The sequence below is a fragment of the Streptomyces sp. NPDC004721 genome (assembly GCF_053601495.1).
On record NZ_JBSGBZ010000008.1, the window covers coordinates 1 to 104,971 of the forward strand.

General features: G+C 69.9%; 147 protein-coding genes and 1 pseudogene (1 of these 148 cut by a window edge). 36 read left to right on the forward strand and 112 right to left on the reverse strand.

What is annotated here, in order from left to right; all coding sequences use genetic code 11:
- Positions 1–211: 211 nt before the first annotated feature.
- Positions 212–940, reverse strand: coding sequence for a lysophospholipid acyltransferase family protein (locus tag ACWEK3_RS08895; protein ID WP_450540971.1), 729 nt, complete (start codon positions 938–940; stop codon positions 212–214).
- A gap of 316 nt (positions 941–1,256) precedes the next feature.
- Here ACWEK3_RS08895 and ACWEK3_RS08900 point away from each other — a divergent pair, with 316 nt between their 5' ends.
- The 5 genes from ACWEK3_RS08900 (at position 1,257) to ACWEK3_RS08920 (ending at position 5,900) form a co-directional block, all read left to right on the forward strand.
- Complete coding sequence (locus tag ACWEK3_RS08900) at positions 1,257–1,607, forward strand: TlpA family protein disulfide reductase (RefSeq protein ID WP_453249277.1); 351 nt, start codon at positions 1,257–1,259, stop codon at positions 1,605–1,607.
- 208 nt (positions 1,608–1,815) lie between these two features.
- Positions 1,816–2,334 carry a flavin reductase family protein gene (locus ACWEK3_RS08905; protein WP_365431700.1) on the forward strand — a complete coding sequence of 173 codons (519 nt, stop codon included), beginning with the start codon at positions 1,816–1,818 and terminating at the stop codon, positions 2,332–2,334.
- Positions 2,335–2,553: 219 nt separating this feature from the next.
- Positions 2,554–3,348, forward strand: coding sequence for an electron transfer flavoprotein subunit beta/FixA family protein (locus ACWEK3_RS08910; protein WP_390876256.1), 795 nt, complete (start codon positions 2,554–2,556; stop codon positions 3,346–3,348).
- A 51-nt stretch (positions 3,349–3,399) separates the two neighbouring features.
- Positions 3,400–4,362: an electron transfer flavoprotein subunit alpha/FixB family protein gene (locus ACWEK3_RS08915; RefSeq protein ID WP_450540967.1), complete on the forward strand. Its 963-nt coding sequence runs from the start codon at positions 3,400–3,402 to the stop codon at positions 4,360–4,362.
- A 233-nt stretch (positions 4,363–4,595) separates the two neighbouring features.
- Positions 4,596–5,900, forward strand: a complete 1,305-nt coding sequence (locus ACWEK3_RS08920) for a DUF6986 family protein (protein ID WP_453249278.1) — start codon at positions 4,596–4,598, stop codon at positions 5,898–5,900.
- Positions 5,901–6,333: 433 nt separating this feature from the next.
- On the opposite strand, the gene ACWEK3_RS08925 is transcribed toward ACWEK3_RS08920, so the two are convergent.
- The gene (locus ACWEK3_RS08925) at positions 6,334–7,404 is read right to left on the reverse strand and encodes a LacI family DNA-binding transcriptional regulator (RefSeq protein ID WP_450547517.1); all 1,071 of its coding nucleotides are present in this window, start codon (positions 7,402–7,404) and stop codon (positions 6,334–6,336) included.
- Positions 7,405–7,629: 225 nt separating this feature from the next.
- On the opposite strand from ACWEK3_RS08925, the gene ACWEK3_RS08930 reads away from it, so the two are divergent.
- Both ACWEK3_RS08930 and ACWEK3_RS08935 read left to right on the forward strand, forming a co-directional pair.
- Complete coding sequence (locus ACWEK3_RS08930; protein WP_453249279.1) at positions 7,630–8,583, forward strand: ROK family protein; 954 nt, start codon at positions 7,630–7,632, stop codon at positions 8,581–8,583.
- A gap of 61 nt (positions 8,584–8,644) precedes the next feature.
- Complete coding sequence (locus tag ACWEK3_RS08935; RefSeq protein WP_453249280.1) at positions 8,645–9,232, forward strand: hypothetical protein; 588 nt, start codon at positions 8,645–8,647, stop codon at positions 9,230–9,232.
- A gap of 66 nt (positions 9,233–9,298) precedes the next feature.
- Here the strand turns inward: ACWEK3_RS08935 and ACWEK3_RS08940 are convergent, their stop codons facing one another.
- Positions 9,299–11,335, reverse strand: a complete 2,037-nt coding sequence (locus tag ACWEK3_RS08940; RefSeq protein WP_453249281.1) for an NPCBM/NEW2 domain-containing protein — start codon at positions 11,333–11,335, stop codon at positions 9,299–9,301.
- A 210-nt stretch (positions 11,336–11,545) separates the two neighbouring features.
- Between ACWEK3_RS08940 and ACWEK3_RS08945 the strand changes: the two genes are divergently transcribed.
- The 5 genes from ACWEK3_RS08945 (at position 11,546) to ACWEK3_RS08965 (ending at position 15,881) form a co-directional block, all read left to right on the forward strand.
- Positions 11,546–12,871 (forward strand): ABC transporter substrate-binding protein, encoded by a 1,326-nt coding sequence (locus tag ACWEK3_RS08945; RefSeq protein ID WP_453249282.1) that lies wholly within the window; start codon positions 11,546–11,548, stop codon positions 12,869–12,871.
- A 19-nt stretch (positions 12,872–12,890) separates the two neighbouring features.
- Positions 12,891–13,805 (forward strand): carbohydrate ABC transporter permease, encoded by a 915-nt coding sequence (locus tag ACWEK3_RS08950; protein WP_450547511.1) that lies wholly within the window; start codon positions 12,891–12,893, stop codon positions 13,803–13,805.
- Positions 13,802–14,725 (forward strand): carbohydrate ABC transporter permease, encoded by a 924-nt coding sequence (locus ACWEK3_RS08955; protein WP_450547510.1) that lies wholly within the window; start codon positions 13,802–13,804, stop codon positions 14,723–14,725. Before ACWEK3_RS08950 ends, ACWEK3_RS08955 begins: the two co-directional genes overlap by 4 nt.
- Before the next feature lie 58 nt (positions 14,726–14,783).
- On the forward strand, positions 14,784–14,981 hold the full coding sequence (locus ACWEK3_RS08960) for a hypothetical protein (RefSeq protein ID WP_453249283.1): 198 nt from the start codon (positions 14,784–14,786) through the stop codon (positions 14,979–14,981).
- A 666-nt stretch (positions 14,982–15,647) separates the two neighbouring features.
- Positions 15,648–15,881, forward strand: a complete 234-nt coding sequence (locus tag ACWEK3_RS08965; RefSeq protein ID WP_453249284.1) for a helix-turn-helix domain-containing protein — start codon at positions 15,648–15,650, stop codon at positions 15,879–15,881.
- A 58-nt stretch (positions 15,882–15,939) separates the two neighbouring features.
- Here ACWEK3_RS08965 and ACWEK3_RS08970 read toward each other — a convergent pair whose 3' ends face one another.
- Complete coding sequence (locus ACWEK3_RS08970; RefSeq protein WP_453249285.1) at positions 15,940–16,434, reverse strand: DUF6415 family natural product biosynthesis protein; 495 nt, start codon at positions 16,432–16,434, stop codon at positions 15,940–15,942.
- Positions 16,431–16,694: a hypothetical protein gene (locus ACWEK3_RS08975; protein WP_453249286.1), complete on the reverse strand. Its 264-nt coding sequence runs from the start codon at positions 16,692–16,694 to the stop codon at positions 16,431–16,433. Before ACWEK3_RS08975 ends, ACWEK3_RS08970 begins: the two co-directional genes overlap by 4 nt.
- Positions 16,695–16,751: 57 nt before the next feature.
- Between ACWEK3_RS08975 and ACWEK3_RS08980 the strand changes: the two genes are divergently transcribed.
- The 5 genes from ACWEK3_RS08980 to ACWEK3_RS09000 all read left to right on the forward strand — a co-directional run bounded on the left by ACWEK3_RS08980 (position 16,752) and on the right by ACWEK3_RS09000 (position 19,315).
- Positions 16,752–17,210, forward strand: coding sequence for a hypothetical protein (locus tag ACWEK3_RS08980; protein ID WP_453249287.1), 459 nt, complete (start codon positions 16,752–16,754; stop codon positions 17,208–17,210).
- A gap of 25 nt (positions 17,211–17,235) precedes the next feature.
- Positions 17,236–18,570 carry a hypothetical protein gene (locus ACWEK3_RS08985; protein WP_453249288.1) on the forward strand — a complete coding sequence of 445 codons (1,335 nt, stop codon included), beginning with the start codon at positions 17,236–17,238 and terminating at the stop codon, positions 18,568–18,570.
- 32 nt (positions 18,571–18,602) lie between these two features.
- Positions 18,603–18,797: a hypothetical protein gene (locus tag ACWEK3_RS08990; RefSeq protein WP_453249289.1), complete on the forward strand. Its 195-nt coding sequence runs from the start codon at positions 18,603–18,605 to the stop codon at positions 18,795–18,797.
- A gap of 35 nt (positions 18,798–18,832) precedes the next feature.
- Positions 18,833–19,033, forward strand: a complete 201-nt coding sequence (locus tag ACWEK3_RS08995; protein ID WP_453249290.1) for a hypothetical protein — start codon at positions 18,833–18,835, stop codon at positions 19,031–19,033.
- Positions 19,034–19,117: 84 nt separating this feature from the next.
- Positions 19,118–19,315: a hypothetical protein gene (locus ACWEK3_RS09000; RefSeq protein WP_453249291.1), complete on the forward strand. Its 198-nt coding sequence runs from the start codon at positions 19,118–19,120 to the stop codon at positions 19,313–19,315.
- A gap of 86 nt (positions 19,316–19,401) precedes the next feature.
- On the opposite strand, the gene ACWEK3_RS09005 is transcribed toward ACWEK3_RS09000, so the two are convergent.
- From ACWEK3_RS09005 to ACWEK3_RS09025, 5 genes are all read right to left on the reverse strand, one after another.
- Positions 19,402–20,487 carry a protein-L-isoaspartate O-methyltransferase family protein gene (locus ACWEK3_RS09005; RefSeq protein WP_453249292.1) on the reverse strand — a complete coding sequence of 362 codons (1,086 nt, stop codon included), beginning with the start codon at positions 20,485–20,487 and terminating at the stop codon, positions 19,402–19,404.
- Between the two features lie 69 nt (positions 20,488–20,556).
- A complete protein-coding gene (locus tag ACWEK3_RS09010; protein ID WP_453249458.1) occupies positions 20,557–20,970 on the reverse strand; it encodes a lasso peptide biosynthesis B2 protein in 414 nt (137 codons plus the stop codon).
- 5 nt (positions 20,971–20,975) lie between these two features.
- Positions 20,976–21,275 (reverse strand): PqqD family protein, encoded by a 300-nt coding sequence (locus ACWEK3_RS09015; RefSeq protein ID WP_453249293.1) that lies wholly within the window; start codon positions 21,273–21,275, stop codon positions 20,976–20,978.
- Positions 21,259–23,097: an albusnodin/ikarugamycin family macrolactam cyclase gene (locus ACWEK3_RS09020; protein WP_453249294.1), complete on the reverse strand. Its 1,839-nt coding sequence runs from the start codon at positions 23,095–23,097 to the stop codon at positions 21,259–21,261. The genes ACWEK3_RS09015 and ACWEK3_RS09020 overlap by 17 nt, the downstream gene beginning before the upstream one ends.
- Positions 23,098–23,250: 153 nt before the next feature.
- Positions 23,251–23,367, reverse strand: coding sequence for a lasso RiPP family leader peptide-containing protein (locus tag ACWEK3_RS09025; protein ID WP_376450593.1), 117 nt, complete (start codon positions 23,365–23,367; stop codon positions 23,251–23,253).
- A 394-nt stretch (positions 23,368–23,761) separates the two neighbouring features.
- Here ACWEK3_RS09025 and ACWEK3_RS09030 point away from each other — a divergent pair, with 394 nt between their 5' ends.
- Positions 23,762–24,793: a tetratricopeptide repeat protein gene (locus tag ACWEK3_RS09030; protein WP_453249295.1), complete on the forward strand. Its 1,032-nt coding sequence runs from the start codon at positions 23,762–23,764 to the stop codon at positions 24,791–24,793.
- 1 nt (position 24,794) lies between these two features.
- On the opposite strand, the gene ACWEK3_RS09035 is transcribed toward ACWEK3_RS09030, so the two are convergent.
- Positions 24,795–25,010, reverse strand: a complete 216-nt coding sequence (locus ACWEK3_RS09035) for a hypothetical protein (RefSeq protein WP_453249296.1) — start codon at positions 25,008–25,010, stop codon at positions 24,795–24,797.
- Between the two features lie 23 nt (positions 25,011–25,033).
- Here ACWEK3_RS09035 and ACWEK3_RS09040 point away from each other — a divergent pair, with 23 nt between their 5' ends.
- Entirely contained in the window at positions 25,034–25,369 is a 336-nt protein-coding gene (locus ACWEK3_RS09040; RefSeq protein WP_453249297.1) for a DUF6233 domain-containing protein, read from the forward strand.
- 46 nt (positions 25,370–25,415) lie between these two features.
- Entirely contained in the window at positions 25,416–25,625 is a 210-nt protein-coding gene (locus tag ACWEK3_RS09045; RefSeq protein WP_453249298.1) for a hypothetical protein, read from the forward strand.
- Between the two features lie 43 nt (positions 25,626–25,668).
- On the opposite strand, the gene ku is transcribed toward ACWEK3_RS09045, so the two are convergent.
- Positions 25,669–26,583 carry a non-homologous end joining protein Ku gene (gene ku / locus ACWEK3_RS09050; protein WP_453249299.1) on the reverse strand — a complete coding sequence of 305 codons (915 nt, stop codon included), beginning with the start codon at positions 26,581–26,583 and terminating at the stop codon, positions 25,669–25,671.
- Positions 26,584–26,759: 176 nt separating this feature from the next.
- On the opposite strand from ku, the gene ACWEK3_RS09055 reads away from it, so the two are divergent.
- The gene (locus tag ACWEK3_RS09055; protein WP_453249300.1) at positions 26,760–27,188 is read left to right on the forward strand and encodes a DUF7718 family protein; all 429 of its coding nucleotides are present in this window, start codon (positions 26,760–26,762) and stop codon (positions 27,186–27,188) included.
- Positions 27,181–27,594, forward strand: coding sequence for a hypothetical protein (locus ACWEK3_RS09060; protein ID WP_453249301.1), 414 nt, complete (start codon positions 27,181–27,183; stop codon positions 27,592–27,594). Before ACWEK3_RS09055 ends, ACWEK3_RS09060 begins: the two co-directional genes overlap by 8 nt.
- Positions 27,595–28,546: 952 nt before the next feature.
- On the opposite strand, the gene ACWEK3_RS09065 is transcribed toward ACWEK3_RS09060, so the two are convergent.
- From ACWEK3_RS09065 to ACWEK3_RS09175, 23 genes are all read right to left on the reverse strand, one after another.
- On the reverse strand, positions 28,547–28,834 hold the full coding sequence (locus tag ACWEK3_RS09065) for a hypothetical protein (protein WP_453249302.1): 288 nt from the start codon (positions 28,832–28,834) through the stop codon (positions 28,547–28,549).
- A 32-nt stretch (positions 28,835–28,866) separates the two neighbouring features.
- Positions 28,867–29,187 carry a hypothetical protein gene (locus ACWEK3_RS09070; protein WP_453249303.1) on the reverse strand — a complete coding sequence of 107 codons (321 nt, stop codon included), beginning with the start codon at positions 29,185–29,187 and terminating at the stop codon, positions 28,867–28,869.
- Positions 29,188–29,216: 29 nt separating this feature from the next.
- The gene (locus ACWEK3_RS09075; protein ID WP_453249304.1) at positions 29,217–30,125 is read right to left on the reverse strand and encodes a GH25 family lysozyme; all 909 of its coding nucleotides are present in this window, start codon (positions 30,123–30,125) and stop codon (positions 29,217–29,219) included.
- A gap of 68 nt (positions 30,126–30,193) precedes the next feature.
- On the reverse strand, positions 30,194–30,739 hold the full coding sequence (locus ACWEK3_RS09080) for a hypothetical protein (RefSeq protein ID WP_453249305.1): 546 nt from the start codon (positions 30,737–30,739) through the stop codon (positions 30,194–30,196).
- Positions 30,740–30,748: 9 nt separating this feature from the next.
- Positions 30,749–34,171: a hypothetical protein gene (locus ACWEK3_RS09085; protein WP_453249306.1), complete on the reverse strand. Its 3,423-nt coding sequence runs from the start codon at positions 34,169–34,171 to the stop codon at positions 30,749–30,751.
- A 46-nt stretch (positions 34,172–34,217) separates the two neighbouring features.
- Positions 34,218–37,931 carry a phage tail tape measure protein gene (locus tag ACWEK3_RS09090; RefSeq protein WP_453249307.1) on the reverse strand — a complete coding sequence of 1,238 codons (3,714 nt, stop codon included), beginning with the start codon at positions 37,929–37,931 and terminating at the stop codon, positions 34,218–34,220.
- 42 nt (positions 37,932–37,973) lie between these two features.
- Positions 37,974–38,420, reverse strand: a complete 447-nt coding sequence (locus tag ACWEK3_RS09095; RefSeq protein ID WP_453249308.1) for a hypothetical protein — start codon at positions 38,418–38,420, stop codon at positions 37,974–37,976.
- 248 nt (positions 38,421–38,668) lie between these two features.
- On the reverse strand, positions 38,669–39,034 hold the full coding sequence (locus ACWEK3_RS09100; protein ID WP_453249309.1) for a hypothetical protein: 366 nt from the start codon (positions 39,032–39,034) through the stop codon (positions 38,669–38,671).
- Positions 39,035–39,067: 33 nt separating this feature from the next.
- Positions 39,068–40,309, reverse strand: a complete 1,242-nt coding sequence (locus tag ACWEK3_RS09105) for a phage tail tube protein (RefSeq protein ID WP_453249310.1) — start codon at positions 40,307–40,309, stop codon at positions 39,068–39,070.
- Between the two features lie 3 nt (positions 40,310–40,312).
- On the reverse strand, positions 40,313–40,633 hold the full coding sequence (locus tag ACWEK3_RS09110; RefSeq protein ID WP_453249311.1) for a hypothetical protein: 321 nt from the start codon (positions 40,631–40,633) through the stop codon (positions 40,313–40,315).
- 46 nt (positions 40,634–40,679) lie between these two features.
- On the reverse strand, positions 40,680–41,216 hold the full coding sequence (locus ACWEK3_RS09115; RefSeq protein ID WP_453249312.1) for a hypothetical protein: 537 nt from the start codon (positions 41,214–41,216) through the stop codon (positions 40,680–40,682).
- A gap of 4 nt (positions 41,217–41,220) precedes the next feature.
- A complete protein-coding gene (locus ACWEK3_RS09120; protein WP_453249313.1) occupies positions 41,221–42,111 on the reverse strand; it encodes a hypothetical protein in 891 nt (296 codons plus the stop codon).
- A gap of 18 nt (positions 42,112–42,129) precedes the next feature.
- A complete protein-coding gene (locus tag ACWEK3_RS09125) occupies positions 42,130–42,477 on the reverse strand; it encodes a hypothetical protein (RefSeq protein WP_453249314.1) in 348 nt (115 codons plus the stop codon).
- A 1-nt stretch (position 42,478) separates the two neighbouring features.
- The gene (locus tag ACWEK3_RS09130; RefSeq protein ID WP_453249315.1) at positions 42,479–42,748 is read right to left on the reverse strand and encodes a hypothetical protein; all 270 of its coding nucleotides are present in this window, start codon (positions 42,746–42,748) and stop codon (positions 42,479–42,481) included.
- A 75-nt stretch (positions 42,749–42,823) separates the two neighbouring features.
- Positions 42,824–44,545: a hypothetical protein gene (locus ACWEK3_RS09135; RefSeq protein WP_453249316.1), complete on the reverse strand. Its 1,722-nt coding sequence runs from the start codon at positions 44,543–44,545 to the stop codon at positions 42,824–42,826.
- Between the two features lie 70 nt (positions 44,546–44,615).
- Complete coding sequence (locus ACWEK3_RS09140) at positions 44,616–46,445, reverse strand: hypothetical protein (protein ID WP_453249317.1); 1,830 nt, start codon at positions 46,443–46,445, stop codon at positions 44,616–44,618.
- Between the two features lie 37 nt (positions 46,446–46,482).
- Complete coding sequence (locus tag ACWEK3_RS09145; protein ID WP_453249318.1) at positions 46,483–49,197, reverse strand: phage minor head protein; 2,715 nt, start codon at positions 49,195–49,197, stop codon at positions 46,483–46,485.
- Between the two features lie 5 nt (positions 49,198–49,202).
- Positions 49,203–50,666 (reverse strand): phage terminase large subunit, encoded by a 1,464-nt coding sequence (terL, locus tag ACWEK3_RS09150; protein ID WP_453249319.1) that lies wholly within the window; start codon positions 50,664–50,666, stop codon positions 49,203–49,205.
- Between the two features lie 18 nt (positions 50,667–50,684).
- Positions 50,685–51,209 carry a hypothetical protein gene (locus ACWEK3_RS09155; RefSeq protein ID WP_453249320.1) on the reverse strand — a complete coding sequence of 175 codons (525 nt, stop codon included), beginning with the start codon at positions 51,207–51,209 and terminating at the stop codon, positions 50,685–50,687.
- A 155-nt stretch (positions 51,210–51,364) separates the two neighbouring features.
- The gene (locus tag ACWEK3_RS09160; RefSeq protein WP_453249321.1) at positions 51,365–51,826 is read right to left on the reverse strand and encodes a hypothetical protein; all 462 of its coding nucleotides are present in this window, start codon (positions 51,824–51,826) and stop codon (positions 51,365–51,367) included.
- Between the two features lie 17 nt (positions 51,827–51,843).
- A complete protein-coding gene (locus ACWEK3_RS09165; RefSeq protein WP_453249322.1) occupies positions 51,844–52,155 on the reverse strand; it encodes a hypothetical protein in 312 nt (103 codons plus the stop codon).
- A 15-nt stretch (positions 52,156–52,170) separates the two neighbouring features.
- Entirely contained in the window at positions 52,171–55,944 is a 3,774-nt protein-coding gene (locus ACWEK3_RS09170) for a beta strand repeat-containing protein (protein WP_453249323.1), read from the reverse strand.
- A 28-nt stretch (positions 55,945–55,972) separates the two neighbouring features.
- Positions 55,973–56,482, reverse strand: coding sequence for a hypothetical protein (locus ACWEK3_RS09175; protein ID WP_453249324.1), 510 nt, complete (start codon positions 56,480–56,482; stop codon positions 55,973–55,975).
- Between the two features lie 31 nt (positions 56,483–56,513).
- Here ACWEK3_RS09175 and ACWEK3_RS09180 point away from each other — a divergent pair, with 31 nt between their 5' ends.
- Positions 56,514–57,044 (forward strand): endonuclease domain-containing protein, encoded by a 531-nt coding sequence (locus ACWEK3_RS09180; RefSeq protein WP_453249325.1) that lies wholly within the window; start codon positions 56,514–56,516, stop codon positions 57,042–57,044.
- Between the two features lie 69 nt (positions 57,045–57,113).
- Here ACWEK3_RS09180 and ACWEK3_RS09185 read toward each other — a convergent pair whose 3' ends face one another.
- The 8 genes from ACWEK3_RS09185 to ACWEK3_RS09220 form a co-directional block, all read right to left on the reverse strand.
- Positions 57,114–57,464: a hypothetical protein gene (locus ACWEK3_RS09185; protein WP_453249326.1), complete on the reverse strand. Its 351-nt coding sequence runs from the start codon at positions 57,462–57,464 to the stop codon at positions 57,114–57,116.
- Between the two features lie 32 nt (positions 57,465–57,496).
- On the reverse strand, positions 57,497–57,739 hold the full coding sequence (locus ACWEK3_RS09190; protein WP_384079528.1) for a hypothetical protein: 243 nt from the start codon (positions 57,737–57,739) through the stop codon (positions 57,497–57,499).
- A gap of 131 nt (positions 57,740–57,870) precedes the next feature.
- Positions 57,871–58,521, reverse strand: coding sequence for a hypothetical protein (locus tag ACWEK3_RS09195; RefSeq protein ID WP_453249327.1), 651 nt, complete (start codon positions 58,519–58,521; stop codon positions 57,871–57,873).
- A gap of 73 nt (positions 58,522–58,594) precedes the next feature.
- Positions 58,595–58,927, reverse strand: a complete 333-nt coding sequence (locus ACWEK3_RS09200) for a DUF732 domain-containing protein (protein ID WP_453249328.1) — start codon at positions 58,925–58,927, stop codon at positions 58,595–58,597.
- A gap of 12 nt (positions 58,928–58,939) precedes the next feature.
- Entirely contained in the window at positions 58,940–59,455 is a 516-nt protein-coding gene (locus ACWEK3_RS09205) for a hypothetical protein (protein WP_453249329.1), read from the reverse strand.
- Positions 59,456–59,593: 138 nt separating this feature from the next.
- Positions 59,594–60,055 (reverse strand): hypothetical protein, encoded by a 462-nt coding sequence (locus ACWEK3_RS09210; RefSeq protein ID WP_453249330.1) that lies wholly within the window; start codon positions 60,053–60,055, stop codon positions 59,594–59,596.
- 38 nt (positions 60,056–60,093) lie between these two features.
- Positions 60,094–60,564, reverse strand: a complete 471-nt coding sequence (locus ACWEK3_RS09215; protein WP_453249331.1) for a hypothetical protein — start codon at positions 60,562–60,564, stop codon at positions 60,094–60,096.
- Between the two features lie 14 nt (positions 60,565–60,578).
- Positions 60,579–60,920, reverse strand: a complete 342-nt coding sequence (locus ACWEK3_RS09220; RefSeq protein ID WP_453249332.1) for a DUF6011 domain-containing protein — start codon at positions 60,918–60,920, stop codon at positions 60,579–60,581.
- 136 nt (positions 60,921–61,056) lie between these two features.
- Between ACWEK3_RS09220 and ACWEK3_RS09225 the strand changes: the two genes are divergently transcribed.
- The 3 genes from ACWEK3_RS09225 to ACWEK3_RS09235 are packed head-to-tail and all read left to right on the forward strand — an operon-like array spanning position 61,057 to position 61,692.
- Positions 61,057–61,302, forward strand: a complete 246-nt coding sequence (locus ACWEK3_RS09225) for a helix-turn-helix transcriptional regulator (RefSeq protein ID WP_453249333.1) — start codon at positions 61,057–61,059, stop codon at positions 61,300–61,302.
- Entirely contained in the window at positions 61,299–61,448 is a 150-nt protein-coding gene (locus ACWEK3_RS09230; RefSeq protein WP_453249334.1) for a hypothetical protein, read from the forward strand. The genes ACWEK3_RS09225 and ACWEK3_RS09230 overlap by 4 nt, the downstream gene beginning before the upstream one ends.
- Before the next feature lie 49 nt (positions 61,449–61,497).
- Positions 61,498–61,692, forward strand: coding sequence for a hypothetical protein (locus tag ACWEK3_RS09235; RefSeq protein WP_453249335.1), 195 nt, complete (start codon positions 61,498–61,500; stop codon positions 61,690–61,692).
- Here ACWEK3_RS09235 and ACWEK3_RS09240 read toward each other — a convergent pair.
- From ACWEK3_RS09240 to ACWEK3_RS09295, 12 genes are all read right to left on the reverse strand, one after another.
- Positions 61,682–62,236, reverse strand: coding sequence for a GIY-YIG nuclease family protein (locus tag ACWEK3_RS09240; RefSeq protein ID WP_453249336.1), 555 nt, complete (start codon positions 62,234–62,236; stop codon positions 61,682–61,684). The two genes, ACWEK3_RS09235 and ACWEK3_RS09240, sit on opposite strands and share 11 nt — an antisense overlap.
- A 116-nt stretch (positions 62,237–62,352) precedes the next feature.
- Positions 62,353–62,541 (reverse strand): hypothetical protein, encoded by a 189-nt coding sequence (locus ACWEK3_RS09245; RefSeq protein ID WP_453249337.1) that lies wholly within the window; start codon positions 62,539–62,541, stop codon positions 62,353–62,355.
- Between the two features lie 48 nt (positions 62,542–62,589).
- Positions 62,590–62,838, reverse strand: a complete 249-nt coding sequence (locus ACWEK3_RS09250; RefSeq protein WP_453249338.1) for a hypothetical protein — start codon at positions 62,836–62,838, stop codon at positions 62,590–62,592.
- A gap of 84 nt (positions 62,839–62,922) precedes the next feature.
- Positions 62,923–63,600 (reverse strand): hypothetical protein, encoded by a 678-nt coding sequence (locus tag ACWEK3_RS09255; RefSeq protein ID WP_453249339.1) that lies wholly within the window; start codon positions 63,598–63,600, stop codon positions 62,923–62,925.
- Complete coding sequence (locus ACWEK3_RS09260) at positions 63,597–64,001, reverse strand: hypothetical protein (RefSeq protein ID WP_453249340.1); 405 nt, start codon at positions 63,999–64,001, stop codon at positions 63,597–63,599. Before ACWEK3_RS09260 ends, ACWEK3_RS09255 begins: the two co-directional genes overlap by 4 nt.
- A 10-nt stretch (positions 64,002–64,011) precedes the next feature.
- On the reverse strand, positions 64,012–64,884 hold the full coding sequence (locus ACWEK3_RS09265; protein WP_453249341.1) for a hypothetical protein: 873 nt from the start codon (positions 64,882–64,884) through the stop codon (positions 64,012–64,014).
- 1 nt (position 64,885) lies between these two features.
- Positions 64,886–66,157, reverse strand: a complete 1,272-nt coding sequence (locus ACWEK3_RS09270; RefSeq protein WP_453249342.1) for a DUF2637 domain-containing protein — start codon at positions 66,155–66,157, stop codon at positions 64,886–64,888.
- 18 nt (positions 66,158–66,175) lie between these two features.
- The gene (locus ACWEK3_RS09275) at positions 66,176–66,334 is read right to left on the reverse strand and encodes a hypothetical protein (RefSeq protein WP_453249343.1); all 159 of its coding nucleotides are present in this window, start codon (positions 66,332–66,334) and stop codon (positions 66,176–66,178) included.
- A 10-nt stretch (positions 66,335–66,344) separates the two neighbouring features.
- Complete coding sequence (locus ACWEK3_RS09280) at positions 66,345–67,823, reverse strand: glycosyltransferase family 2 protein (protein ID WP_453249344.1); 1,479 nt, start codon at positions 67,821–67,823, stop codon at positions 66,345–66,347.
- Positions 67,820–67,987: a hypothetical protein gene (locus ACWEK3_RS09285; RefSeq protein WP_453249345.1), complete on the reverse strand. Its 168-nt coding sequence runs from the start codon at positions 67,985–67,987 to the stop codon at positions 67,820–67,822. The genes ACWEK3_RS09280 and ACWEK3_RS09285 overlap by 4 nt, the downstream gene beginning before the upstream one ends.
- 92 nt (positions 67,988–68,079) lie before the next feature.
- Entirely contained in the window at positions 68,080–68,274 is a 195-nt protein-coding gene (locus ACWEK3_RS09290) for a hypothetical protein (protein ID WP_453249346.1), read from the reverse strand.
- A complete protein-coding gene (locus tag ACWEK3_RS09295) occupies positions 68,274–68,726 on the reverse strand; it encodes a hypothetical protein (RefSeq protein WP_453249347.1) in 453 nt (150 codons plus the stop codon). The genes ACWEK3_RS09290 and ACWEK3_RS09295 overlap by 1 nt, the downstream gene beginning before the upstream one ends.
- A 161-nt stretch (positions 68,727–68,887) precedes the next feature.
- On the opposite strand from ACWEK3_RS09295, the gene ACWEK3_RS09300 reads away from it, so the two are divergent.
- Positions 68,888–69,187, forward strand: coding sequence for a hypothetical protein (locus tag ACWEK3_RS09300; RefSeq protein WP_453249348.1), 300 nt, complete (start codon positions 68,888–68,890; stop codon positions 69,185–69,187).
- A 2-nt stretch (positions 69,188–69,189) separates the two neighbouring features.
- A complete protein-coding gene (locus tag ACWEK3_RS09305) occupies positions 69,190–69,639 on the forward strand; it encodes a DUF6221 family protein (protein ID WP_453249349.1) in 450 nt (149 codons plus the stop codon).
- Positions 69,640–69,820: 181 nt separating this feature from the next.
- Here ACWEK3_RS09305 and ACWEK3_RS09310 read toward each other — a convergent pair whose 3' ends face one another.
- Positions 69,821–69,991, reverse strand: a complete 171-nt coding sequence (locus ACWEK3_RS09310; RefSeq protein ID WP_453249350.1) for a hypothetical protein — start codon at positions 69,989–69,991, stop codon at positions 69,821–69,823.
- A gap of 342 nt (positions 69,992–70,333) precedes the next feature.
- Between ACWEK3_RS09310 and ACWEK3_RS09315 the strand changes: the two genes are divergently transcribed.
- Positions 70,334–70,786, forward strand: coding sequence for a Panacea domain-containing protein (locus ACWEK3_RS09315; protein ID WP_453249351.1), 453 nt, complete (start codon positions 70,334–70,336; stop codon positions 70,784–70,786).
- The gene (locus ACWEK3_RS09320; protein ID WP_453249352.1) at positions 70,787–71,254 is read left to right on the forward strand and encodes a hypothetical protein; all 468 of its coding nucleotides are present in this window, start codon (positions 70,787–70,789) and stop codon (positions 71,252–71,254) included.
- Positions 71,255–71,314: 60 nt separating this feature from the next.
- On the opposite strand, the gene ACWEK3_RS09325 is transcribed toward ACWEK3_RS09320, so the two are convergent.
- From ACWEK3_RS09325 to ACWEK3_RS09445, 25 genes are all read right to left on the reverse strand, one after another.
- Complete coding sequence (locus tag ACWEK3_RS09325; RefSeq protein ID WP_453249353.1) at positions 71,315–71,893, reverse strand: hypothetical protein; 579 nt, start codon at positions 71,891–71,893, stop codon at positions 71,315–71,317.
- Positions 71,894–71,983: 90 nt separating this feature from the next.
- Positions 71,984–72,643 (reverse strand): hypothetical protein, encoded by a 660-nt coding sequence (locus ACWEK3_RS09330; RefSeq protein ID WP_453249354.1) that lies wholly within the window; start codon positions 72,641–72,643, stop codon positions 71,984–71,986.
- Positions 72,644–72,645: 2 nt separating this feature from the next.
- Entirely contained in the window at positions 72,646–73,224 is a 579-nt protein-coding gene (locus tag ACWEK3_RS09335) for a hypothetical protein (protein WP_453249355.1), read from the reverse strand.
- Positions 73,225–73,226: 2 nt separating this feature from the next.
- Entirely contained in the window at positions 73,227–73,697 is a 471-nt protein-coding gene (locus ACWEK3_RS09340) for a hypothetical protein (RefSeq protein WP_453249356.1), read from the reverse strand.
- Positions 73,694–74,035: a hypothetical protein gene (locus tag ACWEK3_RS09345; protein WP_453249357.1), complete on the reverse strand. Its 342-nt coding sequence runs from the start codon at positions 74,033–74,035 to the stop codon at positions 73,694–73,696. The genes ACWEK3_RS09340 and ACWEK3_RS09345 overlap by 4 nt, the downstream gene beginning before the upstream one ends.
- Positions 74,032–74,298 carry a hypothetical protein gene (locus tag ACWEK3_RS09350; protein ID WP_453249358.1) on the reverse strand — a complete coding sequence of 89 codons (267 nt, stop codon included), beginning with the start codon at positions 74,296–74,298 and terminating at the stop codon, positions 74,032–74,034. The genes ACWEK3_RS09345 and ACWEK3_RS09350 overlap by 4 nt, the downstream gene beginning before the upstream one ends.
- A 210-nt stretch (positions 74,299–74,508) precedes the next feature.
- Positions 74,509–74,739: a hypothetical protein gene (locus ACWEK3_RS09355; protein WP_453249359.1), complete on the reverse strand. Its 231-nt coding sequence runs from the start codon at positions 74,737–74,739 to the stop codon at positions 74,509–74,511.
- On the reverse strand, positions 74,736–74,867 hold the full coding sequence (locus tag ACWEK3_RS09360) for a hypothetical protein (protein WP_453249360.1): 132 nt from the start codon (positions 74,865–74,867) through the stop codon (positions 74,736–74,738). The genes ACWEK3_RS09355 and ACWEK3_RS09360 overlap by 4 nt, the downstream gene beginning before the upstream one ends.
- On the reverse strand, positions 74,867–75,115 hold the full coding sequence (locus ACWEK3_RS09365) for a hypothetical protein (RefSeq protein WP_453249361.1): 249 nt from the start codon (positions 75,113–75,115) through the stop codon (positions 74,867–74,869). Before ACWEK3_RS09365 ends, ACWEK3_RS09360 begins: the two co-directional genes overlap by 1 nt.
- A 2-nt stretch (positions 75,116–75,117) precedes the next feature.
- A complete protein-coding gene (locus ACWEK3_RS09370) occupies positions 75,118–75,738 on the reverse strand; it encodes a hypothetical protein (protein WP_453249362.1) in 621 nt (206 codons plus the stop codon).
- Between the two features lie 80 nt (positions 75,739–75,818).
- A complete protein-coding gene (locus tag ACWEK3_RS09375) occupies positions 75,819–76,346 on the reverse strand; it encodes a hypothetical protein (protein ID WP_453249363.1) in 528 nt (175 codons plus the stop codon).
- Positions 76,343–76,564 (reverse strand): DUF6011 domain-containing protein, encoded by a 222-nt coding sequence (locus ACWEK3_RS09380; protein WP_453249364.1) that lies wholly within the window; start codon positions 76,562–76,564, stop codon positions 76,343–76,345. The genes ACWEK3_RS09375 and ACWEK3_RS09380 overlap by 4 nt, the downstream gene beginning before the upstream one ends.
- The gene (locus ACWEK3_RS09385; RefSeq protein ID WP_453249365.1) at positions 76,561–76,917 is read right to left on the reverse strand and encodes a hypothetical protein; all 357 of its coding nucleotides are present in this window, start codon (positions 76,915–76,917) and stop codon (positions 76,561–76,563) included. Before ACWEK3_RS09385 ends, ACWEK3_RS09380 begins: the two co-directional genes overlap by 4 nt.
- A gap of 5 nt (positions 76,918–76,922) precedes the next feature.
- Entirely contained in the window at positions 76,923–78,146 is a 1,224-nt protein-coding gene (locus ACWEK3_RS09390) for a hypothetical protein (protein ID WP_453249366.1), read from the reverse strand.
- Positions 78,143–78,610 (reverse strand): hypothetical protein, encoded by a 468-nt coding sequence (locus tag ACWEK3_RS09395; protein ID WP_453249367.1) that lies wholly within the window; start codon positions 78,608–78,610, stop codon positions 78,143–78,145. Before ACWEK3_RS09395 ends, ACWEK3_RS09390 begins: the two co-directional genes overlap by 4 nt.
- Positions 78,607–79,023, reverse strand: coding sequence for a hypothetical protein (locus tag ACWEK3_RS09400; RefSeq protein WP_453249368.1), 417 nt, complete (start codon positions 79,021–79,023; stop codon positions 78,607–78,609). Before ACWEK3_RS09400 ends, ACWEK3_RS09395 begins: the two co-directional genes overlap by 4 nt.
- The gene (locus ACWEK3_RS09405; protein WP_453249369.1) at positions 79,020–79,715 is read right to left on the reverse strand and encodes a hypothetical protein; all 696 of its coding nucleotides are present in this window, start codon (positions 79,713–79,715) and stop codon (positions 79,020–79,022) included. Before ACWEK3_RS09405 ends, ACWEK3_RS09400 begins: the two co-directional genes overlap by 4 nt.
- A gap of 48 nt (positions 79,716–79,763) precedes the next feature.
- On the reverse strand, positions 79,764–80,141 hold the full coding sequence (locus ACWEK3_RS09410; RefSeq protein WP_453249370.1) for a VVA0879 family protein: 378 nt from the start codon (positions 80,139–80,141) through the stop codon (positions 79,764–79,766).
- A 47-nt stretch (positions 80,142–80,188) separates the two neighbouring features.
- Positions 80,189–80,398, reverse strand: a complete 210-nt coding sequence (locus tag ACWEK3_RS09415) for a hypothetical protein (protein ID WP_453249371.1) — start codon at positions 80,396–80,398, stop codon at positions 80,189–80,191.
- 30 nt (positions 80,399–80,428) lie between these two features.
- Positions 80,429–80,641, reverse strand: a complete 213-nt coding sequence (locus ACWEK3_RS09420; protein ID WP_453249372.1) for a hypothetical protein — start codon at positions 80,639–80,641, stop codon at positions 80,429–80,431.
- Complete coding sequence (locus ACWEK3_RS09425; RefSeq protein WP_453249373.1) at positions 80,638–81,465, reverse strand: DNA adenine methylase; 828 nt, start codon at positions 81,463–81,465, stop codon at positions 80,638–80,640. The genes ACWEK3_RS09420 and ACWEK3_RS09425 overlap by 4 nt, the downstream gene beginning before the upstream one ends.
- Positions 81,462–81,716 (reverse strand): zinc finger domain-containing protein, encoded by a 255-nt coding sequence (locus ACWEK3_RS09430; protein WP_453249374.1) that lies wholly within the window; start codon positions 81,714–81,716, stop codon positions 81,462–81,464. Before ACWEK3_RS09430 ends, ACWEK3_RS09425 begins: the two co-directional genes overlap by 4 nt.
- Positions 81,608–81,910, reverse strand: a complete 303-nt coding sequence (locus tag ACWEK3_RS09435; RefSeq protein WP_453249461.1) for a hypothetical protein — start codon at positions 81,908–81,910, stop codon at positions 81,608–81,610. Before ACWEK3_RS09435 ends, ACWEK3_RS09430 begins: the two co-directional genes overlap by 109 nt.
- Entirely contained in the window at positions 81,907–82,287 is a 381-nt protein-coding gene (locus ACWEK3_RS09440; protein ID WP_453249375.1) for a hypothetical protein, read from the reverse strand. The genes ACWEK3_RS09435 and ACWEK3_RS09440 overlap by 4 nt, the downstream gene beginning before the upstream one ends.
- The gene (locus ACWEK3_RS09445; RefSeq protein WP_453249376.1) at positions 82,284–83,099 is read right to left on the reverse strand and encodes a hypothetical protein; all 816 of its coding nucleotides are present in this window, start codon (positions 83,097–83,099) and stop codon (positions 82,284–82,286) included. Before ACWEK3_RS09445 ends, ACWEK3_RS09440 begins: the two co-directional genes overlap by 4 nt.
- Before the next feature lie 198 nt (positions 83,100–83,297).
- Here ACWEK3_RS09445 and ACWEK3_RS09450 point away from each other — a divergent pair, with 198 nt between their 5' ends.
- Complete coding sequence (locus ACWEK3_RS09450) at positions 83,298–83,498, forward strand: hypothetical protein (RefSeq protein WP_453249377.1); 201 nt, start codon at positions 83,298–83,300, stop codon at positions 83,496–83,498.
- 86 nt (positions 83,499–83,584) lie between these two features.
- Here the strand turns inward: ACWEK3_RS09450 and ACWEK3_RS09455 are convergent, their stop codons facing one another.
- The 29 genes and pseudogenes from ACWEK3_RS09455 to ACWEK3_RS09595 form a co-directional block, all read right to left on the reverse strand.
- Entirely contained in the window at positions 83,585–83,776 is a 192-nt protein-coding gene (locus ACWEK3_RS09455) for a hypothetical protein (protein WP_453249378.1), read from the reverse strand.
- The gene (locus ACWEK3_RS09460) at positions 83,776–84,417 is read right to left on the reverse strand and encodes a hypothetical protein (RefSeq protein ID WP_453249379.1); all 642 of its coding nucleotides are present in this window, start codon (positions 84,415–84,417) and stop codon (positions 83,776–83,778) included. The genes ACWEK3_RS09455 and ACWEK3_RS09460 overlap by 1 nt, the downstream gene beginning before the upstream one ends.
- Positions 84,418–84,447: 30 nt before the next feature.
- Positions 84,448–84,639, reverse strand: coding sequence for a helix-turn-helix domain-containing protein (locus ACWEK3_RS09465; RefSeq protein WP_453249380.1), 192 nt, complete (start codon positions 84,637–84,639; stop codon positions 84,448–84,450).
- A 106-nt stretch (positions 84,640–84,745) separates the two neighbouring features.
- On the reverse strand, positions 84,746–85,189 hold the full coding sequence (locus ACWEK3_RS09470) for a hypothetical protein (protein WP_453249381.1): 444 nt from the start codon (positions 85,187–85,189) through the stop codon (positions 84,746–84,748).
- Positions 85,190–85,248: 59 nt separating this feature from the next.
- Complete coding sequence (locus ACWEK3_RS09475; RefSeq protein WP_453249382.1) at positions 85,249–85,593, reverse strand: HU family DNA-binding protein; 345 nt, start codon at positions 85,591–85,593, stop codon at positions 85,249–85,251.
- A 32-nt stretch (positions 85,594–85,625) separates the two neighbouring features.
- A complete protein-coding gene (locus tag ACWEK3_RS09480) occupies positions 85,626–85,817 on the reverse strand; it encodes a helix-turn-helix domain-containing protein (protein WP_453249383.1) in 192 nt (63 codons plus the stop codon).
- Positions 85,817–86,053 carry a helix-turn-helix domain-containing protein gene (locus ACWEK3_RS09485; RefSeq protein ID WP_453249384.1) on the reverse strand — a complete coding sequence of 79 codons (237 nt, stop codon included), beginning with the start codon at positions 86,051–86,053 and terminating at the stop codon, positions 85,817–85,819. The genes ACWEK3_RS09480 and ACWEK3_RS09485 overlap by 1 nt, the downstream gene beginning before the upstream one ends.
- Positions 86,050–86,556 (reverse strand): hypothetical protein, encoded by a 507-nt coding sequence (locus ACWEK3_RS09490; RefSeq protein WP_453249385.1) that lies wholly within the window; start codon positions 86,554–86,556, stop codon positions 86,050–86,052. Before ACWEK3_RS09490 ends, ACWEK3_RS09485 begins: the two co-directional genes overlap by 4 nt.
- Before the next feature lie 461 nt (positions 86,557–87,017).
- A pseudogene (locus ACWEK3_RS09495) lies at positions 87,018–87,314 on the reverse strand (WhiB family transcriptional regulator); the annotation flags it as partial.
- Positions 87,311–88,261, reverse strand: a complete 951-nt coding sequence (locus ACWEK3_RS09500; protein WP_453249386.1) for a hypothetical protein — start codon at positions 88,259–88,261, stop codon at positions 87,311–87,313. The pseudogene ACWEK3_RS09495 and the gene ACWEK3_RS09500, both read right to left, overlap by 4 nt.
- The gene (locus ACWEK3_RS09505; protein ID WP_453249387.1) at positions 88,258–88,863 is read right to left on the reverse strand and encodes a Holliday junction endonuclease; all 606 of its coding nucleotides are present in this window, start codon (positions 88,861–88,863) and stop codon (positions 88,258–88,260) included. Before ACWEK3_RS09505 ends, ACWEK3_RS09500 begins: the two co-directional genes overlap by 4 nt.
- Positions 88,860–89,153 (reverse strand): hypothetical protein, encoded by a 294-nt coding sequence (locus ACWEK3_RS09510; RefSeq protein ID WP_453249388.1) that lies wholly within the window; start codon positions 89,151–89,153, stop codon positions 88,860–88,862. The genes ACWEK3_RS09505 and ACWEK3_RS09510 overlap by 4 nt, the downstream gene beginning before the upstream one ends.
- A complete protein-coding gene (locus tag ACWEK3_RS09515) occupies positions 89,150–89,464 on the reverse strand; it encodes a hypothetical protein (RefSeq protein WP_453249389.1) in 315 nt (104 codons plus the stop codon). Before ACWEK3_RS09515 ends, ACWEK3_RS09510 begins: the two co-directional genes overlap by 4 nt.
- Entirely contained in the window at positions 89,461–89,907 is a 447-nt protein-coding gene (locus ACWEK3_RS09520; protein ID WP_453249390.1) for a hypothetical protein, read from the reverse strand. The genes ACWEK3_RS09515 and ACWEK3_RS09520 overlap by 4 nt, the downstream gene beginning before the upstream one ends.
- Positions 89,907–90,650 (reverse strand): exonuclease domain-containing protein, encoded by a 744-nt coding sequence (locus tag ACWEK3_RS09525; RefSeq protein WP_453249391.1) that lies wholly within the window; start codon positions 90,648–90,650, stop codon positions 89,907–89,909. The genes ACWEK3_RS09520 and ACWEK3_RS09525 overlap by 1 nt, the downstream gene beginning before the upstream one ends.
- Positions 90,647–91,837 (reverse strand): recombination directionality factor, encoded by a 1,191-nt coding sequence (locus ACWEK3_RS09530; protein WP_453249392.1) that lies wholly within the window; start codon positions 91,835–91,837, stop codon positions 90,647–90,649. The genes ACWEK3_RS09525 and ACWEK3_RS09530 overlap by 4 nt, the downstream gene beginning before the upstream one ends.
- Positions 91,837–92,775, reverse strand: a complete 939-nt coding sequence (locus tag ACWEK3_RS09535; RefSeq protein WP_453249393.1) for a hypothetical protein — start codon at positions 92,773–92,775, stop codon at positions 91,837–91,839. The genes ACWEK3_RS09530 and ACWEK3_RS09535 overlap by 1 nt, the downstream gene beginning before the upstream one ends.
- Complete coding sequence (locus ACWEK3_RS09540; RefSeq protein ID WP_453249394.1) at positions 92,775–93,263, reverse strand: hypothetical protein; 489 nt, start codon at positions 93,261–93,263, stop codon at positions 92,775–92,777. Before ACWEK3_RS09540 ends, ACWEK3_RS09535 begins: the two co-directional genes overlap by 1 nt.
- A complete protein-coding gene (locus ACWEK3_RS09545) occupies positions 93,260–93,613 on the reverse strand; it encodes a response regulator transcription factor (protein ID WP_453249395.1) in 354 nt (117 codons plus the stop codon). Before ACWEK3_RS09545 ends, ACWEK3_RS09540 begins: the two co-directional genes overlap by 4 nt.
- A complete protein-coding gene (locus ACWEK3_RS09550; protein WP_453249396.1) occupies positions 93,610–93,846 on the reverse strand; it encodes a hypothetical protein in 237 nt (78 codons plus the stop codon). The genes ACWEK3_RS09545 and ACWEK3_RS09550 overlap by 4 nt, the downstream gene beginning before the upstream one ends.
- Positions 93,839–94,273 (reverse strand): hypothetical protein, encoded by a 435-nt coding sequence (locus tag ACWEK3_RS09555; RefSeq protein ID WP_453249397.1) that lies wholly within the window; start codon positions 94,271–94,273, stop codon positions 93,839–93,841. The genes ACWEK3_RS09550 and ACWEK3_RS09555 overlap by 8 nt, the downstream gene beginning before the upstream one ends.
- Positions 94,273–94,899, reverse strand: a complete 627-nt coding sequence (locus ACWEK3_RS09560; RefSeq protein WP_453249398.1) for a hypothetical protein — start codon at positions 94,897–94,899, stop codon at positions 94,273–94,275. Before ACWEK3_RS09560 ends, ACWEK3_RS09555 begins: the two co-directional genes overlap by 1 nt.
- Positions 94,896–95,279, reverse strand: coding sequence for a hypothetical protein (locus tag ACWEK3_RS09565; RefSeq protein ID WP_453249399.1), 384 nt, complete (start codon positions 95,277–95,279; stop codon positions 94,896–94,898). The genes ACWEK3_RS09560 and ACWEK3_RS09565 overlap by 4 nt, the downstream gene beginning before the upstream one ends.
- A complete protein-coding gene (locus ACWEK3_RS09570) occupies positions 95,276–95,533 on the reverse strand; it encodes a hypothetical protein (RefSeq protein WP_453249400.1) in 258 nt (85 codons plus the stop codon). The genes ACWEK3_RS09565 and ACWEK3_RS09570 overlap by 4 nt, the downstream gene beginning before the upstream one ends.
- The gene (locus tag ACWEK3_RS09575; protein WP_453249401.1) at positions 95,533–96,222 is read right to left on the reverse strand and encodes a hypothetical protein; all 690 of its coding nucleotides are present in this window, start codon (positions 96,220–96,222) and stop codon (positions 95,533–95,535) included. Before ACWEK3_RS09575 ends, ACWEK3_RS09570 begins: the two co-directional genes overlap by 1 nt.
- Entirely contained in the window at positions 96,219–96,707 is a 489-nt protein-coding gene (locus ACWEK3_RS09580) for a hypothetical protein (RefSeq protein WP_453249402.1), read from the reverse strand. Before ACWEK3_RS09580 ends, ACWEK3_RS09575 begins: the two co-directional genes overlap by 4 nt.
- Positions 96,704–97,087: a hypothetical protein gene (locus ACWEK3_RS09585; RefSeq protein ID WP_453249403.1), complete on the reverse strand. Its 384-nt coding sequence runs from the start codon at positions 97,085–97,087 to the stop codon at positions 96,704–96,706. The genes ACWEK3_RS09580 and ACWEK3_RS09585 overlap by 4 nt, the downstream gene beginning before the upstream one ends.
- Positions 97,088–97,174: 87 nt before the next feature.
- Positions 97,175–97,477, reverse strand: coding sequence for a DNA-binding protein (locus tag ACWEK3_RS09590; protein WP_453249404.1), 303 nt, complete (start codon positions 97,475–97,477; stop codon positions 97,175–97,177).
- A gap of 4 nt (positions 97,478–97,481) precedes the next feature.
- Positions 97,482–97,733: a helix-turn-helix domain-containing protein gene (locus ACWEK3_RS09595; RefSeq protein WP_384079317.1), complete on the reverse strand. Its 252-nt coding sequence runs from the start codon at positions 97,731–97,733 to the stop codon at positions 97,482–97,484.
- A 165-nt stretch (positions 97,734–97,898) separates the two neighbouring features.
- Here ACWEK3_RS09595 and ACWEK3_RS09600 point away from each other — a divergent pair, with 165 nt between their 5' ends.
- The 3 genes from ACWEK3_RS09600 (at position 97,899) to ACWEK3_RS09610 (ending at position 101,187) form a co-directional block, all read left to right on the forward strand.
- Complete coding sequence (locus ACWEK3_RS09600; RefSeq protein WP_453249405.1) at positions 97,899–98,306, forward strand: hypothetical protein; 408 nt, start codon at positions 97,899–97,901, stop codon at positions 98,304–98,306.
- Positions 98,307–98,773: 467 nt separating this feature from the next.
- Positions 98,774–100,144, forward strand: coding sequence for an integrase (locus ACWEK3_RS09605; RefSeq protein ID WP_453249406.1), 1,371 nt, complete (start codon positions 98,774–98,776; stop codon positions 100,142–100,144).
- Positions 100,145–100,146: 2 nt separating this feature from the next.
- Entirely contained in the window at positions 100,147–101,187 is a 1,041-nt protein-coding gene (locus tag ACWEK3_RS09610) for an NUDIX hydrolase (RefSeq protein ID WP_450538376.1), read from the forward strand.
- 192 nt (positions 101,188–101,379) lie between these two features.
- Here the strand turns inward: ACWEK3_RS09610 and ACWEK3_RS09615 are convergent, their stop codons facing one another.
- Positions 101,380–102,735 (reverse strand): M20/M25/M40 family metallo-hydrolase, encoded by a 1,356-nt coding sequence (locus ACWEK3_RS09615; protein ID WP_450538374.1) that lies wholly within the window; start codon positions 102,733–102,735, stop codon positions 101,380–101,382.
- Positions 102,736–102,951: 216 nt separating this feature from the next.
- On the opposite strand from ACWEK3_RS09615, the gene ACWEK3_RS09620 reads away from it, so the two are divergent.
- The gene (locus ACWEK3_RS09620; protein WP_450538373.1) at positions 102,952–104,196 is read left to right on the forward strand and encodes a geranylgeranyl reductase family protein; all 1,245 of its coding nucleotides are present in this window, start codon (positions 102,952–102,954) and stop codon (positions 104,194–104,196) included.
- Here ACWEK3_RS09620 and ACWEK3_RS09625 read toward each other — a convergent pair.
- Positions 104,186–104,602 (reverse strand): nitroreductase family deazaflavin-dependent oxidoreductase, encoded by a 417-nt coding sequence (locus ACWEK3_RS09625; protein ID WP_225080025.1) that lies wholly within the window; start codon positions 104,600–104,602, stop codon positions 104,186–104,188. The two genes, ACWEK3_RS09620 and ACWEK3_RS09625, sit on opposite strands and share 11 nt — an antisense overlap.
- Before the next feature lie 187 nt (positions 104,603–104,789).
- On the opposite strand from ACWEK3_RS09625, the gene ACWEK3_RS09630 reads away from it, so the two are divergent.
- On the forward strand, positions 104,790–104,971 hold the 5' end (the start) of the coding sequence (locus ACWEK3_RS09630; protein WP_450538372.1) for a TetR/AcrR family transcriptional regulator. It continues 508 nt past the right edge of the window; only the first 182 of its 690 coding nucleotides appear in the window; its start codon is at positions 104,790–104,792; its stop codon lies off the right edge, out of view.

The following is a 104,971-nucleotide window of genomic DNA, read 5'->3' on the forward strand; positions in this document are numbered from 1 at the left end:
CGATGCGGTGGGGCATCGGACCGTCCAGGCCCGACCGGGCGTCCTGGGGCGTGAGGGACCCCGCCCCCGCGTTCCCGGACCGCGGACACGATCCGTCGGCGCCGGACGCGGAGCGAAAGCGGGCGACCAGTGTGCCCACAACCGTTCGGGGCACACGGCTGAGTACGAGTCCTGGCAGCAGGACTCACTCCCGCTCAGCTTCTAGGAACGGTCAGTGCGCCCCGGCCGTGCGGAGCTGGTCCGGGGTCGGGGCCGTGCCGCCGAGGTGGGCGGGCATCCACCAGGTGTCGTCGGTGGACCGGGGGCGGACCGGGTAGGCGCGCTGGGCGGCCTCCAGGAGCTCCTGAACACGTTCGCGCAGCCGGCGGGTGATGGCGCCGGCGTACTGCTCCCGGGAGGCCTCCATGGCCTCGCCCACCCGGACCGTGATCGGGAAGTGGCTGCGCTTGAAGTTGCGCGGGTGGCCCTTGGTCCACAGCCGCTGCGTGCCCCAGACGGCCATCGGGATCAGGGGAACGCCCGCCTCCTGGGCGAGGCGCACCGCGCCCGACTTGAAGCTCTTCAGCGTGAACGACTCCGAGATCGTGGCCTCCGGGAACACCCCGACCACCTCGCCGGACCTCAGCGAGTCCAGCGCTCGCGCGTACGCCGCCTCGCCGTTGGCGCGGTCCACCGGGATGTGCTTCATCCCGCGCATCAGGGGGCCGGAGATCCGGTGCCGGAAGACCGACTCCTTGGCCATGAAACGCACCAGGCGCTTCTGCGGGAGCGCCGCGAGCCCGTTGAAGACGAAGTCCAGATAGCTGATGTGATTGCTCACCAGCACGGCGCCGCCCGAGCGCGGGATGTTCTCCGATCCCCGGCAGTCGATCTTGAGGTCCCACGCCTTGAACATCGTGCGGGCGAGACCGATGACGGGGCGGTAGACGAGCTCTGCCATGAGCGGGACGGACCCTTCTCTCTGCCAGGGAAGGGGCTCCCGGCGGAAGTTACGCTGCCGTAGGTTTACGGCCTGTCGCAGATCGTGCCCCAAGAACGGCCCGGGAGCCAGTCCACGTGCCCGTCCAAGGCGAGATCCTCGTCACGTCACCCGTGAGATTCCGCCCGACGGCCCACAGCGGTCACACCGCGTCCGCGGACCGCCGGCCGCGGCGCCACCGTTCGGCGAACCCGTCCCGGGCGCCGGGAATCTCCGCGCTCCCGGGCGCGCTGAACCGGTGGGCGCGCACGTGCGCGTTCGTGAAGGTACGGCGGCGGTGCGGCGGAACAGGAGAGCAGGCGTGCGGGGATGTGACGAGGGCAGGCGGCTCGGGGCGGCCGAACTCGGTGAGGACCTCGGCGTGCGGGCCACGCTGGTGCAGTTCTCCAGCGCCTTCTGCGCTCCCTGCCGGGCGACCCGGCGAGTCCTCGGCGAGGTGGCCGGCATGGTCCCCGGGGTGGCGCACGTCGAGGTCGACGCCGAGGCCCGGCTCGACCTCGTGCGCGAACTCGGGATCCTCAGTACGCCGACCGTGCTCGTCCTCGACGCGGACGGCCGTGTGGTACGACGGGCCGCCGGACAGCCGCGCAAGGCGGACGTCATCGCGGCCCTGGGGGAGGCGTTGTGAGGTCCCTGTCCATGACAGCGGGACAGCTCCCACATCCCGGGACGTACTTGACTGGGCACGCCAACTATCGTGAGCCTGACCGCATGCCCTCGGAACTCCTTCTTCTCGTGCGGCCCCGCGTCGACCCAGCCCGCCCCACGAGCGCGTGCCGCCCGGACTGTTGAGCAGCCACGGTTCCCGCTCGTCCGACCAGCAGAAGGAGAGCTCCATGACGGCCACGTCCGATCTGGGCGCCTCCGCCACCGTCCAGCTCGCCTCCCCCCATCTGCTGCGCTCCGTCTTCCGGCGGCACGCGGCGGGCGTCGCGGTCATCACCGCCCGGGGCGACGCCGGTCCGGTCGGCTTCACCGCCACCTCCCTCACCTCCGTCTCCGCCGAGCCGCCGCTGCTCTCCTTCGGCGTCGGCACCGGCGGCTCCAGCTGGCCGGCCATAGCCGCGACCGACCACGTCGGTGTCCACATACTCGGGGAGCACCAGGAGGAACTGGCCGCCACCTTCGCGCGCAGCGGTGCCGACCGCTTCGGAGCGCAGACGGCGTGGCGCGAGGGTCCCGAGGGGGTGCCCGTCCTCGACGGCGTGCTCGCCTGGATGGTGTGCCGGGTCGTCACGCGGGTGCCCGCCGGGGACCACCGCATCGTGCTGGCCGAGGTCGTCCTGGGCGACCCCACGGGCGCCGGCCGTCCGCTCCTCTATCACCAGGGCCGCTTCAGCGCGCTGCGTGATTGATCACCTCGGCGCTCTCCTGCGAAGCCGTCGGGTTCCGGTTACGCTGCGTTGCGAAGGTCACAGTTCAAAGCGCTTGCTCAGCGGGCATGAACTGGGTGTACTGACGAGTAATATTCCGCTCGGAGCGCGCGGTCGCCCTGACCGGGATCGGCCGCTTCAGGCGCCTATGCTGCCTGCAGGAAGGCAGCCCAGAGAAGACGATGCAGTAGGAGAGCCGGCGTGAGCTTGAGGATCGTTGTCACTGTGAAGTACGTGCCCGACGCCACTGGCGACCGGCACTTCGCCGAGGATCTGACCGTCGACCGGGACGACGTGGACGGTCTGCTCTCCGAGCTGGACGAGTACGCGGTCGAGCAGGCCCTGCAGATCGCCGAGAACTACGACGGGGACGGCGACGCCGAGGTCACCGTTCTGACGGTGGGTCCGGAGGACGCCAAGGACGCGCTGCGCAAGGCGCTTTCGATGGGCGCCGACAAGGCGGTCCACGTCGAGGACGACGACCTGCACGGCACGGACGCCATCGGCACCTCGCTGGTGCTGGCCAAGGCGGTCGAGAAGGCCGGCTACGACCTGGTGATCTCCGGCATGGCGTCCACCGACGGCTCCATGGGCGTGGTTCCGGCGCTGCTGGCCGAGCGCCTGGGCGTCCCGCAGGTCACGCTGCTGGCCGAGGTCTCGGTCGAAGACGGCGTCGTCAAGGGCCGCCGCGACGGTGACACGGCCTCCGAGCAGCTCGAGGCGTCCCTCCCGGCCGTCGTGTCGGTCACCGACCAGTCGGGCGAGGCCCGTTACCCGTCCTTCAAGGGCATCATGGCGGCCAAGAAGAAGCCGGTTCAGTCCTGGGACCTGTCCGACCTGGACATCGACGAGGACGAGGTCGGTCTGGACAACGCCTGGACGGCTGTGGACTCCGCGGCGGAGCGCCCGGCCCGCACCGCCGGCACGATCGTCAAGGACGAGGGCGAGGGCGGCAGGCAGCTCGCCGAGTTCCTCGCGAGCCAGAAGTTCATTTAAGGCCCGCCCCCCGTCGACCGCCCCCTTCGCAAGCAGGAGAGAAGAAGTCCCATGGCTGAAGTCCTCGTCTACGTCGACCACGTGGACGGTGCCGTCCGCAAGCCGACCCTGGAGCTGCTGACCCTGGCCCGCCGCATCGGCGAGCCGGTCGCCGTCGCCCTCGGCGCGGGTGCCGCGGACACCGCCGCCACGCTCGCCGAGCACGGTGCGGTGAAGGTGCTCACCCACGACGCGTCCGAGTACGCCGACTACCTGGTCGTGCCGAAGGTGGACGCCCTGCAGGCCGCCGTCGAGGCCGTCTCCCCGGCCGCCGTCCTCGTCCCCTCCTCCGCGGAGGGCAAGGAGATCGCCGCCCGCCTGGCGCTGCGCATCGGTTCCGGCATCATCACCGACGCCGTCGACCTGGAGGCCGGTGACGAGGGTCCGGTGGCCACCCAGTCGGTGTTCGCCGCCTCGTACAGCACCAAGTCCCGTGTCTCCAAGGGCACCCCGGTCATCACGGTCAAGCCGAACTCGGCCGCCGTCGAGGCCGCCCCGTCCGCCGGTACGGTCGAGGCGCTGAACGTCACGTTCTCCGCCCAGGCCACCGGCACCAAGGTGGCCGCGCGCACGCCGCGTGAGTCGACGGGCCGTCCGGAGCTGACCGAGGCCGCGATCGTGGTCTCCGGTGGCCGTGGCGTCAACGGCGCGGAGAACTTCTCGATCATCGAGGCGCTCGCCGACTCCCTCGGCGCGGCCGTCGGCGCCTCGCGCGCCGCCGTCGACGCCGGCTGGTACCCGCACACCAGCCAGGTCGGCCAGACCGGCAAGTCGGTCTCGCCGCAGCTGTACATCGCCAACGGCATCTCCGGCGCGATCCAGCACCGGGCCGGCATGCAGACCTCGAAGACGATCGTCGCGGTCAACAAGGACCCCGAGGCCCCGATCTTCGACCTGGTCGACTACGGCGTGGTCGGCGACCTGTTCGAGGTCGTCCCGCAGCTCACCGAGGAGATCAAGGCCCGCAAGGGCTGAGCCCCCGACGCCGACCGAGGCCCCCGTGCCCCGCCCTCTCCGGGTGGGACGCGGGGGCCTCGGCTCGTCCCGGCGGCACACCCCTGAGCTTCGACAGGTGATCCTCTCCTCCCGCGCGCCAGGATGAAGGCGTGCGGTCGCGCGAAAGACGGTGTTGACCCATGGGAAGATCCACGGATAACTTCGTACTGCGGATTATTGATTCCGCGTGGCGGAAAACAGGAGGGTGTGGGATGGGTCAGGGCCAGCAGGAGAACGTGGCGACGAGCCTCGCGGGCGCCGTCAGCGAGGAGATCAGCGCCTCCCTCGCGCCGGTCGACGCCGAACTGGAGCGCCTCTACCCGGGCGACCCCGGCACCCGCCAGCCCGTGCACACCGTCTACGTGCCCGGCGACGCCTTCGACGCCGGCACCATCCGCTCCTGGGGCGACCAGGCGCTCGCCGCGCTCGACGAACACGCCCCGGACGCGGCCTCCTTCGCCGCCGTCCTCGGCCTGAGCGACGAGCTGGCCGCTCCCGTGTACGACCGCGTCCGCGCCAAGCTGGAGCGGGAGCCCATCGAGGACCTGCGGATCGACTTCGAGGACGGCTACGGCCCCCGCCCGGACGCGGAGGAGGACGAGGCGGCCGCCCGCGCGGCTAGGCTCGTCGCCGAGGCGTACCGGAACGGGACGGCCGCCCCGTACACGGGCATCCGCATGAAGTGCCTGGAGGCGGCGGTCCGCGACCGGGGCATCCGCACCCTCGACATCTTCCTCACCGGCCTGATGGCGGCCGGCGGCCTGCCCGACGGGCTGGTCCTGACCCTGCCGAAGGTGACCTATCCCGAGCAGGTCACGGCCATGGCCCGGCTGCTCGAGGCCTTCGAGAAGGCCCATGGACTGGCGCCCGGCCGCCTCGGCTTCGAGCTCCAGATCGAGACCAGCCAGTCCATCCTGGCGGCCGACGGCACCGCCACCGTCGCCCGGATGATCCAGGCCGCCGAGGGCCGCGCGACCGGACTGCACTACGGCACCTTCGACTACAGCGCCTGCCTCGGTGTCTCCGCCGCCTACCAGGCCAGCGACCACCCGGCCGCCGACTATGCCAAGGCCGTGATGCAGGTCGCCGCGGCCGGCACGGGCGTACGCGTCTCGGACGGCTCCACCAACGTCCTGCCGGTCGGCCCGACCGAGAAGGTGCACGACGCCTGGCGGCTGCACTTCGGCCTCACCCGCCGTGCCCTGGCCCGCGCCTACTACCAGGGCTGGGACATGCACCCCGGCCACATCCCCACCCGGTACGCGGCCGTGTTCGCCTTCTACCGCGAGGGCTTCGAGCAGGCGGCGGCCCGCCTGGCCCGCTACGTCAGCCGTGCCGGCGGCGACGTCATGGACGAGCCCGCCACCGCCAAGGCGCTCAGCGGTTACCTGCTGCGCGGCCTGGACTGCGGCGCCCTCGACTCCGCCGAGGTCGCCCAGCTCACCGGCCTGAACCGTGCCGACCTGGAGACCTTCTCCGCCCCGCGCCGCGGCGACCTGACCGCCTCGGCGCAGTAGCGGGGGAGCACCGGCGGGGGCGTGACCGCGGGGCCCTGACCCCCACGGTCACGCCCCCGCGCGTACTTCCGCGCCGCCCCTGGCACTAGTGCTGCGACCGGAAAGGTTCACCGGCTCGCGACGCCCGGCACGGCTGCCCCAAGCTCTTCGAGCAGGGGGGACCCCCAGCCGCGTTGTCGCATCACCCGAGTACGTCCAGTACGCGGGTGATGCTCCGCCCTGCGATGCTTCCCCACAGCCTGAACGGCGTGGGAGGTATCCCAGCACCGGACGCCGCGAGCTTCCCGGCAAACCTTTCCGGTCACAGCACTGGCTGTGCTGTCCCGGCAGGTTGGTGACGCGGCCGGCTGGGGTTCGGCCGCCGATGCCGGTGTGGGGGCGCGGGTGGGGCGGTGTGGTGCCGTTCGCCGGTTGCAGGGTGGGCGGCGGCCGTTCAGTCCGACGGTGGCAGTTCGCCCGAGCCGCGGGTGACCAGGCGGGTCGGGAGTTCGATGCGTTCCGGGTCGAGGAGGGTGCCGTCCAGCTGGCGGAAGAGACGTTCGGCGGCGGTCCGGCCGAGGGCCGCCGCGTCCTGGGCGACGACGGTGACGCCCGGCTGGAGCAGATCGGCCAGCTCGAAGTCGTCGAAGCCGACGAGGGCGACCCGGCGCGTCTGCTCGGCCAGCACGCGGATCACGGTGACGGTCACCCGGTTGTTGCCCGTGAAGACCGCGGTGACCGGATCGGGCCCGGACAGCATCGTCTCGGCGGCCCGGCGCACCCGCTCCGGGTCCGTGACGCCCAGCGAAATCCAGGAGTCCTCGACCGGTATGCCCGCTTCCTCCATCGCCGCCCGGTAGCCGCGCAGACGTTCGGCGGCCGTGTGGATGCGGGGCATGTCGCCGATGAAGCCGATCCGGCGGTGGCCGTGGGCGATCAGGTGGGCGACGCCGTCGCGGGCGCCGCCGAAGTTGTCCGACAGTACGACGTCGGCCTCGATGCTCCCGGCCGGACGGTCCACGAACACGGTCGCGACGCCCGCCTTGATCTCCGGCTCCAGATACCGGTGGTCGTCACCGGCCGGGATCACGACCAGCCCGTCCACCCGCCGTGCGCACAGTGCCAGCGCCAGTTCCTGCTCGCGCTCCGGGTCCTCCGCGCTGGAGCCGTTGATGAGCAGGGCGCCGTGGGCGCGGGCGACCTCCTCCACCGCGCGGCTCAGCGGCCCGTAGAACGGGTCGGCGAGGTCTTCCAGGACCAGTCCCACGCTCGCGGTACGGCCCTTGCGCAGCACCCGCGCGCTGTCGTTGCGGCGGAAGCCCAGGGCCGCGATGGCGTCCTGGACGCGCCGCTCCGTGTCCGGCGTGACCCCGGGCTCGCCGTTGACCACGCGGGAGACGGTCTTCAAACCGACGCCCGCGCGTGCCGCCACGTCCTTCATGGTCGGACGGCTGCCGTAGCGGTTCCCGGAGGCGCGGTGCGGGCGGTCTGCGGGGCGGTCTGCTCGACGGGCGGTCTCGGGCACGGTGCGGCGTCCTGTCCTGTCGTCCACGGGGACGAGTCGCGTCCACGGGGGTGCGTCGGTCCATGGGTTCGTATGAGGATGTGGCGTCGAGCATAGAGCCTGGACAACGTTGTCATATGCACGAGAGACTGTCCACCGCATGCTCCGGACCGCGCCCCCACGCAGCTATACCGGACTGCGCCCACCTCTTGGTTTTCTCATGGTTGACGGGGAGATCTGACTCTGATGCACACCGACCTCGTGGCTGCGCTGGACATCGGCGGCACCAAGATCGCCGGAGCGCTGGTGGACGGCCGCGGCGGCATCCTGGTGCGCGCCCAGCGCCCGACGCCCGCGCAGGAGGACGGGGACACCGTGATGCGGGCCGTGGAGGAGGTGCTCGGCGAGCTGGGCGCGTCGCCGCTGTGGGGGCGTGCCGCGGCCCTGGGTATCGGCAGCGCGGGCCCGGTGGACGCCTCCGCGGGCACGGTCAGCCCGGTCAACGTGCCCGGCTGGCGCTGCTACCCGCTGGTCGAGCGGGCCCGCGCCGCGGTCGGCGGCCTGCCCGTGGAACTGATCGGCGACGGTGTGGCGATCACGGCGGCCGAGCACTGGCAGGGTGCCGCCCGCGGACACGACAACGCGCTGTGCATGGTCGTCTCCACCGGCGTCGGCGGCGGCCTGGTCCTCGACGGGCGGCTGCACCCCGGCCCGACCGGCAACTCCGGACACATCGGCCACATCAGCGTCGACCTCGACGGCGACCCGTGCCCGTGCGGTTCGCGGGGTTGCGTGGAGCGCATCGCGAGCGGCCCGAACATCGCCCGCCGGGCCCTGGACCACGGCTGGGGCCCGGGCCCCGACGGCGACACCTCGGCCGCCGCGGTGGCCGCCGCCGCCCGCGCCGGGGACCCGGTCGCCCTGGCCTCCTTCGCCCGCGCCGCCCGCGCCCTGGCCGCGGGCATCGCCGCCACCGCGACCCTGGTCGAGGTCGACATCGCGGTGATCGGCGGGGGAGTGGCCAAGGCGGGGGAGGTGCTCCTCGCCCCGCTGCGCCGGGCCCTGGCCGACTACGCCACCCTCTCCTTCGTGCGGCGTCTGACGGTCGCCCCGGCCCAGATGGGCACGGACGCCGGACTGGTGGGAGCGGCGGCGGCAGCACTCGCGGCGCGCACGTGCGTGACGGCCGCCGGGGTCTGAAGCGGCGGCCGCGGTCCATGATGTGGGCCGTGCACGTCGGAAGCCGCAGGGGGACTGGGTGGTGGCGCAGCAGAGTACGGCCGGGGGCGGAAACGCCCTGGCCCTCTTCCTGATGGTGTGGGGAATCATGGCCGTCGTGTTCGGCGGCGGACTGGCTTTCGACTATCGCGGGGTGACACGGGAGAGATTCCGGTTGAACGGCCGGCCGTGGCGGGCGAAAACGCCCCGCGCCATCGCGCTCGTCCGGACGATCGGTGGAGCCTTCGCCCTGATCGGCGCCGGGGTGCTCGTCCAAGGCGCGCTGATGCTCGAACCGAGTTCCGGGGTGGAGTGGCAGAAGCTCCCGCGCATCGGCCTGCCGACCTGTGTCGTGACGACATCCCTGTTGGTGATCAGCATGGTCCTGCGGTGGCGGGCCGACCCGGGCCTGCCGCGGACGGTCTGGTCGGCCGGAGTCACCCAGCGCATCGCGTTGCCGGCGGTCACCGTCTCGCCGCCGCTGTTCGTCGTGTGCTGGTGGGCGCTGGGTCCGGGCCCGCTCAGCGTGGTGCCGGGGCTGGTGGCCGTCGCCGCCTCGCTGGTGCTCTTCCTGGGGCGTCGGCGGCCGGACGCGCACGAGGACCCGCTGGGTGACCTGGGCCCCCTCTGAGAGCAGGACGCGTGCGAGAAGGCGTCCCCCGCTGCGGGTTCGCCGGGGAACGCCTCCTCGGGCGGCTCAGCACATCAGGCGGGCGTCCGCCCAGTCCGCGTGGTCGGAGTCGATACCGTCGCCGCCGTCCGTGACGACGAGGCGGACCACCTGCGCGCCGGTCACGTCGGCCGACAGCGGCTGGGCGCCCATCGCGTTGGTGAGGACCCCGGTGGCGGCGGCCTTCCTGCCGTCCGCCCAGATCTCGAACGCGACCGTGCCCTTGCCGTTCTTCTCGTCGTCGACGCCGACGTCGGCGGTGACCGTCCGGCAGGTCCCGCCGGTGTAGAACTCGACGGCGCTCTCCGCGTGCACGCCGAGTCCCTTGGCGTACACCACCTTGCCGAGGGTGATCGGATGGCCGTCGCGGGCGGCGCTCTCGCCGTTGCTCGTGTCGCGCTCCACCGGGCCCCAGCCGTTGGTGGCCGAGAGCCAGGGAAGGTCGCTGAGGTACGACGTCCCGGCGGGCGGCCGCACCACCACGCCGGCGGCGAGGGCCAGGGCGCTGTCGGCGCGGGCGCCGCCGGGGGAGCGGTAACTCGCCTTGAGCGTCAGGTCGTACGACCCCGTCGGTGTCCCGGCCGGTGCGGTGACCGTCCAGCGGGTCCGCAGCGCCTTGCCCGTCGGTACGGACTCGGCCTGGGCCGCTGACTCGGGCCGTACCGTCCAGCCCTCGGGGCCGGTCAGGGACACGGAGACCTGCGTGGCCGGCGTACGGCCCAGGTCGGTGACCGTCGTGGTCAGCGCCGTCGGCTTGCCCGCCTCCAGCAACGGGGCGCTGTCCAGGCCGAGTTCGACGGCGGGCGGGTTGGCGGCCCAGCGGGGGTCGGGGGAGACCCGGACCAGGACGGTGCCGTGGGCCGGAACGGTCGCCGAGATCGTGCCCGCGGTGTTGTAGGAGCGGTGCCGCCACAGATCGCGCAGGGTGTAGGCGTCGGCGTCGGGCAGGCCCACGGCCCGCGCGGTGGTGGCGATGCGCTGCGGGCTGCCGGTCTCGTTGAACAGGGCGACGGCGCGGCTGCCGTCCTGCATCTCCTTGGCCACGACCCAGCGGCCGCCCTCGGAGGAGACGACGGCGCCCTGCTTGCCCAGGGGGTCCTGGTCGACGGCGATGACCTCCTTGTTGGCCAGGATGTCGAAGGTCGCCTCGGAGGCCTTGCGCAGGTCCGAGCCGATGAGGAGCGGCGCGGCCATCGCGGACCACATCGAGAAGTGGGTGCGGTACTCGGTGTCCGTCATGCCGCCGTTGCCGACCTCCAGCATGTCGGGGTCGTTCCACTGGCCCGGACCGGCGTACGGGGCGAGTGGCAGGTTCTGCTTCAGGATCGACAGCATGGAGCCCCAGCTGTCGCTGATGTCACCGGTCGTGCGCCACAGGTGCCCGACGTCGGAGGCCCATTCCCAGGGCTTGTTCTGGCCCCATTCGCAGAGGCTGTAGACGATGGGCCGGCCGGTCGCCTTCAGCGCGTCCCGCATGGTGGTGTACCGGAGTTTGGCGTCCACGCCCTGGTTGTTGCAGTTGTCGTACTTGAGGTAGTCCACGCCCCAGTCGGCGAACTGCTGGGCGTCGCTGTACTCGTGGCCGAGCGCGCCGGGGAATCCGGCGCTGTTGCACGTCTTGGTGCCGGCGCTGGTGTAGATGCCCAGCTTGAGTCCCTTGGAGTGCACGTAGTCCGCGACGGCCCCGATGCCGTTCGGGAACCGGACCGGGTCGGGTACGAGCTTGCCGTTCGCGTCGCGGGCGGGCAGGGCCCAGCAGTCGTCGAGGTTGACGTACTGGTACCCGGCGTCCTTCAGGCCCTTGGCGACGAAGAGGTCGGCGATGCCCTTGACCATGGACTCGTTGAACTCGGCCCGGCAGTGCGTGGAGTTCCAGTTGTTGAAGCCCATGGGAGGGGTGAGGGCGAGCCCGTCGGCCCGCGTGGGCGTGACGGAGTCCCGCGTGGGGGGCGCAGCGGCGGGCGCGGCGACGGCGGGGACGGCGAGTCCCGCGGCGCACAGCAGTCCTGCGGCCAGAGCCCCGACCACTCTGCGGCGGGTGGTGCGCGTGTGCGGCTGACGCATAAGAACGCTCCTCCGAACTCGCGAAAGATGGGATGACATCATGTTCGCGTCATCGGTGCGCGGTTATGGTAGGACGTGTCGGACTGTGTTGGAAGAGAAGCGGTAACGGTTGTTCGATATCCCGTCAGACCCCTTGACTCCAAGGCCGGTTGGCGGTGAGATCCAACCCTCTCGTTCGGTTGTGTTGGGTGACACCCCGAGGAGGGGGACATGGCGCAGTCATCGTTCAACCGGCTCGTCAAGCCGACAGATGAAGCAGGACATCCGATCTCCCGGCGCAGTGTTCTGCAGGGTGCGGCCGTCGGAGCGGGCATGGTCACGCTTCCCGCCCTGCTGTCCGCCTGCGGCTCGGGCCCCGGCGGAGGCAAGAACGAGGTCAGCGTCGGGTCGAACGCCTCGGACGCGGTACCGAAGAAGGCGTACGCGGCGGCGTTCGACGCCTACCGGAAGCAGTCCGGCAAGAAGGTCAAGGTCAACACCAAGGACCACAACGACTTCCAGGAGAACATCAACCGGTATCTCCAGGGCCGCCCCGACGACGTCTTCATGTGGTTCGCGGGGTACCGCATGCAGTACTTCGCGGAGAAGGGGCTGCTGACCGACATCAGCGACGTGTGGTCGTCCTTCTCCGGGTTCTCCGACGCCCTCAAGGCGCAGTCGACGCACGACGGCCGGCAGTTCTTCGTGCCGTACTACTACTATCCGTGGGCCGTCTTCCACCGTAAGAGCCAGTTCCAGCAGAAGGGCTACCAACAGCCCAAGACCTGGGACGAGTTCATCGCGCTGGCCAAGCAGATGTCCAAGGACGGCACCCCGGTCGCCTTCAGCGACAAGGACGGCTGGCCCGCCATGGGCACCTTCGACTACATCAACCTGCGCCTGAACGGATACGACTTCCACAAGTCCCTGATGGCGGGCCAGGAGGCGTGGACCGACAACCGGGTGAAGAAGGTCTTCGACACCTGGCGCGAGCTGATGCCGTACTACCAGAAGGGCGCCCTCGGCCGGACCTGGGAGGAGGCCGGGCAGAGCCTTCAGCAGCGCAAGACCGGCATGGCCGTTTTCGGCATGCCGCACCCCGGCAGCCAGTTCCCGGAGAACGAACGCGACGACATCGACTTCTTCGCGTTCCCCGAGATCGACCCGCAGTACGGCCAGGACGCCGTGGAGGCGCCCATCGACGGCTTCCTCGTAGCGAAGAAGTCCAAGAACGTCGCCGCCGCCAAGGACCTGCTCAAGTGGCTCGGCACACCGAAGGCCGAGGACGTCTACCTCCAGTACGACCCGAACAACGTGGCCGTCAACTCCGGCGCCGACACCTCCAAGTACAGCGCCCTGCAGAAGAAGTCCGCCGAACTCGTCTCCGGCGCCCGGCAGATCTCGCAGTTCCTGGACCGCGACACCCGCCCCGACTTCGCCTCCACCGTGATGATCCAGGCGATCCAGGACTTCATCGGCAACCCGAAGGACGTCGACGGGCTGTGCAACAGCATCGAACGGCAGAAGAAGACCATCTTCTCGCAGCCCGTCGGCTGATCACTGGGGGACATCTTCCGTGGCGCTCACTTCCCCGCGGCGCGCCGGACGGCCACGGCTGCACCGGTTCACCCGCCGCGACCTCGCCGTCCTCGGCGTGCTGCTCGGCATACCGGTGCTCCTCGACGTCGCCATCGTCTGGGGTCCGACGCTGGCCTCCATCGGCCTGTCCTTCACCTCCTGGGACGGCATCGGGAACATCCAGTGGGCCGGCGGCGCGAACTACCGGAACCTCGCGGAGAACTACCCGCCGTTCTGGCCCGCGGTCCGCCACAACGTCCTCTGGCTGCTCTTCCTCGGGCTGATCGCGACGCCGTTCGGGCTGTTCCTGGCCGTCCTCATCGACCGGGGGGTCCGCTTCAGCCGCTTCTACCAGTCCGTGCTCTACCTGCCGGTGGTGCTCTCGCTCGCCATCGTCGGCTTCATGGCCCAACTGCTGCTGGGCACCGACCAGGGCGCGGTCAACACCCTCCTCGGCAACCACACCGACCCGATCGACTGGCTCGGCGACTCCCGCCTCAACATCTGGATGATGATGATCGCGGCGAGCTGGCGGCACGTCGGCTACGTCATGATCCTCTACCTGGCCGGACTCAAGTCCGTCGACCCGGCACTGAAGGAGGCGGCGGCGATCGACGGGGCGAACGAACGCCAGACGTTCTTCCGCGTGGTCCTGCCGACCCTGCGCCCGGTGAACGTCGTCGTCGGCGTCATCACGGTCATCGAGGCGCTGCGCGCCTTCGACATCGTCTACGCGGTCAACAAGGGCCGCAACGGCCTGGAACTGCTGTCGGTGCTGATCACCGACAACATCATCGGCGAGGCGAGCCGCATCGGCTTCGGCTCCGCCATCGCCGTGGTCCTGCTCACCGTGTCCCTGGGGTGCATCGTGACGTTCCTGGTCCAAGAGCTGCGAGGGGCCCGCGACCGATGACGGCAGACATCCGCACCACCGCGCCCGTACACCGCCCGGCGCCGGCGTCCGCACGGCCGACGGGGCACCGGCGGCGGGGCCGCTGGGGCGTGCAGATCTTCCTGGCGGCGGTGTCGCTGGCGTTCGTCGCGCCGCTGCTGCTCGCCGTCTACGCCTCCCTGCGCCCGTACCAGGACACGGCGCAGAAAGGCTACTTCTCCTGGCCCAGCCATCTGTCCTTCGCTTACTACCGCCAGGCCTACACCGAGTCCGGCATGGGCAGGTACTTCGCCAACACGCTGATCATCGCGGTGCCCGCCGTGATCGTCACGCTGTTCCTGTCGGCGTTCGTGGCGTTCGCGGTCTCACGCCTGAGACTGCGCGGCGGCCTCGTCCTGCTGATGTTCTTCACGGCGGGCAACCTGCTTCCGCAGCAGGTGATCGTCACGCCCCTCTACGTCCTGTTCAACAGGATCCCGTTGCCGTGGTGGATGTCCGACTCGCTGACGTTGTACGACTCCTACTGGGCCGTCATCGTCGTCAACATCGGCTTCCAGATGGGCTTCTGCGTCTTCGTCCTGGCCAACTTCATGCGCACGCTGCCCCAGGAGATCCTGGAGGCGGCGATCGTCGACGGCGCCGGCGTGTGGACCCGGTTCTGGCGCATCACGCTGCCGCTGTGCCGCCCGGCCCTCGCGGCCCTGGCCACCCTCGAGTTCACCTGGGTCTACAACGACTTCCTCTGGGCCCTGATCTTCATCTCCGACCCCGGCAAGCTCCCGATCACCTCCTCCCTGAACAACCTGCGCGGACAGTTCTTCACGGACTACAACCTGCTCGCGGCCGGATCGGTCCTGGTGGCCCTTCCGACGATCCTGGTCTTCCTGCTCCTGCAACGCCACTTCATCGCGGGCCTGACGCTGGGGTCGACGAAGGGGTGAGTGCTCCCGTCGGGCGCACGAGCGTGACCCGCGGGCGGGCGGCGCAGTTGAACCGAGCATGAAGAAGCGCAGCATGCTCGCCCTCGCGTCCCTGGCCACCGGATTCGTCGTGGCGGCCATCACTCCGTCGCACGCCGTCGACCACGACGGGCTCGGTGATCGGAGTGTGAAGGACATCGTGGGCACCGTCGACCAGGTCGTCGGTCAGGAAGGCCTGCCCACGGACGACGACACGCCCGGGCATCACCGCGGCTGACGCCCGTCGGTCCGGCGTGGCGCCGGCGCCCCCGTCGCGGGGGTGCCGGCGCCGTCCTGTGGGCAGCCCTCAACTGGGGCTGGTTTCCGTGGCAGGGTGGAGCGGGCAAGCCACAGGGGGCCGACAGCAGAGGGGGACCCGTGATCGTCTGGATCAACGGCGCATCTCCCGTTTGGGCAGGTCAGGGGCTCACCTGCGGTGATGCAGCACTAGATGTTAGCCGTGGTTAGTCTTAGCTAGCCGAGATTAGCCCTGTCCGGCAAGATCTATTCCCCACCCGTTCCCCATGGGGAACAGGGAGCGGCCCCAGGCGACTACTACGCCTGGGGCCGCTCTTCGTGACCAGGGCGGGGGATCCACCCGGGGAGGCGGACTAAGTCCCCGCCCTGGCCACCCTGCTCAACGAATGAATCGTGCACATGTCACCGGCACATTGTCATCAGTTCGGGCAGGTTTGGTGATGACTTGATCGAAGGAACATGCGACCGCCCATCCGTCGACGAGGGGGTACTCACGACGGATGGGCGGACGAACCAGCACGGGCTTGGCGTTTGTCCGTGCTGGGCCTGTGAAATCCCATGTCACCCCTGACTACCCACCCCGCTGCCGGAAAATGCTGAACACATTCAGCAGACATATGATCTTGTCCGGTCGACCGTTTGTCGAGTGCGAGACCTGCCCGACGACGACTCCTGGATCCCCGAACAACGCCGGGCCATCGGCAACCGCGTCCGCGCCGAACGCGAACGACAACACCTCACCCAAGAACAGGTGATCCTCGCGGCGCGCATCGACCGCGTCACCATCTGGCGCCTCGAAACCGGCCAAGACACCAAGCTCTCCACCCTCTTACGCATCGCCTTCGTCCTCGACGTCCCCCTCCGCGACCTCATCGGCTAAGACCCGCCCCCAGGCTCGACCTGTCCAGGGTGGGGACCCAGGGGCGGGAGTCCCAACGTCAGCGCCGGCGCACCGCGGTGGCACACCGGGCATGAACGCGGCCCGCACGAGCCGAGCCGCCAGACGGGCTGACATGCTCGTACGGAACCGACTCCTCGCCAGCACGGATCGGCTTGTCGCAGGCGAGGCACATCACCACACTCGTCAGCGCCTCGTAGTGATCGCACAGTGCCATAACGGAGCGCGCCAACCGCTTCACGCGAGCCACTTCGCCATTCAGGCCGGCAGCCTCGGGCTCGTCCAGCCGCCGCCGAGCCTCCCCGACGCCGGCCAGCGCCACGCGCGCAGGTGCGTCGTCATCGGAGAGCTGTCCGGCGAGCTGCCTCACCTGCTCAATCAGCTCCTCCAGATAGCGGCCGAAGTCGCCGCTGAACAGGGTCACCTCGCCGTGGCGAGGCAGAGTCTGTTGATCCAGGAACCAGCTGGCCGCCGCCCGCATCGTCACGGTGGAGAGCGGCAGTCTGTCGGCCGGGGAAGTGGGCGCGGCGCTCACAGTGTGGCCTCCCGCGCTGGGCGGCTGGAGACGGCCAGCACGCGCGCGATGCGCTCGGCGCACGCCGCTTCACCCCCGCGCTCGCCGATCTCGTAGTCGAACGAAGTGACCCACCCGCCACCGGAGGCGGCGATATCCTCGGTGAGGCGGCTGTTGAGCGGGTTGGTGACCGTCAGCCGCATCCCGGGGGCGTCGATAGTGACCCGGAGGCCGTGAGTCTCCAGGTGGCGCGCGAGGTTTTGCAGATCGTTGGTGTCCACACGCAGACGATCCCAACAGCGCCACGGGTGCGGGATCTGACAACCTATGACACGGAGATGATCTTGACGCGTACGGTGACGATCACAGGCACCCGCAGCACCAGCCACAAACCCCTCGATGAGTACGCCCAGCTCTTCACCGCCTTCCTCGGCCCCTTCGCCACCGACGCCCACTTCTACATCGGCGGCGCGCGCGGCATCGACTCCCTCACCCTGCTCTGGCTCGCCGGCAACACCGAAGCCGCCATCACCGTCGCCGTCCCCGGCACCGTCTGCCAGCAGCCCGCCGAAGCCCGCCAGGCGATCGCGCGCGTCCGGGACCGCATCAGCGAGGTCGTCGAACTCGCGGCGCCCGAGCTGAACAGCGCCTCGTACCATGCCCGGAACCGGTGGATGGTCGACCGCACCAGCATGACCATCGGCTTCCCGCGGGCCGGTCAACTCCAATCCGGCACCTGGCAGACACTCAACTACACGCGAGACCAGGGCAAACCTCACGTAGTCGTCCCCATCTGACCCGTATCTGCGCCACGATGGGGGCATGGACCAGAGGGCCGCGGGGGCGGCAGCACTCAAACGGCTCCGGAAGCGGCGCGGGCTATCCCTCGCCGGCCTCGCCCGCGCCCTCACCGACACCGCCCGCGCCTTACACCAGCCGCCCCTGCCCGTCGTGGCCAGCGTCCAGCGCTCCGTCGCCCGCTGGGAAGCCGCACGACCGACGATGCCCGACGAGCGGTACCAACTCCTCCTCGCCCACCTCTACGCCCACACCCCGAGCGGCGACCTCGCCCTCGGCGCCGGCAGCGACTTCGCCGAATACCTCCAGGCGCTCGGCCTGCTCGGGGAGAGCGAGCGGCGGACCGCCGAGCTCCGCACCCACGTCCTGCGCGCCGCCACCGACGCCGGCGGCAGCATGCTCGCCCTCCTCGCCCCCGGCGTCCACGCCAACCTCGCCGCCGCCCTGGCCGAACCCGCACGCACCGATGAGCAGACGCTGGCCGGGCTCGCCTCGGTCATCGCCGACGTGAACCGCGAGGTCGGGTCGCTGCCGATGGTCCGCCTCCAGCTGCTCCTCGCTCCCGCGGTCGAGGCCGCGCGCCGTCTCCTCGCCGGACCCATCCCCCTCGAGCTCGCCACACCGCTACGCCAGATCGCGGTCAGCGGGATGACCCTCGCCGGGCGCCTGGCTTTCGAGTCTCGAGACGACACCGCGTCCCGAGCGCTGTACGACGAAGCCACCCGCGAGGCGGGCCTCCTCGCCGAGCCGTGGCGGCAAGCCAGCGTCCACATGAGCCACGCCCTCGTCACTCTCTACTCGACACAGGGCCTCGACCAGGCCCGGCTACTGGTCGACCAGGCTGTCCGTGCCGCGCGCACCGGGGAGAGCGCCCTCATGCGGGCCCGCGCGCACGCTCTTCAGGCCGAGCTTGCCGCCCGAGCCAGCCTGGAGCGGCAGGCTCAGACCGCGCTCGGGCTCGCCTGGTACGACATGGACGCTGATCACGCAGCCGATCCCGCGCCGACCTCATTCTCGGCCGGGCATCTGCGGGGCTTCGAGGGCGTGTGCGAGCTGTACATCGGTGACCCGGCGGCCGCGCACGACCGGTTCGCCCACTCGGCTACCGCCCTCACCGCGCCCCGAGAGCAGGTGCAGCGCGCCATCGTCACCACCGACCAGGCCCTCGCCCGGATCCGGCTCGGCGAGCCGCAGGCCGCGGCCGAGCTGCTGCACAAGTGCGTCGCAGCGGCCTCCAGCACGGGCGGCCGGGTGCCGGCGCTCCGGTTGCGGAGGGCGCGGCAGGAGTTGCGGCCGTGGCGGCGGGAAGATTGGGCGGCTGACCTGGACGATCACCTGATGGATGTGCTCGGAACCTGACCGCTGTCAGTGCCACCGCGTAGGCTTCTGCTATGTCCCCCGACGTCCACGTCCCTGGTTCCGCGCGGCCGTCCGAGGTCGTGAATCAGGAGATTCGCGCCCTGGTCGTGGCATGCGGTGGCTGGCTGTACGGGGAGACGCGGGCGCGGTATGAGCGGCTCGTCGCGGAGTGGACCGTTGCCGTCGCGCGTGAGCGGATGGTGGGGGACGTCGTGAAGGCGGCGTGACCGTCCCGGGTAGAAGCCACGTAGGATCGCTGCCTGTGGCAACTATCGACTTCCCCGACAATCTCGTAGAGCTGGAACGCTCTGCCTGGGCTGCGCAGCAGCAGGGCACCCTCACCCCGGACCAGGCCGCCGCCGTGCAGGCTGCGGTCACTACGTTCGCCGCTGAGGCGGGACTGGACAGGTACCAGGTGGAGATGGGGTTGAAGAAGGCCGTCCGGCACCCGGACGCGGGCTGAAGATTCCCGGCGCCGGGAAGCCGCTGACCTGTAGCGGGGGAAGGCGGCTCAGACAAGTCGCCGAATCCATGCCACGGTCGGGGCATGACTGAACTCCCGAAGTCGTGCCGTCGCTCCGAAGTCCGCGCGCTCCCCCGCCCGCGCTGCGAGCACTGCGGCCACAAGATGCGACTGCGCACCGCCAACGCCGCGGGACCTTACGACGACCATCCGGACCCGCTCGTGACCATCCGGCCCGAGTGTTCGACCTTCGGCTGCCCCAACAACGGGCCCGGGTTCTGACAGCAGCACGCCCCGCTCCAGGGTTCCAATCCGGAGCGGGGCGCAACCAGAGCAACCCGCAGGTTGCTGGATTTGGTGACCCAATCCTAACGAGGGCCGCTGACAACACCGGGGCGGCGAGTCGACAGGACGTGCTGCCCGGCCGACGGCAGCGCCTGGTGCAGACGCAGCCTCCACCCTCCCCTTCCCTCGTCGCAGCGCTCGAGCGTGGGGCTGTAGGTCTCAGGGGCCGGCCGCCCGGCAGCCTCCCAGGCGTCGAGCCAGCCCTGCAGAACCCCGAGCGACCGCGAGTTGGGGCTGTCAGCGACGATCGAGCCGTCCTGCTGGACCACGGCGGCCGTGGTCGGTGTGGAGTGACCGATGGCCCACACGCCAGCGCTGAGTCCTGCCGCGGTCAGCTGAGGATCGGCGAGAGCAGCGGCGAAGGTCCGCCAGGACGGCCAGTCGATCTCGCCCCCCTCATACGGCTCGGTGTGCGCGTCCTTCAGCAGCCGGCCCAGCGTCATGCGCGCGCCTGTGTGCAGGTAGTCGTCCTCCTCACGCCAGGCGATCGAGATCCACGAGGCGCCCGGGACACGGTTCTCCCAGTCCACCCACCGGCCCGGCAGATCGAGGTCGGTCTTCGGTGAGGTGGTCGCCTCGATGTACCCGCCAGTGAACACTTGCTCCACCACTGGCTCGCCACGGCTCACGCGGATCTTGGCGACGACGGTCATGTTCGGCACGGGCGCGATCGGCAGCGGGGCGACGATCAGCCCGCCATCGACGACCTGGTCCACCCACGCCTGCGGCAGCAGCGGCGGCGTGCACCAAGCGACGATCCGGTCGTACGGCGCCCGCTCCGGAAAACCAGAGGTGCCGTCCGCGACGTGGCAGCGGACATTGTCCAGCCCGCACTCGTGGTGGATAAGGTTCGCCCACTTCACGAGGTAGTCGTCGATGTCCAGGCTGGTCACCGTGCCGGTCGGGCCGACGAGCTCGGCGAGGAGCGCGCCGGAGTAGCCGGAACCGGTACCGAACTCGACGACGTTCATGCCCGGCTGGACGTCGAGAGTGGTGAGTTCACGGTGGATCACGGCCGGGTTGGAGCGGTGCGGCGTGGCGCCGCGGCCGTCGTGGTGAGTGTAGAGGCGTTCAGGGACAACTGCGGCGGCAGTGGCGACGGCGGTCACTGGTCACTCCTTCGAGGGGTGTGGAGCACTCGTATGCGACAACGCTTCAAACAGGTGAAGGACACGGGGTCAGATCGTCAACGCGGTGTGGTGGTGCCACCCCGCGCCGGTGTACTCGCCGACCGGCCCGTAGCCAGGCAGGGCAGCCCAGGCGTGGTACTCCACCGGCGGAGGAGAGAACCGGGCCCCGAGACACCAATCCAGACGCAGCCCCAGCAGCGCCGCGGCGAGCATGCTGCCCAGCGAGGTCTCCATGCACGCGGCCCGGCCAGGCCACAAACGAGCGGCGTGCCGTACGGCGCTGACCAGCGCTTCAGCCCCGGCCCGGTCAAGCTCACACCGACCGAAGCGGCGGGCGAGGCGGGCAGCGCGGACCGTGTACCGGAACGGGAGCCGCAGCAGCGTCAGGGCCAGCGCGAGCCCGGCCGCGGCTGCCAGACGCTCCCCGAAGGTGCCGGCGCGGGTAGTGGAGTACGCCTCCATGCTGGTCACGACCACCACCCCCACCAACGGCGGCGCGGGGCCGGTTCCACCCCGCCGTGGGCCAGTCCCTGGGCGGTCAGCACCTGGGCGACGGTACGGACGTCGGCGGCGGCCTGCTCGCCGGGAATGCCGTACCGCTCGGCAAAGCAGCCGGCAGCCTCCTCCTCGCTGGTCGAAGCCAGCAGCAGCATCACCGCGGCCGACGCGGTCGGCGTCAGGTAGGACCAGCGGCCGGTGTCCTCGCTGAGGATCGCGCCGCCCTCATCGGTGAGGACCGGATGCGTGCGCTCACACAGCCGCCACACGACCGCTCACCTCCTCCCACCACGTCGCCGGGGCAGCGGCGAGCTGCCGCAGCCACACCTCAGCGGCCACCACCAGGTGCAGGGCACCCTGCGGGGTGGGCTGCCCGGCGGCGGCCCGGGCGAGCGCGTCGGCGACCGGCTGCTCGGTGACCAGCCCGAGGGCGGCAAGGTGCGACGACGGCCCGAGCAGTTCCCTGAGCACGGGGGCGTTGTCGCGCAGACCGGCGTAGGCGAGGGCGTTGAAGCCTCCCTTGGTGCTGCGGGCGAGGACGAAGCCGGGCAGCACGCCTGTGCCGGTGAACGCCGCGTCGAGAAGCGGCTTGTACTGGCCGGGGGCGCCGCGCTCGTCGGCGGAAACGGCGAGGCATGCGCGGATCACCTCGTTGTCCAGGAACGGGGCGGCCAGCTCGATGCCGTGCCCAGCGAGCGCGAGCGCCCGCCACCCGGAAGTGTTCGCCCCGACCCGAGCCAGGTCCTGCCGATCGGACCAATCCGACAGGCGAGCCGGCGCATCACTGAGCGCGCCCGCGGCCTCATCGACAGCGTCGGCGAGGAGACCACGGACATCGGGAGTCATCCAGTCCGCCGAGGCCAGCAGCGGAGTCCACGCAAGCGGGCGCTGCGCCTGGGGAATCCAGTCCCGAGCAGGGCGGCGCAGCTCAGCAGCCGTCTGCCACCACGCCCCGGCGAGGTCGACACGGGAGGCCGGCCGGGCTCGGGACAGGACAGCGAAACTGGAGGTGTGCCGCAGCCGAGCGTGGCCGAGGGCATGCTGCCAGGCCCGGCGGTGCCGCCGCTCGCGCAGCAGATCAGCGAGGTACGACGAGGGGGCGGACAGAACAGCGTCCCCAGCAGCCCCAGTGAAGTGCACCCCGGGCCCCGGCGTGTTCCCGGCGACCGTGTCCAGGACGGCCCGCTTGATGGACGCGGTCACCACGTACGCGTTCGGCGCGTCGGTGACCGGCAGCCCGGGCAGGTCGTCAAGCCCCGCGTAGTACACGGTGCCTGGGGCGCCGGGGACCGGATGGTGGGCCAGGCCCGGCACGGTGGCCGCGGTACGGGCCGCGAACGCGAGATCGTCGTCACGCAGGCGCTCGTCGGCGAACGTCACCGCAGCCACCGGCCCCCGCTGGGCGGCCAGACACGCGAGCGTGGTGGAGTCCAGCCCCGCCAAGTCCGCACTCACCGGCCGGTCGTCGATCCGTGCTGCGACCGCCTCGGCGAGCGCGGCCCGCACCACCGGCGCCTGCTCCCGCAGGCCCACCGGCGGATACGCGGCCGGCTCATACGGCTCGACCGCTACTCCGCCCGGGCCGACCAGCAGCAGGTGGCCGCCCGGTACCCGCTGCACGTCGCGGAACAGACTCCGCTCGGCGAGCACATCAGGTTGACCGAACGCCAGATGGGCGGCGAGCGCGGTCACATCGACCGGCGCCCCGTCCAGTGCGGCGAGCGCTGACGCGGCGGTCGACCACCAGGTGCCGGCCGCGTCCGTGCGGTAGTACACCGGGTGCTGCCCGGCCAAGTCACCGATCACGGCCAGGGTCTCCCCCCTGCGGGCGATCACGAGGTACGAGCCGGGCCAACGCGTCAACGCCCGCCAGCCCTCCGCCCGCACGACCGGCAGCGCGGCCCGGAGCTGGCCGTCGTCCGCGCCACACTCACCGATCACCGCCAGCGCCACCGGGCCGTCCCCGACGGCCCGAACCCTTGCCTCCGGCCACCCGCACGTCCACACCTCCCGCAGGCCGGGTACCGCCCGGCCCCCGGCGGGCCGCCGGCCACTGCGGGCACTGCCATGCCACCCCGCGCTCCACCTCATCGCTGCCCTCTCCCTTCTCCATGTACGTGTCGAAAGGCGAAGGCGCCGGGCCGCCGTCCCGTGCCCCAGCACGAGAACGGACAGCCCGGCGCCTCCCGACCGGGTCCGGGGCGTGGCACTCGATCCTTCGCCTCGGTCCCGGCCGCCCGCGGATCAGGCGTTCTTGTACTCGGTGTCGTCGGCGGTGTCGAAGTTGTTCGTGCCGAGGGTCACCTCGACGACGTCACCGGCGTCCAGCACGACGGGGGCCTGGTAGGTGGTCTCGCGCATGGCGATCCCCTTCCACTCGATGCCCGGCGTCGGTCTCGCCGGGCTGTGACCACCAGTCAACAAGCGGACGCACGGCGTGGGGAGCTGCCAGACTGTCTGCCAGATGTAGGCCAGTTGTGAACCAGGACCGACGATCGGGCCGGACATGACCATCGCTGAACGCATCCGCGCAGCACGCACGGCACGGCGCCCCAGATGCAGCCAGGAGAAGCTCGCAGACGAGCTCTCCACAGCACGTTGGGGGAAGACAGGGTTCCTCGACCGGCAGCAGGTCTACCGGTGGGAGACCGGGCGCCGGGTGCCACGGGAGTGGTTGCCGTTCATCGAACAGATCCTCAGACTCAACCTATCGGGGGAAGATGAGGCTAAGTTCGCCGACACCGTGACCTCGGTCATGAGCCTGGGAGGAGACGACGTGGACCTGGACCGACGGCAGTTCCTCGCGGCATCCGCCGCTGTCGGCCTGGCCGCACTCGACCTCCCCGACGCCGAGGCCGTCACCCGCCGCGCCAACCGCCCCGGCCCCGTCGCGGTCGGCATGGGCGAAGTCAGCGCCGTCCGCACCATGACCACCACCCTCGGCAACGCCGCCTCCGAACTCGGCGGCGGCCACGCCCGCCACCTCGCGGTCCGCTACCTCACCGTGGACGTCAAACGGTGGCTCGACGGCCGCTACACCGAGAAGATCGGACGTGAGCTGTTCGCCGCCACCAGCGAACTCGTTCACCTCATCGGTTGGATGGCCCGCGACGAAGGCGACCAGGGCCTGAGCCAGAAATACCACCTGCACAGCTACAAGCTCGCTGCCGAAGCCGGCGAAAACGAACTCGCCGCGACAGCCCTGCGCGGCCTCGCGGACCAGGCCATCGACCTCGGCCACATCCCCACCGCCGTCCGGCTCGCCGAAGCGTGCGAGCAGCGCGGCCGCAAGCTCGGCAACCCCAAGGCCCTCGCGTACTACCGCAACACCTACGCCCGCGCGGCAGCCGCCGACGGCGACCGGGCGGCAGCCGGCCGGATGCTGTCCGCTGCGCAGATCGCCATCGAGAACGCCCCCGCCGCGCCCGGCCAGTCATGGGCCAGCCACTACAGCCACGGCCGGTGGGCGCACGAGTCGGGGATGATCCACGCCAAGCTCGGCGACCTCGCCGCCGCCGAGGAACACCTCCACCTCGCATTGGATATCCACGGCCTCGACCGCAAGCGCACCCGGGCGATCGTGCTCGCCGACCTCGGGCACGTGCAGCTCAAGCGGGGCAACACTGCCCAGGCTCTCGCCACCTGGAACGACTTCCTCTCCTGCTCGGACGGCGTGCAGTCCGTCCGCATCAACGACGGCCTCACCAACATCGCCGCCCGCCTCCCTAGCGTCCCCGACAGCCCAGCCGCCGCCGAACTCAGCGAGCGCATCGCCAACCGCGGGTGACTTACGGCTCCGGCCAGGTCGTCAGCACCGCATCGGTGTCCTCGTCGGTGAGAGTGATGCGGGCGCCGAGCAGGCTGCCGTACTCGCCGACCCAGCTCGTGAACTTGCGGCGGGCGGTCGGCTCGCTTCCCCACCAGCCGTGCATGACCGGGCGGCCATCAGCGGTCAGGGTGAGGTGGTAGCGCTCGGAGGTGGTGCCGGTTGGTTGCGGTGTCACCCCCCGATCATAGAATCGAACATGTGAACGACCTGCCGCCGGACCTGCCCCGCCTCCGCACCCTGGAGACGTGGCTGCTCCTCACCCTCGACCGGGTCCGGCAGCAGATCACCGAGGCCGAGCGGCGCGAGCAGGAGCGGCAGCGCGGCATCGATGCCCGGCCGCCCGCGCCGGAGTGGATCCTGGAGCAGGGACTGAACAGAGACTCCCCGCCGGTAACCGTGCACGAAGGCGGCTGCCACATGGCCGGTAAACGGTGGAAGGGCGTGCCGAGGGACGTGGCCGTGCGCGCGCTCACCGAGGGGGTGCAGGCGTGCGGGCACTGCCGCCCGGACACCCTGCTCGGCATCTTCGACTGACCTGTGCCACGATGCAGCCCGCAGGGTCCGGCGGGAGGATGGTGGCATGGCTGCTCGTGTGACCGTTCACCCGCTTGGGGAGTGCGGTGGCCGGCGAGTCACTGTCGATGGGATCGCCATCGGTATGGCGTACAGCATCCAAGACCTGGTCGTGTTCCTCGAGCATTCCGGGCTGGAGGGCTGGGACGAGCTGGATGTCTCCGGGTCGGATCTGATCGAGTGGCGCGGCGGCGGGCCGGACGACTGGCGGCGGTGAACGCCCAGGTCCCCAGGTACGCGCTGCCGCTTCGGCCGCGGGCTTAGGCGCTGCGTGGCTTGCGCGCTGACTTCTTCGCCGCGGTCTTCTTCCCTGCCGCCTTCTTGGCTGGCTGCTTCTTCGCGGTCTTCTTCTTCGGTGCGGGCATCTCGTGCACGTCGGCCTCCCCCTCACCGCGCGCGGCCCTCGCCTTCTCCACGGACGCGTTCAGGGCCGCCATCAGGTCTAGCACCTGACCCGGCTCAGCCTCCGGCTCCTGCACCTCCGGCGGCGCCCGGTGCTCCCGCTTGGCCTCAATGATCTGTTCCAGGGCCTCGGTGTACGTGTCGCGGAACTCGTCGCCCTCAAGGTCGTCGCGCGCCATCGTCTCCATGAGCGCCAGGGCGCCGTCGATTTCGTCATCGGTGACCTCGACCGCGGGCGGGGCAACCTCGGCAGAGTCGCGGATCTCGTCAGGCCAGCGCATCAGGTGCAGCACCAGGACGTCGTCGCGCACACGGAGGATCCCGAGGCGCTCCCTCCCGTGCCACGCCCACTTCGCGACCGCCACCTTCGATGACCGGCCGAGGGCCTCCCGCAGGAGCTTGTACGGCTTGGCGGCGACCTGCCCGTCCGGGGCCAGGTAGTAGCCCTCCCCGATCCGGATCGGGTCGATGGATTCCAGTGGGAGGAAGGCCTCAATCTCCACGGCCTTCGCGGTGGGGAGCGGCAGGTTGCCGAGTTCGGCGTCGCTAATGGGGATCACCTGGTCTTTCGACCACTCGTAGCCCTTACCGATCTCGTCCTGCGTGACCTCGCGGTTCTCCACCTCGCACACCTTGCGCACTCGCACCCTGCCCATGTCCTCCAGGTGGTACTGGTGGAACCGGATCGAGTGGTCTTCGGTGGCGGACTGGATGTGGATAGGCACCGTGACCAGGCCGAAGCTGATCGCGCCGCTCCAGATGGTTCGGGGCATGGCAGACCTCCACAGCACACCCCGAGCAGCATCAGACTATGCGCGGACGTCAGCACTTGCACCCTTGGTCCTGTCGCTGAATGGGGCGAACCTTCCTCGTTTGGCAGGGCAAGGCAGGGTCGGTGGGTAGGCCAAGCGGGTAACCTTCGTCACTCCAAGGAGGGGGGACGGAGGCTTTGGCGAACAACAGCAACAAGCGCCGTAGCAGGCTGGTAGACATGGGTGAGACGCCTCCCAAGGCTGCATATCGCCCGCCTAAGGTTCCACCCGCTGAGCAGTGGGATTTCGACATCCCGTGCTCCGACAGTGATCTCTTACGCGTCCGAATGAGGACCTATCGCAACAAGATCGTCGACTATGCGGTGATGCAGCTGACCAGCGACTACGGCACCTGGGAGGAGGTGGCTCGCATCGACTGCTGCGGCGGTACGATCCACCGGCACCTCTTCGGCCGAAGCGGAACGGTGTTGCTAGATCATGACTTGATTCGTGACATCCCCGAGCGTGACGGTGCCTGGGATGTCGTGCACGATAGCTACGAGGGGGCGCTCGACGAGATGCAGCGAAACTGGGAAGACAACTTGCGGAGGTGGCGGTGTGCCTGAGAATCGCGAACTCCGACGCAAGGTTGCCTTCGACGTAGCGAGGAAGCTGGCCGACCCCGACACGCGGCGACTCTTCGTTGAGCATGGCCATCGGCCCGGGGACCAAGTCCTTGTGGCCCTCGACAGCGACACAATCGACGACGTGTACTCGAGGATGAGTCGGCAGACGCCCCCGGTCACGGTGGCGATCTTCTGGCCTGCGACTAACCGGCTGGAGTTCACCACGTTCCATCCGGATACGTCCCCCGCCGAGACTGAGCAACGAGAGGGGATCGGCGGAGCTGCCACGATCGGCATGCTGTTCGATCACGTCGCTAACCAGCGGGGAAGCACTCTTCGCTTCAACCTCGCGTGGGGTGCCGCAGCCAGCATGCACGTCGAACGCTTCCAGGGGTCGATGGCGTAAGCCCAGCCCAAGACGCGAAGAACCCCCACCGCCCTTTCGGGCGGTGGGGGTTCTCCATCTACGTTTCCCAGTCCAGCTCGTCATCCGGTGGCCAGTCCGGCTCCACGAACAGGCCCTTGTACTGCGGGCGCGCGACACGCGGATCGTCAGCGCGCCACGGCACGACCCTGGACCGCTCGGTGCCGCCCGCGCCGACGCGGCGTGGAACTGGTGGAACGGCTCGCGGCATTCGCCCTCCTACGAGTAAACACGGCACTTGCCACGAGTACCGCGGCCTGCGGATTCGACGGCGCACCACCATCCGGCGCGGCACCATCCCTCCGACACACCAGCGCATCCGGGTCGTATTCCGGAGTCTCCAGGTGATAGCCAGACGGACACGCCGGCCCAGCAGGCCCCTGATCGCCCTTCGCTCCCTGGTCCCCCCTCGGCCCCGCAGGCCCCGCAGGCCCCGCAGGCCCCGCAGGCCCCGCAGGGCCAGTAGGACCCGGCGGCCCCATCGAACCGGACGCCCCCGCAGGACCACTCGGCCCCATCGAGCCCTCCGGGCCGGCACGCCCTGGAGACCCAGGCATCCCAGAGGCACCCGGCTTCCCTGAAGGCCCGGGCCTACCAGACGGCCCCGCCTCGCCAGAAGGCCCCGGCGGTCCCGGCGGCCCAGGGATCGGTACCGGAACAGCGATCCGCTTCGACAGATCCTGCACCGCCCTCGTCGGATCCGGCGCCGCCGGCGTACCCCCCTCTGCCGTGATCTGCTGCCTGAGCGTCCGCACGTCCCCCGCCAACTGCGCCACGGCCGTACCCCGCAAATCCGCTTCGTCCGCCAGCTGAGTGGCAAGACGGTCCCGCTCGACAAGCAGATACGACACGGCGACCGCACCACCGAGGAACAACAGCACCGCCAAACCCCACAGCACGTGCCGCGCCTGGTGGAGGACAGCCTCCGCGCGCCTCACGGCGTCCCCCCGAGCTGAGTCACGAGGAGCCGTAGACGTGCGATCTCCGCCTCAAGCGCGGCAACCTTCGCTTCGGCCGCCGACGCACGGGCTTCGGCGGTCCTTTCATCGAGTTCCGCTTTGTCGCGCTCGGCGACAAGGCGCTGAGTCAGATTGTCGTAGCCGGTCAACGCTGCGCCCTCCTGGGCTGCCCGGTTCGCGCCTCGGGAGCCGTAAATGGCCGCCGCCGCGGCCACGGGCCCCGCGATCAGTGCGGAGACAGCCGTGAGCATGGCGGCGTCCATACCACCTCCCGTAAGCGCTCGGAGGGCAGAGGTCAGGCTCCAGTGTCGGCTGCATGCCGCGGGCCGGCCGTCGACGTGGCCCGCTCGATCCCCGGCGCGATCCCGGACGGCTTCCACACGGTGTGGTAGGCGATGCCGATCGCGATGGCGGCGGCGAGCATGCAGGTGACGATCGGCTTGCCGGAGAAGTCGCCGTTGAAGTAGGCCGTGCCCAGGCCGACGACCACCGCGACGGTGAGCATGAGCAGGCCCTTGACTGCACCGGTCCATCTGGGCTGGGCGACGATCGCGATCACGGGCGGCAGGACGTAGCCGAGGGCAGCAGCCCACAGCTCAGCGTTCGTGAGGGGCATGAAGGACTCCAGGGTGAAGTGGGGACGGACTACTTCTTGCGGAGGCCGTTGGCGACCTGCCACGCGTACAGCCACGTCTTGGGCCCGGTGAGGCCGTCGGCGGGCCCGAGATCCTTGACGTAGTGCCGCTGCAGTGCGGCGACCTTGTCGAGGTCCAGCTGCGTCATCGTGCGCGACGGGCCGACCTTGTATGCGGGCCCCCATTTGCCCTTGTCGAGCCACTGCTGCAGTTGGAGCGCGAAGTCGTTGTGGGCGCCGAGGACGAACTTGTCCCGGCCGGGGAAGAGCGGAGCCGAGGAGGTCTTCGCGGTGCCCTGCGCCCACGCGCGGAGATCCGCTGCGGACATGAAGCAGATGGACCGGTCGAGCGGAGTCGACGTGAACTGCCAGAAGGTGACGGCCCGGCCCGACGGTCTCGGCCGGGCCGCGGCCTCGGCCTTCGAGTACGCCGCCGCACCCCACGGATACGCCGGGTACCACAGCGGCACGTCCGCCGGGACGTGACCGTAGGCGATGTCGTCGGCGCTGGTGTAGATGCCGACGCGCTGGCCGGGGAATGCTTTCTGCACGGCGGCGATCCACGTGGCGCACCAGGCCTTGATCTGTGCGGCCGTGCGGCCCTTGTAGTTGCGGCCGTCGCTGTAGCGCTCCAGGTCGAGCCAGTGACAGAACCCCTTGCCCGCGTAGGGCTTCACCGCGGCGATGTAGTTCGCGGCCTCCACCGCGGCGTCCTGGTTCGGCCACCCGAAGTGGTACGCCCCAGGGACGAGACCAGCCTTAATGATCCCGGTGATGTGGGTCCCGAACCTGCTGTCGTGCGTCTTCTGCCCCTCCGACGCCTTGGCGAAGGCGAAGGTGACGCCGTCGGCCTTATGCCTGGCCCAGTCCTGTCCGGCCTGGTAGGCGGAGACGTCAACGCCTCGGCAAGTGCTGGTCATGAAGTGCCTCCAAGGCATAGACGAAGCGCCCTCGGGGGCGAGGGGCTGAGAGAGTGGAGTCGGAGTGGTCAGCGGCCGATCCAGACGACACGCATGGCAGGGCAGTAAATGCTGCTGGTGCCAGCGTTGGTCGCCAGAGGGTTGGTACTGGAAGAATGCGCGGTGAAGACTTCGACGTAATCCGTCGTCCCGTTCATCGTGGCAATCGCGCTCGTCTGAAGGCCGTGAATCACAGCCTGAGACGGGTCCATAGAGTTGCCGGACCCGGGGATGCTAACGCCGTTGAGGGCGATGTAGATGCGCCGGTCGCCGACGTTGTTTGCTGGATACCCGACCGCGCCGGAGACCAAGTATGTGCCTGGCACTGTGGCGGTGTACCGGCTGTTATTGGTGGTGTTGGAGTGCCCGTTGTCGGTGTCGACGATTGTGGTGTCGATGTTCAGGGCAGTGTTTGTGTTCGTTGCAGGAATCGACTGTGAGGCGGTCGCATACCCGGCGAAAATCGGAACCCCGGTGATGAAATCATTCAGCGCCTTAACCTGAGAGTTCCACAACGCGCCAGTCAGGAAATTACCGGGCGACGCAGTCGCCGCGACAGGCACAATCCGGCCCACAGAACCCTCCTAATAAGCGAAAGTGATCGAGTCGAACTTGGCCACCGCATCCCACCTCGCCGGATCCGTGACCCCGGACGGCAGCGGCTCACACACCACATCACCGGCCGCATGACTCTTCGTCGTGGCTGGGGACAACGTGATCGTGCCCGTCGTCCAGCCCGGGTTCGTTGCCCCTACTGCCGACACCGTCACTGTCTCGGCGTTGGCCGTGCCCTGGCCGAGTACCAGCTTCTGCCCGGGCGCGAGCTGCGCAGCGAGCCGGTTCGTGTTGTCCTGACCCGCGCGGACCGTGACCGTCGTGACGCCCGCCGCGATCGTCGAGTTGAGCGTGGTGTGCCACGACGCGAACACCCCGTACGGCGTCAGGTCAGCCGGCGAACATTGCAGGGTCAGCCACGCCTCGTTGTCGTCGCCGAACTCCCACGCGAGGTTCTCGACGAAGCAATCCACCTGAACCGCAGGGGCCCCCGGCGGCCGGCGCATCACCCGCACCCGCGTCCCGAGTTCCAGCGACAGACACACCGCCCACAAGCCGGGGTTCGCGCTGGGATGGAGTTTCAGGGAGCTGACACGCTGCGCGGGCTGCCGGTACCGGGACAGCAAGTAGTTCGCTGCGTCCTGGCATTCGTCCGCGCTGGCCGAGTTGATCGTGCGGGACATGGGGCGCGGGAAGTAGGCCGTGATGGAAGTCGCGTCACTGGCGTAGAAGTTCTGCCCTCCGCCCTCCTGCGTGACTGTGACCTGGTTGCTGAGATGGGTACTGTCGTAGTCCATCTGGCAGTCCTCGTACGGCCACTCTCCAAGGTCAGCCCGCTCGCCGAACACGTACACGGGGTCAGTCGAGTTGTAGCGGTTCGACCGGCTCTTGAACTGGAGAGCCCCTGCCCGGTCGAAATAGTGCGCGCCGCCTTCTGTGTCGACGACAGCTTGCAGTGCGCTCATGGCGTCCTGGCCGTCGAAGTTCGCTGGCCCCATCGCCGTGGTGAGGCCGCTCTGCAGCTGGTAGACGCCGCTGTATCCGGCGTAGCGCAGGATCCGCGAGTAGCGGGCGGTGCTCGACTCGCCGGCACATGCCGCCTTCCAGGCCGCGTACATGCCGGTGATGGCCTGTGCGGAGTCGAAGTAGTCGCCGAATTCTGCCGCGAATGCGATGTCGCCTTGAAAGTTCCACGTGGTGGTGTTGCCGAGTGTGGTGTCGACGTACCCTCCGACGTGATCTCCAACGAGTCCGGTAGGTGTATTTTTAGGCGAGATCGAGCCGAAATAGGCGATTGTCGCCCCGTCTTGAGAGAAGAGAATCTGCTGTAGGGCGGCGCTGTAACCGAAAATGAGCAGATGCCAGTTGCCGTCCACCACATTCGTGGCGCCGCCCGCATACACGGTGGTATTGGTCCGGTCGGGCCCCTGCATGTCCAGGACCGGTTTCCCGCTCGGGTGGATGTATACGTAGATGCGGCTGCCGGACGGCGTCCCTCCGTCACGCTGCCTGTCCATGCACGACCACAGCATGGCGCCTGTCGTAGGCGTGGGGCCCGTATACCGGAAGGCGATCACGCGCACCCATGTTCTGGGGTCGGCCGGCCCTTTGATCCCCGCGCTAGTCAGCCCGAGGAAACTGGCGCCACCCGTGATGCTGGTGCCGGGATTTGAGTTATTCACCGTCGCGACGGTGCCCGCCGATCCGGTGTACGCCCCACCCTCGTCCCTCGAAGTAATCGACGAGCCGAACGTCATCGAACCGGCGCCGTACTTGCTGATGCCGATCTGAGCGGCCGGGTAGTTGCCGGTCCAGTCCGTGGCACTGACAGATCCCGCAGGATCGTCGAGCCGGTACACGAACCGCGGCTTACGACTGTTGATCTCCTGCGTCAACGGGTCCGACAACTGCTGCTGGCTCAGCAAACTGAACGTGTCCACGCAGGTGGGCTGGACCACGCCGTACATGCCGTCCATGTCCCACTGAGACGGCCACCGCTCCGTCCACCCCGACATCACCGGATACCAGACACCGGGCACCTGCCACGTCGTCGCCGCAGTGCCCTTCTCCAACTGCCAGCCATCCACCTGCAAGTTGCAGGTGGCCGCCGCATTGGCAGCGAGCGACACCCCGACGTCGAGCCCCATCGCGTTGGAGGGCGCGGTAGCGGTGACCGTGATGGTCGTCCAGCCAGCCGTCGCCGACCCAGTCAGCGCCGTGGTCGAGCCGTACACGTACCCCGTCGGCGGGGAGTCGCTGGCCGTGTACCAGCCGATGAACGCCCGCACGCTCAAGCTCGTCGACGGGGTCACATCTCGTACCCGCACCTGCATCGTGTACGTCTGGCCCGGGACCACGGACCAACGTGGCGTGTGACACGGTCGCGACGCCGCCGCGGATCCGGAGGGCACCGACACCTGGATAACCGTGCCACCCTGCCACGCCGTGCTCGACGAGACGAAGGAGCCGCCAGTGGTGTCCGTCGTGGAGAAAATCGCCGGCCCGCTCGTGCCCTGCGGAATCGTCCCCAGCCCATACCCGCCCAGCGTCCCAGCCGTAGCCGCCGACTGATCCAGCAAGTTGCGAGTCGGAGGCCACTGCGCGCGCCGCCGGTACGGCTGGTACGGCGCGATGCGCCCGTACCAGGGACCGGCCGTGTTCGTCGGGTCCAGGGCTGCGTCCGTGTTGGCCAGGGTCAGTGACGCCTCGCCAGAGCGGACCTGGTCCAGTTCGTACTGGCGGCCGCGACTGATGGAGACGGTGCCGCGGGTCCGGTCCGTGACCTCCACATACCGGTCCGATGGCTGGTTGCCAGCGTTGGCACCCCAGTACGGCCCCCACGCGTCCTCGATGAGCGGGTAGTTCAGGTTGGGCTGCCCGACCGCCGACGTGGTCGTGTTGACGTGGTCAACGTACGCGGCCAGGCCCGCCGCCTCCGTGCCGTAGAAGCCGGTGACGAACTGCAGCTGGACCGAGGTCGCGTTCCAGGTGTAGGCGGTGGTGGTTCGGGTGGTCCACGTGTACCCGTCGGGCGAGGTGGAGAGCATGAAGCTCCCGCCGGACTCGGCGATGCGCCACCAGGCGTGGGCGTACGGGTCGTAGGCGCCGACCGTGGTCGTGACGGCCGTCCCGGCGTTCGTCACCCTGGCATACAGGATGTTGCCGGAGACGAACAGGCCAGCCTTGTTGTTGCCGTCGAGGACGACCTGGAGGTACGTCTCCGTGGTGCCGTTACCGACCGGCGCTGGCGTTACACGGGCGTACGCGCTGCTCGCCGTCGCATCCCACGATGCGGAGCCGAGCATCCAGTACGAGGTGGTGCACGAGACTGCGACCCGGGCCAGGCTCGCATCCAGGCTGACGTTCGGGGCCGCCGACGAGGCGTTCCATCGCTGGGCGTTGAGGGCTGTGCCGCCGAAGAAGTCCTGGAGCGTGGACAGTTTGGGAGCCACCGGGCACCACCAATCTGACGCCCGGCGGCGCCCTCGAACTAGCTGATCAGCGCTTGTACTGCGTGTACGTCAGCGGATTCCGCATACCGCGCCTCAGGAACGCGGACTCGACGTCCTTGGCCAGCTTGTCCACGGTCGTCACATTGCCCTCGATCTGGAACGTGAAGTGGTTGTGCACCACCGCACCGCCGCCCCCAGCGCCGGCCATCGCCAGCCCACCGCCGGTGAACGACCCGGCCCCGGCGACTGAGCCGGCGAGCCGGTCCACGGCCCGCGTCGCATGGTGGGCGGCCCCCTCGACGCCGGTCGCGAGACCGCGGGGGATCCACTCGCCGATCGACGCGAACACCCGCGACGGGGACTTGATGCCGAGCGCGGACTTGATCGCCTTCTGCATGGCTTTGGCGATCTTCAGCATCTGCCGCTCGATCGCCTTCTCCTGCGACTGGAGACCCTTGACCAGGCCCTGGGCCGCCTTGATCCCCGACCCGTACATCGAGTCCGCGACGGCCTTGCCCGCGTTGTCCGCGGCAGACTTGGTCGTCTTCTGCAGCTTGTTGATCTCAGCGATCTGCCCCTTGGAGGCGCCCGCGAGTGCGGCCGCGGTGGCCCCGCCCTGTTCGACTCCAGCTGCAGCGATCTGCGCGATCAGGTCCGCGGACAGGCCCTTCTTCTTCAACGCCTGTAGCTGGGCGGTGAACTGGACAGCGCGGCTCATCTGGTCGCGCATCTTGTTGACGACGTCCTGCGCCGTCAACGCGAACCCCTGCTGCGGCGCCTCCGTGACGATGGAGAAGCCCTGCATGATGCCCTGGCTCACGGACTTGACCTCGTCCGACCAGGCCTTCTGCAAGTCGCTGAGCTTCTTCTGCGCGTCCTTGATCTTCTTCGCGACAGCGTCACGCTTCGCCGCCAGCGACCGCATGACAGCGTCCTCGCGCTTCACGTACTTTTCGACACCGGCCAGAGCCTTCAGCTTGGCCGCCACCCACGCGTTCGTCTTACGGCCGGCCTTCGTCTTGCCGCTGGTCCGCTGGTCCATCAGGTGGTTGCGGGTCTGCATGAACAGGCTCTCGATGCGCCTGGTCGCCGCCTTCACGTTCGCCATCGACCCGGTCAGACCATCGACCAAGCCCTGGGTGACGTAGATACCGATCGACCGGAACACCTTCGACGGCGAAGCGATCCCGAGGACGCTCTTGATCCCACCGATGGCCTGGGAGCCGATGTCCTTGACCTTTTGGATCGCGGCCCCGGCCTTCTCCGCGCAGCCGTTGATGAAGCCCATGATCAGGTCGCGGCCGGCCTGCAGCAGCTTGGTGCCCAGGTTGCCCAGCCCGTCTTTGATCTTCTTCGGGAGGGATTTCACGTACGTGAGGAGATCCCCGGCCTTCTGGACCGTGGACGTCTTGAAACGGGTCCAGGCGTCGAGGGCGATTGTCACGAGCTTGACGCCCAGTGAGACGACCTTGTCCCTGATCCAGCCTGGGAGACCTGCGACCCAGCTGATCAGGGCTTTCCCGACGTCGATGGTGCCGTGGTAGGCGGTCAGGAACCCGGACTTGATCTTGTCCCAGTATTTGACGATCAACCCGACCGCGATCCCGATCGGCCCGGTCAAGAGCGCCAACAAGAGCGGCCAGTGCGCCTTGACGAAGTCGACGACCCAGCCGATCGCGGCCCCGATCATCTTGAACGCGCCGTCGACGAAGTCCCGGAACCAGCCGATCTTGTTGTACGCCAGCACAATCCCCGCGATCAGTGCGGCGATCCCCAGGATGATCAGTCCGAGCGGGTTGGCATTCATTGCGATGTTCAGGAGCCACTGCGCGGCCGTGAGCACGCCCTCGGCCACCGCAGCCGCGATCATCCGAACCTTCTGCAACGCCCAGGCCACCGCCGACCGCAACGCCGCGGCCGTCGCCATTGCCGTCTTCTTGGCCAGCGACAGCGCCGCGGTCCCCGCGGTCCGCATGGCCGCACCCGCGCCGCGCACCGCAGTCGCCAGGCCCGCCCACGCCGCACGCCCACCCCTGGCCGCAGCAGACGCGAGATTCTTCCCAGCAGTCGCTGCGGCACGGGCCGCGGCCTTCGCGCCATTGATGCTGCCGTCCCACATCTTCCGCAGGGCGCCGCCGAAGGAACCTGCCTTCCCGGAAAACGCTGACCCCGCGACCTGCGCTGAGCGGAAGCCCTGGACGACGCGCGCACTGGCCTTCGCCGCGCTGACGCCCATCTTGCCGAAGCCCACAACGGTCTTGGCTGCGCTCATGGTGAGCTTGGCGGCATACGCGGCGACGGCGAGAGCGAGCACGCCGCCGATGACCGCCGCGAGTGCGACGGCGACGTCCTTGTGTCGACCGAACCATTCGACGATCTTGGTGACGACGGGGATCAGCTTGGTGCCGATCTCGATCATCAGGACCTGGATGGTCTGCTTCGCCTTGTCCATCTGGACGTTGAAGAGCTTCTGCGTCTCCTCCCAGCCCTCCACGTCCTTCGACGCATTGTGGAAGGACTCACCGACCTTCTTGACCCGCTCCTTGAAGCCCTCCGTGTTCTCCCCGGTCAGCTGCAACGTCGTGTTGAGGCCGATGGCGCCGCCGGCCATCTTCCGGATCGCCTCGGTGTACGTCTTGGCCGCCGGGCCGCCGCGCTTCAGAGCGTCGTTGAAGCCATGCGTCTTGTTCTGCAGGTTGGAGTACTGAGCCAGCAGGTTGGCCTGCTCCGGTGGCAGGCCCTTGAGCTTCTTCCGCCACTCGCCGAGTGTGATCGAGCCGCTGCTGTACGACTTGGCCAGGCCCTGGATGCTCTTCGGCATCGCCTTGATCATCACATCGGCGTCGTGCGCGGCCTGCTTGGTGTCGTTGAACGCGTTCATGAGGACGGTGCCGTCCTTGCCCATCTTGGACAGCACCGTCGTCGACAGCAGATCCAGGGTGCCGGTCAACCCGCGCTTGCCGAGTTTCGTCGACACGTCGGTGGCGGAGAGGCCGAACCGCTGCATCTCCTGCACGGCCACGTTGTTCGGCGACGCCAGAGAGCGGATCGTCGACGCGAGTTCCTGCGTACCCTCCCGAGCCGACGTGCCGTGCTGCGTCAAAGTGGCGAGCGCTCCGGTCACTTCCTCCAGGCTGATCTTGTTCGCTGAGGCGATCGGCAGGACCGTCGACAGGCTGGAGGAGAACTGTTCCATGGTCATCTTGCCCTCACCAGCAGCGGTCTTGAGGGCATTCATCACGCGCACGCTGTCGTTCGCCGACAGGTGGTACGACGCCATCACGCTGGTCATCGCGTTGGTGACTGTGTCGAGGTGCGCGTTCTCCTCACGCGCGCCCTGAGCAGCGGCCTTCAGCACCTTCAGGCCCTCGGCGCCCCGGTATCCCGCCTTCTCAACCTGGTACATGCCGTCCGTGAGATTGCGCCAGCCGGTACCGGTGCCCGAAGCGATATCGAGGATGCCCTTCCGGACCTTCCCCAGATTGTCGAGGGTCTCGCCAGCTGCCGTGTGCAGCACCATGGTCTCGGCCTGGAAGTCGCCGGCCATTTTCGTCGAGGCGACCGCCACACCAGCGCCGATCAGGCTCACGCTGCGGCCCATCTTCGCCATCCCGGCGAACGCCGTCGCACCCGCAGCCTGAAACCCGCGGGCGGTGCCGTCGACCTGGGCACGCGCCTGAGCGAGGGTGCCGCGGAGCTGGGTCATGTCGCCCATGAGCCGGACGACAACGGGCGGCAGCAGCCCACCAGCAGCAGACACGGCGCCCCCCTTTCTCAGGGTCGGGCGCCAGCAGCGCGTAGATCAGTGACGAGCGATGGCCGTGCGCCACGCCGAGTGGTAGAGCCGCGAGAGCGCGCCAGTGGCGGCCAACTTCTCGAACGCGGGCTTCACGTACGGGCGGGCAGGGAGCTCGGTGGCGCCGCCGCGGCCGGTGACGCCCCCGAGTTCCTGGATCCGCCCGTACACCGCCGTCGGGCCGATCTGCGCCTCCCACCGGCCCATGCCGAGCGGATGCGGGCCCTTCACGCTGATGGACCGGCGCAGGGTGCCAGTGATCAGCGACGGCGGATCCCCCGGCGCGGACGGGGTCGGCGTGCCCCGCGGGTGACTGGACGACGACAACTGCTGTTTGATCTCACGCTCCAGCAGATGCGACGCCTGCGCCGTCGCCGCCCGAGTTGCGTAGTTCAGCGACGTGGCCAGGCCCTCCATCGCCGCGTTCAGCTGCGCCAGCCCAACCACTTGCACGCTGCCATGCCCTGACACGCGGCATCACCCCCGCTCCGCTTCGCGTTGGGCCTTCTCCTGGGCAGCCTCCCGGACGGCATCAACTTCGGCCGCCATCTGCGGCAGCCACACGTCCAGCCACGCCGGGATCTCGTCGACCTGAGCGGGGGTCCAGCGGTACCGCTCGGCGTACCAGAGGTAGTCGTACGCCTCGTCGACCGGCGTGATGGGGTGGCCTGCCGGGACGGGGTGTCCCTCCAGCCGTGCTCTCAGTCGGCGGAGGGCTCGGTAGGGGACGCCGGATCCGCCGCGTCCTTCGGGTCGGGCTTGTTCGGGAACAGCATGTTGCGGATCGGCTCGAGTTTCTCGGCGAGCGTGTCGTCGTCCTCCCACGGGATCAGCTCCAGCGAGCCGGGCGACTCATCCGGGATCGGGAAGGGATAGCTCCAGTCGATGACGAGGACTGCCAGGAGCCCGTCGTCCATCTCCTTGGGCGTCGCCAGCGTCATCGTGCCGCTCTCGTCGATCGGCACCATCTTCAGGGCCTTCTTCTTGTCTCCCCGGCGCAGGGTCTGGGCGTCCCTGAGCTGGACCCAGTTGCCGGAGGGCAAGGTGATGCGTTCGGTGGTAGACATAGGTGCTCCGATGCTCCGATGGGTGGTGCAGGATCAGTAGGTGCCGGCGGGAACGTTGTTGGTCACGCTGACCTTGAGAGGGGAGTAGCCACCGCTTCCGCCCGCGTTGACGGTGTTCGGCATGGCTGTGAAGGTGTTGCCGTACTCGACGGCGGCCTTGGAGCCGTCGGCCTCGGAGTCGGTGAACGCGGCGATCTGGCAGTCGATCTGGAACGCGATCTTGTTGTTGCCGGTGAGACCGTTGTCGATGAGGATCTGGAGCTGCGGCTGCGTGTTGTTCAACATGTAGAGCAACGGGCTCTCGTCGGCCGCCACGAACGTGAGCTTGCCGTCCACGCTCAGGCCACCGCGCTGGATGACGTACGGCGTCTGCACCCCGGACACCGTGTAGTACGGGGTCAACTCCCGCTTGATCGTCAGCTCGCCGTCCGTGACCGTCTTGATCAGCGTCGCGCCAGACGCCGGGCCGCCGATACCGATCTTCATCCGCCACGACGCGACCGGGAGCACCATGGACGGGGCCGCGACCGGCGCCGACCCGAGCGCGACCGACGGCCAGGTGGTGGCCTTCCCGCTCCACGTCAGGAGCTCGCTCTCTGCGTTCCACTTCAGGCCCAGCTCGCTGAAACACGCACCCGGGTACTGGCGCGCGCCCGACGTGGCGGTCGGGCCGAGGAAGTGGGTGATCGTGTGCGAGATCGGCTGCCCGTTGCCCGAGTTGAGCAGGCTGTGCGCCTGCGTGTACGGGCCCGTCACCGGCTGCACCGCCTCGGCCGACGCGTGCGGATACAGCAGACCTCCCGTCGGCGTCGTCAGCGGGATCGTGTACGGGCCGCTCCCCGAAGGCGTGCCCGTGGTGAAAACTTCGCTGTTGGCGCCGGTGCCGATCTGCACCACGGTGGACGCCGGGATCGTCGCCTGCGTGGTGATGCTCGACGCACCGGCGGCCACCGACGCAGTCAGCGTCGTGCTGCCCGACCCGGTGAAGGTGCCAGTACAGGTGACGTCGCCGAGGATGTTCCTGAGGAAATATCCGAGGCCGTCACCGTAGGCGGGGCCGCCGAGGTCCAGCTCCGCGTGCGACACCCCAGGGATCTTCGCGTACGCGTCGGACACCATCGACCCGCGCCAGCTCTTGTCGTCGAGCCAGCTCGGGTTGTCCTTCGGCTTCACCTCGTTGACCAGGACCGTGCTGGTCATCGCGACCGGCGTCCCCTGCGCGGTCTCGTTGGCGATGCCGACAAACTGCTTGGCCGGAGCGAAAGTTGTGGGCACCGGTCACTCCTCGCTGGACGGGGCCGGCATGTTGTCGGCGGCCTGGTTGGGCTTCTTACGGGTCTTGGTCCAGCGGCCGTCGTCCGGCGGCCCAAACGGCCAGTCGTAGACGGTTGCCGGGCGGTCGGCCGTCGCGGCGTGGCAGGTGAGCGGCACGTGCGGATACACACAGTCCGCGAAGTGCGTGTACTCGTACACACCCGGCTCGGGCCCGGCCGACTCGGACACCGGCTCCGGGTCCGTGGCGGGTTCGGTGGCCGCGGTCGCAGCGTCCTCCAGCTGCGGCGTCGACTCAGCGTCCTTCGAGGACTTGGCAGTAGGCATGCAGACTCCGCAGGCAGGAGGTGAAAGGGGGAAAGGGCGGCAGGGGTCAGGCGTTGACGAACTCGATCGCCGCGAAGGTCACTTCGAGGAACGACTTGGTCAGTTCGGCCTTGGTCTCCGGCTGGCCGTACCGGAAGTCGATCCCATCCAGACCGCCATCAACGTGCTCGCCGGCCTGGAACACGGCGCCTCCGAGGGTGCGGTCGAGGCGCATGTGCTCGACCAGAGAGTCACGGAGGGCGTGGACATCGTCCTGAGCGTCCTCCGCGAACGCCGTGCGCGAGCGGATGTAGCAGAGCAGCTGCACCTCGTAGGTGATCTGCTTCATGCCACTGTGCGCGCCACCCAGCGCGATACGGGCCTCATGATGGCGCGGGATGTACACCACGATCTGGCAGCCGGTGCGAGCCCCCGGATCTTGGCCGAGGAAATAGTCCGAGTGGACGTCGGCCTTGGCCCAGGCACGCCGGACCACACCCACGCCCGCCGCGGACAACGGCGACGACCGGTAGGTACGGGTCTGCTCGTCGTAGGCACCGCCGAAGTACCGGCAGATCCCGTCCAACGCTGTCTGGACGCTCACGACATCACCTGACTCGCTGGTAGGAGCGCAGGTTCCTGCGGGCTTCGTTGACCAGACCCATGCCGGTCCGGCGCGAGTCCGACCCGCGGGTCCCCGAGTTCGTGGCCGAGTCCGGGTACTCGTCCTCGGCTCGCGAGTCCGGCCGCATCAGCAGCGAGATCGTGTACTGCACCACCGCGAGCCGGACATCCGCCGGCAGCCCCGAGACGTCGTGCCCAGCCTCATGGTCGCTGAGGATGGGAGCCGCGAGAAGCACCGAAGCCGGTCCGGGGATCTCTGTCGGGGCGGGTGCCGCCCAGAGCGGGGACACGGTGATCGTCTCCTCGCAGCCGGGCTCCCAGAGCCTGTACTGGCCGCCAGGCTCGATACCGGTCGGGTCCGCCACCGTGATGCTGGTCGCCCCAGCCGTAGCCGAAGCCGCGAGCTGTGTGGCCACGTACCCGGCGACGTACGACGTCCGCACGAACAGCTCCGAGCCCGGCGCGGCACCGAACCCGACCTGCAGAGACCCGCTCCAGCCCGTGGACGCCCCACCGAGGCCGATCACCAGGTTGGCCCCGTCCTCCACCCACGCCTGCGGGGATGCGAGCGCAGTGAGCGACGTCGGTGACCAGCCGTAGGCGACGCTGGTTACCTGCCGGACCGGGCCATGGTCCGCATGGAAGCGGAGCATCCCGGACCGGTCGGTGCGCACCCTGGTGAACTGGCTGTTCATGTGTGCGCCGAACGGCTGGTTGCACGCGTTGTCCGTCCACGCTGACGCCTGCAGCAGCAGGTTGGTGAGCTCGGCGTCCTGCGCGGCCATGTCGGGGTTGCCGGGGATGAGGCCGTCGGTGTCGAGGTAGGTGGGGTGGGCGCGGAACGCCGCGGCGGAGACGTACGGTGTGGCGGGCACGCCCACCCTCCTCCCAGATCAGGTGTTCTTGCGGACCCAGGTGCCGTGCGTGCAGCCCACAGAGAACGCACCCTCGGGCCAGCCGTTCGGCATGCACTCCAGGCACGGACGCTCGACGGTCTGCAGGTCGCTCCGCGAGGGGCTCTCGTCGTCCTTCGGGTCCGCGGGGGTGGGCTCTTCTGCCTTGGGCTTCTCAGCCGACGCACTGGCGTCGTCGCCCTCTTGAGCCGTCGGGCCGGCGTTGGGCTCGTCGCTTCCGGCGTTGGCTGCGGCCGGCTGCTCGTCCTCGCCCTTGGGCTCGGCAGGGGCTGCTTCCTGCTGGGCCTTGGCCGAGACGTCGGTGGTGGTCCGCTTCCTGGGCGGCATGTCAGGTCTCCTTGTCGCAGGTGCCCCCGCAGCGGGAGCACGCCTTGAAGAAGGACCCGAAGCCGCAGGTGACGCAGCGGTAGCCGCCGCGTGTGCGGCCGCCGAGGTTCGCGGGGAACGCGCCGTACGAGCGGAGGGCCTTCTCGTGCTGGGGGTTGTCGACGGTGACGGTGCCGTCGCGGCCCGGGGTGTAAGCGGTGGTGGCGCCGGTCTGGGCGCCCTGGACGTCGATGCCGCGGCAGGCGCCGTCGGGCATGCACAGTGTGGCCACGGGGGCTCCTTGTGAGGGTGCTGGGGCCCGCGCCTCGGAGCGGGGACGCGGACCCCAGCAGTAGAGGGATCAGGCTCAGGCAGCCTTGATGCCGGTGACCGCGGCGTTCCAGGCCGGGGCGTAGCAGAGCAGAGTGCCGAACCAGTACGACGAGGACTCGAAGGCGAACTGGTTGACCGGCCAGTCGATGCCCATGAGGTCCTGGACGTTGAACACGGCCCAGACGTCGGAGACCTCGGAATCCGGGATAGGCAGGGTGTCCGAGAGGACCACCGAGCTGCCCTGCGGCATCCACGGGTGCACCTCGACCGCGACGCCCTTGCCGGTGACCTCGTTGATGATCGTGTTGACGACGTCGCCGATCGTCACGCCGGTCAGCTGATCCTGGGTGATCGTCATCCGGTAGTTGCTGGAGGACGACGCCTTGAGCGCATCGGACAGCTGCTTGCGGTCCGCGCCGTTCTGCAGGATGCGGTCCGGGTCGGCCTTCACCGAGTTGTACAGCGACACGAACGCATCCTGGTACTCCACGCCCGGGTTCTGCGTCGAGAAGGGCGCGTTGAGACGGCCCACGTACCCGGACTCGGGGCCGGTGCAGATCGGCAGGATGCCGTCGTATCCAGCCGCGTACGCGCTGGTGTCGCCGGTGACCGTCGACGCGGCGACACCGGACGTCGGCAGCGCGCCCTGCAGAACGAACGTGTTCACGCCGCTCTTGCCCGCGTAGTAACGGGAAGCGTCGCCGGGGTCCGAGGAGCCGGTGGACACGTACACGCGCATGCCGGTCGCTCCGGCCGGCAGGGTCGCCTTGACGACGACGACGTCACCGGCGGACACGGCCACGTTCGCGGCCGAGGTCAGCACGGACTGGCCGAAGTCTCCGGCGTCCGCGGTGACCTTGACGTAGACGTTGGCGCCCGCACCGGAGATCGCGGCCTCGCCGTTGGCGGCGGCGCGGGCCGTCACCGTCAGCCCGGTCGGCGCGGCCAGGGCGCCGAGGAAGCCGTTGTTGGAGGTGCCGCGGCCCATGAGCAGCATGCGCTCCTCCAGCAGCATGCTGGAGTACATCAGCGACGTGCGAGACAGCTGCCGGATGTCCTGGTAGCCCTGACCGGCGTACTGCGCGGACCACGTCACCTGGTCCGACACGCTGAACTGGCTGTAGGCGACGTTCTTGTCGTAGCCCGCGTACGAGATCTTCGGACCGCGCGCGTAGTACAGGCCGTTGCTCGACCCGCCGGGCGCGAAGTTGGTCTGGCTGGTGTCCTGGATACCGGGGTGGATGTTCCCGACACCGCCGCTGCCGGTACCGGTGAACCCGGAGATCACCTTGAACCGGTGGCTCAGGCCGATGCCCTTCTTCCGCGGGATCCGGTTCCGCAGCGGTGTCGGCCGCGGAGTCAGCATCTTCGCCGGCGCCTCGAGGTCGAAGGCGACCAGGCCGCCCGCGACCGGCGAGTTGGTGGTGATGTCCTTGACGAGGTCGGGCTGCTGGGACTTGAGCTCGTCCAGCGCGCCGGTGATGGAGGCGAGGGACTCCGAGGAGAGTCCCTTGACCAGCTCCGGGCTGGACAGCGTCTTGGTGAGCGCGCCGTACGCGGTGGTCGGCTGCTGCTCGAAGGAGATGCCGCGGCCCTCGGTGAACGCCTGAACGACGTCGGCCGGGCCGAGGGTACGGGTCGGGGCGCCGTCGACGGCGGACATCAGCTCGTCGAAGCGGCTGGACACCTCGGCCTTGGACAGGGCCGGCGCCTCCGGGGAGTCACCGAAGAGGACTTCGGCGCGGGGCAGAGCCATCGCTGGCTCCTTTCATGCAAAGGGCCCCACACGGGGGCCGGAGCTGGAGAAGGGGGGAGGGTGCAGGCGGTCAGGCGTCGGCCTTGGCCATGAGCACCTTGGCGCGCTCGCGGTAGCCGTCGCGGAGGTCGCGGTCGGAGACCTGGTCGGCCTTCACCAGGAGGGCCTGTGCCTCCTGCCGCATCCGCTCGGCGTCGCTGCTCTTCGCCCTGGCCTGCTGTGCTGCGGTGCGAGTGAGTGCCGGTCCGCCCAAGGTGGGCATGGCCCGGAACTCCTCGATGGCAGCGTTCGCCTTCGCCAACTCTGCTTCGAGCGCCTTCGAGCGCTCCTCTGAAGCGGTAGTGGCCTCTGCGACTGCGGCCTTGACGAGCTCGGCCAAATCGGCCTTCGTCACCGCGTCGGACTCCGAGCCGGTGTCCGGCTCTTCGTCCTCGGTTTGGGTGTTCTGGTCTCCGTCGTCGGCCTGCTGGCCGTCGTCAGCGCTCTGCTGCCCCTCGGCCGGGGCAGAAGACTGCGTGGCGGCGGGGGCGTTGTCCTCGCCGTTGTCGGTGCTTGACGTGCTGGCTCCGTCGGCGGTGTCAGACTTGTTGGCCGCCATCATCTGCTGCTCGTACTCCTCGGACTCCTTGAACCAGCGGAGGGAACGCACGGCGTCGAGGAGCATGGCGATGTCGCAGGCCTCGTTCAGGTTGCCCTGCGCGAGCGACTCAGCCTCCGAGATGATCAGCCGGGCGATGCACGCGATCGCCTCGTCCGCACCCGTGATGTCCTTCGCCTCGTCGTGCCCGCCGTCCGAGGAACCGCCCTCGCCGTCGTCAGCCTTCGTCAGCGACGGAGCGAGCGCCCGCACGTCACGGAGCAGCCCCTCCGCCTTCGCCACCAGCTCCGGATCGGCGTCCGCCTTGTTCGCGCCCTTCAGCGAGCCGTCCGAGTTCCAGTTGTCCGGCACCATGGCCTCCAGTCCGAGCGCCTTGGCTCGCTTGATGATGTGCTTCCGGATCTTGTCGTGATCGGCGCCGCCACGGCCCACGGCCCGGATGGCCTTCCGCAGGTCAGCCTTCGTCTTGATCGGATACGAGCCGTCCGGCATCGCCGCCCCGGAAGCGGCTGCCTGCCGCCGGCCCGCGGCAGATGTATCGGCCTTGGACACGCTGCTCAGCTCGGCGACGCGCGTGTCGACGAGACCGCGGATCATGTCCTCGGTCGCGGTCAGCCCGTCGAGCTTGAGTAGGAACGTCGGCGACGAGATGACCACGCCGTCGTCTGCCGTCTCGGTCTTCACTGTCTCCGCGGACACCGCCGCCCCGGCCGCTGCCAGGCTCGTCAGCGCCGAGCGCACACCGTCCGGCAGCTGCTCGTACACCTCGGCCGGGATCCCGAACGCCTCGGCGTCGGTCTTCTCCACGACGAGGGGGTCCTCCACCACCTCGAGCGCGCCAGCCCCATCGGCCTTCGCGATCTCGAAGAGAGTGTTCGGGTTGCAGGGCCGGTCGACCACGCTGATCTCGCAGATCGACCCGTCGATGACCTCGCCGCCCGGCGCGTCGGCCTTACCGAGGACCACCTTGGGGTTCTTGATCCCCACGGAGAAGCCCTTGAGGACCTTGTGCTTGATCTTCGTGACGGCGCCGGGGTCGACGATGTGCGCGGCGATGTGGTGGCTTCCGTCGTCAGCCTTGGAGAGACCGACTCCCACCCCGACGGCCCTCTTCGCATCGTGCTGCTCCCGGATGTTGCCGACCTGTGCCCATTCCGGCATGGCTCGGTCGAGCCACTCGCCATTGAGGCGCTGCTGGTCGCGGTCGAGGTCGCTGGACGCGGCAGGCCCGTAGACCATCAGCGTGCCGTCTTCCTGCTCTTCGGTCTTGGTGATCGGCGCCCACGCGTAGGCGACTGTCATGGCGGATCCCTTCGGTGAGCGCACGATCTTCGATCGGTCAGAGGCTGCTGGTCTCAGGAAGGAGAGCGCAGCGGCAGGACGGGTGCTGCGGCGGGTACGGGGCGCCGCTGGGGAAGCTCGCGCCGACCGGGATGGCGCCGGCCGACTCGTTGTTGATGCAGATCGCGCAGGTCCGCTGATCCGGTGCCGTGATCCATGACACCTGCCGGATCCCGTTGAGGCGGTAGGTGTTGAGCGTGGCCGCCGACACCGCGCGGGAGATTTCCGTGACCGCTACGCGCTCGGCCCAGGCCGGATCGTCGAGGATGCCCCGCAGGGTCCCGGCCAGCGCGTCTGCGCTGTCTCCAGCCGCAAGCGCGTCCGACAGGGCGCCGGCGAGCTTGTCCATGCGGTTGGCCGCCACCGACCGGATCGTGATCCCCGCGTCGTCCAGGAGAGTCTCCAGGCCGTTCGCGGCACCGGTCGGGGCAACGAGCCGCGCCGCGTCCGCGTGGCCCGGTTTCCATGTGGACCAGTCGACCGTGGCTTGCCCGGCGAGCACGGCGGTGGCCGACCGCTCGCCGATGACATAGCCCTCGGCGTGAAGGTCGTTGATGAACACGATCGCGGTGACGAGGTCGACACCGTGCGCGGTGAGCCAGCCGACCGCGTCATGGTCTGTCCGGAACACAGCCTCGTCGCCGCCGGCGGACTCGACGTCGCCGAGATCGGGCTCGTCGGCCTTCACCGTGATGGCGCGCTCGGCGATCCACTTCTCGGCCAGGCGCCGCGTGTCCACGGCGCTCCGCATCGTCTTCCGGATACGCGGCACCCAGTAAGCGGCCGCGCGGGCGTCCGCTTCCCAGCCAGGCCAGTCACGGACGGCGGCCGCCAGGGCTGTTGGGCTCGCATCAGCCTCCGAAGCGAACAGGATCCGCGAGTCGAAGGCGAGGTCCGGGGCGTCGGCCTTGGTGACGACCGTGAACTCGAACTGGCGCCCCGGGTTGGGGTTGCGGCGTGCCCATCGGCCGAACGCGGCCAGTTCCGCCTTCACGGCGCTGGCCCGCTCCTCCTCACCGCTGTCCGTCGCGTCCTCACCGTCGGCCGCCGCGTCGTCCTCATCCTCTTCCTCGGACCCGCCAGCCTGCGGTTTCACGGTCTCAGTTGGCACGCTCAGGATGGCGCCGGGCACGCTCCGCTCCGCGGCCCCTTCCAGCAGGATGATGCCGCGGGTCGTCATGACCATCGGCTTGTCGGCTTCGGGGAAGTCGAACCGTGGCAGACCCATCCTGTCGCGGTCTTCGTTGATCGTCGTGCGGCCCCAGATGACCCGCTGACGTGCGACCTCGTCTGCTGCGGCCTCGTCCTCTTCCTCCAGGCCCAGGAAGCGGAATTCGAGTTCTTCCGGCATCCCCAGGTGAGTGCGGGAGATCGACGTGAGGAGCTGCTGCAGCCACCGCAAGGTCGGCAGCGTCGCTTTGCGGTGCTGCACGTCGGCCTGGCCTTCGTGCCAGCCGGTCGAGCCGAGCCCGCCGGTCTCGGTGAACCCGAGCTCGGCGATGGTGGTGTCGAAGTGCGCGGCGAGCAGCTTGATCAGGAACAGGTCGTACTCGGGCTTGTACTTCTCGCCGAAGTCTGCCGGGGTTTCGATGTCGAAGCCCGGCGGCAGCACGCGCAGCCGGTGCCGGGCCGACGTCGAGCCCGAGTACATGTCGTTCAGCGCGGTCTCGTACTCGGCGAGCTGTGGCGGAGTCCAAGCCGTTTGCCCGTTGTTTTTTACGAAACCGGCGGGGACCGTGCCCTCCGTGTATTCGTCCCTGATCCACCGGCGGCGGCGCAGCCACACATCGACGTCTTCCAGCGCCTGCTCGACCGCGCTGTAGCCGTACGGGGTGTGCGCGCGGACGTTCCGCCGCTTGTACACCAGTTGATCGGACTGGTAGCCGCCGAGCACCTCACCGGACTCGTTGACGTCGGCGACGAACTCGCCGCGAGGGAAACCCCACAAAATCTGCTGGTAGGCGGGGTTCGGCGGGAGGGGCCGTCCGCCGCGATGGTCCCGCAGCGGCTTGATCGTGGACCCGTCGAGGACTTCGAGGGCGTACAGGTCGCCGCCGTAGGTGCGCCGCGGGTAGATCGCGATCGCGTCGAGGACGAAGTGCTCCTCGAGCACCTTGCCGACCCACTCGGCGAAGTTCTCGTCCTGGCCCGGGTCCGGCTTCTGCCAGAACCGCGTGCAGCGCACCATCTCGCTGCTGAGGGACTGCCGTAGCTTCTGCTCGACTTCCGCCCTGGGCTGAGGAGAGGCGGCCTGGGCGGCCTCCACAGCCTCCTTGGTGATGGTGATCGCCCAATCCAAGGTCGTGACCTCGGCCTTGCGGATCTCGATGCAGCGCCGGGGCAGACCACCCGCGTCCGCGGCATCCCGCAGCACCTTCCACGGCACCAGCCGGTCCCCGACACCCGGCAAGTTGCTGGTGACCGGGTACTCGTTGAAGCGGGGCTCGGTACGGCCGTCCGGGCGCAGCGGGTCGATCGCGGCCGGCGCGAGAGGCACGCCCGGCCCGAACGGCACCTGCGGTTCCGTCCGGGGCAGCGGCTGGAACGTGCCGTCCGTCCTCGCGGCCTGCGCGGTCGCAGCGACCAGCGTGCCGACCTGCGCCGGCGTGAACGTCGCCGGGGCGACCGCCTTGGTGGCGTCCGGCTCGGTCGCATTGTTGTCCGGGCGGAAGAATCGGCGCAGCGGGTTCCAGCGGGCCACGGCACCTCCCATCGGGTCTATGGCTCGTCCGGGCCGCGGAACTGACGTAGCCAGTCCATGGCCTGCTCGACACCGGTGTGGCTGCCGAGCAGCCGGTCCAGGGCCTGGCTGGTGCAGTCGACTTGGTCGTCGTTGCTAGCGTTCGGGAAGCTGGTGTGCTCGACGACGTAGTCGTCGATCCATGGCGCGAGCGAGGGGTCCGGGAGGTAGACGTTCCCGGACTCCTGGAACGGCGCTACGGAGGAGGCGCGCGCGTACTTCGAGTCCTTCGGGTTGATCGGGATCAGCCCAGGGACCACGGACCGCAACTGCGCGATGATCGCCGGGCCGTTGGCCTTGTCCTCGACCAGCTTGGCGTGGGTCTGGGGCCACTTGGCTGACAGCGCCTTTACTGCCTGCTGTGTGGCCGGGAAGTCCAACCGGTCCCGGACCTGGTCGAGGAGGTACACATCGGCGCCGAATCGGGCCCACACCTGGCCGACTACGAAGTCCGACTTGCGTGTCTCCTTGAAGGCCATGTCCCAGGACTGGATCAGCTCGTCCGCGCCGTGCACCCACATCGTGCCGTCGTCGCGGCGCACCGCCCGCGGCGCCTGGTACCAACGCCAGTTCGACCGCTTGAACAGGCTGCCCTCGGCCGGTGCTGGCCGCCCCTGGTACAGCGCGGCCCAGGTGCGGGAGCCGACGTCCCGCTTCGTCGCCTCCCAGTCCTCGGTCGAACGGCCACGCGCGGAGACCAGGTACTGCCCCGGCTCCCGGCCCAGCGGGTCATCGTCGCTCTCGGCTTGAGCAGGGATGTTGATGTACCGCCACTCGTGGCCGGACGGTCCTGCCAGGAGCCAGCCGGTCAGGTCGTCCTCGTGCCAGCGGGTTTGGATGATGATCTGCATGGCGTGCGGCCCGAGGCGGGTCCGTGCCGTGTCGGTGTAAAAGTCCTTGCACGCCTTGCGGTAAGCCTCGCTGTCCGCTTCCTTGCGACCCTTCAGCGGGTCATCGATCAGCAGCACATCGACCGGGCGACTCGTCAGCGCGCCCCCGATGCCTACGGAGTACACGCCGCCGAGGTGGCCTTCCAACTGCCACTCGTGAGCCGCCGCTGTGTCGTCGCGGACGGTGAGGCCGAGCTCGGGGTGGGACTTGATGTCGTTTCGGATGGCGCGTCCCCAGCGGCGGGCTACGCCCTTCTCGTACGAGACGATGCCGATCCGCAGGTCCGGATTCTGGATGAGGAGCCACAGAGGGAAGCGGCGCGACGTGCGTTCGCTCTTTCCCTCCTGCGGGGGCATCGACCACATCAGCCGTCGGCAGCGGCCCTCGGCGACGTCGACGAGGTTCGCGTCGAGGAGGTCGAGGGCCGCGGTTTGGACGGTGTTCGGGTCCATGTGCCGGGCCAGCTCGCCGGGAGTGGCCCACCGCTGGTGCCCGGTCGCGGGCTCGAACTCTCTGGCGGCGAACTCGGCCCAGTCGAGGGTGGCGGTCACGTTCACCGCCCCTCGCGGTCAGGAGGCGAGAGCGCGCAGGTGGCGGGGCACGATCTCGGGGACGCGGGCCTGCTGCTCGCTGGTCAGGTCCAGGTCGGCGAGGATCGCGCGGATCGCCTGGGCCACGAGCGCGCCCTGCTGCTCGGCGAGCTTGATCCGCCGCTCCTCGATGCCAGCCTTGATCGCCTCAGCGCACACCTTCACCAGGTGGGCGCGTTCCTGCTGGTAGAGCTTCAGCCACACGTTCGGGGCGGCCTCTTCGGTCGTGCCGAAGTCCTCGCCGCCCGACTTCTCCCGCGTGATGCCCCACACGAGCGGGTGCTCGCGGTCCGTTCCGGCCGAGGCGGCAGCGCCCTCGATCTCCTGTACGCGCTCGCGCAGCCACGCCACGTGCCCCGCGGTCCACTGGACCTCTTCCAGGAGCGCCTCGGTTGCGGTCGTCTCGATCTTCCGGCCGTAGGTCTCCACCAGAGCACGGGCCTTCTCTTCGGTCAGGCGGCGTTCGGCCGCTGCCAGGTTCTGCGGTGCCTTGCCGCCGTGCATGCGGCACACCTTTTGGCCCTTCATGGCCCCGTTGGGGCACTGAGCCTTGCCGCCGGACTTCTTCGTTCGGCCCCAGCAGCGACGCCGTCCGTCCGCCAGGAACTCCTCAAACCCGTCGGGGAGTTCCCGTTCCCACCCGCGTCCGCGCTGGCCCATCACTCGCGTCCGGGCAGCCAATGCGCAGGCAGCGTTGGGGCGGGTGCCGGTTCCACTGCTGGTTCGGGCTGCGGGGGCGGCTCAGGGGTGCAGTCGCAGCCGGGGAGGTCCGCGTCGTTGGGAGCCGTGCACGAGCTGGCGTGCACTTGGGCGGCGGCGTCCAGGCTGATGGCGTGCTGGCCGCAGGCGTAGACGGCGATGGTCATGTCGTCGCCGGTGGGCAGCGGTCCGAAGTCGGGTTCCGGTGCCTGCGGGTCGGCGATCTGTCGGGCGTAGTCGCGGCGGGACTGCTCGGCTGTGATCGCGGCGGCGGTCTCCTCGTCGGTGGGGCGGCGTTGCCACTGCACGACCGCTGTGGCGCCGCATGCGGTACACACGGGGCCGGCGGGTGCGGGGGCCGGCTCGGGGGCGGGCGCCGGGCCGGGCGCGTCGGGTACAGGTGGCGGGTTGAGGGCGTCCACGCCGATCCTCCAATGTGTCAGGTGATCTGGAGTTGCCCGGTCTTGCGTACCGGGGTCTCCAGATCGGCGGTGATCTTGATCCAGACGTTGTAGGTGCCCGGAGTCAGGGCGACCGTGTCCGGGCCGATGAGACAGCGGGCGACGTAGGTCGTGGTGCCGGGCAGAGGGGCCTCGTCCCACTCACCGTCGACCCACGTCACGGGGGCCGCGTTGCCTCGGGTAAACGCGAACTGCACCGCACCGGGCGTGGGGTTGTACGGGCCGCCGTTGACAGTGGCCCGTACCCCGACTCGCACGTACTCCGTCGACAGCACCGAGATGGACTGCACAACAGCCCCCTCTCCTCAGCTGTCCAGCAGTTGTGTCTCCCAGCCCGACAGCAGCTCAGGCGTGCCCCACCCGGACGGTAGGAGCGATGCCTCCCGCTCCGACCACAGGAGCGGCAGGTCCCACCTGGATGGCAGGAGTGCCGTGTCCCAGCGGGCCGGGAGCGGCGTCACCGTGAGCACGATGTCCAGCGGGCCGCGCCGGTGGACCACCGCCCTGTCGAACAGGAGGGCCTTGCTTGAGAAGCGCCGGTCACGATCGGCGAGCACGCTGACCGAGCTGGCCAGGTGCGTGAGGTCCGAGACCCCCTGCACCGGTACCGCCGTCGTTTGGTCCCCGGCCTCGAGGACGTCAGCCGTCGTACGGATGGCGGTGAGGGTGCGCGATCCCTCGTCTGCCAGTGCGGCCCGATCGCCGATCGTGACCGTCCGCTGGTAGACGGCGGTCGCCGCGTCGACGAGGCCCAGGACGTCGGCCGCATCCTGGCCGCGGGCGGCGGTCACGAACGCGGTGTCGGCGAGCTGGCAGGTATCGGCCGGGCGGGTGCTCCGCGCGGTGCTGGCGTGGTCGGCCAGGCTGCTGCCGTCGCCGGGTGTGCGTGCCCGCTGGGATACGTCGGCGGCCCCATCGGCGAGTGTGCCGGTGTCGCCCGGAGGTCGGACAGCGCTGCGGGTCGCGGTCCCGGTGTCCTGGAGGAGGACCGGGTCGGCGAGTGCCCCGGTGCGGGTCTGCGCCGTCGTCACGGTGTCGCCGAGACTGGTTGTATCGGCCGGTGTGGCGACGTGGCCGTACACAGTGCCGACGTGGTCGGCCAGACTCGCGTCGTCAGTGCCGGGCAGGCCACGGCGGGCGGCGGCGGTATCCGTCGCGGTCGTGGCGTCCGCCGCCGTCCGGGCTCGGCCGGCCGTGACGGCCGGGAGGTCCGCCAGCGAGGCGCGGTCCTGGGTGTGGAAGGTTTCCTTGCTGGACTGGCTGGTTGCCGCGTCGTCCGTGGCGGCCGTGGCATCGGCGACCGGACGGGCTCGGCTGCTCTTGGCCGCCGCAGTGTCCGCGAGGCTGACGCCGTCGGCAACTCCCGCCGCCCGGGCCTGTGCTGTGACCGTCCTATCGGTCAGAGCAGCGGTGTCGACCGAGGAACTGGCCCGGGAGGAGGCGACCGTATCCGCCAGAGCAGCGGTGTCGGCGCCGGTACGGGCCCGACCAGCGGTGGTGGCCGAGGTGTCGTCGAGGTCGGCTGGGTCGCCGGGCTGCTCCCTGCGGGCCGAATAGCGGCTGGCCGTCGCCGTGTCGCCCAGCAGGACGCTGTCGGCGGCCGCCCGGGTCCGGGCCGATGTGGGGGCGGTCGTATCAGCCAGCGTGGCCTTGTCACCGGCGATGACGGCGCGAGTCGCGACTGCCGTAGCCGTGTCGCCCAGGAGCGCTGTGTCTGCCGCGCCTGTGCTGCGGCGAGCCGCCGCCGCGTCCTTGATCGTGGCGGTGTCGCCCGGCGCCTGGCTCCGACCTCTTACCGGGGTGGCCTGGTCGGCCAGGCTTGTACCGTCCCCGGCCGGCTTGGCCCGGGCGGCCGCGGTCGTGTCGCCCAGGGCTCCGCTGTCGGCCGGCCCACGGGTCCGTGACGCTGCGACAGTAGCGGCGTCGGCCAGCGTGCTGGCGTCGGCCGAGGCGCGGCCCATGCCGGCCGCCCGCGTGGCAGCGTCGGTCAGCGAGCCGGAGTCGGCGGCGCCCCGTACCGAGGCGCGGGTGCCTGCCGCCTGGTCGCCGAGGAGCGCGGTGTCCGCCGGGCCTCGCGCCAGCTGCCGGACGGCTGCCGCTGTGTCGCCGAGGGCCGCTCCGTCGGCTGTCCCGCGCGGGAGTTGCCGGGTGGCTGCCGCTGCGTCTGCCAGAGCAGTGCTGTCGGCCGGGGTTGCAGTACGTGACTCCCCGGTCGAACCGCGGGTCGCGGTGGCCGCATCCGTCAGCGTGCCGGTGTCAGCCGGCCGCGCCACAGGCGGCGGCGGGGTGCTGGTCCGATAGGTGACCGCCAGGCCGTCCCACGTCGTGGAGTAGTCCAGCGTTCCAGACGGCGTCTGCGCCCCGATGGTGCCGATCGCCTGCCAGAGCGTGTTGAGCGTAACCGTCTGGCCGGTGGTGGGAGTGTTGTTCGACGAGGCGCCGGTGTAGCCGGGGCTAGGGGTGAGCGTGTCGGTGCCGGTGCCAGCGAACACGGAGAACGCGCCGAATACGACTTCGTTGGCCTGCGCGGTGGCCGCGGTCGTCAGGGACGGGGTGCCGCTGCTGCCGTTCCCGGTGGCCGTCTTATCCCGGCCGGTGATCCCGCTGATCCGGTACGCCTGCGAGGTGGCGTTCGACGCCGCGCTGGTGGTCACGGTGATCGTGACCGTGCCGGACGCGGTGACCGGCGCCGAGTACGCGTACAGGTACGAGTACCAGACCTGGGAGGCGTCCTGCGTCCACGTCATCGCAGGTGACGACGCCACGCTGGAGACGGCGGCGTTGCCGGAGGCCACGAGGAGAACGATCGTCTCCCCAGCGACCGCACCCGGGACCGTGACCGTGTGGGACGTCTGGCTGGTAGTCGCAGTGGTACCGCCGGCGGCGGGCCCGGTGACGGTCGTGTAGGCGGTCGGGGGGTCCGTGCCGCCGCCGTCGCTGGGCACGTAGTCGACGAGCGCCCACAGGGTGGAGACACGGCGGGTCGTCGTCCCGGTCCCCGAGCTGTACCCGATCTGCGCCGTGTCCAGGGCGGTGGTGGTCCAGGCGGCGCCGCTCTGCGGGTTGGTGTATGCGGTCAGCGGGTACACGCGCGGGGCGGCTGCCCCGTTGGTGGCGAACCCGTTCGTGTTGATCGCCACGGCCGCCGACGAGGAGACCGTGCCGGACGCCTGCCCCTTGATCCGCAACGTCGCCGTCGGCCCGGACGTTGTCGCGGTCGAGCCGGCGCGCATGCCGACCTGCACCAGGCTGATCGTGGACCCGGCCGGGACGCCCGCCGCCAACGATGCGCCGACCTTGAAGTCGTCTGTGACGTTCGCGGTGGCCGTTTGGTTGTACGAGGTCAGGTCATCCGGGGTCGTCTCCCTGACCCGGGTGAAGTTGTTCGCCGCGCCCGAAGTCCCGCCGACAGCGGTGGCCCACCCGTTGCTGTCTCCAGTGGCCGCGGGGTGCAGGTGGACGATCGCACCCGGGCCAGGGAGATCAGTCTGAGCGGTCCCGGTGGCGTCGTTGACCGCGATGTCGTCGATGTAGATGTCGGCGGTGGCCGCCGTGACCACCCCAGCTTGGATGCGCGAGAACCCGCCGATGCCGCTGATCTGCGTGGTGCCGGAGAAGCTCACGCCGTCGAGGTAAGCGACAACGGGCGAGAGGACGGTGTACGCGGCATCGGTGTGGTCGATCTCGACGCGGTACCAACGGCCGGTGGTCAGCGCGCTGCTGGAGGTGCCGACCTCGGTGGTGTTGTACGAGTCGTACAGGCGCAGTACCCCTGTGGGGTACAGCCGGATGTGGCACGGGAAGTTCCCGTTCTGGCCGACGGTGTAGATGGTGGTGGCTACGGACGGCAGAGTTGCGATCCGCACGTAGAACCGGTGGAAGGTCCGTTTGACGGGGGATCCGGTGCCGATTTGGTGCTCGAAGTAGCCGGTGCCCGAGGTCGGGTTGGAGCGCAGAGACGCGGCGCTGCCTGCGTGCGTGACGCTGGTGGAGATGGACAGCGCCCCGGTGGGCGTGTCGAACTCGAATCCGGCGCTCGCTGATTGGAGTTCAAACCCGCAGGACCACAACCGTGCCACGAGACGCCTCCCTCACCGGCCAGGCCGGTCAGGTACCGGACATCGACCACGTCCACGTGATCGTGAGCGTGTCCCCGGCCGCCTTGGGCGCGGGCGAGGCCAGCAGCACACGAGCCAGGGTGTTCGCCGCGGTCGCGGTCGAGTCGGTCGCGATGGTGTCGTTGACGATGACCGCCTCGGTGATGTTCGACGCGGTGGTCGCAACACCGGCACCCCAGGTGGTCTGCCAGGTGATGACCCGGTTCGGCGCCGACAGGGACGACGTCGGGAAGGTGGCGTCGAACGCCTTGTTGGAGCCGGACAGGTACGTGGCCAAAGCCGCGCCCCCACCAGTCTTCGCGGTCGCGGTCGTGCCGGTACCCAGGCGCATACCAGTGGCCTGCGCGGGCGGAGACGAGATCCCCGTCGCCCTTTCGAGAATGTACTGGTCGCCAATCTGCGTAATGAGATTGGCCTGAGTCTGATCGATTTTCACGGCCCCATCGGACGCGATCAACTGAACGCGAACGAGGCCCTTTACCTGATAGATCTCACGCACGCTCAACGTGTGCCTCCGATAGAATTCATGTGTGCCTGAAGAATTGACAGAAGAACAGAAAGAGCAGCGCCGCAAACGCAAGCGTGAGTGGCAGGAAGCAAACCGCGAGAAGGTTCGGGAAGAGAACCGTGCGTACGCTGCCAAGCCTGACGCCAAGGAGCGAGCCCGGCAGCGAGCGCAGGAGCGATACCAAGACCCGGAAGTTCGCGCGCGGATCCTTGCTAGGAACCGGGAATGGCGTCAGGCCAACAAGGAGAAATGCGCCGAATACTCGCGGCGCTGGAATGAGAAGAACCCTGAGAGGCGCCGCGAAGCCTGGATCAGGCACAAGTATCCGAAACTGACGGACGCGCAGTACCGGGCCATTGTCGAGCACAACGGTGTTTGTGACAGTTGCGGCGAAGAGCCCGCCAAGCACATTGACCACGATCACGCGTCCGGCGAATACCGAGGCTATTTGTGCAAGGGCTGTAACCAGGCCGCTGGCTTGCTGCGTGACAACCCGTCACGCGCTCTGGCGCTCGCAACCTACCTCGTTGAGCGGACACCGGCGCCGGAGTAGGTAGGGCGCGCAGCGTGCTCTTCGGATCCGCCGCCGGCCGCGACCCTCAACGCGACCGGCGACGGACGACTATGTGCGGCTGAAACCGCCACGCTGCATCTGCTTTTCGACGGCGCGGCGCAGGGCCGCATCGTCGAGCGTGGTCCCTTCGACCTGCACCACGACTTCCGGTTCCGGGAACGGCGGTAGCCCGCGTGCCTCCCGGTAGTCGTTGATGGTCTTCTCGCCGCGCGCGACCTGCTCGAAGGTGACAGCAGCTTCCTGCGTCTGCTGGTTGAGGTGGACCATTTCGCACACCGGGCAGTGCTCGACACCGATGTGCAGGACCAGGGCGTGGCCGCACTCGACGCACGCGGCTGACAGGAACTCGCCCGGCACCGGTTGGTACGAGCAGAACGTGGGCTGGACCGACTCAGGCATCCCTGTCTCCCAGCTCGTCAGGCGGCATAGGACTACGCGGCTTTCGGGCGGCGCTGCGGCTGAGGCCGGTACGTCTTCGCCCTCTCACGGACCTCCGGCAGGGCGTACATGGTCTTGTACTCGTGACCGTTGCCGGTCAGCCGTCCCTCGCCAGAGAACTTCTGGATCTTTCCTCGGCGGGCCCACTGCCGGATCACCGGTCCCGGAACGCCGGTCGCCGCTGTGGCCTCATGCTCGAAGACGAGATCCTCGGCGTACAGCTCGCTCGGGCGCACGCTCTCACCCCCGAACATGCAGAAAGCCCCCGGCCGGAAGCTGGGGGCTGGAAGTATCTGCGGACACACTTGTGTTCCGACGAGGGCACTGTGACATACAGGCGATCACCAGCGCAAGCGCAGTTGAGCGGCTACGCGGCGGCCCGCACCGCGAGGGGAAGCTCGAGGACCTCACTGCGCGCGTACTGCGTGCCGCAGCCTCGGCAGCGAGCGCCCGGCGTGGACACCGTGACGCGCAGCACCGTGCCGCATGGGCAGGCCACGGCCACGGGCCGCTCGGGCCGTGCCCCGGTGGTCTGCCGCTCACATTGGCGGACCAGGTTGGAGACTTCCTGGGCGAAGTCCCCGAAGGCGGAATGCTCGGTGGCGGCCCATTCCAGGTTCACGCGCAGCGCCTTGACCACCTGGTCGAGCTGCTGCTGGAGGGCGCCCTCCCAGCGGGGATGCCGCCAGCCCAACTGCTCGTGCCAGTCGACGAGCCACGCCTGCAGCACGGTGACGACGCCACCGCGCGCGGAGAGACTGAGAGGTTCAAGGCGCAGCGGCAGCGGAGCCGTGCGAGAGCCAGTGATGCGGCCTTCGCCCCGACCGGAGCCCGGGGCCAGGACGGTGGCGAGTTGTGCGTAGAGCCCGCGCGGTCCGCGGAGTTGGCGGAGTGCGAGGTCGGTGCGGTCTTGGCAGAGGCGGCAGGCTGTGCGGCCGAGTTCGTCGTGGCGGAGCTGTCGGCCGCAGGGGGCACAGGTCGGCCACTGGTATTCGGCAAGGTCGGGGGTCTCGGGCATGGCGGGCCTCCCGGGTGTGCTGAGGGTGGTGTGCCCAGTGTGCCCACCCGGTGATCACTCGCCGCCCGATCACTCAGGTCGTGGGGAGCTTGGTTTTCTGGTCCGGGCAGTACACGACCGCCGCTGAGGCCACGAGCGCCTCCGACTGCTTCGTCGAGAAGCCGAGCTTGGCGTACGCCACCGCGTCGTCGAACGAGCCCTTCTTCAACCGCTCGCACAACTGGGTGCCTTCGTCTCCGAGGGCGTCGGCGAGCCCATCGGTAGACATGCCCCCGTAGTCGTCAGGGTCCGCGACGGCGACGGCCTCTGCGTACTGCTTCTGCTTCTCGCTGGGGCCGCTGTCGGAACAGCCGGCGAGTACCAGGGCGGCCAGCAGAGCGACGGCGGTGGCGAGGGTTCGCCTCATGGGGGTCGCCTCTCAGCCGAGTCCGTTGGCGGCGGCCTTGTACTCCGCGGCCTGCTTCGGCGTCAGGTAGTGCGACACCCGTACGAGGATGCTGCCGTGCACGTAGTCGTACTCGGCGAGCGTGGGCATCGACTTCGTGACCGACTCGATGTACTTGGCGCGCGCCTGAGCGTCTTCCGGGCTGGCGAACACCTCGATGGCGCCGCCGCGTTCGACAGCGCCCTTATCCGTGCCCTCCACGTCGGCCGGCTTGATCCGGCTGTCGGTGAAGGTGATCTTCGACGTGTACTGGTTGGGCCGGCCGAGCAGGTTGTTCGGGTCGTTCTCCTCGGTGACGGTGCCGGACAGCTTGGCCGAGGACACGGTCGACGAGAGTTGCGTGAACGCGCTACTCGCGGTGAGGGGCTTGTCCGCCGCCGCGGCTGCCTTGGTGGCGGTGGCGGTGGCGGAGCTGTGCTGTGAGCTGCATGCGGTGAGCGCGGCCAGCAGTAGCGCGGTGCCTGCGATGGTTTTGAGGGTCTTGGTCACGTCCTGGATGGTCGCGGCTTAGGCGATTATGTGGAAGCGACGTGACGAACTTGTGACGGATCGTTCGGAAGACTCGTACGTCGAGGGCCCGCCCCGGGACATGCCCAGGGGCGGGCCCTCGTGTTCCGGTGCAGCCAGTCAGTCCTCCCAACCGCGGGCGACATCCAGCGCCCGGCGCAGCGCGGACGCGAGCGGCATCCGCTGCTTGTCGGGCAGTCCCATGGTGGCGGTGGCGGTGCTGCCGCCGTTCTCGCTGGTGACGGTGATCGTGAACCCGCCGAAGGTGGGCTCCAGCGTGATGCCGCCGTCGAGCAGCGGCGTCTTGGGGGTGCCGTCGGCCCAGCGTGCGACCAACTCCCAGCAGGCGGTGACCGGCTTGCTCAGCACGGCGATCAGGGTGGGCAGGTCGGTTGTGGTGACCGAGGCCTGTGCGGCCTGCGTCTTGCTGAACGTGATCCTCACGTACACCTCGGCGCAGCCAGGGTCTTCGCGGAGGCCGGCGGGGATGACGGTGAGGGTGCCGCCACCGGGGGCGGTGTACTCCCACGGCTGGGGGGTGATGTCGGCGAGCGCGGAGGCGAGGGCGTCGCGGAAGTCCACGGGTTTCTCCTTCAGAGAGGGCTGGCTGGTTGTACGAGTCAGTTCGATTCGAGGCGCGTGACGGCCTGAGCTTCGGCCTTCATCTGCCGGCGGGCCACGGCCAAGTCGTCACGGTGCCGAGCCAGAGCGGCACGGGTCCGCTTCAGGGCAGCTGCGTGCTTCGTCTCCAGCTCGGCGAGCCGCTTGATCTGCGCCTCGTGGTGGGTGATCCGGTCGGCGAGGATCTCCGCGCGAGGCCGGGCCGGCGCGGACGGCTTGTTCGGGCCGCGCGGCTTGTTGAGCTGGGCGCGGGCGAAGGTCAAGAACTCCTCGCGTGCGACCCACTTCGTGCGCCGCTCACGGGGACCGACGAGCCGGACGATCTTCGGGAAGTTGCTGTGGCGGCTGGCCCAGTTGGAGAGGGCGGAGCGGGTGACGCCGACGAGGTCCGCGGCGGCCGCGAGGTGGATGAGCTCGTCCTCGCGGCCCTGGTACTCGGGGCGCAGCCAGACGACGGCCTCTGTGTCCATTCGTGCTTCTCCTATCAGGCCGCGAGCAGCATGCGGGCGGCGAGCTGGTGGTAGCAGCGTGAGCCCTTCAGGCCGGCCGGGCAGTTGCAGGTGGTGGGGGCGGTCTTGTAGGTCTCGGTGCCGTCGCTGGAGACGGCGATGAAGACGATGCTGCGGAGGGGGATGATCGCGGCGTCCTCGATCAACTCGCGGGCGGAGGCGATCTGGTGGGGCTTGTAGTCGCTGGTGTCGACGGGGGCGCGGCGGATGTGGCGGGCGCAGGTGGGGCCGTAGCCGGCGGCGATCGACTTGGCGGACCGGAGAACCCTGTGGCAGCGGAGGCAGTGGGTGTGCTCGGTGGTTGCTACGGCGTTCATCACTTACCCCTAACTTCGCCTCGCTGATATTGACAAGGTTAGGTCGCGTGGTCAACCTTGTCAATATGAATGCAGCAATGTCGAAGGAGGGTGGAGCGCCTAGACTTTGTCCACGTCACGACGACAAGGGGTAGAGATGGCCGACCCGAACGCCGACTACTGGACTGTGCAGGACATCGCCGAGTACTGGAACGTCGCGCCGCAGACCGTGCGCACGTACCGCTCACGGAAGCGCGGCGAACTGCCCGAGCCGGACAACGTCTTCGGGCGCTCGCCGGTCTGGAAGCCAGCGACCATCATCAACTTCCAGCGGCCCGGCCAGGGCGCGCGGACCGACCTGCGCGAGACGCCGGTGCGCCCGGACGAGAAGCCCACGACATGAGTGACCTGTTGTATGGCCTGGCCATCCTCGTCCCCGGCGTGGGCTTCGGCGCCGCGCTCGCGTACCTAACCGCGACCAAGCCGGCCGTGTCGCCAGGCACGCGCCTCTGGCGCCTCCCGCGGCTCAGGCTCGCGCGACGGCGCTGATTCCCGCATTCCGCCTGCACCCGGTCAATACGCCCGCCACACTGGGCTCATGGCGATCCGGATTGGGGTGCAGGCAGACAGCGAGGACGAGTGCGCCGAGGGCCTCGCGCGCCTCGTCGACGCCGGATACGTGCCCGTCATGCTGCCGCGGATGCTCACCGACAGCCGCTGGATGGCCCGTGCGGTGCCCCGACCGCCGGCACAAGCCGAAGAGCCTGCCAGCGAAACACCCGCTACAACGTAGCCAGGGAAGCGAGCAGCGCCTCCATCCCCTCCTCCGGCGACAGGCCAGCGTCGCGGAGCTGCGCCAGCCAGATCTTCCATGCCAGCGTGTACTCGGCGACGGCACGCTCGTCCCGCCACCACCCGTCACCAGGCGGCGGCTTCGGTGTGGGCTCCGGGTTCTGGAGCGGAGCGGGCAGAGTGCCAGCGATGTACGCGGCGGTCTCGTCGTTGTGCAGGGGACGTTCCGTCCATACGGCCTCGCGTTCGGCGTGCCAGGCGTGGTCACGCCTCAGGAACCAGCTCACGCGTCGCTCGGCGATCTGTGGCCACCATTCCCGGTGCTTCGTGCGGTGTTCCTTCCATCGGCGTGCGATATCTGAGGTGATGCCGACGTACAGCAGTCGGCCAGAGGCGTCGTACAGCCTGTACAGGCAGGTGGGCTTGATGGCCAGGGCGGCCTGCTGCTGGCTGACCCGCTCGCTATGGCAGCGGTTGCATGCCGGGGTGGGGCCGTACGCCCCCCAGTGGCGTGCGTTGGGGCTGTTGCAGATGACGCAGTTCACAAAGGCATCGTGCCGGAAGGGTCTGACAACGCGGCGGCCCCGCCGCGACGGGGGAGACGCGACGGGGCCCGGGTCCAGTGTGGCAGGTCGGCGCGTCAATCCTTGGGAGCTTCGACTCACCGGGCGGTCGCGGCGGGCGGTCCGGTGACAGGCCCGTCGCCGAGCCAGACGCGCACGTTCGGCTCGACTCCGTGGTCAGCCCGGCAGTCTCCGGCGAGTGCCTCAGCGAACTCCTTCGCTGTGCCAGCGAAGTTCGTGGTGCGGATCCGCAGGCCGGGTGCGGACTGGTACGTGTACTTGGGCACGAGTGGCCCCTTTCTGGTGACCGGAGCGGTCTGCCCCGGGGCTTGCGGTCAACGGCCCCAACAGTTCGCCAGGACCAGGGCGAGGAAGAACAGCAGGGCCCAGAACGAGCCCGACGGCAGGCAACCGTCCCCGCGGGCTTCCGCGTGCACGCGGCGCACGCCGTCCCCCGCGGCCGGCGCCAGCCCGCCGTGCGTGGTCGCGCGGTGCTGCTCTTGGTCGGCCTCGGCGTCCTCGCGGTGGTCGCGTCTGGCCGGTGAGATCGCATCGCACTGCCGGCACTGGTACTCGTACGGCATCGGTTGCTCCTGGGGAGACGGGTGCGTCTCCCACCCCGGGAGAGGGGCGGGAGACGGCGGGGAGACAGTAGGTAGACGTGCAGGTCAGACGACGGGAGGCGGGCCGGGAGACGGGGCCGTCTCCTCGGGAGGGGACAGGGCGTCGAGGTCGGCGCGGAGCACCCCGCGGGTGGGTACTCCGCCCACCTTCACCTTGGGCTGGACCGGGATACCCAGAGCCTCCAGATGCACCCTCAGGTCAGCAACCGTCCTGTCCCCCCACTGACCGTGCTCCTGAAGGTGGGCGAGGACGGTCCGCACGTGCACCCCGTGGGCATCGCCGATGAGGGTGCGAAGGAGGCTCACGATGGGCTCTCTCCCCCCGCTCAACGGAGCCTCGTCCGGCGCGCTCGCGGGGGGCCTGCGGCGGCGCGTGTCCCACCGCTCGATCGCGGCGGCCAACTCCTCCAGCCGGTCGCGCGGGATGAACGCCCCGACCGCGGCCAGCCACACGAGCATGACGGCGACTGTCACCCAGCCGCCGTAGAAGACGCTCGCCCACAGCGCGACGGCGTGCACGCTCCAGGCGGTCCCGGTACCGAACCGCGCGGCCAGCCAAGTGCCGGGCCCGAGCAGGCCGGCGCGGAGGGCACCTGCCCACCCCGTCGGCTGCCCGTCGTCGGCGTCGTCCGCTTCCGGCTCGTCCACGGCTTCGGCGAGCTGCTCCTCGACGGGCTCCGGCTCGGGCGCAGGCGGCAGTTTCCGCAGGTTGAAGTACGTCATGCGACACTCGCCCCCAGGTGGGCGATGGCGTTGGAGACGTAACCCCAGGTACCGCCAGCGCCTGCGGCGATGTACCAGAAGAAGATGCCGAGGATGCCGACCTGCTTCGTCGTGAGCTTCTTGAACAGGATGAAGATCGCGGTGGCGAGGGCGAGCGCGGGCATCGTGACGCCGGGGATCACGCCGTTGACGGTCGAGATGACGCTGCCGACCAAGTCCGGGACCAGCCGGAACAGGCCGCCAGCCGCTTTGTACGCGGAGCCGGCGAGCATCGAAAGGATGAGGGTGGGCCACCAGCCGAGCGGCTTGAGCTTGCCGCCGCCGGGGATGCCGACGAGCAGCAGCACAGTGAGCACCACTGCAAGACCGACGGGGCCGAGGTTACCGAAGACGCTGTTCACGGAGGGTTCCTCAGGGGTGGTAGCCGGTGCCGTACAGCAGCACGCCGGCGACGACGGACGAGACGGGGATGGCGGCAGCCCATGCGGCAGGCCACGCCCAGCTGCGGGTGCGCCGATACAGGGCGATAGCGCAGGCGCCGAGCCCGTACAGAACCCAGGCGGACGGGCTTACCCAGTGGCCGGCCGCGTACCAGGCGGTGGTGTCCGTGGCCCAGTCGACGATGCCGAGTCGCCAGCCCGCGCCGGCGGCGGCGGCGTGCAGGGCCAGCCAGCGGATGCGGTACGGGACGGCTGCGTACGCGTCGACGAGGGCGAGTCTCGGGGCGGGCTCGTCGACGAGTGCGCGTGCCGCGCCCGTGGCCGCAGCTGCGGGGCGGCGGCTGTGCACGGCGGGTCGAGTGCGCAGCCGGGTGCGGGAGATGCGGCGGCGCGTGGATGCGCCCTCGTCGGTGTCGTCGTCCGTGTCCGTCTCCGCGTCGTCCTCGCCGTCGAGGGCCGGTTCTTCGGAGTCGTCGTCGGTGGGCGGCTCGGTGTCGTCCTCGTCTGTGTCCTTGGTGAGGTCGACGTGACGGCCGGTCCACCACGGCTGGATACGCCGACGGTCCGGCCTGCGGTCGCCCGGCTGCGGCTGCGCATCCGGGCTGCGGTCGTCCGGCCGGGTGTCGTGGGTGTCGGATGCGCCGGCCTTGTACAGCGCATCCCACCAGGTGCCACCGGGGGCGGCTGCGCGGTCCGGCTGCGGCTGCATGGGTACGTGCGGCTGCGCAATTGCGGCTGCGGCGTTGACCGCATGCGGCTGCGCAGCCGCAGTTTCGGGCCCGTCAATGAGCGCGATCAGCCGGGCCTTCACGGCGAGCTCGTGGTCGTCGGGCGGGGTGGTCATGTCACGCCTCCTTCGCGGGTGAGTGCGCATCCGCATCCGCGTCTGCGACGGCTGCGGCGAGCGTGTCGGGGAGCATCGCCTGAATGCGCTGAGCGCGACGCTGGCCGATGCCCAGCTCGTTCTGCAGCAGTCGGAGAGGGGCCTTGCGGCCGTCCTCGCGCAGGGACTGCGCGTTCAGCTCGCGGGCTTGGTCGAGGAGCTGCGCATCCGCATCCGGGATGCGCAGTTTCACCACGTCGCGGCTGTGCGTGGCGTGAGTTGCAGCAGGACGTCGACGCGGGCGGTCGGCGGGTGGGGCCTTCGGCGCAGCCGGTTGCGCAGTCGGCTGGGCAGCTTTACCGAGTGCGGGTGCGCACATCTCGGGGTGCGGGGGCAGCATCGGCGAGAGGTCGAGGATCAGCGCATCCGGCTGCGCAGCCCCCTCGACAGGCCGCGTAGCCGCGGTTGCGCACTCGGCCGCATCCGGCTGCGCAATCGCGAGTGCGGATGCGGCGACGGCATCGAAGTCCCCTGCCGCATCCGCACCCGGCTGGGGCCGCGACTGTGGCTGCACGGCCGTGACGCCTCCGTCCCGTGCCGGGTCGTATCCGCCGACGTGGCCGGCGGCCGGGGAGCCCTCGGCTGGAGCGAGGGAACGCCCGTACCGGGTGAGCCGGTACGCGATGACGACCTCGACGGGCGCCTTCGAACGCCACCGCCACCCGTAGCGCTTCCGCAGCCGCACCCGCTCGACGAGCCGCGACTGTTCGAGAGCGATCACCTCGTCGTACGAGCGCAGCTCCCACAGCTTCATGCGCCGCCACAGGAAGAACGTCCGCACGGGTGCGAGCAGCCACCGCGACAGCCGTACCGACTCCATATGCCGGTCGGCGCTGATGTCCGCGGCCATGCCGACCGCGTGCCGTGCCGCCTCAACGACGGCGACGAACAGCACGGGGATCACGGCGTGCATGCCGACGCCGATCGGGTCGGGCCACGCGGCTGCGCCGTTGAAGGCGATGGTGGCCGCGGTGAGCAGCCAGGCGATGTGGCGCAGCAGCGGCAGGGGCATGCGCAGCCACGTGAGCAGCAGGTCGAGGGCGAGCAGCACGAGGATGCCCGCGTCGAGGCCGATCGGGAAGAGCATCGCGAACTGGCCGAAGTGCTTCGCTTCAGCGAGGCCGCGGACCGCGGCGTACGAGCCGATGAACCCGATCACGGCGATCACGCAGGCGCCGGCCGCAACGCCAGCGATGAGCCTGCGCTGTAACGGGGTCAGCTGGTCTGTGTTCACGGTGCTCCTCCGGAGCGGTCAGCGGCTACGCCAGGCGTAGATGGCGATTGCGGTGCAGGCGAGGCCGGGCAGCGGCAGGTTGTTGGCGAGGGCGAGGACGGCGAGCGCCGTGAACCCGTACCGGGCGAGCGGGCTGTCGAGGCCGAGCGGGGTGCTGCGATGACGGCGGCGGGTCACGGCAGGCTCCTCAGCGGGCGGGCAGCGGGAGCTGCAGGGTGGTCTCGGTGTCCGGGGCAGGCAGCGTCACGAGCGGGATCCGCATGGTGTCGTCGTCCGGGAGCGCCACCCGTTCGGTGGCCTCGTCGGCGGAGGCGTTGTCGAGGGTGACTTCGGCGCCGTTCTGGCGGGTGCCCCAGCCGGTGCGGGCGCAGGTGGCCATGCCGTACCAGCGCATGGCCCGGAGTACGGTCCAGGCGCCGAGGACGGCGGCCGGCATGAGCAGCCACGTGATCGCCCGCTGGCGGATGCGTTCGTCGCTGCGGATGACGCCGAGGTAGCGGAGGGCCTGGGCCCAGCCGATCAGGAACGGCACGACGAGGAATGAGGCCGGCGGGGTGGTGCCGTAGCGGACGGGTTCGACGATCAGGAGCCAGCCCAGGACCGTGGTGGACAGGGCGACCTGGAACCAGCGGAGCAGCTGCGCCCAGTACGCCCACCCCGTGACTGGGAGGTAGCGCATCCGCCACAGGGAGCGGATCGTCGAGCCGCGCATCCATCGCATGTACATGCGGGCAAAGTGGCTGGACTTCTCGGGCAGGGCGGTGAACACCACAGCGCTGGGCTGCTGCACGGCGCGGCCGCGGAGCAGTGCGTACAGGGTGAGCAAGCTGTCGTCGGAGAACATGACGGGCCGGCCGAGGAACGTCTCACCCAGGTAGGAGTCCAGGTTGTCCCGGACTACGGGGGCCCGGTACGCGGCGAGCGGTCCGCTGTTGACGAGGACGGCGCCCATGGCGGAGAGGGCGGACCGGTCGGTGAGTTGGCCGGTCACGAACCACAGGTCGGTGATCCGGGTGAGGAGGTTCGCCCGGTGGTTGGTCGCGAGGACGATCCCGGCCACCGACTGCACGCGGGCCTTCGCGAAGGGGAGCAGGATCTCCTCGAGCGCGTTCGGAGCCAGGCAGGAGTCGGAGTCGACCGTCACGTACACGTCCGCTTCCGGGGACTTGCGGACGCCGGCGGCCTGGCCGTGCCGCTTGCCCCCGTTGGGGGTCCGTTGCCACGTGGTCGCGATCCCGGCCGCCTTCGCGGCCTGCATCCACCAGGTGCGCACCTGGGCGTAGTCGCCGCTTGTGGAGCCGTCGTCGACGACGTGCACGCTGTCGGGTCGGCGGGTCTGGGCGAGCATCGACTCCAGGCCGAGCCGCAGGTAGCCGTCGTCTTCGTTGTAGACGGGCAGGAGCACGGCGACGTGGAGGGCGTCGAGTTGGCGGCGGGCGCGGGGCGAGGGGCGGCGGATCCGCTCGCAGTGGTACATGATCGTCTGGGAGAGCAGCAGCAGGAACGTGATCGCCCACACGGCGGCCAGGCGGCTGACGGCCTGGTCGCCGTAGTGCGCGGCCTGCACGCCGTGGTGGGCGGCCCAGACGGCGGCGGCGAGGAAGGTGACCGCGGCGGCGAACACCATGCCGGAACGGTGCAGGCGCGCGTCAAGGGGTCTGGTCACGGCTGCCCCGCGTTCTTGCCGCGGCGGAAGCCGAAGCGGATGCAGACGGCGCCGATGACGATGATGCCGGCGGCGATGGCCAGGAGGTACCAGCCGGTGATGACGGTGGTGCCGATGACGAGGGCTCCGGCGCCGGTGGATGCGAGCTTGCCGTGGTCGGACACGTGGGTTCCTGTTCTGGATCGGTGAGTGGGTGGCCGACCCCGGGCGGGGGTTCGGGGCCGGCCGGTCGGAGACAGTCAGTTGCTGCGGCCGGTCACGAGAGCAGCAGGCCGAGGGCCGCGGCCGCGAGGATGACGAGGAGGAACAGGGCGCCACAGCCGGACTGGGGCTCGTGGTCGAAGGAGGCGCGGTCCTGCAACTCGCGCATGGAGCGGCCGCGCTGGCGGTCCTTGCACTTGCGGCTGGTCTCACCGGGGCGATGCCAGGTCCCGCCGAAGGTGTCGCCCATCAGCGGCCGCCTTCGGGTGCGTTGCCGTTCAGGCGGTCCTCGTTTGACAACTGGCTGCGGCGAGCACGTGCGCGGCTGTAGTCGGCGTCGGCGCGATCGTGGAGTTCGGCGGCCGACGCGTTCTCGTCGTCGGCGGGGGTGTTCCGCGTGCCCTGCGCGATCTCGCGCAGCAGGGTCGCGTATCCGCCGTGCGTGATGACCGGGCCGGTGTTGGGGAGGAGCTTGGCAACCTGCTCGGACACCTCGTTGGCGACCGCGGTCGGCAGCGCGTGGAGCTTCGCGGCGACGGCGACGGTGAACGCGCGACGCAGGCCGACCTCGGTGAGGAGGCGCCGGCGGTTCCCGGTGCGCTCCAGCTCGTCGACGATCACGTCCAGGACCTGGCGGGCGTACGAGGGTTCGGGGAGTGCCGGGGTGTGCTGCGGTAACGGCTGATCGGTACGGTTGGGCATGCCTGCCTCTTTGTCGCGATTGAAGGTGGGCGCCCCTGGCCCATATGGCGTTCCAGCGCCGGGCCAGGGGCTTATTCGTTGGGCAGCGCGGGCTGCTTGCTCCCGACTGTAGGGGTCCCCTACAGTCCATGGCAAGCGGCCCACCGGAGGAAAGGGCCGGGATGAGCGACGAGGAGGTGCGCCGCGTGACGGACGCCTTGAACGCGGTCGAACAGATCGCGGATCGTGAAGAGCGGATCAAAGCTCAGAGCAAGATCATGGCTGAGCAGGCCAACCGAAATAAGGACTGGTCGCAGGACCGCGATGAGCTGATCCGGGAACTGTGGGACAACGGGACAGGTCTGTCATACCGGCAGATCGCGGCGCGCCTTGAGATCAAACCGAGTACGGTCCAGGCGGTGTTTCGCGGTAAAGGGTCCGGCACGACACGACCGAAGGCCGAGAAGAAGCCAGAGGAATAACGATGGATGACCTGGCGGAGTGGCTGCGCGCCCAGCTCGACGAGGACGAGCGGATCGCGCGGGCTACGCACCCCGTGTTCCTGGCGTGGGAGTACGACCACTGCGTACGGGAGATCCGGGACCTCGGCAATGGGAACGAGATCACGTCGGTCATCCTGCCGCGCTACGGCGAGTACATGGCGGAGTGGGATCCGGAGCGTGCGCTGCGCGAGATCGAGGCCAAGCGGCAGTTGGTCGACGACTTCCTCTCGGAGAAGCACGATGTCGTGGAGGACTGCTGGTACACGTGCGCCGCGGCTAGCGAGGAACGCGACGGCGGAGAGACCTGCGACGACGGCCGGCGGGGCGGGCCTTGTGACTGCGGCCGGGACGCGCGAGTGGAACGTCGACTGTGTCTGCTCGCCCTGCCCTACGTGGACCGGCCTGGCTACAAGGAGTCGTGGCCGCCGTAGCCGTACACGCCGATGCCCCCCTTCTCCGTCGAGGCGGGGGCATCGCCGTCTTCCCAGCCCGCACACTCCGGCGTACGGTCGGAATTGCCCCTCGCGGGGCGCACACCTTGGGGGTACAACGGCCCGCCGATTCCAGGGGTAGGGATCGGCGGACCGACTGCTGCCTGGAGAGGCCAGCGTGCTACTCGTCGTCGACCACGCGGAGATGCCGCTGCTTACGCTTCCATTCGCGGAGCCGGGCCGCGATCTCCTCGTCGCTTAGCTGGTCGTTTTCCGGGGTGCGTTCCACGATCGCGATGAGCCGGTGGTCGCCGGCCTCGTGGGTGACGATGCGATGGTCGGGTTCGGACACGGGGCCTCCCTGTGGCGCGTGAAGGGTTCAGGGTGCGTTGCGGCCTGGTGGGGGTCAAGAGGGTGTACTCGAGCTGGATGCCGCGATGTCGCGCTTGCCCAGTGGCGTGGCGGTGGGCTTGGACGGATGGTCTGAGGGCCGTGTCGCCGCGGACAAGAATTCATACAACCGTTCGGCGTGTCATCGGGCGTCCAGGGTTTCACCCCCGGTCTTCCGGGCGTTGCCGCAGGCCGATACGGTTGCAGCATATGGGGGAAGTGCCTTCCTGCCCGTGGGTCTGCTGAGTCGCAGCTGGGGTGCGGCTCGTCTACGTTGGCAGCGACAGGCACTAGAGGGGACACCATGGCGAGCGTGCAGGACGTGGCGGCGTACATACTGGCCAAGGATGGGCCGATGTCCGCGATGAAGCTGCAGAAGCTCTGCTACTTCGCCTACGGCTACCACATGGCGTGGGAGGACCGGCAGCTGTTCCCGGAGCGTTTCGAAGCCTGGGCGAATGGGCCGGTGGTTTACGAACTGTATGACCAGCACCGCGGCCGGTACCAGCTGGATAAGGCTGACATCCAGGGGGATCCGGTCGCGCTGGACGACGGTGAGCGCGAGTCGGTGAACGTGGTGCTGGAGAACTTCCGTACCTACACGGCGCACGAACTGTCCGCGATGACGCATCAGCCTGGCCCGTGGCTGGATGCCCGCAACAGGGCTGGCGTTGCCGACTTGCAGCGCAGCAGCGAGGAGTTGCGGGATGAAGAGATCGCCGACTTCTTCGGCGCCCTGGTAGGCCGCGAGGACTGAGTGGCCAAAGGGGGGAAGAAGCAGAAGCTGCGGGTTCCATCGGCGCCGATCGCCGATGAGAAGCGCACCGGTAACCCGCTGTCGCTGTTACCCGGTGCAGGTTCGTCGGGGGATCGTCTCTGCTGGCGTTTCACGCACGTCGATCACGATGGCCGGTGGGGGTTCGATGGCATGGAGCCGGCGGTGCTGTGTGAAGTGCTGCGGAAGCTGGCCGACTGCGAGTCGATGACGGTGTCCGAGTTGCGTGGTTCCTGGCGTCTGTTCAAGGAATACGACCTGCCGGGCGGTCTCTGCAAGGAGGCTCTGGATCGTCTGACGGTTATGCGTCGCGATGATATGACGGCGATCCAGCGGCTTGAGTTCACGGGTCTCCAGCGCCTCTATGGGTTCCTTGAGGGCAACATCTTCCACGTGGTCTGGTGGGATCCGCGGCACGAGGTGTACCCGTCCAAGCTCAAGAACACGTGACCCCAGCACCACAAGGCGCTGCGCCCCCGCTCGGAGACGATCCGGGCGGGGGCTGCTTCATCACTGGTCGAGCACCTCGCCGACACGCTCGACCACGGCGTGGAGGTGCTTGGTGCCGATTTCCATCTCGGACGCCATCAGGTCGAACGACGCCTGATCGCTGCTGACGGCGCCGAGCGTGCAGGCGGTGGCCGAGTTGCCGAGGTGCTCGAGGGCGAGGCTCCAGCGCTTGTTCGTGGCCTTGTCGGGGAGCGGGTCGCCTTCTTGGGCGGTTTCGATGTCGGCGGTGAGAGTGGAGCAGCTGTCGCGGAGGCCGTCGAGGTCGGCGGGGTGGGATGCCTCATCGACGGCTTTGAGGTCGGCGGAGAGTGTGGTGAGGGTGTCGAGGCCGCCGTCATCTCTCCAGTCGGCGAACTCTTGAGCGATGTCCTTGCTGGCGCTGGGGGTCGGGCCTGGCGCGCTACTGCTGGCGGCCGGTGCGGCCTTGTCGTCGCTCTTGTTGCTGGAGATCGCGAGGCCTACGCCGGCGATGACGAGGATGGCGGCTACGGCCGATCCGATGGTGATCGCGCGGGTGGGGCGCTTCTTCGTCGGTGGCTCGTCTTCGAGCGTGGGCGCGGGTGTGGTGTCGTCGCTCATGGTCCCCCCTGAGGTGTTGCGGTCGAAGCATGAATCATGGTCTGCGGTAAGGCAGTTGTGGAGGCCTTGTGTCGAAACTGTGTCCGGAAGTCAGGGCTTCGGTGATCCGCTCCCGCAACCCGCCCTGTCGCTGACGCCGGACGCGGGGTTGATCGGTTCGCCGTAGCCCTGGCAGTGGACGGGGTTCATGCCGGGCTGCGGCTCCCACGAGTGCGCGGCGTGCGACTGCCGCAGGTAGGCGAGGTTGCACTTGAGGAGCGCCTGGTGGCGGTCGAGGCGGTCGCAGCAGACGTCGAAGTCGCCGTGGCAGTCCGACTCGACCTCGCCGCCGGCCGGGCAGTAGTAGAGGCGCGCGCCGGGCTTGCACACGTGCTCGTCCACGTCGACGGGCTCGGTCGCTTGGGTCGCTGCCGGGCTGTCGCCGAGGGGGAGCAGTCCCGAGTCGTGGAGTGCGCCCAGGGCTCTGCGCGCGGCAGCGTCCGGATAGGCCGGTGCGATGTCCGGGTCGGGGATGAAGGCGGCGGAGCGGCCCCGGGAGACCCACATGGTGACCTTGACGAGCGCCTCCCAGGCGGAGACGGGGATGCTGCGCACGACGATGCCGGGCTCGCCGTCGAACTCGGTCTCGACGCGAGTGATGCCGACGGTGGGCTCGGGTGGGGTGTCGGTCGACAGGGCGCAGCGGCCGAGCTTGTAGGTGTGCTGTTCGGAGCAGTCGCGGGCGCAGCCAGCCGTGTGCCAGTCAGCCATGCTCAGCTCTCCTTCGGGTGGCGGTAGTTGACGGCGAAGCCGGGCAGGCCGAGGCCGAAGTCCGGGTCTGCCGATGCCGGCCGTAGGGGGGCGCGGAGTTCGGTTTCGTCGATGCTGCACATCGGCTCGCGGGGTGATGCACCGGCGGGGACTCCGGTCCAGCGGAAGGGTTCGCCGCAGTCGGCGCAGTTGACCTTGATGTCGGCGTTGTAGCCGACGACGGTCGGGTCGTTGTCGCTGGCGGTGATGCGGTTGACGTCGACGGTGGCGTCGAAGTTCTCGTGCGGGCACGGCTTGTCCGGGGCGGCGAGTTGCTGGCCGCGGGGTTGGATGGTGTCGGGGTCGATGGTGATGTTGCTGTGTGTCCAGCGCGGTGAACCGCCGTGGGTGACCTTGTGCCAGCCCGAGCCGTCTTCGTCGTCCAGGTAGAACTTCTCGCCTCCGTACTCGACTTCGACGATGTTGCGGCGGGTGTCGACGAGGTGGCGGGCCCAGTAGGCGGGGAAGCGGTCGTCGTCGGCGACGATGGCGGTGACGCGGCGGGCTTTGCAGGGCTCGCCGTTCCATTCGGTGTTGGCCATGGTCAGTCCTTCTTGGGGCCGGGGCAGGTGAACGGGTGTTGTTCTTTGGACTGCTCGGTGTCGTCGAGGGTGGCGTGGATGGCGGTGAGGCATTCGTTCCAGCCGTTGCGGTATCCCTGCGACAGGTCGCCGTACACGGGGCGCTCGTCGGGCTGCACCTTGCGCACGCGTTCGATGGCGGCCTCGGCGCGCCCCACGCGGCGGCTCAGGATGCGGTGGGTGCGCTGGTACTGCCGCCACACGAAGTCCCGCTCTTCGGCCGGGTCGAACTCCGGCAGCGCTTCCGCGAGCGCGTCGACCAGCTGCCGCACGGCGGCCGGCGGGGTGCGGTCGACGTGCTGCTCGTCGGTCTCTGCGTGGTTGGGCAGGTACCGCATCAGGTGCCGGAGGGCGTCTCGGGCCCGGTCTCGCTGCGCGTACAGCTCGTCGAGTTGTGGATCGGTGATCGTGCTCGCGGTCGGGCGGCTGGTCATGCGGCGGTCCCGTGGTCGTAGTCGGCGCCCTGGCGGTCGGGGCGCGGCTGGGTGCATCGGTGGTCGTGTGCTGCGCCGTTGCTGTGGTGGGCGAGCAGGCAGCACGGGTCCAGCGGTGGCGGGCAGGCGCCGAGCTCCTGGCGTCTGGCCCAGTGGTGTTCGGCGAGGGTGCGCCGGTGTGCCGTGTAGGAGCGGGCGGCGGTCCAGGCGAGGACGGCGGCGGCGTATAGGCCGGGGAGGGCGAGCCAAGGGTTGGCGGTGGCGGAGTAGCAGGCGCTGGCTGCGAGGAGGGGTGTGGCGGCGGTGCAGGCGCGGGCGGTGGTGAGGTGCGGGGTCACTGCTGCTCACCGCCGTCCGCTGCTGAGCGTGTCGGGCGCTCGGCCCACCACAGCCACAACATCAGCGCGACCACGACGGCGCCGGCCACGGCAAGCGGCCACCATCCGCGTGTTGCGGAGCGGGCGGAGGTGATGGCGCAGGAGGCGCCCCAGAGGAGGGCGAAGGTGCGGCTGGTGATCCAGTGGCGCCAGCGGGCGAGGCCTGCGGCGGCGAAGATGGCGATGCTCGCGGCGAGGCTGATGGTGTTCCAGGGCTCGGTCATCGGGTGCTCCGACGGTTGCGGGAGTGTCGGGTGGCGGCGCGCCAGGCGGCTCGGAGGGCGTAGAGGATGGCGCAGGCGATCGGCCAGGCGAGGATGGCGACCGCTAACGGGCTGTTCACGGGGCCTCCGGGAGGGTTGGTGGCCGGCGGCCGATCCGGGGCTGCTCCTTCAGTGGAGCAGGTTGGTGATCGGTCGCCGGGCGGGTGGCGTTCAGGCTGCTTCGTCGTACTGGTAGGGCTCGGTGTGGGCCCAGGACGGGACGGGGCGTACGCGGCCTGCTGAGGGCTGTTCGGGGGCGCGGGTGGCCTGGGAGGCGCGAGAGACCTTGCGAGCCGCCCACGTAGCCGTCCGGCAGGCCCAGTCGGCGAGGACGGGTGGGTGGCCGAGGATGCCTGCGCTGGTGGTGCAGACGGTGAACACGAAGATGGCGAGGTTGATCACTGAGGCTTCCGGGTGCGGCGAGTCTGGCGGATGGTGTGGGCGAGGTGGGTAAGGCCGGAGGCGAGGAAGCAGAGGCAGCCGAGGAACCAGCAGGCGACGCCGACGAGGACGAGTCCGGGATCGGGCATCAGTGGGGCTCCCCGGGCTGCTGCTCGGTGGTGAACTCGATGACGATGCGGTCGTCTCGGGTGTGGAACCGCAGTGCGTCGCCGGGGATGGAGGCGTCTTCGGCGAGCTGGTGGGCCTGCCGGTATGTGGCGGCGGCCGCACCCCACGCCTTGGACACTTCTTCGCCGGCCGCGCCCCAGGGTTCGCTGGCGGGGATGATCCAGCGGCGGACGGTGCGGGTGACGGTCTCGGTCGTGTAGTCAGCCATGATCACGACTCCTTTGACGAGTACAGGCGCGCGGCCTCGTCCCAGGACATCCACACCCAGTGGTCGTAGTTGCCGGTGGGCCAGCCGATGGTGCGGCCGATGGTTTCCCAGATGCCGGCCTCGGCGTGCAGACGCTGGTCCAGGCTTTCCATCCATCCGGCGCACCAGCGTTCCTCGCTGACGCCGGACATCGCTTCGAGGAGCTGCGTTCTGTCGCGCGCGAGGGCTGCCTCGTCGAGCGTGGACGACTCGGGCTGCTGCGCCTCGTCGGCCATGCGGCGCAACTCGTTGGCCCAGTCGCGTACCTGCTTGGCGGCGGAGCGCCGGTAGATCCGCGTTAGGCCTTCCTTGTCGCCCTGCTCCGCATCGGCGGCGAGCCGGTCAGCAACCTCGGCGTAGACGGCGGCCTGATCGGCGGGCGGCTGCTGAACGGTGGCCGGTTTGTCTGCAACGGTCAGTCGGGCGGCCAGCCATCGGGCGGCCTTGCGGTAGTCGTCCTGCCCACGACCATGCCGGGCAACGCGTAGCTGCTGCCAGCTCGGGTGGTCGCCGTCGTGCACGTGGACGTCGGCGGCGCACAGCAGGCGAGCAAGCACTTCGACGTAAGCGGTGGTGTCGGCCATGGTCAACTCCTCGTTGTGGAAGGTTCGGGGGATGGCCGCCCGCTGGATCGGACAGCGGGCGGCTGGCGCCGTGTGGTGGGTCAGGGCTGGTTGGCGAGGCTGGCCGCCCACGCGGTGAGCGCCTCGAAGTCAGGCGGCAGAAGCCCAGCGCGCGGGCTGACGAAGTGCAGCAGCGCCGGGCCGTCGTGGGACGCGGCGACGAACTCCCGGTCGGCGTCGGTGAAGTCGTCGTCGATCCACGCGAACGGCCGCCCGGCCGCCCAGTCGACGACGTGCCGGGTCTTCCAGAACGTGGCGCCGGCCGGGACGTTACGTGCGTCCTCGGGCCATTCGATGACGGGGAGGGAGGGCAGGCCGATGTGCGGGCCGATCCACTCGTTCGCCTCGTGCGCCCAGGTGGTGCACCAGACGAGGTCGAACGGCAGCTCCTGCAGGGCCGGGCCGTGCGCCGGGTTGAGCCACACCCGGAGTGGCTTCTGCCACGGCTGCTCCCAGCCGGTGGGGCGCATCCGGTGGGTCTGGTAGCCCTCCGGGCGGCGTTGCGGTTTGGCGGCGTAGGGGTTGAGCGGGCCGTCCACGTCGATGAGGAGCAGCGGGCGGTTGGTCATGTGGCGCTCCAGAGGGGGAGTTGGTCGGTCAGGGGCAGTTCGTCTTGCCCGGGGCCCGGCTCGGCGGCCGGGCTGGTGGTGCGTGGCCTGCGGCTGGGGCGTCCGTGGATGCGGCGGTGGCAGACGGGTCCGAGTCCGCGGGCGATTGATTCGGGGTCGGTGAGGAGGCGCCCGCACGTGCAGGTGACGGGCTCCTCCTCGCCGGTGGGGTCGGTCACGTGCCGGGCTCCCGGGCCGTGGTGCGCCGTTCGGTCCGTCGCTGTTGCATGTTCAGGGCGTCGGCGACGGTGAACCCGTTGACGGTGACGTGCGGTGCCTGCTGTTTCGCGAGGCGGAGAGCCGTGTCGCGGTCGAAGCGGTGGGCGTCGAGCCAGGCTTGGCCGCGGTCGTACTCCTTGACGCCGAAGTCCCAGGTGCCGTCGGCTCCGAGGCACATGTCCCCGTGGCGGATGACGGCGTATCGGCCGTTGCCGCGGTACTGGACGCGGATGGCGAAGAGATGGCTTTCGAGGTCATCTTCGGGGAGGCAGTTGACCTCGTACTCGGTGGCCCGGGCGACAGGTTCGGGCACGGCGGTCACTGGTCCTCACCGTCCTTGGGTGCGTTCGGGCCGGGGGCGGTGTTGTGGGCGTGCTGGGCTTCGGCGATCGCGCGCCAGCGGGCGCAGGTGTCTTCGACATCAGCCAGGGCGTCTTGGACGTTGGGCACGACCGAGCGGCCGACTGCCACGCCGGAGAGCTCAGCGAGGAACTCTTGGAGGTCCTCGTCGTCCATCAGCTGCGCCCAGGGCAGGGCGGGCGGGTACGAGCGGCGTTCGACGAGGCCCTCGGCGGCGGCGCGTACCGGTGCGACCCACTCGGGCACCGGGAGCGGCTGCTCCCACCGGCCGGCCTGCTCCTCGGCCTTGGTGCACAGGTCGAGGACGGTGTTGATGCAGCGGGAGAGGTAGGCCATCTCCTCGGCGATCGTCGGCTCCTTGCCGACGTACTTCGCGAGCTCGGCGCGCTGGCGGCGGACCTCGACCAGCAGCGTGCGCACGTCCTCGGCGGCGTGCCGGACGAACTCCTCGTCGGCTGCGGCCTGGTCGCCGACGCCGAAGTTGAGGTCGCCGACGCCGCGGAGGTACGGGCCGGCGGTGTTGGCGTAGAAGTGCGGGCCGTACCCGGTGTACCGCTCCCACGGGCCGTCGGTCGCGGCCGTCACACGGGCCTCGATCTCGGCGAGCTGCTCGTCGCTGGCGGACGACTCCAGCTCGGCCAGGCGGCACCAGGGGCAGCCGCGGGCGTCGTCCGGCTTGCGCAGCCAGGTCGGGTGCTCGGGGTTCCCGCACGCGGCGGAGACGCGGCCGTCGAGGTTGCCGAGTTCCAGGGCCCTGTACGCGGCCAGCTCGGCCGCCTGCCGCTTGGCCGCGGTCTCGGCGTAGTCGTCGGCGGTGAAGACGCGCAGGCCCTGGTCGACGGCGGTCTTGCACGGCCAGAGCGTGGACCAGCCGTCGCCCCAGCACACGGCGCACACCCATGCCTTGGGGGTGGACGACTCCATGAACACCGGGTGGTGGAAGCGGGCCGGGAGTGCCCAGACTTCCTCCTCGGTCATGCCGGTGATCAGCTCGTAGCCGGGGGCGTCCGGTGCGGGGAGGAGGGTGGCGCGCTTCGCGCATTCGTCGTGTTCGACCTGCCCGCCGGCTGCGGTTGCGGTCGTGCAGGTGCCGCAGGCTCCCGGGTCGGCGTGGCGGCCGCGCTCGGCAGCGTCGCGGGCCCGCTCCTCAGCCCAGAACGTGTCTTCGGTCTGCTCGGTCATCGTGCGGCCTCCGTGAGGTCGTAGTGGCGGATGACGACCTCGGTGACCGGTGTCAGGTGCCCGTCGGCGGCCAGGGCTTCAAGGTCGGCGGTTGCGGTGCGTTCGCTGACCCAGCCGAACCCGGCCCGCTTTGCGGCGAAGGCCGCACGCTCGGGCTTCCACCGGTTGGGGTAGGCGCGGATGGCGTCGAGCAGGGCGGCGCGGCGGGCGGCAGTGTTGGTGTCGCGGTCGATCCGCGCCTGCTCCCACTGCTCCTCGGTGACCGGGTCGACATGGGTGAGGGCGATGTAGGCGCCGTGCCCGTCGACCCAGACCACGTCGGTGCCGCTGCTGACGGCCTGGGCCTTGGTGCGGGTCCGGGTGATCAGCGTCTCGTCGTTCGCGCCGTCCTCCGGTCGGGCGCCCGGGTAGGCGAGGACCGGCGTGCCAACGGGGTACCGCTCGTTCCAGTGCTCGGCGTTCATGCCGTCACCGCCTTCGAGTGCTTGCAGGGCCAGGGCTCGGCGCGGACGATCTCGCCGAGGTTGGTGATCTCGGAGTGCGTGGCGCAGACGACCGCTTCGGCCACCTCGTCGCAGTACGAGTCCGGCGGGATGCTGTACGAGCCGCCTCCGCCCGTGTGGTCGCACTCCAGCTCCAGGCAGAGCGCGTCACCGGCGACGATCTCCATCGGCCGGCATGCGGGCTCGGGTGCGGTCGGAGCGCAAGCCAGGCACTCGCGGCGGACGTCAGGCAGGGGCAGTCCGTTGACCGCGCGGGCCATCTCGGCGTCGGTGACGTCGCCGAGCCGCTGGCCGCAGCCGTTGCATGCCCGCTTCATCTTGATCGTGGTCGAGCCGTCCGCGTTGACGCGGTCCGGGGTCCAGGGCCGCGTCACGCCGACACCTCCCCGGCCTCGGCGGGCGGCTGCACGCCGTCGTACTCGTGGTTCCAGTGGTTGATGTTCCGGACACCGACGAACGTCCAGTCAGCGGTGTCGGTGTGCCAGCCGAGTGCGACGCGCTCGCCGCCGTCGGGGTGGGTGGTGACGGCGACGCAGTCGAAGGTACTTCCGTCGCGGTGGGTGTAGCTGTGACCGGGCTGGAAGAAGTCCGCAGCGGCCTCGCCGTTGGTGGCGCTGGCCTCCCAGGCAACGTGCGCGTCCATGACGCGGCTCACCTCGGGCAGGCTGTCCTTGCGGATGGCCACCCGGACCGCGAGGGCCAGCGCGCGGAGCCGCTGCAACTCGCCGGGGTACGCCTCGTCGTCCGGGGTCTGGTACTCGGCGATCTCCTCCAGCGCGGTGATCGCGTCGTTCCAGCCGGTGCCGTACCAGACGGGCCCGGTGAGGGCGGTACACGTGACGGGGATCGCGCGGAGCCGGCCGATGGCCTTGGCCAGCACCTCGGCGCGGTAGGCGAGACGGTCCGTGGGTGCCTCGTTGCGGGGGCTGTGCTGCCCGCTGGCGGCCGTTGCGGGTGTGGTCGGGGGCTTGTCGCCTCCGGGGTGGTTCTGGGGCTCTGTAGGCCCGTTGAGCGCTTCTGTGGCCCGTGTGGCTCCGGTGTTGTCCGTTTCAGCGTGGTCATGCATGCGGTTGCTCCGAGGTGGTGCGGATAGGTGGGGTAGCTGACAGATTTGTCAGCAAGGGGTGGTGGCGAGGGGGAAGGCGTGCATGGTGCGGCCGTTGGGGAGGGTGATCTCCCAGGGGCCCCCGAACAGGCCGTAGGCGGTCCAGTCGCAGCCGCGGCCGGTGTACTTGCGGCTGCTTTTCGTCAGGGCGCCGAGGGTGCGGCCGATGCATTCCTGGCCGACGATGTCGGAGGCGATGACGGTCTCGCCGGAGCGGTGCTTGCGGGGGTGTTCGGCGAGGGCCTTGCTGAAGTCCTGGCCGTTGGCGATGTCTCCGCAGGAGGGGCAGACGAAGGCCCACTTGAGCGGGTCGTTTCCGAAGCGCTCGGTGGCTTCGGTGACGAGTTCGGCCTGGGTGAGCTTGCGGTGCTCGGTGGTGGTGGTCATGAGCTGCTCCTACGCGGCATTGGGGTCGGTGGTGTTGGGGTGGTGCGTCAACGGCGGCGTGAACGGCGCTGCGGAGGATCTGACGGGGACGGCGGGTCCACGGTCAGCGCGCGGTGGATGTCGGGGCCGTGCTGCTCGCTGTAGTGCTGTTCCATCTGCTCGTGGGACTCGTCCGGGTCGGTTGTGCTGACGCGGTGCCCGCAGTCGAAGAAGCAGTGGACCGTGTACGACGGGTCGTCGAACGCGAGCTGCTTCACGGCGTTCCTCCTGGTGTGCGCTACGGCCGTTCAGGCGGCGTCGGTGACGGTGTCGGTGACGAGGCGGAGTGCGGGTCGTCGTTCGTTGGTGGCTCCGACTTCGGTGCAAAGTTCGGCCCAGTGGGCGTCTTGCTCTTCCGCCGTCCAGGGGCCGGGCAGGCGCGACGGACGCTCGGGTTTCGGGGCGGGTGCGGGCCGGGTGGGGATTGCCTCGGCCATGAGGCGCTCGTATGGGGTGGTCATGCGCTCACCTCGCTGAAGAGGTGCAACTGGTCGCCGAGCGGGCGGTTCGCCCAGAGGACTTCGGTGCGCGCCTTGTCGGCCTTGGCGTTGCCAGTCATGGACTGCTGCTCGTACCGGTGCCAGCCGGCGTACAGCTCGTCGTAGAGGGGGCTGTGGTAGCCGGAGAGGACGACCGAGGCATGGCAGTCTGTGAGTGCGGCCGCCAGCTCGCGGTGCTCGGCGTCGGTCTTCATTTCGTGCTGGTAGTTACGGCCCCAGCCGCGTGTTGATCCGAGATAGGGCGGGTCGACGTAGAGCAAGACGCTGGAGTGGCTTCCGTACTTGGCGATGAGGTCGAGCGCGGGGAGGCATTCCAGAGAGACGGCGTGCAGACGTTCCGCGGCCGCGGCCATGCGGTCGACGTAGGCGTCGAGGTATCCGGGCATCGACGTGGCGGATCCGGCCGGGTGGACGTGGTGCCGCCATCCCGTGCGGCGGAGCATCCCGGAGCGTCCCTGGGTGAGGCGGACCCACACGCGGCGGGCGACCTCGAGGTCGTCCTCGGCGTCGAGGGATCCGTAGGCGGCGATCTGCTCTGCGCGGCTGTGGGGGGTGAGCGCGCAGGCGCGGATCAGTTCGTCGGGCCGGTTGCGGAGGACACGCCAGAAGGTCATCAGCTGGCCGTCGAGGTCGTTGACGGTTTCCATCTGGGACGGGCGCTTGGCGAGCAGGACGGAGAGCCCGCCGGCGAACGGCTCGACGTAGTGGTCGTGGTCGGGCAGGAGTCCGACGATCCAGTCGGCGACGCTCTGCTTCGACCCGAAGTACGGGACGGGTGGCTTCATTCCAGGGCTCCGGTCTTGGCGGCCTGTGCGGTCCAGGCGTGGAGTCGTGCGTCGTGGCTGGGGATGGCGATGGGGCGGCCGGTGGGGGTGGTGCAGCGTTGACCGGGCGGGGGGTGGCACCAGGGGCAGCGGTAGCGCTCTCTCATGTCACGTCGCCGGCGGACGGGCTGTCGGGGAGGTCGAGGCAGTCGGTGTCGGGCGGCCGCCATCCGGCGTCGAGTAGGTCGGCGACGATGCGGCGGGCCGCGCATTCCTCGGACGCGTCGGGCCCGTAGGTGGGGAAGGCGTCGGGGTTCTGGGCGCGGCCGGCACGAACGTGGAGGAGAGCCCAGATGCGGGTGGTGATGATGCCCTCCGCGATCTCCACTCCGTCCCGGCCGTATCGGTAGCTGGTGCGGGCGAGTCCGCATTCGACGTTGGCCATGCGGGGGTCGTCGGGCTTCATGCGGTGTGCCTTCCGTGGGCGGTGGTGGCGAACAGGTCGAGCTGTTCGGTCTCCTGGGGTGCTGCGCTGGGCCGCGGTACGGGCTGGTGGCAGTGGCAGTTGCAGCGGGTGCGGCATGCGCGGTCGGCGAGGTAGACGTCGGCGTCGCTGCTGAGGCCGAAGGCGCCCTCGCAGGGGAAGGGGCCGAAGCCACGGCCGATGACGGTTTCTTCCTCGTAGCCGCCCCAGGCGATCCACTGCTCATGGCCGCACTCGTCGTGCTGGCCGTGCTCGCACGCGTTGGATACGCCCTGGCACGGGCATTCGGCGTAGGCGGGCGGGATCTCGCGGGGCGCTAGGACGTGTTCCCGGACCCACGCAGCCTGTTCGGGTGTCATGCGCTGTGCCTTTCGTGGTCGGCGAGGAGGGGTTCGCAGCGGGTGTGCACGGTGCGGTCGGGGCGGCGGGGGTCGGGCATGATCCGCCGGTGGCAGACCGGGCACTGGTGCCAGGTGGTGTGGTCGTTGGGGTCTGGTTCGTGGGATTCGGCTTGATCACCGGAGCGCCCAACCACCTGAGGTTTGAAAGAGACCTCAGCCCCGTCATGGGAAGACCCTGGGAACCCCCCTGGGTTGTTCGGGTCGCGGTGACCCGAACCGTTCGGGTCGCGGTGACCCGAACTCATACGGGTCGCGGTGACCCGAACTTCCTCGGCCGTACCGTCGGTAAGTTCGGGTCGCGGTGACCCGTTCTGGTTCGGGTCGCGGTCACCCGAACTTTCGGTGTCCTCGGACCACACCGCGGGCCGCTTCCCTGGCTTCCGCGCGGTCGACTTCAGGTAGTCCTCAGCGGCCTGCCAGTCCGGGAACGGGTGCGGGACGATCACGTACCGGGTCGCTGCGCCGCGCTTCCGCTCGCCGAGCACCCGCACGACGCCGGCCCGGATCGCGGCCTCCAGGTAGCGGCGCGTGTCCTTCTCGTTGGCGCAGGCGGCCTTGGCGATGTCTTGGATGCGAATGGGTTTGCGGTCCGAGGAGAACGCGACCTCTCCGGAGGCACTGGCCAGGTTCCGCAACTGGCACAGGAGCAGCGGCAGCCCCGACCGCCGTAGATAGGTGGACATGTGGCGCGTCCACTTCCACGACAGGGCGTTACCGAAGGCATTCGGCACACCGCCGCTTGAGGCGGAGGCCTGCTCCTCAGTGCTCAACTGGTTCTTCTCTCTGGTTCGTACCGATCAGGGCATAACGAAGAAACCCCCAGCTCAGGGCGGTTTGGCGGGCGCCTTACCTGTCGTAGACTCTACCCCAGGGTGTGTAGGCACAAGCAATACATGAGCAGTACGAGCCGCAGTACGGGCAGGTCGCGGGGGGTGTGTAGCGGGTGAACGGTCAGCTACCCTGGCCGCATGACGACGAGGGGAACCCCCGGCCGCATGATCCGCATCGACGACGAGGTGTGGGCGGCGTACGGGCAGCTGTGCGACGAGGAGGGCACCTCGCGCGCCGACGACGTCCGCCGGCACGTCCACGCACGCGTGAATGCCTGGCGCCGCAAGCAGAAGCAGCAGCGCGACGCCAACGCGGCCAAGAACATCGCCGAGTCCTGACACCGCCCCTCCTCTCGTCCTCCGAACCCCGCCCTATGTGCGGGGTTTTGTGATGTTGTGGAACCGTTTCGGCAAGATCCGCCCGTCTACGTGGCCTCGGTCACGGGCCCGTGCTGGGCGACGAGGACCCGCCAGCGGATGAAGTGCGAACCGGTGCACGTCCACCGCGGCCCGCGTCGGGACCACTGGCGGCCGGTCCGGTCGTTGACGGCCTGGACCCCCTGCGGCGCCTGGAAGCTGCCGGGCCCGTCAGGACGCCAGGTGCGGGCGGAGGCCATCAGCGGTCACCCGCCGGCATCAGCTCGAGCGCGCGGGCGTGCTGCGCTTCGAGCTCGGCAAGCGCCGCCGCCGGCCGTCGGTCCTTCTCCGCCTCGGCGCGCAGGAGCGGCAGTCCGGAGGTGATGGAGGCGAGGGCCTCCGCCCGGGTGGCGGGGCGGCCCTCGGCGTACCAACGGGTCTCGATTGGGTCGCCGACCGTCCACAGCCGCAGGTGGGGCTGCAGGCGCCAGGTACGGGAGACCCACACCAGGGCGACGCCCGGGTTTCGGCGGAGCATGATCCCGTCCGGCTCGACCGTGTTGTCCGGCAGCTGGCTGTCGCGGCGGCGCATGTCGGGTGTGGTGAGGAAGGGGCAGGCGCGGGCGGCGTAGTCGGCGCAGTCCCGGTGCGACGGCGGCTCGGGGCTGACTCGGTTGATCGCGCACATGGGGCCGATCACGAAGGCCGCGTTCGCGCCGAGGGGTTCGCCGCACAGCCAGCAGGCGCGGAAGCGGATCGCGTCGTCGAGCTTCCCAGCGCCGATGACACGGAAGTCGGGCATGCCGTCGATCCAGGCGACGAACCACGGCACGGGGTAGCCAGCGTGGTTGCGGGGCAGGCGGGCGATCCGAGGCGGCGGGGTGGGCAGGGTGCGGGGCATGAGGGGGTCCGTTCCGCTGGAGTTGCCGGATCAGTAGGGGTGTCGTGCGCCGCGGGACCGGAAGGTGACGCCGGCTTCGACGAGGAGTTGGTGGATACAGCCGTAGGAGCGGCCGGTGCGGGTGGCGATGGCGCGGATGCTGTGGTTGGCGCGGTAGAGGTCGGCGAATTCGGCGGCGACGATGCGGCGGTCTTCGCCGGTGAGGGCCTCGTTTCTGGCCATGTGGGTCTCCTTGCTGGGAGGGGCGCCGGGCCCCGCGGAGGGGGGAAGGGGGCCCGGCGCCCGGGGCGGCCGCACCAGGGGGAGGGGCGCGGCCGGTCGGGGGTGGTCAGAGGGCGTTGGCCATGACCCTGGCCAGGCGGGACATGAAGGCGATGCGGGCCTGGTCGTCGAGGCCGGGGCTGAAGGCGCAGTGCAGGCGGACGAGGGGCTTGTCGTCGCCGTCGACGGTGAGCGTGTGGTCCTCGGGTTCGAGCCCGTCGGCGCCGAGGTCGATGGCCCACTTCGACACGTCAGCCGCGCCGTTGATGAGGCCGTGGATCTTCCGCTGCGCCTCGTTGAACTGGTCCTCGTCGAGCAGTTCGTCCCAGTGGGGGGCCTCGGCGCCGTCGGCCTCCTCGGGCGGCAGCAGGCTCTCGATCTCGGTGTCCTGCATCTGCTCGCCGACGCACATGAACTCGGGGTCCTCGGTGGCGATGTAGTGCTGGCGGGCGGCCTCGGTACGGAGGTCGTGGTCGGTGTACGGGCGTTCGTGGGTCGGGGTGTCGGTCACTGTGTTCTCCTGGTGGCGGGTGCCCCGGCCGATTCGCGCGGCCGGGGCGCTCGGGCGGTCTACCTGCTGGGGTTCTTACGGATCCACGCGGACGGGTCACCGGCCCGTACCAGGTCCCTGAGGCGCGGCGAGATCAGCGCGCGGATCTCCTGACGGGCGGGCACCGTGAACCACTCGCCGGTCCCGGGGTTGTGGGCCTGGCGTTCGGGCTTCTGGACGGCGTGCCAGCTACCGAAGTTGGTGATGGTCACGCTGTGTCCGGCGGCCAGCGCGCGCGTGATCGTGTTGAGGACGGCATCCACGGCGCGGCGGCCCTCGCGCTGGGAGACACCGAGGTCCGCGGCGACGGCCTCGGCGAGGCCGGCCTTGTTGAGAGGGCCCGTGGGCTGGGCGGCAGCGGTCATGTGGCGTGTGCTCCTTGAGGGTTGGCCGACGGTTATGGCCGGTAGTGGTCGATGGTTCGGCGGCTGACGCCGTACTCCAGGGCGAGGGCAGCGACGGTCTCGCCGTCGGCGAGGCGTTGCGTGATCGCGTCGCGCTGCTGCGGAGTGAGCTTCGGCTGCCGGTAGTGGCTGGGCCTCCACGAGCGGAAGGCGTTGTTCCAGCCGCGTTGCGTCTCGCTGGCCATCAGTTGGGCTCCGTGGAGCTGGGGGTGTGGGGTGCGGTGCAGTTGGAGACGGTTCCGCGGGGCCGGAAGACGATGTCCGCCTCGGTGAGGAGGTTGCGGGTGGTGGAGTACGGGCGGTCGATCTGCGTGGAGACGCAGCGGATGGTGTGGCCGGCCTTGTACAGCTCGGTGGCCTTCGCGCTGGCCTTGATGCGTTCGTCGCCACGGAACGGGCGGTCCGTACGTCGGTGGGTCACGCTTGTGCTCCTTGAGGGCTGGCCGAGCAGCGGGTGCGGTGTTCGTCTTCGATGTGGGCGGCGAAGTGGGCGACTTGGTCTCCGGACGCGGCCTCGGTTTGGTGGCAGGCGGGGCAGAGGTAGTCGGCGGTCGGGATGCGGATCCATCCGCCGCGGCCGTCCGGCTGGCCCGGATCGAGACGGATCCCCGGCGCCGGCCGGTGACCGACGGCGGCCTGCGCGGCCCGGTAAGCCGCAGGGCTGGACCGCCTCTTGCCAGAGGCCACGGCCCGGTCGTCGAACACCCGCGAGTCGGACAGGGGCGATGGCGTCGACCACGCCCGCGCCGGCATGCCCGGCCCGGGCGGTGTCTCCGGCTTCCCGGCGAGCGCGTTCGGGGTGTGCGCCGGACAACGCAGGCCGCTCAAGTAGTTGCGGACGTTGTCGGTGCCGTGGCAGTACCGCTGCTCCGCGCCCACCCAGTGCCCGCAGCGAGGCGTGTTGTCCTCGAGGCGGCCGCTCATGATCCGGCCCCCGCTCCGGCGAGCTGCCCGACGGCCGCCGTGACCGCCGCCGTGCAGCTGTCGCACAGTTCCTCACCGCACGCCTCGTGAGCAAGCGCGCCGGACGGACTGCCACACCCCTCGGCCGGCAGGCTGTCCAGCGGCACGAGTTCCGTACCGGCCGGGGCCTCCTCCGCGGCGGCCAGGCGCTCCAGCGCGCCTGCGTCACGCTCCCGTTCGTCGCTGATGTGCTGCGGGTGCGCACACCGGTCCACGCCGCACTCGGTCTGCACCCGCCCGGTCGGGAGGTGGCCGCGGTCGGCGGCGAAAGCGATCTGCCGGTAGGTGTAGCCGCGGCCGCCCAGCGAGGCGCCGTCCTTCCCGGTCCAGAGGATGTGCCCGTCGTCGGTGGGGGCGGTGCACTCGTCGCGGATGCTTTGGAAAGTGCGCGGCCCGTTCCCACGCGGGCTGGCGGGGGTCATGGCCTCGGCGGTCAGGTCCCGGGGCCGGCGGGCCCGCCGCTTCATCGCGCGGCGCTCGTCCTCGCTGAGTCCACCCCATACGCCAGCCTCTTGGCCGGTCTCCAACGCCCACTGCAGGCAAATTTCGACGACCGGGCAGCGACGGCAGACGGCCTTGGCCTCCTGGATGACGAGTTCCCAGGGGCCGCTGCTGCCGTTCGGGAAGAACAGCTCGGGATCTTCCTCACCGCAGGCGGCCGAGTCGCGCCAGTCGGCGCCCTGCTCGTAGTCCGGCACCGATCCGCTGTAGTGGCTCATGCCGCCACCGCCTTCCGCGCCGCGGCGTACGCGGTCTTGCAAGGCGGGCAGACGGGCAGGATGTTGTGCCGCCGGTGGGCGGCTGGGCCCTGCGGTGTGCCGCACTGGCCGGTCCAGTCAGGGAACGCGGCCGGGTCGTCGATCGTGTCGTCGTCCCACGCACCGGGCGGAGCCCACTGGAGCTCGGCCGCGTACCTGCGAGCGCGGGCGATGCCGCCGGGACTGGCACCGTGCTCCTCCGGGTCGACGTTCCACAGGTCGTCGTACATGCCCCGTATGGCGAGGGCCCGGCGAACGAGGACATGCTCGCGGCCGAGCATCTGGGCGAAGTTGCCCGGCAGCATGCCGAGGTGGGTGGCAAGGTGCTGCTGGGGCCAGCCGACGGCGACGAGCGCGTGGGCGCGGCGCCGGGTGCCGAGAGGGCTGATCAGCGTGTTCGGGGCGAGGTTCTCCAGCGTCGGCTCGACGGCCAGGACCGCGGCGGCGAGCACGGGGCGGACCTTTTCCTGCGGGCCGGTGCCGCGCTCCGGGCGGCCGGAGAGGACCGCCTGGAGTCGCTGCCGGTCGACGTTCGCGGCGGCGGCGATGGTGCGCAGCCCCATGCCGCAGTCCTGCAGGTACCGGATGTGGACGCGGACGGGTTCGGCGTCGACGTAGGGGTGCCAGCGGCCGTAGGCCAGGAGACGCTCCCGCTCGTTGTGCGCCTGCCGGTTTGCCTCCCTGCACCGTGTGCACCGGCACTTCTCCATGACGTACTTGGCGCGGGTGCCGTGGTCGCGGTCGCTGTCCGGCGCCACATAGCTCGGCAGCGTGGCGTAGTAGTCGGGCAGGGCGAGCGCTCGGCGCGTGTCGCCGACTTTGACCGGGTGGACGCCGGTGCGGCGGGAGACCTCCGCGTTGGAGAGGCCCTCGCGAAGCAGCCCAGCGACGTCCTCACGGATCTTCATCGGGTCACCTCCTTGAGGTTGGGCCAGGTGACCTTGACCAGCCGCTCGCGCTGCGCCTTCGGCAACTCGAACTCCGGCGTGCCACAGGCCTCGAGGCCGGCCGCGCGGAGCCACCAGGCGTCGCACTGGTTGTCGTCGGCGAACTCCCGGCCGGCCCGCTTGTACGCGGCCATGGCCATGGCGGTCTTGTCAGCGGATGTGCTGCCGGTGGCGTACGCCTTGAGCGTGGTCGGGTTGACCATCACGTACGGGGTGTCGAAGTCGAGCAGCCGCAGCCGCACCGCGCCGTGGACCATGTGGATGGCCTTGATCGCAGGGCCCTTGAGGCCGGGCGGGGCCTCCTCCATGACGACGAGATCGACCGCGTCGCCGCAGCCGTCGGCGCTCTCGCCGAGGGCCAGGCCGACCTCGTTGACGATGGTCTGCAGGCGGTGGTCGCCGTCCTTGGAGTTGGTCTTGATCGTCCGTGTGGTGCCGTCGGGCAGGCAGATGCCGGTGGCGGTCATGGACAGGTCGAGGCCGAGGACTCGCACGAGCCGGGGCCCGGCCGCCGCGGGGGCGGCCGGGGCCTCGGAGGTGAAGAGGGTGGGCGTGCTGGTCACGCCTGCTCTCCCTTCTGCTGTTCATCGCGGACCGCGCGGCGCAGCCGGTCGAGGCCAGCGGCAAGGTCCGGGTCGGTGGCGATGGGGTCGTTGAGGCGCGCGGTGGCCTCGTCGTAGGCGGGCATGGCCCAGAGGAGTTCGCATGCGTCGCGGTCGGCGAGGTTGATGCCGGGCTCGGTGTCCATCACCGCCGGCCGGGGCCGCGGGGTCTGGCGGGGGCCGGTGAGGCAGACGGCCACGATCAGCCCGGCCGCTACAACCCCGATCGAAGCGAGAACCAGGCCGTTCATGCGACGCCTCCCGCGAGGACCGGCGTCAGGCACTCGCCGCAGGTCCAGCCCGTCTTGTGGAGCATCCCGGCGGTCGCCTTGGCGCAGTTCGGGCAGTCGTCCCATGCCTGCGCGACGACCGCACCATGCGGCGGCGCCGGGGCGGCCTGCGACGACGAGCTGCTCGAGGCCTCGGCCTGTGCACGCTGCTTGGGCGCGGCCGGCGCCCGGTGGCGGCCGCGGTACGGTTGCGGCCAGTTCCGGGCGACCATCACCGAGCCCACCCCGACCGCGGCGCCAGCCCCAACCAGGGCAGTGATGAACTGGCTCACGACGTGGGCTCCTTCCGCGTCTGGCGGTCGTTCCGGGTGTGCTGCCAGTGCCGGCCGTTGTCCACGCGCGGGTCGTTGAGGCCGAGGGCGTCGTCGAGCTGGTCCTGGAGCCGGTCGGCACGGTGCTTCTCCGCCCTGTACGCGGCGAGGATGCGGATACCGACGCGCTTGAGCCGGCCGATGCGGCGCTCAAGGCTGGCCGCGTACTCGGGGTCGGACTCGCCCAGGGCGTTGTTGCGGCGGCCGAGTTCGAGGACCCGGCCCTTGAGACGCCGGTTGGCGGCGTCGGCCTCGGCGAACTGGCGGGCCGCGACTTGCTGCGCGGCACGGAACGCCGCCCGCTCGGCGCGCGCCTCGTCCCGCTCGACACGGAACTGGTCAGCGCGAGCGCGGGCGTCGGCGAGTTCCTGCTCGTGACGGCGGCGGGTGATCAGACCGAACATCACTCGCTCTCCTTCCGGGGCGCCGGGATGAGCGGCCAAGAGCCGTCGATGACCTTGTTCGGGTCGCCGCCACGCTCCGGCGGCGCGCTGCGGAAGTACGCCTGCAGATCCGCAGACTGGGCGGCCCGCCACTCCTGCTGAGCCGAAAACAACTCGGCCGGCCCGTAGTTGTTGAGCTGCGGGTACCGCTCGAACTGCGCCTCCGCGATCAGCAGCGCGGCCAGCGCGTCGGCCTCCGCGGTGTGCCAGTCCTCGAGCTGGACGCCGTACCGCTCGGCGGTGGGCTTGAGCTTCCGCTGGCCGGAGCCCTTCACCCACCGGTCGACCTGCTTGTCGATCACGTGGGGGTCGATCAGCGGCAGCGGGTGCAGGCCCACCCGCTCCTCGACCGTCGCCAGACCGTGGCGGGCCAAGTCGTGGTGCAGGATCGTCCAGTCGAACGACTGGTTGAACGCCACGATCGGCATTCCCCACTCGACGGCCCGCGCGAGATTCGTCGCGAGCTCGTCCAGCGCCACCTTCGGATCGGTGCCTTCGGCCTGGGCCTTGGCGTCGGTGATCCCGTGCACCGCGGTCGCGGCCTCGGGAATGGCCACCTGCGGGTTGACGAGCCACGAGAAGTCGCGGTCCGGCCGGCCACCGCCGCGGACGACGATCGCCGCGGTGACGATCCGGTCCGTGAGCGGGTCAGGGCCCGTTGACTCGGTGTCCCAGGAGAGCCGGCGGATCTCTGTGAACTTCACGCCACCTCACCCGCCTTCAGCGCAGCGAGGAACTGCTCCAACCGTGCGACCGTGGCGGTGGAGGGGTGCAGACCGCCGTGGCGGCGCGCGAACGCCGTCTCCAGCTGCTCGGTGGTCATCCCGAGCGGACCGGCAGCGGCCATGATCTGGAACCACACAGCCTGGGCAGCGGCCGGGTCCGGCGCGTCCTCGACGATCTCGGCGTCGTGGACAACCTCGTCGACCTGCTCCTGCGAGGCGTCGCCGTAGTCGGCCGGGTTGAGTTGCCGCTCCACGTCGTCCGGGTGCGGTCGGTCTTGGTCCGGCTGCTCGGGCTGTTTCTCCTCGGGCTCCTTGACGGCCGCGCCCAGCGCAGAGGCACGGGCCTTCAGCACAGCCGCCAGGTCGTCGTCGAGGTGCCCGGCCTGGTTCGCCTGGGTCCACAGCTTCCCGACGTCTTCGGCGGTCTTGGCCACCGCGGCGAGCGCCGCGTAATCCGGCCGGCCGCTGGCGATCGCCACACGCTCCGGGCCCGACGCCACCGCCTGCTGCCCGCCGGTGATGGTGCCCGCCATCAGCGCCGCCGGGGTGATCTCCACATCCAGCGTCGGCACCATGAACCGGGCCGGACCCTCATCGCGCTGGACGAGCTTCTCCTCCATCCCGAGCCAGCCGTCCACGTAACCGCCGGCCTGCGACAGCAGCTCAGCCGCAGGCGGCAGGGTGACCGCGGCGTAGAAGCCCTTCGAGATCAGCAGCCACTGGCCGAGTGCGGGGACGTCGCGGAGCATGACGTTCACGCGGGTGGTGATGGCGCACTGCCGGTCGTCGGGGTCGCAGATGCAGGGCCGGTCCTTCTTGTGCTCGGTGACGCCGTCGCAGCGGCGCATGCACTTGGAGCCCTGGTACAGCTCGTACCACTGCGAGACGGCGTCGCGCGGCGGGATGAGGACGGGGAGCCGGTTGGCCTGCGAGTAGACCTCGTACTCGGAGGGTCCGCCGTTGGCGGGGGTCCAGGGCTTGACCTCTCCGCCGTAGAGCGCCGCGACCTGGGTGAGGATCTCCCGCGAGGGGCTGGTGAAGCGGAACTTGTCGAGCTTGGCCGGGCGGGTGTACGCCTTGCCCTGCTTCGTGGTGCCGGCCACGACGTGGCCGATCCGGATTTCGCCGAGCTGCCGCATGCGGCGCTGCAGGTCGATGATGGGCATCAGGCTGCCCTCTCTTCGGTGAGGGTGGGGAGGGTGAGGGCAGGGCGGATGACCTGCTTGGACAGGCCAGACGTCCACTCGGCGTTCCGCTTGACGGTCAGGAAGGCGTCGAACACGGCGTCGTCGGCCACGGCGGGGATCAGCCGGTAGCCCTCTGGCCGCAGGTGCAGGACCACGCCGGCCCAGAACGTCTCGGGCATCGGAACCTTCGTGCCATCCCGAAGCCACGCGACCTTCGCCTTGCGGTACGCGGACATCTGGAGCGAGGCCTCGGGGTAGACGCCCTTAACGTCCAGCTCGCCGCCGGTCTTGGTGTCGCCCATGAGGACCGTGTCCGCCGGTACGTCGGTGTCGAGGTAAGCGGCGAGCGCGGCGGCGATCAGCGGGGAGCGGAGCAGGTAGTCGAGGGTTCCGGCGTAGCCGTCCTCTTCGTTACCGACGACCATCTCGGAGGCCTCGAACTCGACCTGCCACTCCTCGACGAAGGCGAGGAAGTGGTCGAGGTACGGGGTCAGGTTGGGGTCGGTGAGCAGCTCCTCCGGCATCGGAGTGCCGAGCACCTTCGCTTCGATCAGCTTGTGGACGGCGGTACCGACGTCGCCCCGCTCGTCCTTCTTGCGGGTGTGGGCACGGCGCAGCCAGTCGTACGCCTCGGTGCGCTGATCCGGGTTCAGACTGCTGCTCACCAGGTAGGGCAGGTTGTCCATCGCCGTCTCGGCGGTGATGTTCCCAGCCCAGAAGGTGAGGGCGTCGCCCTTGCAGCAGCCCTGTTCGAGGATGGTGGTGACGCGGCGGAGCTTGAGGTCGGTGCCCTTGACGCGGTACCAGCCCTGCGAGGGTTTGGGGATGCGGTCGGTGCCGGTCGGTTCGCTCTTCTTCTTGGAGGAGCGGCGGCCGGCGGCCGGGGCCTGAGCCCCGGCACGCGCGGTGGTCGTCATCAGGCGGTGCCCCCGTTCAGTCCGGCGAGGGCGTCGGCCCATGCCGCGTCGGGGTCCCGGCCGGAGCCCCAGACGGCGTTGCCGTACGCCTCCTGGTGGCGGGCGGCGATCCTGCGGGCGCCTTCTGGCCCGGCCTGCACCTCGCCGCGTGCGATCTGTCCGAGCACCCGGTCGCAGTCCCGCCCGGGCGGGATCTGCGTCGACGGCGGCGTGGCCGGCCGCTCGTCGAGGACCGGGACGGCCGTGGTGTGGCCGACGTAGCGGGCGAAGACGAGGGTGTACAACTCGGTGCCCTCAACGCGGGCCTCGAAGGACCCGGCCGGCTGGTACATGGGCGCCTGGTAGGCCGTCTGGATACGGCGGACCGCGTCCTCCGCGCTCTTGGCGGAGGGGTACTCGCCGACCTCGCCCCAGACACCGAGCTGGCTGCGGAGTCGGGCCGCGACCTCGGCGTGACGGATGTAGGGGCGCTTCACCGGGCGGCTCATGACCGGCCGTCCGTCTCGATCGCGCGCAGGATGCCCAGACGCATCGCGATGGTCACCGCATGCGCCGCGTTCCGGGCGCCGAGCGCCTTGTATAGACGCAGTTTGTGGGTCCTGACGGTGTGCGCGGTGACGCTGAGGCGCTTGCCCGTCTCCGTGGAGCTCTCGCCGTTGGCGATGCCGACAAGGACGGCGTACATCTGCCTGGTCAGCGCCCTACGCGGCTGGTGGCCGCCGTCCGCCCGCTCAGCAACCCGGCTCGCGAGGAGCTCGACGTGCTTGACGGTGAGGGGCAGGTTGAGTTCGTCGGCAGCGGTGGCGATCTGCTGCCGCAGGTCGTGGGTGGTGATCATTGGTTCCCCGTGCTGGTGGTCAGGAGGTAGGTGGTCCGGTCGTCGGCGCCGACGGTCGCGGTGAGGAGCCCGGCCCGGGCGAAGCTCCGCAGGTCTTTGCGTGCGGTGTTCCGGCGGGTGGTCGGCCAGGGCGAGTCGGCCATCAGCTGCTCGGCCCGGGCCGTGGTCACCGGCCGGCCACTGGCTCTTATGGCGGCGAGCAGGTACGAGCGGCGGGTAAGCAGGTCAGACACGACGGCCTCCCCGGCCCGAGAGCGTGTAGTAGGTGACACCGGTCTTGACATGCCGGTGCAGGAGGCCAGCAGTGCGCAGGGCCCTCAGATCGCCGGATGCGGTGCCCTGGCTGACGGCGCCATAGCCGAGCTGCTGGTAGAGGCGGGTGGCGCGCCCGGTCTTCCATCGGCCGCCCTCGGCACGGATCGCCTTCAGGAGCGCGGCACGGCGCCGCCGGGCGATGACCGCAGCGTCCAGGGCCCGGATCGGCATCCGGCCGTACGCGGCGTCGACGGGGTCGAGGTCATGCCGGTCCGGGCTGCCGAGCGGCAGCAGCTGGCGCGTCTCGTCGAGGGCCGCGAGCCGCTGCCGGGTGACGAGGAGCTCCACGAGCCGCGAGATCCGCAGATCCGGGCGCCCGTTGATCGAGTGGACGACTGCGCTCATCAGCGCTCACCGTCCTCGGTGACGTCGGTGTGGCCGACGTGCTTGTGGACGTCCCAGTCGTCCTCGCCGTAGGCGTAGGGCTCCCAGCTCCCGTTGAAGGACCGCCAGCCGAGCGCGGTGCGCTCCCCGTCCTCGGGGTGGGTGGTGATGGTGTCGCAGCGGAACTGCCAGTCGTACTGGGGGAACTCGCTGTCGGCGTATGTGTGGCCGGGCTGGAAGAAGTCGGGGGTGGCGTCGGCCTCGCGGCTGCTCTTCCCCTTCGCCTCCTCGCGGGCTTTGACGTCGGTGGCGGCGTGCCGGTGGAGCCGCTCGCGCACCTGATTCAGGTCCGCGTCGTCGGGGCGGACATCGGCGCGGAGGGCGCGGACGAGCTGCCGGTACGTGGCCAGCTCGCCCGGGTACGCCTCGGCGGCGTCGACCGGCGCGGGCTCCTCACCGGCCACGTGCCGCAGGTCCTTGATGACCTCGTTCACCGTGCGGCTGTCGCCGTAGAGCGAGGCGCGAGACGCCAGCCGGTCCGCGAACTTCCGCAGCTCCTCGTCGCGGTAGGCATGCGCCAGCCGGTACGCCTCGATCGCGTCGAGCCGCATGGACAGCGCGACGTGCAGTGCCAGGGCGGCCCTCATGCGGCAGCACCACCCTCGCGGCGCTGCGCCGGGATCGTCACGGCCGGCACCGAGGACGCAGCCCGCATCCGGTCCGCCAGCCGCGCCAGCGCCTTACCACGCACCGGCACCTCGTAGCCGATCCGCTCGGCCAGCCGCTCCATCAGCAACTGCTCCGGCTCCCACCCGTCGTGCTCACGGGACACGGCCCGGTCGTCGACGATCTCCAGGAACAGGGCGTGCGCGTCGGGGTCGTCGGCGAGGGTCTCGACGACGTAGGTGAGGTACTCCTCCAGGTCGAGCAGCAGCCCGTCCGGGAGGCGTCGGGTGTAGAGGGGCATCGGGCCGGTGACGGCCGGGCGGCGGAACAGCCGGTGCCAGGTGAGGCGGATGCGGTTCATCGGGTGGCCTCCGGGGTGACGGTGAGGAGCGTGTAGAGGGCGGCCAACGTGAGCGCGAAGTCCCGTGCGGCGTAGCGGGCGTTGACGACCTCGACCAGCAGCCGGGCGCCAGCGTCGGTCTCCAGCAGTCGGCGCGGGTCGAAGTCGCACGGGTCGGCGTCGAGGAGGAACAGCCAGAGGCCGAGTGCGGCGGCGGTGATGGTGGTGCTGAGGCAGAAGGCAGCGGCCCATTCGGTGGGGGTGGCGGCGTGCATCACTCGTCACCGTCCGGGTCGTACGCGGAAGCGACCTCCAGCGGCGTCACCACGTAGCCGGTGCGCCAGGTGCGCCCGCAGTCGAAGCCGCGCGGGGTGACGTGCGCGAACAGCTCGCCCTCGCCGTCTTCCGGCTGGTCGACGGTGTCCTCGTCCTCACGCCACCAGAGCGACACCTTCGTGCTCTCGGCGTACTCGCGGCGCAGCTCGGTCTCGCAGTGCTTCCGGGCCTCGGCGGCCGTGGTGTACAGGCCCATCACGATCGAGTCGTGCGCCGCCCGGAACACCGTGCCCTGCGCGGCCTCCAGCTCGGCGACCCGAGCCCGCAGCTCCTCTGCCTGCCGCTCCGCAGCCCTACGCGCGAGCTGCGAACCGATGATGGCGAACAGCATGTTCTGCAGCGCTTCCTGGCCCTCGCGGGCCCGAGCGGCGTATCGATCTGCCGCGCTGCCGGTGGCCACGGCCCGGGTGCGGGCCAGGCGCCAGGCGATGCGCCGGCGTTCGCTGCGCTGCTCGGAGACGGTGAGCTGAGCCCGCAGCTGCTCCAGCTCCTGCGCACCGCCCTCCGGAACCAGCATCCCCAGCCCAAGCAGGGTGGCCGCGGCCTGCGAGCCGATCTCCTCCGACGACAGCGTCCACGCCGCCCACAAGTGCTTCCTGGCCTGCGCCAGCAACTCCTCGCGCGTCACACCGCACCGCCCGCCTCGGCCAGAGCCGGGATGCCCCGCTCGGACCGGAACTCGGCGATCGCCTTCTCGCAGCAGACCGGCTCACCCTCGACCGTGTGCTCGTCCTGCGCGTTGGCCGGGTCGGCCGCCTCCTCGGCGGTCAGCACCTCCCAGCCCAAGTCGCAGTGCGAGCACACGTGCGTCTCCGTGCAGACGACCCGGCCGGACTTCACGTGCGGCTTGCGCAGCAGTTCGGCGAGCATCTCCTCGCAGCGGCGCCGGTAGTCGCCCTCGACGTCCCGGCTTGCGAGGGTGTCGCTCATGGAGACCCAGGCGAGGTCACCGAGGCGGCGCGGCGCAATCGTGATCTCGAACGGGTCGCCGTCGAGGGTGCCGATGAGGTCGGGGTCGAGACCGGCGAACCCGAGGGCGCTGATCGGGATGCGGGTGGCGCGGGGCGCGATCTCGATGATCACGCGCCAGTCGTCGCGGTACGTCTTCTTCACGCGGCACCCACCGCCTCAGCGATCTCGTGCATGACCTGCTCACCCGTCGGCAGCACCACCGACAGATGCACCGGCACGACCGGGAACTTCGGCGAGTCCGTCCACGTCTCCGTGTGCAGCGTCCACACCGTCTGACCCGACGGCAGGTCCACCGTGGTGATCGACCCGCCCTGCACGTACAGCCACTCGCCCAGGACGTCGATGTCCGTCGCCGTGGCCAGCACGCTGGTCTCCGTCGCCCGCACCGCGACGTGCGCCTCCGGCAGCTCCTTGTAGGAGCACGTGGACCGGAACGAGAACTCGTTCCGCTCACGCAGGGCCTGCGCCTCGTAGAACGCGGAGCGTTCGCTCAGCGGGTGGACGGTAATCTGTGTGCCCATCGGGGCCTCTTTCTGTGTGTAGGGGTCGCCGAGTCGTGGGGTCGCCAGGCCGGTCAAAGCGGGCGGCCCTTCGGCGCGTTCAGGGGGTCAGCGGGAGGCGAGCGCCGGCTTGGCGGCCGGGCGGCGGCGCTGACGGGGCATCGAGCGGCCCGTGCGCGGGTCGCCGGCCGAGCGGGCGGCATGGATCGCGGTCCGCTGCTCGCGGTCCGTGACGATGCGGCCGCGGTTGCCGTTACGCCCGCACAGGCAGGGGTTCTTGCGCAGGAAGCGGCGCAGCCACGAGACGGAGCACTTGAGGACATAGGCCGTCTCCTGGACGGTCATGAACTCCTGCTTCGGGTCCTCGGGCGGGACGGGAACGCCGTAGCGCTCATAGGCCCTGGTGGCCATGGGGTCATTTCCTCTCGGGAGGGTCCTCGGCGGGACGCGACTGGTGGCGCAGGCGTGAGTCGGCGACGTTGAGGGCTTCGCGGAGGCGCAGATACGTCTTGGGCTTCATCTGTCTGCGGGAGCCCTTTTCGAGGTGGCTGACGTAGCGGCGGCTGATTCCCGCCCGCTGCGCCAGCTCCTCCTGTGTGAGCCCCGCTTCCATGCGCTCATCGCGAATGGCCTCCCCGTCGACCTCGTAGGTCGGGGGTTGGTGCATACCGAGACGCTAGCCTTAGTTAGCCTCATTGTCTAGCTCTGGTTAGCCGAGGATTGGGCGAGGTCGCCTGGCTTGGGTAGCCGAAGCTAGCCTGACCTGGGTAAAAATGAGTCTTTGCTTCGCCGGAACTAGGCGAGAACTGGGCGGCCCTGCGAAACTGTCGACATGACTACACGGGATCTCGGCCGCCTCGGCGACCACGTCAAGGCGCACCGCGTGCAGCTGTACTCGTCGCGCCTCAAGGCCGCACAGGCCGTAGGGATCTCCAAGGACACCTGGCAGCGAGTTGAAGATGGGCTCACCGTCCAGGAAGTCACCTGGGCCAAAGTTGAGCGAGCTCTCGGGTGGGCTGCCGGCAGTTGTGCTGTCGTCGCTGAGGGCGGGGAGCCTGTGCTCGTCGACCGCGCGGACGGCACTGCGGCGGCCGGAGCGCGGCGCCAGTTGAGCGAGGAGGCGGTGAGGCGGGCGGCGTTCGAGGCGGCCCGGGCGAAGTTGCCCTCGGCCCCGATCGGTGACATTGATGCGTTCAGTGATGAACTTGTGGAGGTTCTGCGAAGGTCTGGTGATCTTTGATAGGGAGCCTGATCTGCGGGAAGCGCGCGAACGCATGATCGTGTCGTTGCCGGATTGTTACCTACCGGCCAGCGTTGAACTTTAGTTAAGCCTGGAAGCAAGTTTGATTCTGTGTCAGCCTGACGATTCCACCCGGGGAGGTCTCCAGAAGGCACCAAGCGCAGAGGGGGACCGGTGAGTTCCGTCATCAGCCTTGAGCTCGGGCCGAAATCCAACTTCCTTGGATATCGGACCAACATTGCAGGCCGGACGGTGTGTGTCCTGTCCTCCAGGGCCGCCACCGACCGCGCGCTCCAAGCGCGCATCAGGCGGTTCATGAAGGCCCAGGGCCAGGATTGCGGAACCTGCGGCGGCTGCCCGGTAGGGCGGGCACCCTAGGAGAAGCAGTCCGCGGGGAGCGTAGGCGGCAGGGGTACCCGCCACGCTTCCGCGCTCTCAACTCACGCATGTCACCGGGGGGATGACGAATGCCATCTGTCGAAGTGCGAGGCAACTCGATCCGCGTCAAGTGGTGGGGCGGCGAGTACAAGCCCGGGCCAGACGGCAAGCCGACGAAGAAGAAGCGGTACGAGAGCGCCTCCGGCCCCGAGCCCGGCGTGCCATTCACGGACGAGCAGGAGGCCTACAACTACGGCCTCGACCGCGAGTCCGACGTACGCAACAACCGGCACCGCCCCAGAGGCTCCGGCCCGGTAGGCATGGAGGAGTACTGCGACCTCTGGTTCGAAGAGGTCGACCTGCGCGTACGGTCCAACAAGACGTACAAGTCGCGGTTGAACGCCGTCATCAAGCCCTACTGGGCGCCGTGGACCGTCGATCAGATCACGCCGCTCGAGTACGCCGCGTTCGACAAGTTTGTGACGGCCCGGTACTCGCACAACTACCGCAAGGGCGTCCTCGGCCTGTTCAAGATGCTCATGGACGACGCCGTCGTGAAATACAAACTCCGCACCGAAACACCGATCGTGGAGCAGCGCCGGCGCGGCCGCTACGAGAAGAAACAAGTCCGGCGCGTGAAGCGGCCGTTGCCCTTCCGGGCGGTGCACCAGCTCGCCGTGAACGCGCACACCGTGTGGGGCTTCACCGGCTGGGTGTACATCTGGACACTGGCCTTCAGCGGCATGCGGCCGCCGGGCGAGATGTTCGGGCTGCAGCGAGGATTCTCCTCACCGAACTGGCCCCAGGCGGAGCCCGACCCCGCACTGCGTGAGGAAGCGCTCCAGCGGTACCAGAAGATGCCGGCCATCCGGGTCCAGTACCAGACCTACACCGACGACCGGCGGCAGGTTCTCGCGGCTCCGAAGTACGACTCGTGGAGAACGCTGGTGATCCCGCCGTTCTTGCACGAGATGCACCAGGCGCTGCTCGCCTCCCATCGGAGCCCCTGGACCTTCGTCTCTATGACGGGCAAGCCGCTGCTGTCGACGAACTTCGACGACCAGTACTGGTTCCCCATCCGGGACGGCGCGAATGAGCGTCCGGCCCGGCCGCGGTACGAGCGGTGGGCGCGGCCGGCGATCCCGGCCGTGGAGGAGATGGCCGGTGAGGACATCTACCGGCTGCGGCACTGGCACAAGGCCCTGTTGGACGAGCCGGGTGCGGATGTGGCGCGGGTGGCGATCGAGGGCCGGATGGGGCACGAGCTGCCGGGCGTGGAGGGGGTGTACAGCGAGGTAACCGTCGGGATGGAGGAGCGAATTGTGGAGTATCTGCAGGGCGTCTGGGAGAAGGAGGTAGTGGGGGCTGGATTGTGGGTGGCACCGTTTCCCATGTCTCTCCCAGATGATCTGTTGGATGAGGCTCCGCCGCTGTTCAGCGGCCTACCGGTGTTGGAGTAGGGATGATCGTCTGGATCAACGGCGCTTTCGGTGCGGGGAAGACGACCACCGCACGGGAACTGATCGAACTGATCCCGAACAGTACGCTCTTCGACCCCGAGGTCATCGGCGGTGCGCTGACGTATCTGCTGCCGCCCAAACACCTCGCCGAGGTCGGCGACTACCAGGATCTGCCGATCTGGCGGCGCATGGTGATCGACACGGCGGCCGCGATGCTCGCCGAGCTGGGCGGAACCCTCGTGGTGCCCATGACCCTGCTGCGCCAGGAGCACCGCGACGAGATCTTCGGCGGGCTCGCCGCCCGCCGCATCGCCGTGCGGCACATCCTCCTGGCCCCGGCCGAAACGATCCTGCGGGAGCGGATAGCCCATCGGGAGGTCCCGCCCGACCCGCCCGACGGCGAGATACGCGTCCGCCAGTGGTCCTACGACCACATCGAGCCCTACCGGGCTGCCTTGGCCTCCTGGCTCACCGCCGACGCCCACCCCGTCGACACCAGTGCCCTCACCCCGCACGAGACGGCCGTCCGCATCGTCGAGGCCGTCAGCAGCGGTGCCGTGCCCGTCTGCGACATCGTGCAGACCCCGGAGCCCACCGCCGAGACCGTCGCCTCCGGGGTGCTCCTCTTCGATGAGCAGGACCGCGTGCTGCTCGTCGACCCCACCTACAAGCCCGGCTGGGAGTTCCCCGGCGGTGTCGTCGAACCCGGCGAGGCCCCGGCCCGTGCGGGGATGCGCGAGGTCGCCGAGGAGACGGGGATACGGCTGGACGACGTGCCCCGGCTGCTCGTCGTCGACTGGGAGCCGCCCGCGCCCCCCGCCTTCGGCGGTCTGCGCTTCCTCTTCGACGGCGGCCGGCTGGACTCCGCGGCGGCCCAGCGCCTGCTGCTGCCCGGCCCCGAGCTGCGCGACTGCCGCTTCGTCACCGAGCGGGAGGCCGCCGACCTGCTCCCACCCGTCCGCTACGCCCGCCTGCGCTGGGCACTGCGGGCCCGCGAGCGCGGCAGGGCGGCGTACCTGGAGGCCGGCGTCACGGTCGACTGACCGGCCGCCGGCCACAGCGGGGCCCTGCCGGGCGCTCGGACAAGTCAGGCTTGTCCTCGGCGGGTCGGGGCTGTCCCCGGTGGGTCTGGCGTGTCTCCGGCGGGCCGGGCGCGTCTGCCGTCAGCCGTTCCGTACAGGGACCCCGCTGCGAAGCGAGGGCCCTGGCCTGCCGGGGGCTGACTGGGTGTTCGCTCAGTCGGTCGCGTAGTTGCGCAGGAACAGGGCCTCCGCCACCGACAGGCGCTCCAGCTCCTCGGGGGAGACGCTCTCGTTCAGGGCGTGGATCTGCGCCTCCGGCTCGCTCAGGCCGATCAGCAGGATCTCGGCCTGCGGGTAGAGCGCGGCGAGGGTGTTGCACAGCGGGATGGAGCCGCCCTGACCGGCGTACTGCATGTCCTGACCGGGGTAGGCGACCGCCATCGCGTCGGCCATCGCCCGGTAGGCCGGGCTGGTGGTGTCGGCGCGGAAGGCCTGGCCCTGGCCGATCTGCTCGGTGCTCACCCGGGCGCCCCACGGCGTGTGGGCCTCCAGGTGGGCCTGGAGCAGCTTGGTCGCCTCGCCCGCGTCGACGCCCGGCGGCACCCGCAGGCTGACCAGGGCGCGGGCGCCGGCCTGCACGGACGGGGTGGCACCGACGACCGGCGGGCAGTCGACGCCGAGCACGGTGACGGCCGGGCGGGCCCAGATACGGTCGGCGACCGTGCCGGAGCCGATCAGCTCCACGCCGTCCAGCACCTTGGCGTCCTTGCGGAACTGCTCCTCCTCGTAGTCCAGGCCGTCCCAGACGGAGTCGCCGGACAGGCCGTCGACGGTCGTCGAGCCGTCCTCGGCGCGCAGCGAGTCCAGCACACGGATCAGCGCGGCGAGCGCGTCCGGGGCGGCACCGCCGAACTGGCCGGAGTGCAGGTTGCCTGCGAGGGTGTCGACCTGGATGCGGACCAGGGTCATGCCGCGCAGGGTGCTGGTGACGGTGGGCAGACCGACGCGGAAGTTGCCGGTGTCGCCGATCACGATGGTGTCGGCCGTCAGGAGTTCGGGGTGCTCCTCGGCGTAGCGCTCCAGGCCGCCGGTGCCCTGTTCCTCGGAGCCTTCGGCTATCACCTTGACGTTGACCGGGACGCCACCGTCGGCCTTCAGGGCACGCAGCGCGAGCAGGTGCATGATGAGGCCGCCCTTGCAGTCGGCGGCGCCGCGCCCGTACCAGCGGCCGTCGCGCTCGGTCAGCTCGAAGGGCGGGCTGGTCCAGCCGGCCTCGTCCAGCGGCGGCTGCACGTCGTAGTGGGCGTAGAGCAGGACCGTCTTCGCGCCCTCAGGGCCGGGCAGGTAGCCGTAGACCGACTGGGTGCCGTCCGGGGTGTCGAGGAGCGCCACGTCCGTGAAGCCCTCGGCGCGCAGCGCGTCGGCGATCCAGTTCGCGGCGCCCTCGCTCTCGCTCTTCGGGTACTGGTCGAAGTCCGCCACCGACTGGAAGGCCACCAGCTCGGCGAGTTCCGCCCGCGCCCTGGGCATGAGGGAGGCGACGGTCTCGGCGACCGGATTCGACGACATGGGCACGCTCCTTGTAGGTGCGAAGGCGCACTCGTGAGTACCAGAGTGATACTTCCGAGCACTTCTGTGTTCCGGATGATCGTGTCAGCGTAGGCGCGGCCCGGTGTACGGGGCACGTACGCTGCTGATCCTCCCACAGCGGCCCACCGTCGGGGCCGCCGTAGGATGCGGGAGACAGCAGCGGCAGGCGGCTTGGATCGGGAGCGGTAGACCATCGTGAGCAGCGAGAACTCTTCGGCGGACGACGTGCAGCAGGTGTGGGACGTCGTCGTGGTGGGCGCGGGACCCGCGGGGGCCTCGGCCGCCTACGCGGCGGCGGTCGCGGGGCGGCGCGTGCTGTTGCTCGAGAAGGCGGAGCTGCCCCGGTACAAGACGTGCGGCGGCGGGATCATCGGCCCGTCGCGCGACTCGCTGCCGCCCGGCTTCGAGCTCCCGCTGAAGGACCGCGTGCACGCGGTGACCTTCTCCCACAACGGCCGCTTCACCCGCACCCGCCGCTCCAAGCAGATGCTGTTCGGGCTGATCAACCGGCCCGAGTTCGACCAGCAGTTGGTCGAGCACGCGCAGAAGGCGGGCGCCGAGCTGCGGACCGGCGTCGCGGTCTCCCGGGTCGAGCAGCACGGTTCGGCGGTGCCGGACCGGCGTACGGTCGCCGTGGTGCTCCAGGGCGGTGAGACGGTGCTCGCGCGGGCGGTGGTCGGCGCCGACGGCAGCGCCGGCCGGATAGGAGCCCATGTCGGGGTGAAGGTGGACCAGGTGGACCTCGGCCTGGAGGCGGAGATCCCGGTGCCCGAAACCGTCGCCGAGGACTGGCGCGGGCGGGTGCTCATCGACTGGGGCCCGATGCCCGGCAGTTACGGCTGGGTCTTCCCCAAGGCGGACACGCTGACCGTCGGGGTGATCTCGGCGCGCGGCGAAGGCGCCGCCACCAAGCGGTACTTGGAGGACTTCATCGCCCGGCTGGGCCTGGCGGGGTTCGAACCGAGTATCTCCTCGGGGCATCTGACCCGCTGTCGGGCCGAGGACTCGCCGCTCTCGCGCGGGCGGGTGCTGGTGTGCGGGGACGCGGCCGGACTCCTCGAACCGTGGACGCGCGAGGGCATCTCCTTCGCGCTCAGGTCCGGTCGGCTCGCGGGGGAGTGGGCGGTGCGCGTCGCCGAGGCGCACGACGCGGTGGACACCCGGCGCCAGGCCCTGAACTACGCGTTCGCGATCAAGGCGGGACTGGGCGTGGAGATGGCCGTCGGCAAGCGGATGCTCTCGGTGTTCGAGCGCCGGCCGGGGATCTTCCACGCCGTCCTGACCGGCTTCCGGCCCGCCTGGAAGGCGTTCAAGGACATCACGCGGGGCTCGACCTCGCTCGGCGAGATCGTCCGCACCCACCCCATGGCCCACCGCGCCCTGACCGCGCTGGACCGGCGGCCGGCCCCGCCCGCCACCGAGGACCCGGTCAGTTCCTGACCGTGATGCGGAAGACCGGGTGGTCGGGGGCGGACGCGGTGATCTCCTCGTCGGAGGACTTCGCCGTCACGCCCTTGAAGTACCCGTCGACCTGCCAGCCCCACCTCTCCAGGTAGGTGCGCAGGATCGGGAGCTTCTCGGCGTCGGGCAGCTCCACCGCGGTGAACTCGCGGACCTTCCGCCCGACACGCAGTTCCCCGCCGCCCGCCGCGCGCATGTTGCGCACCCACTGGGAGTGGCCGCGCGCCGAGACGAGGTACTGCCCGCCCTCGTACGTGTGCGGGTTGACCGGAATGCGCTGCGGCTCGCCGCTCTTGCGGCCGCGGACCGACAGCTCGGCCGAGCCGGCGAGGCTCAGCCCGTGGCGGGCCAGCCAGCCGATGACGCCGTTGAGACGGACGGCCATCGGGCTGCCCTTGAGGTAGTACGGCGACGAGGACGAAGACGACGAAGAAGACGACACGATGACCCCCACGGGTTTGGGAGAGCAGTGCTCTCGCTTGATGAACAGTGTGGGGTGGATCGGTGATCCAAAGCAAGAGCAGTGCTCTTTTTTGTGTGCAGTGCTCTGAATTCATGGAACACTGGTCCGTATGAGCACCGCACAGGGAGCCCGCGCCCGGGCCAGGACGGAGATCACCGCGGCGATCAAGGACGAGGCCCGCAGACAGCTCGCGGCCGAGGGCGCCGCGAAACTCTCGCTGCGCGCCGTGGCCCGCGAACTCGGCATGGTGTCCTCCGCGCTGTACCGGTACTTCCCGAGCCGCGACGACCT

Coding starts and splice junctions, on each gene's coding strand:
- ACWEK3_RS08895 (WP_450540971.1), bottom strand. CDS start 940: ATGGCAGAGCTCGTCTACCGCCCCGTCATCGGTCTCGCCCGCACGATG.
- ACWEK3_RS08905 (WP_365431700.1), top strand. CDS start 1,816: ATGACGGCCACGTCCGATCTGGGCGCCTCCGCCACCGTCCAGCTCGCC.
- ACWEK3_RS08915 (WP_450540967.1), top strand. CDS start 3,400: ATGGCTGAAGTCCTCGTCTACGTCGACCACGTGGACGGTGCCGTCCGC.
- ACWEK3_RS08920 (WP_453249278.1), top strand. CDS start 4,596: ATGGGTCAGGGCCAGCAGGAGAACGTGGCGACGAGCCTCGCGGGCGCC.
- ACWEK3_RS08930 (WP_453249279.1), top strand. CDS start 7,630: ATGCACACCGACCTCGTGGCTGCGCTGGACATCGGCGGCACCAAGATC.
- ACWEK3_RS08940 (WP_453249281.1), bottom strand. CDS start 11,335: ATGCGTCAGCCGCACACGCGCACCACCCGCCGCAGAGTGGTCGGGGCT.
- ACWEK3_RS08945 (WP_453249282.1), top strand. CDS start 11,546: ATGGCGCAGTCATCGTTCAACCGGCTCGTCAAGCCGACAGATGAAGCA.
- ACWEK3_RS08955 (WP_450547510.1), top strand. CDS start 13,802: ATGACGGCAGACATCCGCACCACCGCGCCCGTACACCGCCCGGCGCCG.
- ACWEK3_RS08960 (WP_453249283.1), top strand. CDS start 14,784: ATGAAGAAGCGCAGCATGCTCGCCCTCGCGTCCCTGGCCACCGGATTC.
- ACWEK3_RS08980 (WP_453249287.1), top strand. CDS start 16,752: ATGATCTTGACGCGTACGGTGACGATCACAGGCACCCGCAGCACCAGC.
- ACWEK3_RS08985 (WP_453249288.1), top strand. CDS start 17,236: ATGGACCAGAGGGCCGCGGGGGCGGCAGCACTCAAACGGCTCCGGAAG.
- ACWEK3_RS08990 (WP_453249289.1), top strand. CDS start 18,603: ATGTCCCCCGACGTCCACGTCCCTGGTTCCGCGCGGCCGTCCGAGGTC.
- ACWEK3_RS09000 (WP_453249291.1), top strand. CDS start 19,118: ATGACTGAACTCCCGAAGTCGTGCCGTCGCTCCGAAGTCCGCGCGCTC.
- ACWEK3_RS09010 (WP_453249458.1), bottom strand. CDS start 20,970: ATGGAGGCGTACTCCACTACCCGCGCCGGCACCTTCGGGGAGCGTCTG.
- ACWEK3_RS09020 (WP_453249294.1), bottom strand. CDS start 23,097: ATGAGGTGGAGCGCGGGGTGGCATGGCAGTGCCCGCAGTGGCCGGCGG.
- ACWEK3_RS09025 (WP_376450593.1), bottom strand. CDS start 23,367: ATGCGCGAGACCACCTACCAGGCCCCCGTCGTGCTGGACGCCGGTGAC.
- ACWEK3_RS09030 (WP_453249295.1), top strand. CDS start 23,762: ATGAGCCTGGGAGGAGACGACGTGGACCTGGACCGACGGCAGTTCCTC.
- ACWEK3_RS09045 (WP_453249298.1), top strand. CDS start 25,416: ATGGCTGCTCGTGTGACCGTTCACCCGCTTGGGGAGTGCGGTGGCCGG.
- ku (WP_453249299.1), bottom strand. CDS start 26,583: ATGCCCCGAACCATCTGGAGCGGCGCGATCAGCTTCGGCCTGGTCACG.
- ACWEK3_RS09065 (WP_453249302.1), bottom strand. CDS start 28,834: ATGGACGCCGCCATGCTCACGGCTGTCTCCGCACTGATCGCGGGGCCC.
- ACWEK3_RS09070 (WP_453249303.1), bottom strand. CDS start 29,187: ATGCCCCTCACGAACGCTGAGCTGTGGGCTGCTGCCCTCGGCTACGTC.
- ACWEK3_RS09075 (WP_453249304.1), bottom strand. CDS start 30,125: ATGACCAGCACTTGCCGAGGCGTTGACGTCTCCGCCTACCAGGCCGGA.
- ACWEK3_RS09100 (WP_453249309.1), bottom strand. CDS start 39,034: ATGTCTACCACCGAACGCATCACCTTGCCCTCCGGCAACTGGGTCCAG.
- ACWEK3_RS09110 (WP_453249311.1), bottom strand. CDS start 40,633: ATGCCTACTGCCAAGTCCTCGAAGGACGCTGAGTCGACGCCGCAGCTG.
- ACWEK3_RS09125 (WP_453249314.1), bottom strand. CDS start 42,477: ATGCCGCCCAGGAAGCGGACCACCACCGACGTCTCGGCCAAGGCCCAG.
- ACWEK3_RS09135 (WP_453249316.1), bottom strand. CDS start 44,545: ATGGCTCTGCCCCGCGCCGAAGTCCTCTTCGGTGACTCCCCGGAGGCG.
- ACWEK3_RS09140 (WP_453249317.1), bottom strand. CDS start 46,445: ATGACAGTCGCCTACGCGTGGGCGCCGATCACCAAGACCGAAGAGCAG.
- ACWEK3_RS09145 (WP_453249318.1), bottom strand. CDS start 49,197: ATGGGAGGTGCCGTGGCCCGCTGGAACCCGCTGCGCCGATTCTTCCGC.
- ACWEK3_RS09155 (WP_453249320.1), bottom strand. CDS start 51,209: ATGCACGGCGGCAAGGCACCGCAGAACCTGGCAGCGGCCGAACGCCGC.
- ACWEK3_RS09185 (WP_453249326.1), bottom strand. CDS start 57,464: ATGCCTGAGTCGGTCCAGCCCACGTTCTGCTCGTACCAACCGGTGCCG.
- ACWEK3_RS09195 (WP_453249327.1), bottom strand. CDS start 58,521: ATGCCCGAGACCCCCGACCTTGCCGAATACCAGTGGCCGACCTGTGCC.
- ACWEK3_RS09200 (WP_453249328.1), bottom strand. CDS start 58,927: ATGAGGCGAACCCTCGCCACCGCCGTCGCTCTGCTGGCCGCCCTGGTA.
- ACWEK3_RS09215 (WP_453249331.1), bottom strand. CDS start 60,564: ATGGACACAGAGGCCGTCGTCTGGCTGCGCCCCGAGTACCAGGGCCGC.
- ACWEK3_RS09220 (WP_453249332.1), bottom strand. CDS start 60,920: ATGAACGCCGTAGCAACCACCGAGCACACCCACTGCCTCCGCTGCCAC.
- ACWEK3_RS09225 (WP_453249333.1), top strand. CDS start 61,057: ATGGCCGACCCGAACGCCGACTACTGGACTGTGCAGGACATCGCCGAG.
- ACWEK3_RS09230 (WP_453249334.1), top strand. CDS start 61,299: ATGAGTGACCTGTTGTATGGCCTGGCCATCCTCGTCCCCGGCGTGGGC.
- ACWEK3_RS09235 (WP_453249335.1), top strand. CDS start 61,498: ATGGCGATCCGGATTGGGGTGCAGGCAGACAGCGAGGACGAGTGCGCC.
- ACWEK3_RS09250 (WP_453249338.1), bottom strand. CDS start 62,838: ATGCCGTACGAGTACCAGTGCCGGCAGTGCGATGCGATCTCACCGGCC.
- ACWEK3_RS09255 (WP_453249339.1), bottom strand. CDS start 63,600: ATGACGTACTTCAACCTGCGGAAACTGCCGCCTGCGCCCGAGCCGGAG.
- ACWEK3_RS09265 (WP_453249341.1), bottom strand. CDS start 64,884: ATGACCACCCCGCCCGACGACCACGAGCTCGCCGTGAAGGCCCGGCTG.
- ACWEK3_RS09290 (WP_453249346.1), bottom strand. CDS start 68,274: ATGGGCGACACCTTCGGCGGGACCTGGCATCGCCCCGGTGAGACCAGC.
- ACWEK3_RS09295 (WP_453249347.1), bottom strand. CDS start 68,726: ATGCCCAACCGTACCGATCAGCCGTTACCGCAGCACACCCCGGCACTC.
- ACWEK3_RS09300 (WP_453249348.1), top strand. CDS start 68,888: ATGAGCGACGAGGAGGTGCGCCGCGTGACGGACGCCTTGAACGCGGTC.
- ACWEK3_RS09305 (WP_453249349.1), top strand. CDS start 69,190: ATGGATGACCTGGCGGAGTGGCTGCGCGCCCAGCTCGACGAGGACGAG.
- ACWEK3_RS09315 (WP_453249351.1), top strand. CDS start 70,334: ATGGCGAGCGTGCAGGACGTGGCGGCGTACATACTGGCCAAGGATGGG.
- ACWEK3_RS09325 (WP_453249353.1), bottom strand. CDS start 71,893: ATGAGCGACGACACCACACCCGCGCCCACGCTCGAAGACGAGCCACCG.
- ACWEK3_RS09330 (WP_453249354.1), bottom strand. CDS start 72,643: ATGGCTGACTGGCACACGGCTGGCTGCGCCCGCGACTGCTCCGAACAG.
- ACWEK3_RS09335 (WP_453249355.1), bottom strand. CDS start 73,224: ATGGCCAACACCGAATGGAACGGCGAGCCCTGCAAAGCCCGCCGCGTC.
- ACWEK3_RS09340 (WP_453249356.1), bottom strand. CDS start 73,697: ATGACCAGCCGCCCGACCGCGAGCACGATCACCGATCCACAACTCGAC.
- ACWEK3_RS09350 (WP_453249358.1), bottom strand. CDS start 74,298: ATGACCGAGCCCTGGAACACCATCAGCCTCGCCGCGAGCATCGCCATC.
- ACWEK3_RS09360 (WP_453249360.1), bottom strand. CDS start 74,867: ATGCCCGATCCCGGACTCGTCCTCGTCGGCGTCGCCTGCTGGTTCCTC.
- ACWEK3_RS09365 (WP_453249361.1), bottom strand. CDS start 75,115: ATGGCTGACTACACGACCGAGACCGTCACCCGCACCGTCCGCCGCTGG.
- ACWEK3_RS09370 (WP_453249362.1), bottom strand. CDS start 75,738: ATGGCCGACACCACCGCTTACGTCGAAGTGCTTGCTCGCCTGCTGTGC.
- ACWEK3_RS09375 (WP_453249363.1), bottom strand. CDS start 76,346: ATGACCAACCGCCCGCTGCTCCTCATCGACGTGGACGGCCCGCTCAAC.
- ACWEK3_RS09390 (WP_453249366.1), bottom strand. CDS start 78,146: ATGACCGAGCAGACCGAAGACACGTTCTGGGCTGAGGAGCGGGCCCGC.
- ACWEK3_RS09395 (WP_453249367.1), bottom strand. CDS start 78,610: ATGAACGCCGAGCACTGGAACGAGCGGTACCCCGTTGGCACGCCGGTC.
- ACWEK3_RS09405 (WP_453249369.1), bottom strand. CDS start 79,715: ATGCATGACCACGCTGAAACGGACAACACCGGAGCCACACGGGCCACA.
- ACWEK3_RS09410 (WP_453249370.1), bottom strand. CDS start 80,141: ATGACCACCACCACCGAGCACCGCAAGCTCACCCAGGCCGAACTCGTC.
- ACWEK3_RS09420 (WP_453249372.1), bottom strand. CDS start 80,641: ATGACCACCCCATACGAGCGCCTCATGGCCGAGGCAATCCCCACCCGG.
- ACWEK3_RS09425 (WP_453249373.1), bottom strand. CDS start 81,465: ATGAAGCCACCCGTCCCGTACTTCGGGTCGAAGCAGAGCGTCGCCGAC.
- ACWEK3_RS09430 (WP_453249374.1), bottom strand. CDS start 81,716: ATGCGCGGCCCGCCGCATCGTCGCCGACCTACTCGACGCCGGATGGCG.
- ACWEK3_RS09435 (WP_453249461.1), bottom strand. CDS start 81,910: ATGAAGCCCGACGACCCCCGCATGGCCAACGTCGAATGCGGACTCGCC.
- ACWEK3_RS09440 (WP_453249375.1), bottom strand. CDS start 82,287: ATGACACCCGAACAGGCTGCGTGGGTCCGGGAACACGTCCTAGCGCCC.
- ACWEK3_RS09450 (WP_453249377.1), top strand. CDS start 83,298: ATGACGACGAGGGGAACCCCCGGCCGCATGATCCGCATCGACGACGAG.
- ACWEK3_RS09455 (WP_453249378.1), bottom strand. CDS start 83,776: ATGGCCTCCGCCCGCACCTGGCGTCCTGACGGGCCCGGCAGCTTCCAG.
- ACWEK3_RS09460 (WP_453249379.1), bottom strand. CDS start 84,417: ATGCCCCGCACCCTGCCCACCCCGCCGCCTCGGATCGCCCGCCTGCCC.
- ACWEK3_RS09465 (WP_453249380.1), bottom strand. CDS start 84,639: ATGGCCAGAAACGAGGCCCTCACCGGCGAAGACCGCCGCATCGTCGCC.
- ACWEK3_RS09475 (WP_453249382.1), bottom strand. CDS start 85,593: ATGACCGCTGCCGCCCAGCCCACGGGCCCTCTCAACAAGGCCGGCCTC.
- ACWEK3_RS09480 (WP_453249383.1), bottom strand. CDS start 85,817: ATGGCCAGCGAGACGCAACGCGGCTGGAACAACGCCTTCCGCTCGTGG.
- ACWEK3_RS09490 (WP_453249385.1), bottom strand. CDS start 86,556: ATGAGCGGCCGCCTCGAGGACAACACGCCTCGCTGCGGGCACTGGGTG.
- ACWEK3_RS09500 (WP_453249386.1), bottom strand. CDS start 88,261: ATGAAGATCCGTGAGGACGTCGCTGGGCTGCTTCGCGAGGGCCTCTCC.
- ACWEK3_RS09510 (WP_453249388.1), bottom strand. CDS start 89,153: ATGAACGGCCTGGTTCTCGCTTCGATCGGGGTTGTAGCGGCCGGGCTG.
- ACWEK3_RS09520 (WP_453249390.1), bottom strand. CDS start 89,907: ATGTTCGGTCTGATCACCCGCCGCCGTCACGAGCAGGAACTCGCCGAC.
- ACWEK3_RS09530 (WP_453249392.1), bottom strand. CDS start 91,837: ATGCCCATCATCGACCTGCAGCGCCGCATGCGGCAGCTCGGCGAAATC.
- ACWEK3_RS09535 (WP_453249393.1), bottom strand. CDS start 92,775: ATGACGACCACCGCGCGTGCCGGGGCTCAGGCCCCGGCCGCCGGCCGC.
- ACWEK3_RS09540 (WP_453249394.1), bottom strand. CDS start 93,263: ATGAGCCGCCCGGTGAAGCGCCCCTACATCCGTCACGCCGAGGTCGCG.
- ACWEK3_RS09545 (WP_453249395.1), bottom strand. CDS start 93,613: ATGATCACCACCCACGACCTGCGGCAGCAGATCGCCACCGCTGCCGAC.
- ACWEK3_RS09555 (WP_453249397.1), bottom strand. CDS start 94,273: ATGAGCGCAGTCGTCCACTCGATCAACGGGCGCCCGGATCTGCGGATC.
- ACWEK3_RS09560 (WP_453249398.1), bottom strand. CDS start 94,899: ATGAGGGCCGCCCTGGCACTGCACGTCGCGCTGTCCATGCGGCTCGAC.
- ACWEK3_RS09565 (WP_453249399.1), bottom strand. CDS start 95,279: ATGAACCGCATCCGCCTCACCTGGCACCGGCTGTTCCGCCGCCCGGCC.
- ACWEK3_RS09570 (WP_453249400.1), bottom strand. CDS start 95,533: ATGCACGCCGCCACCCCCACCGAATGGGCCGCTGCCTTCTGCCTCAGC.
- ACWEK3_RS09585 (WP_453249403.1), bottom strand. CDS start 97,087: ATGGGCACACAGATTACCGTCCACCCGCTGAGCGAACGCTCCGCGTTC.
- ACWEK3_RS09590 (WP_453249404.1), bottom strand. CDS start 97,477: ATGGCCACCAGGGCCTATGAGCGCTACGGCGTTCCCGTCCCGCCCGAG.
- ACWEK3_RS09595 (WP_384079317.1), bottom strand. CDS start 97,733: ATGCACCAACCCCCGACCTACGAGGTCGACGGGGAGGCCATTCGCGAT.
- ACWEK3_RS09600 (WP_453249405.1), top strand. CDS start 97,899: ATGACTACACGGGATCTCGGCCGCCTCGGCGACCACGTCAAGGCGCAC.
- ACWEK3_RS09605 (WP_453249406.1), top strand. CDS start 98,774: ATGCCATCTGTCGAAGTGCGAGGCAACTCGATCCGCGTCAAGTGGTGG.
- ACWEK3_RS09610 (WP_450538376.1), top strand. CDS start 100,147: ATGATCGTCTGGATCAACGGCGCTTTCGGTGCGGGGAAGACGACCACC.
- ACWEK3_RS09615 (WP_450538374.1), bottom strand. CDS start 102,735: ATGTCGTCGAATCCGGTCGCCGAGACCGTCGCCTCCCTCATGCCCAGG.
- ACWEK3_RS09625 (WP_225080025.1), bottom strand. CDS start 104,602: ATGGCCGTCCGTCTCAACGGCGTCATCGGCTGGCTGGCCCGCCACGGG.